This is a genomic window from Prosthecobacter sp., assembly GCF_044226605.1.
Lineage (GTDB): Bacteria > Verrucomicrobiota > Verrucomicrobiia > Verrucomicrobiales > Verrucomicrobiaceae > Prosthecobacter.
In genome coordinates, this window is sequence record NZ_JBGAGS010000008.1 from 172,443 (window position 1) to 287,785 (window position 115,343).

The following is a 115,343-nucleotide window of genomic DNA, read 5'->3' on the forward strand; positions in this document are numbered from 1 at the left end:
TGAATGAATTCAGCCGCTTGGTGCCCGCGAGCACCTGCTGCTTTTCATCCCGATGAATGAAATACTCCTGCACCGGCTGCCACACGAGACGTGTGGCCGGCTGCGCCACCGCATGCGTGCACAACATCGCAGCGGCGGCTCCAATGGTTGGAAAGAGTCGCATAAAAGCTTCTACGATAGTGGCGAACACAAGGTTTTGCCACCTTTCCAACCTTAAACTTTACCTTAGCGGACGATCAGCGCTCCTCGATCGGCACCACCTTCTGGCCGTACGGCTTGCCGACGTAGGCGCTGAGAGGGCGGAACAGGCGGTTTTCGCTCCACTGCTCCAGCACGTGGGCAGTCCAGCCGCTCATGCGGGCGATCGCGAAGATCGGGGTGAAGAGGTCGGTCGGGATGCCGAGGCTGTAGTAAACCGTGGCGCTGTAGAAGTCCACGTTGGCATTGAGGCCCTTCTGCTCGCGCATGATTTCGGCGATGCGTTCGGACATCTGGATCCACTTCGACTCGCCGAGCTGGCTGGTAAGCTGAATGGCCATCTCGCGCAGGTGGGGAGCACGGGGGTCGAGCACCTTGTAAACACGATGGCCGATGCCCATGATCTTCTTCTTCTGCGCCAGAGCGTCCGCCACCCAGGCGTCCACCTTGTCAGGGGAGCCGATTTCTTCCAGCATGTGGATCACGCCTTCATTGGCACCGCCATGCAGCGGGCCTTTGAGCGCGCCGATGGCGGCGCTGATGGCGGAGAACATGTCGCTCAAGGTGGAGGCCACCACGCGGGCGGTGAAAGTGGAGGCATTGAAGCCGTGCTCGGCGTGGAGGATGTAGGCGATGTCGAGGGTCTTCTCAGCTTCCTTGCTCGGCACCTCGCCATTCATCAGGTAAAGGAAATGCGCGGCTTCGCTGAGGTCCTTGCGCACCGGCGGGAGTTCCAGCCCCTGGCGTGCACGATGGAAGTAAGCGGCGATGACGCCGATCTGCGAGGTGAGGCGGATGGCGTTGGCGAGATTCTCACTGACTTCAATGTCGAAGCGCTTCTGGTCATAGCAGCCCAGCATGGAGACGGCGGTGCGCATGATGTCGATGGGCTTGGCGGTTTTTGGCGCCGCCTTCAGGAAATCGATCACCCCCTGGGGAAGTTCACGCTCGGCACGCAGCGCCGTGGTCAGCTTCTCAAGTTCGCCCTTGTTCGGAAGCTTGTTGTAGTAGAGCAGGTACACCACTTCCTCGTAGCTGACTTTGACGAGTTCATTGATGTCGTAACCACAGTAGAACAGCACGCCCTCCGCTCCTTTCACCTCCCCAAGACGGGTTTCAGCAGCAACGATTCCTTCGAGACCTTTGGATACAACAGACATGGGGGTGGGCGTGGGGGTTTTGAGTTGGATAGCAAATAGCGTGCTCAAACTACGGCTCAACCAAAGACTCGTTCACACGAAAAGAAATCTTCCATCGGGGATGGTCGGCATCCCCTGCGGACAGGAGGCGGTTTTTGTTTGTGCCTGGCCCGGCACTGGCCTAGCTGAACGGATGTCCGCCCCCTTCCGCCTTCTTTTCGTCTGCTTGGGCAATATCTGCCGCTCCCCTGCGGCGGAGGGCGTCATGCGGGCGCTGATCGAGAGCGAGGGGCTGGCGGACCGGGTGGCCATCCGCTCGGCAGGAACCGGCGGCTGGCACGCAGGCAAGCTCCCCGACCAAAGGATGCGCAATGCAGCGCAAAACAGGGGCTATGATCTCAGCAGCCGCGCCCGGCAGGTGACCCAAAACGATTTGCGGGACTACGACCTCGTGCTCGTCATGGACAATCAAAACCTGCGCGATGTGCGAACCTACGATGTCGCCTCCCAGTTCAGCTCCAAAATCCGGCTGTTCTGCGAATTCTGCACTGCCCACAGTGACCGGGAGGTGCCTGATCCCTACTACGGCGGCGAACAGGGCTTTGAGCTGGTGCTGGACCTGCTGGAGGACGGCTGCCGCGGTGTGCTGGCGCACATTCGCTCAGCCCTCCCGTAAAATAGCCTCCGCCACGCGCATGCCATCCGCTGCGGCGGAAATGATCCCGCCGGCGTAGCCAGCGCCTTCTCCCGCCGGATAAAATTGCTTCACGCGGATGCACTCCAGCGTCTGCACATCGCGCGGGATGCGCACGGGCGAGGAACTGCGCGTCTCCACCCCGGTGAGCACCGCATCCTCCAGCGCAAAGCCCGGCAGGTTTTTGTCGATGCGCGGGATCGCCTCCTGAATCGTCTCAATCGTGTATTCGGGCAGGCATTCGGTCAGGTTGGACCACACCACGCCCGGCTCGTAGGAGGGCTTGACCTTGCCGGGGCCCGTGGAGGCGCGTCCAGCCAGGAAATCACCCAGGAGCTGCGCCGGCGCGTGGTAGTTGCTGCCCCCCAGCGCAAAGGCCCTGCGCTCCAGGTCGCGCTGAAATTCGATGCCGCTGAGCACATCTCCCGCAGGCATGTCCTCCGGCCGCACATCCACCATGAAGCCGCTGTTGGCGTTGGATTCCGCACGCGCATAGCTGCTCATGCCATTCGTCACCACCATGCCAGGCTCAGACGTGGCCGCGACGACGAGTCCGCCGGGGCACATGCAGAAGCTGTAGGCCGCACGACCCGTGCCGCAATGCGCCACAAACTTGTACGGTGCCGACCCCAGCCGCGCATGCCCCGCCCATTTGCCATACAAACTGCGGTCGATCAGCGACTGCGGATGCTCGATGCGCACGCCGATGGAAAACGGCTTGGCCTCAAAGGGCACCCCATGCCGGTGCAGCATGGAAAAGGTGTCCCGAGAGCTGTGACCGATGCCGAAAACAAAGCGCGAGCCTTCGATCGTTTCACCATCCGCCAGCGTGACCGCGCGCATCACCCCATCCTCGATCACCACATCCGCCACGCGGGCGTTGAACCGCACCTCGCCACCCAGCGCGATAATTTCCTCACGCACATGCCGCACGACTTTGATGAGGCGGTCCGTGCCGATGTGCGGCCTGCTTTTGACCAAAATATCCTCCGGAGCGCCTGCGGCCACCATCTCGCGCAGCAGCCAGGGGATGCGGTGCTCTCGGTCACGAATCTGCGTGTAGAGCTTGCCGTCGGAGAAGGTGCCCGCGCCGCCTTCACCGTACTGCACGTTGGACTCCGCATTGAAATCCCATCCGCGCCGCCAGAAGCCGGTGACGTCACGCGCACGATCTCCGGCAGCCTTGCCACGCTCCAGCAGCAGAGGCTTGAGTCCGGCACGCGCCAGCAACAGTCCGCAAAACAAACCGCACGGCCCCGTGCCGACGATCACCGGACGCGCCGATGCCGCACGCGCCACGTTTTGTGCTACTTCGCGATAGTCTTCTTCCGGCGCCGGGCCGATGCGAGGATTTTTGCCGATGCGCTTGAGCACCCGCGCCTCGTCCTTCACCTCCACCAGCAGGGTAAAACTGAACTCCACATGCCCACGCCGTGCATCGATGGCCCGCTGCTTCACCTTGAGGCTGATCACATCCTCATCGCGCGCCCCCAGCAGTTTCACCACCGCACGGCGCAGGTCTTCATCCTGATGATCGACGGGGAGGAGAACCTGGGAGAGCTGTAGCATGGCGGGCGGTGATGGGCGGCAGTGCCAATAGCCCGCGCCAACGCCATATCAACCCTACTTCGTGTTTGCCGGCTTCTCCACCGGAGGCGTGTGCCAGCCGAAGACCTTGTCTCCATTGAAAAGCTTGTGGTGCTCCGGCGTCATGCCGCCGTAGTCGGCAATGACTCCCCCCGGCTCCACGGTGCCGACGCGCAGGTTCGCATACACATCCCCTTCGTCATACAGGACGTGCAGCGGATCACGCGGGCTGAGCTGGACGCCTTTGACCGGCTTGACGACGGTGAACCTCCAGGTGGTGTCGATGTGCTGGATGGAACCCAGCTCCCGGTAGATCAGCGCCTTCGGCACATTTTTAAGATCATACTGCGCCGCATTGTTGGTGCGCCACGGGTCATAGGCCAGGCTGCCCGGGTTCGAGTAATCGCCCGCCCACATGGCCTGGTAGGGAATGGGATCTGGCTGGTTCGCCCGGATCTCGGCAGGCGACTGCGTCAATGGGAAAGGGTGTTGCACCGGCAGCGGATCAACACGATCCACGATTTTGTTCACCAGAGAAAACACGTCGCTGGCCCGGCCATAGGTGAAAAACTGGTGGGAGTCGATCAGCTCCGAAGTGTCCACACGCGTCTTTTTCATCGTCAGCCGATGCTCGTTCGCGGTGGAGAAAAGATTAAAGCTCAGCAGGTAGTCGATGTCCTTCTCGAGCATGGAGGTCCTGCCTTGCACATCCTTGGGCAGGGCCAGTGTCTGCGTGCCGTTTTTGGTCTCCTCCGTGCTCAGGTTAAACACACGCATCTGGCCGCGGCGCAGCAGATGGGTGCTGATGCTGTCCGCCAGCGCCCGGCCCAGATCAGGGCGGCGCGTGCCGTCCACGGTCACATCCTCGGCATAGATCGCGACCTTCGGCTTCTCCGCGCTTTTCACACTCCAGTCGTCTGCGGCATGCAGTTTCGCGCTAAATACCGTGCTCACAAGAGCAGCCGTGAATAGGGTGATTCGGTGCTGATACATGGCCTTTTGGAGTTTGGCCGATGTTAAGGGTTCAAAAATCGCTTGGGAAGCGATATTTTGCCATCCCATTCTTCTAAAACATCCTAAGGATTCCAAAGATTCTGTTTCTGGAACCACTCCCGCACCAGGCGAAACACCTCCTCCCGCATCGTCTGGTCGATGGGGTGCCCCTGGCCATCGGCCACGAGGCGGTCGTTTGGTACCTTGTTTTTGTCCAGCACCTGCTTGAGCGCAGCGGACTGTTCCGGACGCACGGTGCTGTCATTGCCGCCATGCAGCATGAGGAAGGGCACGCGGACCTTTTCAGCCGCCGCATTGGAAGGCGCGGCATAGCCCTCCTGCGGCGAGATGCCGCTGCCGGTGATCGCCGCAGCTCTCAGCCCCTCGGGTGCCGTCGCCGCGAGACCGATGGTGACGAACCCTCCCATGCTGTGGCCGTAAGCCGCCAGCCTCCTGGCATCCACCTCCGGCATGCTGCGCAGAATGGCCAGGCAGGTCTGCGCACGGCGGATGTTTTCAGCGCTCGCGCCAAACTTCGCACGGTCTCCACCCCCGGTCCCTGCATGCGTGTAGTTCGGCGCTATGCACACCATGCCCCACTGCACCATCTCGCGGGCTTTCATTCCACCAAAGGCCTGCGCATTGCCGCCCATGCCGTGGCTGATCAGCACTGCCGGAAAGGGCCCCTTCCCCGCGGGCTTCATGAAAATGCCGTCCATTGTGAAATCTCCGTCCCGATAGGTCCAGCGTTCGCCATCAAGCTGAAAGCCCTTCATCGCAGCGCCCGCGCCGCTCTGAGGTGCGGGAACAGTGGCGGACGGACTTTGCGCAGGAGCCGCTGGCTGCGGCGGAGCGCTTTCATTTTCCTCACGCGTGATGCTGCCATCGTTGTTTTTGTCCAGCAGCTTGAAGAGCGGCGGCGGACCGCTGAACTCCTCACGCGTGACCTTGCCATCCTTGTTCTTGTCGTCACGCCCGGAGATCACTTCCCAGGGGATGCCACGTCGTGCGCCTCCCTGCGGCATTCCTTTGCGCGGATCGCGCTCCATGGCCGCCGCATCCGCCGTGCTTTCCGTGGCCAGCGCGTCGACTTTGACACTGCCGTGTTTGAGCCTCTCCTCAAAGAAGGTGCTGACCATGTCATCGATGTTCTTGCCCGCGAATCCGGGCCCGCCATGGCCTGCGCCATGAATCGTGTGAAAGTGCGCGCTAACCTCGCTCTTTTTGAGCGCCCCAAACAGAAGCTGGCTTTGGTTGATCGGAACGGTGGGATCTTTGTCGCCATGCACGATGAGAAATGGCGGATCATCCTTGGTCACATAAGTGATCGGGTCCACCCGCGCGGCCTTGTCCTTGTTTTGCATCACCGCGCCTCCGATCAGCTTTGCCTCCGGTGAGGCATCCGTCGCATGGCTCTCATAACCCGGTGTGGTGACGAACACGGTGAAGTCCGTCGGGCCAAAGTAATCGCACACTGCCTGCACGCGGCTCGACTGGTCCAGATTCGTCCCGACATCGAACTCCTTCACATCTCCGCTGGTGCCGAGCAATGCGACCAGGTGCCCGCCCGCGGAAGCTCCCCATACACCGAAGCGCTTGGGATCGAGCGAATACTTGCCCGCATTCGCCCGCAGCCAGCGGACGGCTGCTTTGCAATCCTCAATCTGCGCCGGAAACACCGCGTGCCCGCTCAGGCGGTAGTTGATGCTGGCCACGGCATAGCCCTTCTCTACGTACCCACCGCGCAAAGGCGGGCAGCCATCCTTGCTGCCATTCTGCCAGCCACCGCCATGCACCCAGATGATGAGCGGCAGCGGACCCGCGGCCTTCTCCGGCAGATAAAGGTCCAGCTTGTGCCGCTCATGCCCTCCTTCGACGTAGGCGAGATCGCGCAGTTCTTTGACACCAGCCGGAGCGCGAAGCTGCTGCGCCAGGACACTGGTGAACGATGCGGCGAACAGGAGGATGCAGAGGATGGGTTTCATGATTTGGGTTCAGCGTGTGGGTTGGGTGGCAGGGAGGGAATTCTGGCGCTGCTCTTCCTGGGTTATTCCAGCGATGATGCGCTGCAGCAGGGTGGCAGCTTGGGCCGCCTCTTCGGCCGTGAGGCCCTGCTCCACCGCCGCCACCACACGGCGGTGCAGTTCACGCACGCGCGGCTCCATCTCACGCCCTTTGGCGGTGAGACGCACACGCACCGCGCGGCCGTCCTGCGCGCAGGTGCGCAGGTTTACCACGCCTGATTTTTCAAGCCGGCCCAGCAGGGAGTTCAGCGCCGCCGCCGAACGCTGCGTGCGTCCCGCGAGATCCTTGATGATGCAGCCGTCCTTCTCATACAGCGCAAAGAGCACCGGGGCCATGCCGGGCCGCAGCAGGCGGTCCAGCTTCAGCTCCGCCAGTGTGCGCTCCACCAGTGCCTGAAAGTGGATGTTCGTCCGTGCTATCAGCGCCGGCAGGTCATCCAGCGGTGAAGCTGCAGCGGCGGCTTTTGTGGTGCACGAGCCGTTGGTGCGTTTTTGTCGGGTGCTTGCAGGCATAATACTTCAGGGGTGAAGCATCGAACCCTGTCCCCGTGAAGGAGTTGCAAAAATAACTCAGGGGTTTTTCACCAGCGCTCTCACCTCCGCCGCACCGATGGCATGGTGAAACACGATCTGCGTGCCAAGCTGCTGGCTGGAGGAGATGTCCTCTTTGCCTTTCTTTTTCCGCACCGGCAGCGGGTCTTCGAGCACCGTCTGGATCTCGGACACATGGCCCACGCCGTTGCCAAACTGGTCGATCAGCGCCGAACCGCTCGATCCCGGCGCCCAGTCAGTGGTGGTTTCCAGCCATACCGGTTTCGCCACGGCGGTGCCTTCAGGCAGCTTGTCCGCCTCCTTCTTGCGCATGAAAGCCCGTCTCACAAACCGGCTGACAATGCCTTCGCTGTAGTACCCTCGCTTGCCTGCGGGATCGCTGAAACACCACACCGGGTCCCCCGGGCTCACGTCCATGCTGAGCGGCAGCGCTGTGAGCGGCTGCGCGGACTTCACGCGTAGAATGGCGCAGTCCGTGCCGATGTTGCAGGCCAGCACCTCCGTCACCGGCAGCAGCACGTCATCCTCCGTGGCCACCACGAGCCAGCCTTCCTTCATGTTCGGCGGCGGCGCGATCACATGTGCGCAGGTCGCCACCGCGCCATCGGCGGTGATGGCATAGCCACCGGCCAGGTCCAGATGCCAGCGGTCGCACTTGGAGCACAGATACAGCTGCCCCACACGAAGGTGCGCCGTGCGCGCACGCTGCCAGCGCTCGCGCGCCGTGAGAGGCTTTGAATCCGCCGCAGGCAGGACGATCTCGCACTGCGTCCGCTGCGCCTGCTCCATGGCTTTCGTCATCGAGAGCAGTTCGGAGGCTCCCTGCAGTTTCTTTGCCTGCTCTGTCAGTGCCGCATTCGGCTTGGCCCCACGCCCTTCCGCGTACACCGGCACTCCTGGAGCCTGCGCATGGGCGGCGGCAGCCCCTGCGAGCAAAAGGAAAAAGATGCAGATGGGTTTCATGAGCGTCAGCCGATTTTCTCAGCCGCGAAGTGGCCCCTCAGCGCTTCTGGAATCCGAATGCTTCCATCTGCCTGCTGGTACGTTTCGACGAGGGCCACAAACAAACGCGCCAGCGCCGTGCCGGAGCCGTTCAGCGTGTGCGGGATGCGGTTTTTGCCGTTTTCATCCTTGTAGCGCAGGTTCATGCGGCGCGCCTGGTAGTCGCCAAAATTGGAGCAGCTGGACACTTCAAGGTAGGTCCCCTGCCCCGGCGCCCAGACTTCGATGTCATAGGTCTTGGCCGAGCCGAAGCCGATGTCTCCCGTGCACAACTCGATCACGCGGTAGTGCAGGCCCAGAAGCTGCAGCACCTTCTCCGCGTTCGCGGTCAGGCTTTCCAGCTCGGCCATGCTCGTCTCCGGCGTGGTGATTTTGACCAGCTCCACCTTGTCAAACTGGTGCATGCGGATCAGGCCGCGTGTGCCGAGGCCCGCGCTGCCGGCCTCACGGCGGAAGCAGGGCGTGTAGGCAGCGTAGTTCACCGGCAGCTTTTCCAGCGGCAGGATTTCATCGCGATGCAAATTCGTCACCGGCACCTCCGCAGTTGGAATGAGGTACAAATCATCCGTGGCGCTGTGGTAGACCTGATCGCCAAATTTCGGCAGCTGGCCCGTGCCTACCAGACACTCGGACTTCACCAGCAGCGGCGGGCTGATTTCCTCATAGCCATGCTGCGTCGTGTGCAGGTCCAGCAGGAAGCTGATCAAGGCGCGCTCAAGCCGTGCGCCTGCGCCGCGATACACCACAAAGGCGCTGCCGGAGATCTTGGCACCCGCTTCAAAATCGATCATGCCGAGCGCCGCGCCGAGCACGGTATGGTCCTTTGGCTGGAAAGCGTATTCGGGCTTGGTGCCCCACACACGCACTTCAGGGTTTTCCTCCGCCGTGCTGCCCACGGGGCAGGCCTCATGCGGCAGATTGGGCAGGCTCAGGAGAAGGTCCCGCTGGCGGACATCTGCCGCATCGGCTTCACGGCCGATCTCTTCAATGCGGCTGCCGATGCCCCGCACCTCCGCCTCAATGGCGCTGGTGTCCTGGCCGTTCTTTTTGGCAATGCCGATCTCCTTGCTGATGCGGTTGCGGTCACCCTGCAGCTTCTGGCGTTCCGTCTCGGCGGCACGGCGCTGGGTGTCAATAGACAGCACCTCATCCACCACGGACGCGAAGTCGCCATGGCGGTTGGCGAGGCGTTGTTTGACCTGATCTGGATTGTCACGAATGAGGCGGATGTCGAGCATAGGGGAGGGGAGGTTAGCGGGACTGCGCGGCTTGTCGAGTGCCGGAAGGGACATTGAGAGCGCCAAAAACGGCCTGCCGAAAGCAGCCGCCCTGACGCCCTCGAGAGCCCGAAGGATCATTGACAGGTGAAAACGTAGTCCGACCTTCCGGGCGTGATCTACCTCGACGCCAACGCCACCTCGCCGGTCGATCCAGCCGTGCTGGAGGCCATGCTGCCGTTCCTGCGCGAGCAGTATGCAAACCCCGCCGCCAGCTATGCCGCCGGGCGCAGGGTGCGCCGTGCCATCGAGCAGGCCCGCGCCCAGGTCGCCGCCCTCCTGGGCGCACGTGCCGGCGAGATCACTTTTACCAGCGGCGGCACCGAAGCCATCAATGCCGTGCACGCCTCCGTCCGCGCCCTCTGGCCGGAGAAACCCGTGCTCATCATCACCGGTACGGAGCACGCCGCCGTACTCGAATCCGCACGTCGCTGGCAGGCCCAAGGCGGCGAGGTCGTGACCGCTCCGGTGCACCCAAACGGGCGTGTCGATCTAACGGCGCTGCGCTCGCTCCTGCGCCCCGGCGTTACCGCACTGATCTCCATCATGTGGGCCAACAACGAAACCGGTGTGCTTGCCCCCATGCATGAGATTGTCGCGCTGGCCCACGCAGCCGGTGCGCTGGTGCATACAGATGCCGTTCAGGCGGCAGGAAAAATCCACCTCGATGTCAAAGCCACGCCCGTCGATTTCCTCAGCATGAGCGGGCACAAAATGCACGCGCCCAAAGGCATCGGTGCGCTCTACATCAGCCAGCGCGCGCGCTTCGCGCCGCTTCTCGTCGGCGGAGGTCAGGAAAGCGAACGCCGCAGCGGCACAGAAAACGTTCCAGGCATCGTCGCTCTCGGCAAAGCCGCTGAACTCGCCCGCCAGCATCTTGAAGATGGCACCAAATCCAAGATCAAAGCCCTGCGCGATCGCTTTGAGCATTTGGTCCATGCGGCGCTGCCGGGCATGCACATCCACGGCAGTCCCGCGCACCGCCTGAGTACGACGAGTTCCTTCTGCCTGCCTGACATCGACGCCGCTGGCATGCTCATCCTGCTGGATCAGGCTGGCATCGCCTGCTCTGCCGGTTCCGCCTGCCACACCGGGGCGCTGCACGCCTCCCCTGCCCTGGAAGCCATGGGCGTCAGTGCGCGTGATGCCGCCTGCACCTTGCGCTTTTCCTTCAGCCGCTTCAACACCAAGGCCGATGCCGAGGCCGCCGCGCACGCCGTCATCGAGGCCGCCCATAAAATGCGCGAGGCTCAGGGCTGCGATCTTGCCGTCCTCGCTCATTGACCTCCCACCCGGCCATCGCCATGAAACCCTCCACACTCCTGTGCTTGCTGCTCCCGCTTCTGCTTCTCTCCGGCTGCGCGGCAGGCGGATTGAGCCGGGCTTTTCCCGGCCAGTCGCTCACACTAAGCTACGATGATTTCGGCCCCGAGCGCAGCGCCTCCCGCTTCCTAGGACCGCGCGGTGCCCACACCTTCGTCATCGCCCATTACGGCTTCAGCGACATCACCCCCTCAGGCCCCGAGGACGTTCGTTATGTCAATGTCCTGCAAAGCCTGAATTTCCTCCGCGCCGAAGTCCGCGCCCTTCCCCCCACCGCTGCCAATGAACCCCTTCGCCAGCGTCTGCGCGCCACCTACGCCCGCCTCTACCCGCTGCAGCTCCGCCGTTACAATCTCGCCCTCATCTCCGCCTCCACCCAGCCCTTCGGCGGCATGAACCGCCGCCTCATGCTCCCCGCCCTTCCACCTCCAGAGATCTAATCCTCCCCGATACTCGTTTGAGTATCCAGCATCTAGCATCCAACTATCCAGCATGGCCCATCGCTTCACCTGCATCGAACGCGTCCAGTTCTCCGACACCGACATGGCCGGCATCGTCCATTTCTCCAATTTCTTCCGCTACATGGAGCGCGTGGAGCATGCCTTCTTCCGCAGCCTCGGCTTCTCCATTGTCGACAAGCCCGTGGAAGGCGAAGAACGCGTCGGCTGGCCCCGCGTCCACGCTTCCTGCGACTACATGGCTCCGCTGCGTGTGGAGGAGGAGTTTGAATGCGAACTCCTGGTGGAAGAAGTTCGCAGCAAGGTCATCCGCCATTTCATCCGCTTTTGGAAGCTGGACGGCACTCTGTGCGCCGAAGGCCGCATCACCGCCGCGTGCGTGCGCAAAGACAAGACCACCGGCCAGATGAAGGCCGTGGTCATTCCTCAGCGCTTCCGTGACAAAATTGAAGCCGCGCCGCCGGAGCTGCTGAAGCGCCCGGATCGAAAGTAAAAGCGCCCGGCGCCACGAGGGCCGAGACAGGGCCTGAGCCTATACAAAAAGTGAACAAAGCCGTTGTGACAGGCGTTTTTCACAGGCAATTCATTGTTCCTCACTCCACCCTTATCGTGAACGCCCAACCCAAATCTAAAATCATGCAGACCTGGCTCATGTACGCCCTCCTCACCGTGCTCTCCTGGGGCGTTTATGGCGTCATTCTTCATGCTGCACGCTCCAAGATGCCCATGGGCGCGGAGACTCCGAATGCCAGCCTCAAGGCCTTCCTGTTTGTCTGCATTGCCTACGCCCTCATCGGCATCGTCACGGCGCTGGTGCTGAAGGCTCGCGGCACCAACTGGAGCTTCACCGGCGACACGGGCAGCGGCATTCCGCTCAGCCTCATCGCAGGCATGGCCGGGGCGCTCGGTGCTCTCACCCTCGTGCTCGCCCTCGGTGCGGCGGCCACTCCCATCATCAAAGGCGGCGGCGGCTTTGGCGTCGCGGCTGCCGCAGCAGTCATGCCCATCGTTTTCGGCGGTGCCCCCTTGGTCAACACCGTCACGGCCATGCTCCTGCATCGTCCGGAAAAATCGCTCCCGCCGCAGTTCATCATCGGCTGCGTGTTGGCCATCGTAGGCACGGTCCTGGTGGCCAAATACGCCCCCTCCAACAATCCCGGCACCGCCGCCCACGCCCCCGCATCTCCTGCAGAAGCCCCCAAGCCACACTGAGATGGCACGCCTGCTTCTTTTCGACATCGACGGCACGCTCATTGACAGCAATGGCGCTGGCGGTGCAGCCATTCTTGACGCCGCCGAAGAGCACTTCGGCATCAAGCGCGAGCAGCTGCCCACGCTCCATCTCGCAGGTGCCACCGATCCCGCCATCGCCATGGATGTGTTTGGCCACATGAACGTGGTTCACACTCCGGCGGACGTCACCGCCTTCCTTGAGCGCTATCTTTCCCACCTCCAGCGCCGCCTCCAGGCGGATGACTTCAGCGGCTACACCCTCCCCGGCGTGAAAGAACTGCTGCAAGCCCTGCGCGGTGAAAGCGAGGCTCACATCGGCCTGCTCACCGGCAACGTCCGCCGCGGCGCGGTGATCAAGCTTTCCCGCCACGGCATTTACGAGCACTTCCTCGAAGGCGGCTTCGGCAGCGATCACCATGACCGCAACGAACTCGGCCCCGTGGCTTTGCGCCGCATGCAGGAGGCCACCGGCACCACCTACCACATTGACGACGTCATCGTCATTGGAGACACGCCCAAGGACATCCGCTGCGCCGCTGCCTTCGGCGCCAAATGCCTCGCCGTCGCCACGGGTCAGTACAGCCATGCCGAGCTGAGCGCGCTCAATCCCTGGCGCTGCGTCGAATCGTTTGCCGATGTGCCTGCGATCATCGAGATGCTGCTGCGTCACTGATTTTCATGAGCGCCACCTCCGATGCCACGCGTGCCATGCGGCTCTCGCTCGCCATTGGGTTTCTCATGCTCGTGCTCAAAGTGGGCGCGTATGTGCTCACAGGCTCAGCGGCCATCCTCGGCGATGCCGCCGAGTCCGTCGTTCACGTCGCCGCCGTGATGTTCGCCAGCTTCAGCCTCGGCCTTCTGCACAAGCCCGCCGATGACGACCACCCCTACGGCCACAGCAAGATCGCCTTCTTCTCCGCCGGCCTCGAGGGCGGGCTGATCATCCTCGCGGCGCTGTTTATCATCTACGAGTCGGTGCGCCGCCTCCTGCTGCACCTGCCGCCTGCCAATCTGGACGCAGGCCTCGCCCTCACCGCGCTCACCATCGCCATCAATGCCGCCCTCGGCGTGTATCTCGTCCGCACCGGGAAAAGACAAGGCTCCCTGATCCTCGAGTCCAATGGCAAGCATGTGCTCACGGACGTGTGGACCAGTCTCGGCGCCATCATCGGCCTTGGCCTCGTCGCTTTGACGGGCTGGCACAGCTGGGACTCCATCTGCGGCCTCATCATGGCGGCCAATATCATCTGGACCGGCTACGGCCTCATGCGCCAGAGCGTCGGCGGCCTCATGGACACGGCCGATGCCAGGCTCAATGCCATCCTCGATGCCGCGCTGACCCGCGAGACCGAGAAGCACGGCCTCAAATTTCATGCCCTGCGCCACCGCGATGCTGGAGAGATGCACTACGTGGAAGTCCATCTCCTCTTCCCTGACGACATCATGCTGCGGGACGCCCACCGCATCGCCACGGAAATCGAAACCGCCGTGCAGGCCAGCGTGGAAAATCCGGTGCTCATCACTACTCACCTCGAATGCCAGGGAGATCATGACGAGCTCCATCAGCACGGCGAAGCCAGCGATCCCCACCGCATCCGCGCATGATCCCGCTCGATGCCAGCGCCTTGCAGGATGATGCCCTGCCATGGCACATCACCGTATTGGATGAAGTCGGCTCCACCAGCGACTGGCTCAAACAAAACGCAGCATCCCTCCCCGTCGGCACCGTGGTCTTCACCGAATCCCAAACCGCAGGCCGAGGCCGCCGCGAGAACCGCTGGCTCGCCCCCCGCGGCAAAGACTTGATGTTCTCGCTGCTGCTGCAGCCCGCGGCCTCGATGGAGAAATGGCCGCGCATCACCACCCTCGCAGCCCTCGCCATCTGCAAAGCCATTGAAGCCGAGCTGCCCTTGCAGCCCCGCATCAAATGGCCCAACGACATCTACCTCAGCGATCTCAAAGTCAGCGGCCTGCTGGCAGAGACGGTCTCCGCCCCCGGAGGCATGCGGCTTGTCCTGGGCATCGGCTTGAACGTCAACACCCTCGACTTCCCGCCTGATCTGTCCGCTGCCTCCCTGCTGAAACAGCTGCCCCCGGCTTCGCTCCACGAGATCGACCGCAACCCGCTCGCCAGCCGCCTGCTGGCTGCTCTTCACACCGAATTCCAACGCCTCGACGACGATTTCAGCGCCGCCATCGCCGAAGTCCGCGAGCGTAGCTGGCTTATCGGCCGACAGATCCGCGCCCGCGCTCCGCAGGGCGAAGTCTTTGGCCGCGTACTCGACCTAAATGAGGAAGGCCACCTCATTCTCCAGTTTCCCGATGGCAGCAGCCACACGCTGACCAGCGCCGACGAGGTCCGCCGGGTGTAATTCCGCATTCGACTTTCGCCATTCGGCATTCAAAATGCGCGCCCCCATGTTTCGCGCCATTCTCACGTCCCGTCTTCAAGCCGCCTTCACTGCCGCAGGCATCGCCCTGCCCGAAGGTTTCACCCCCGGTGTGGTCATCGCCTCAGACACCCGCTATGGCGACTACCAGAGCAATGCCGCGATGATCCTGGCCAAGCAGCTCAAGACCAATCCCCGCGCCCTCGCCGAGCAGATCAAGACCGCTCTTCAAGTCGAAGACCTGTGCGAGAAGACCACCGTGGACGGCCCCGGCTTCCTCAATTTCACCCTCAGCGCCCCCGCGCTCGCGCAGCGCCTCTCCGTCATCGTCAAAGACGACCACGTCGGCGTCCCGCAGGTGGAGAAAGCCAAAACCATCGTCGTCGATTTCTCCGCGCCCAACATCGCCAAGCCCATGCACGTGGGCCATATTAGGAGCACCTTCATCGGCGACTCTCTTGCCCGCATGGCCCGCTTCATCGGCCACAAGGTCATCACCGACAACCACGTCGGCGACTGGGGCACCCAGTTCGGCATGATCATTTATGGCTGGAAGAACAAGCTCGATCATGAAAAGCTAAAAGCCGACCCCATCCATGAGTTGGTCAGCGTTTACAAAGCCGTGAACGCCGAAGCCAAAGCAAACGAATCTATCCTTGAGACCTGCAAAGGCGAACTCGTGAAACTGCAGCAAGGCGATACTCAAAACCTCGACATCTGGAAGGAATGTGTGCGCCTCACCCTCGAACAGCTCGAAAAAGTCTACGGCGCTCTCGACATCAAGTTCGACCACTACCTCGGCGAAAGCTTCTACAATGACGCTCTCGCTCCACTCGTGGCAGACATGCTCAATCAGGGCATCGCCACCATCAGCGAAGGCGCCACCGTCGTCTTCAGCGATGGCAGCGTGAAGCCCGAAAACGACCCCTTCCTCATTCGCGAAAAAGACGAATGGAAGGCCGCCCCCTGCATCATCCGCAAAGGCGACGGCGGCTTCCTCTACGCCACCACCGATCTCGCCACCATCGACTACCGCGTCAAGGAGTGGAAGGCCGATGAAATCTGGTACGTCGTTGGCGCACCGCAGCAGCTTCACTTCCGCCAGGTCTTCGCCGCCGCCCAGCGTCGCGGCATCACTACCAAGATGATCCACATCGCCTTCGGCAGCATCCTCGGCCCGGACGGCAAAATGTTCAAAACCCGCAGCGGCGAAACCGTCGGCCTCCTCGAAGTCATCGACGAAGCTATCGAGCGCTCACGCGCCGCAGCCGATGAAAAAGAGCAAGGCCTCACCGACGCCGAAAAAGACGAGATCGCCCGCATCATCGGCGGCGGCTCCGTCAAATACGCCGAACTCAGCCAGAACCGCCTCACCGACTACAAGTTCAGCTGGGACAAAATGCTGAGCCTCCAGGGCAACACGGCCCCCTACCTCATCAACGCCTACGTCCGCACCCGCGCCATCTTCCGCAAGCTCGACGGCGCAGTCACACTCACCGACGACCTCGCCATCACCGAACCCGCCGAACGCGCCCTCGCAATGAAGCTCGCCCAGTTCGCCGAAAACTCCCACGACATCCTCGACGACCATCGTCCGAACCTGCTGGCGAACTACCTCTACGAACTCGCAAACACCTACCACAGCTTCTACGAAGCCTGCAACGTGCTGCGTTCCGAAGGCACCGTCCGCAACACCCGCCTCACCCTCTGCGAAGCCACCAGCCGCGTCCTCAAAACCGGCCTCGGCCTCCTGGGCATTCAGACGACGGAGCGGATGTGAGACCTTGACGATTCCACGGAATCCATCATCCTTACAGTCTTATGACGGCTGTGGCTGCCAAACTCATCCCGCTTCTCGAACCGCTGGAAGCTTCTGACCGCGCCGAACTGGCCACCTGGCTGTTTGACTCGATTGATGACACGCTGGCGGAGCCTGATGCCGCTTATGAACAAGCGTGGGTGCAAGAGATCGAGAGAAGATCGCAGGAGATTCATTCTGGAGCCGTGATTGGAATCCCCTCAGCAGAAGTTTTTGCCGAGATCCGTCGGAAATATTTGTGATGAATGAAGCCTGTCGTATTTCACCCCGAAGCAATTCAGGAGCTGGACGACGCAGTGGCATACTATGCCGAACGCTCCTTCAAGGCTGCCTCGGCCTTTGAAGCAGCCATCGAAATCGGAGTAAATTCCATCGCACAAAACGCAAGCCGCCATGCCTTTTTCTGCGGCACCAGCAAGCGAGCATTCCGCCTGGCTCGGTTTCCTTATCTGATCATCTATGAAGAGCTGCCAGGCCATGTCTGGGTTAATGCCGTTGCTCACGAGCGCCGCCATCCCGATTACTGGAAAAACAGGAAGGCCTAGGATCAATAGCCCTTCATCCAAAAATATGCAGCGCCTCCTCTTCACTCTCCTCATCGGCCTAACTCTCTCCGCAGCCACTGCCGCAGAACTCGCCTTCCCTGAAGCCGCCGGCTTCGGCGCCTTCTCCAAAGGAGGCAAAGGCGGCAAGGTCATCGAAGTCACCCGTCTCGACGACGACCTCAAAAATCCACCCGAAGGTTCCTTCCGCTGGGCTGTGCTGCAGAAAGGGCCGCGCATCGTGAAGTTCAAAGTGGCAGGAACCATCCTGCTTCAAGACGAAGTCGAAATCAGCGAGCCGTTCATCACCATCGATGGTAGCGATGCCCCCGGCATGGGCGTCTGCCTGCGTGGCGGTTCCCTGGAGTTCAACCGCACTCACGACATCATCGTGCGTTACATCCGCGTGCGTCTGGGAGATGAAACGACGAAGCGCAAGAACCGCGATCACAACCTCAAGCGCCCCGAGCACTCAAACGCACTCGACTGCATCGGCCTCTCACGTTGCCATGACGCCATCATCGATCACGTCTCCACCTCCTGGAGCTGCGATGAACTTTTCAGCGTCGTGCATTGCCAGAATGTCACCGTGCAGTGGTGCATCCTGGCCGAACCGCTGAGCAATCCCGAGCTGCACCCCTACGGCGACAACCACGCCTTCTGCTTCAATTCCAGCGCGGACACCATGAGCGTGCATCACTGCCTCTTCGCCCGCTATGTCATGCGCGGCCCCCAGTTTGAAGCCAATGACATGCGCAAGGGCGATGACTACGCCGTGCAGATGGAAGCCATCAATAACGTGATGTTCAACTACGAGCGCTCCGGCTCACGCTACACCACAGGCATCGAGAACCACAAGGACGAAGCCACACCCAAAGGCTACGCCTTCCAGTTCATCGGCAACGTCTATCTCGGCGACCCGAAAAAGCCCGCCATCGAAGCCGTGATGAAACACGAGGTGCATGAAAATGTGCGCGCCTTTGCCAGCGACCGCGCTCAAATTCAGCTCAGCGACACCAAAGGCCGCGAAAAGCTCAAAGACGCCGCCTTGCAGCAGATCCAGGAGCACCCCGTCTTCACCTCCCCCACCCCCATCCCACCGCAAAGCGCCGACGAAGTCCTGCGCGGCGTCCTGGAAAGCGCCGGCTGCTCCCACAAGCGGGACGCAGTGGATCAGCGCGTCATCACCAGCGTGCGGGAAAAAACATTCCTCCCCGTCGTCCGCTCCCAAAACGACGTCGGCGGCTGGCCAAAGCTCGGCGAATAAGGAATCGCTGGCACGGCGGCCATTCGTCATTCATCATTCCGCCTTCGTTATTTCCAGCCGCCATGCCCGTCCCACTCCTCGACGTCAACGCCCAGAACCACCCCCTCGAATCCGAACTCCAGGCCGCCTTCACCCAGGTGCTGCATCACGGAAGGTTCATCATGGGGCCGGAGATGGAGACGTTCGAAGCCGAGATCGCCGCGATGGTCGGTGTAAAGCACGCGCTGTCAGTCTCCTCCGGCACGGATGCCCTGCTGCTGGCGCTCATGGCGCTCGACATCAAAGCTGGTGATGAGGTCCTCTGCCCCGCCTTCACCTTCTTCGCCACCGCAGGCGCCGTCTCACGCCTCGGCGCCATCCCGGTCTTCACCGACGTCTGCCCCGTCTGCTTCAACATGGACGTGAACGACGCACGGAAAAAGATCACCGCGAAAACGCGCGCCATCATTCCCGTGCATCTCTTCGGCCAGTGCGCGGACATGATCCCCATCCTGGCCCTGGCCAAGGAACACGGCCTCAAAGTCATCGAAGACGCCGCGCAATCCATCGGCGCCAAATACCGCGGCACCAGCAGCGGTACCTTGGGCGACTTCGGCACTTACAGCTTCTTCCCCAGCAAAAACCTCGGCGGTTTTGGCGACGGCGGCATGCTCGTCACCAATGATGACGCACTGGCCGAATACGCCCGCGTGCTGCGCGTGCACGGTGGCAAGCCCAAATACTACCACCACTACGTCGGTGGCAATTTCCGCATGGACACGCTGCAGTGTGCCCTGCTGAGCGTGAAAGTGAAACGCTACGCCCAATACACCGCAGACCGCCAGCGCAATGCCGCCCATTACATCGAGGCCCTGTCCAAGATCCCCGGCGTGGTTCAGGCCAATCCGGAACACTGCAAATGCGTCAGCACCCAGGACACCTGGCTGACCACCCAGCACGCCAAAATCATCCTGCCCGTCAGTTACGAGCACAACGAGCATATCTGGAACCAGTTCACCATCCGTGTGCTCTCCAGTCAGCGCGACTCCCTGCGCGATCATCTCGTCGCCAAAAAAATTGGCTGTGACATCTATTACCCCGTCACACTCGATCAGCAGACCTGTTTTGCGGATCTGCCCACCACCTCTCTCTCCGGCTGCGAGGTCTCACACCGCGTCGCCAGCGAGGTGCTCAGCATTCCGATCTATGGAGAACTCACCGAAGCGCAGCGCGAAGAGGTCATCGACGCGATCCGCGAGTGGGTTCTTGCGACATCATAAGATCGCGGCAGCGAGCATCATACCCGAAGGGATCATCGCGATCCCCGCTTCAGAAAGGCTGTGGCGAGATGAAAATGAAAGGGACCACAAGAATGGTCCCTCACAGTCCCCGTTCACAAACGGGACGATCAGGGCTTCACCGGTGCTGGCGTAGGCGCTGCAGGAGCCGGGGTTTCAGCACTTGGCGCTGACGGCGAAGTCGGCACGGCAGGCACAGGAGTCGGAGCGGGAGCAGGTGCTGCCGCTGGGGGATTCGAAGCCGGGGCCGGAGCAGGGGCTGGGGTCAGCGGCAGCGGGGCCGGCACAAGCGGCGGTGTGGGAGGGGCGGGAGCCGGCGCCGGGGTGCTCGCTCCGGGTGCTGGCACAGGCGGAGGCGTCGGCGCAGGAGCAGGCACTGCAGGTGTGGTCACCGCAGGAGCGGGAGCACCAGGAGGAGTGATCATGGCTGGGATGGGAGGCGCACCAGGAGGATTGATCGTGGCACCAATGCCGCCACCGGGAGAATTCAGCTTCAGATTCGGCACGCCCGGGACGGCTGGCGCTGCAGGCTTGGGCTCCACTTTGGGAGCCGGTGGAGGATCAACTTCTTTGGTCGGCAGGGCCGCCGCGATCCACCCGAGGCGGCTCTGACTGATGGTCTGGAACTCCGGAAGGTCCGGGAACTTCACAGCAACGTCCTCATACGCCTTCTTGGCCTCTTCGGACTTGCCCTGAGCCCAGAGCAAGTCTCCCAGACGCACCTGCGCCAGGGGAGCGGCTTCACTGGAGGCAAATTCATTGACCACACGTTCAAAAACGGTCTTCGCCTCCTTGCTTTCCCCCATGGCATCCAGCTTGGTACCCAGGCCCAGCAGAGCATAGACAGCCAGCGGGTTGCCGGAATCCTTGGTGGTAAATTCTCTGAGGGCTTCCACGGCGGAGGACTTCTTGTTTTGGTCCCACAGCAGGTCAGCCTTGAGCAGCAGTGCATTGGCCGCGGCATTGGTGCCAGGATAACGCGAGATCACCAGATCGCAGTCATCCACAGTCTTGGCGCTTGTGAAGGCTTCGGAAGCCTCATTGGCCTTGGCCTTGTTTTGAAGATGGATAAAGGCACCCGCTATCAGTGCGACCACCACGAGAATGAAGACCCAGACGAGCTTGCGGAAGTTGTCCTCAATGAACTTTTCCATGCCTGTGGATGGAAGCTCTTGGGATGCGGAATCAAATTGAGACATAAAAGAGGGAGGATTGAAATCGAAAGGGTCGGCAGGTCTGGAAAATAACGGAAAAGGAAGCCGGCTACACGCTCTGGTTTGGGTGTTTGCTGGCTTCCTTCGTCAGTTCTTAGCCCGTCATGGCGAAGCTTGGCTTACGCTCCCACCTGGGCGCGGGCTTCATCGGCCAGCGCAGTGGAGAGATAGCGCTCGCCCGTGGAGCAGGCGACGGTGACGATCAGCTTGCCGGCGTTTTCAGGACGCTTGGCCACTTCAATGGCGGCAAGGACGTTGGCTCCGGTGCTGATCCCGACGAGAATGCCTTCTTCCTTGGCCAGGCGGCGTGCCATGGCAAAGGCGGCGTCGTTGCTGATCTTGATGCACTCGGTGATCTGCGGATTGCCAGCGCTGTCCTTGAGATGCAGGTTGGTGGGGACGAATCCAGCACCAGTGCCTTGAATCTTGTGCGGTCCGGGTTGCACGGGCTGTCCGGCCAGGGTCTGGCTGATGACTGGGGACGCCTCGGGTTCCACAGCGATGGCGGTGAAGCTTGGCTTGCGTGGCTTGAGCACTTCCGTCACGCCAGTGATGGTGCCACCCGTGCCCACAGCGGCCACGAGAATGTCGATCTTGCCGTCCGTGTCTGCCCAAAGTTCTTCAGCAGTGGTCTTCGAGTGGATGGCAGGATTCGCAGGATTTTCAAACTGCTGCGGCATCCAGGCATTCGGCGTGGTGGAGACGATCTCCGTGGCCTTGGCGATCGCACCCTTCATGCCCTGAGCACCTGGGGTGAGCACGAGTTCAGCGCCGAGCAGCGCGAGCAGCGTGCGGCGTTCCAGAGACATCGTCTCAGGCATCGTCAGGATGAGCTTGTAGCCCTTCGCTGCAGCCACAAACGCGAGCGCGATGCCGGTGTTGCCGCTGGTAGGCTCCACAATGACGGTGTCCTTGGTCAAAATGCCGCGCTTCTCCGCGTCTTCGATCATGGCAGCACCGATACGATCCTTCACGCTGCCCAGCGGATTGAAGAACTCGCACTTCAAAGCGACGGTGGCATTGAGGCCGGCAGTGACTTTGTTGAGCTTCACCAGCGGTGTTTTGCCCACGGTTTCGACGATGTTGTTGTAGATGCCCATGATCGTGTTCGGTTTGCGGTTAATTTGCGGAGGGTTGCCGTAGTTGGCCTAAATTAGTGCTGATTGCAGAACTCTTCGAAGCGGTCCATGCCGGCATTGATCACGTCCAGACCGGTGGCGTAGCTGAAGCGCACGGTGTGCTCCGCACCGAAGGCCACGCCGGGGACGATCGCTACCTTCTGCTTGCTCAGCAGCTTCTCGCAGAAGTTCACGCTCTTGATCTGGGTAGGCTCGATGTCCACCAGGAAGTAGAAGGCACCCATCGGCTCCACCACACGGATGTTCTTGATGTTGTTCAGGCGGCCCAGCATGTACTGGCGGCGCACGTCGAACTCATCGCGCATGTCGCTCACGATCTGCTGGTCCATCTGCAGGGCGGCCAGGGCGCCGTATTGGGCGAAGCTGGTCGGATTGCTGGTGGTGTGGCTCTGGATCGTGTCGATCGCGTCGGCGATCTTCTTCGGAGCTGCGGTGTAGCCCAGGCGCCAGCCGGTCATGGCGTATGCCTTGGAGAAGCCGTTGATGGTGATGGTGTGGTCGTAGATCTCCTTGCTCAGGGAGGCGATGCTCACGTGCTCGTGGCCGCCATAGACCAGCTTTTCATAGATTTCGTCGGAAAGGATCACGATGCCCTCGCCCACGGCGATCTCGGCCAGAGCCTTCAGCTCATCCTTGGAGTAGATGGAGCCGGTCGGATTGCCGGGAGTGTTCAGGATGATCATCTTCGTCATCGGGGACATGGCGTCCTCAAATTCATCTGGAGTGAGCTTCCAGCCGTTTTCGCGCTTCGTTTCCACGATCACCGGGATGCCGCCGACGATGCGCACCATCTCAGGATAGCTGGTCCAGTAAGGAGCAGGGATGATGACTTCGTCGCCAGGATTCACGCAGGCGAGGATGGCGTTGTAGCAGGAGTGCTTGGCACCGCAGTTCACGCTAATCTGGGAGGGCTCATACTGGACGTTGTTGTCCACCATCAGCTTGGCGGCGATGGCCTCGCGGAGTTCCAGGATGCCGGCGCTTTCGGTGTAGCGGGTTTTGCCGCTGGTCAGTGCCTTGGTGGCGGCCTCAATGATGGGAGCCGGAGTGTCAAAGTCGGGTTCGCCGGCTCCGAAGCTCAGCACGTCCACGCCCTGCTTCTTGAGCGCCTTCGCCTGGGCGGTGATGGACAGGGTCATTGAAGGAGCTACTTCGGCGATGTTCTTGGCGATAAAATCCATGGTCTGGGGTGGTTGGGCGGGTGAAAATGGCGGGGGGCCAACTATAAAGGCGGGGGCGGGAAGTTTGTCAATCATTCCTCCCACCGCAGAGAAAGGGCGGCTTGTGTCCCGCGCCGTGCCGCCTTAGTCGTGCACACTCATGAGCCACCCACGCCAGTCCTCCCCTTCCCGCCCTCCCGCCGTCCCCATCAGAGGCATGGCGCTGGATGTTTTGGGCGAGTGGGCCAAAGGCGAACGCTTTGCCGCGGACCTCATGGACTACATCCAGCGTGAGAACCAGCTCAGCACGCCGGACACCGCCTTTTTGCGCGACATCGTCCTCACCACCCTGCGCAATCTCTCCCTGCTGGACCACTGGATCGACCTCATCACCGACGGCAAGCACCTCGACCACCGCAGTCGCTGGGGCCTGCGCATCGGCCTCTGCCAGGTGTTGATTCTCAAGGTTTCAGAATACGCCGCCGTGAATGAAACCGTGGCCGCCACAGGCCGTGCGCGCAGCCTCATCAATGCCGTGCTCCGTCGCGCCTGCCGGGAATCCGAAGAGTTGCTGGCCATGGTGCCCACGCTTCCGCTGGAGACCCGCACCTCGCACCCGAAATGGCTCATCGAGCACTGGCTCAGCCTCTACGGCGAAGCCAAAACCACCGCCCTTTGCGAGTGGAATCAAATCCCAGCTCCCATTTGCGCCCGCGTCAATCACCTCTACCCGCAGCTCACCGAAACGACGGACGACTTCATCGTCTGCGAGAGCCTGCCGCGGGAAGATTTGAGCGTCGGAAAAGTTTACATGCAGGACCCCAGCACCGCCGTGGCCCCTCGTCTGCTGGCCCCGCAGCCCGGCCAGCGTGTGCTCGATGCCTGCGCCGCCCCCGGTGGCAAGACCGCTCTGCTGGCGCAGCTCATGGAAAACACCGGTGAGATCATCGCCTGCGATGTCGCCCCCGGCCGCCTGCGCCGCCTGGAAGGAAATCTCCACCGCCTTCACGTGGCAAACACCCACATCGAGCAGCACGACTGGGCCGATCCAGAAATCCCCGCCTTCGCCAAAGCCGGCTTCGACCGCATCCTCCTCGATGTCCCCTGCTCCAACACCGGCGTCATGCGCCGCCGCGTGGACGTCCGCTGGCGCCTGGAACCCGCCGACATCACCGCCCAGGTGGAAACCCAGACGCTCCTGCTCAAAAACTGCCTCCGCGTCCTCAAGCCCGGCGGCATCCTCGTTTACAGCACCTGCAGCATCGAACCCGCCGAAAACGAACAGCTTGTCGCCGCAGTCCTCGAATCAACCCCAGGCTACGAACTCCTCACCACCCGCCACAGCTTCCCTCCCGAAGATCAAATGGACGGCGCCTTCGCCGCTGCGATCCGCCGGGTGTGAACTTCTTGCGTGACATCCACCCTGCCTTTCTTCAACAATCCGCCCCTTCACTCATGAAATTCACCTCCCTCCTTCTCGCCCTCACGCTCGCGACTCCTATCTTCGCCGCTGATGCCCCTAACGCCGCCGGTTTGCAGCTCTACAGTCTGCGCAGCCAGTTCAAGCTGCGTGGGGTGGCCTGGACGCTGGATCAGGTGAAGCAGTTCGGCATCAAGGAAGTGGAGCTTGCCGGCACCTACGATCTGACCGCCGAACAGTTTAAAGCCGAGCTGGAGAAGCGCGAGCTGAAGGCGGTGAGCAGCCACTTCCCTTACGCACGTTACAAGAACGATCTCGACAACGTGGTGAAGGAAGCGAAGACGCTGGGCCTCAAATATGCGGGTTGCGCTTGGATCGACCACAAGGACAGCTTTGACGAAGCGGAGTGCCGGGATGCCATCGCCGTCTTCAACAAAGCGGGTGAAGCCCTCGCCAAGGAAGGCATCACGATGTTTTACCATGCGCACGGGTTCGAATTTGAGCCTTATGGCGACGGCACACTGCTGGACCTCTTCCTGAAGGAGACCAAGCCTGAATTCGTCTCCATGCAGATGGACATTCTGTGGATCGTCTTCCCCGGCCAGGATCCGGTGAAGCTTTTGGAAAAATACAGCGGCCGCTGGAAGCTCATGCACCTCAAGGACCTCAAAAAAGGCGTGGCCACCGGCTTCCTGACGGGCAAGACCGACGTGGAAAACGATGTCGTTCTCGGCAGCGGCCAGATGGACTGGGCTGCGATCTTCGCTGCTGCGCGCAAGAATGGCATCAAGCACTACTTCATCGAAGACGAATCCTCTACCTCAATGGAGCAGATTCCACAGAGCCTGAAGTTCCTGCGCGCCAACGGCTTCGAGTGATCTCACTCTCATGTCCCGCCGCCTTCACGCCATGGTTCTGCATGGCGTTTTCATCCTTTCTGGCATTTCGGCGCTGATTTACCAGCTCGTGTGGCAGCGTGCGCTGCTGACGATCTATGGAAGCAACGTCGAATCCGTGGCGATGGTGGTGGCGGCGTTTTTAGCGGGGCTTGGCATCGGCAGCATCGCAGGCGGGTGGATTTCAAAATTTGCCCGTGCACCGCTGGTGCTGCTGTTTGGCCTCGCGGAGCTTGGCGTGGGGGCCTACGGCCTTATATCCCTGAAGCTGTTTGATGCCGTGGGCGCGCTGACTTCCGCGCAATCGCACGGTTTGACCACCGGTGCGCTCGTTTTCCTCCTGGTGTTTCTGCCCACACTGCTCATGGGGGCAACCCTGCCACTACTCGTAGCCCATCAAGTGCGCGATACGGCGCATGTGGGAGAAAGTGTGAGCAGGCTGTATTTTGTGAACACGCTCGGCGCAGCGCTCGGCGCCTACATCGCGGCACACTGGCTGCTCGGCAGCTTTGGCATGAGCGGCACCACCCGCATCGCGGCCTGTTTGAATGCCACGGCGGCGCTGGTTGTGCTGCTGATCTTGAGAAAGCCTGCTGCCGAGGCTCCGGCTGCGGTGGTAGCAGAGGTTACGACGGCATGCGAGATTCCTTTTCGCACGGCTTTGCAATGGTCGGCACTTTCTGGATTTTTGGCGCTGTCGTGGGAGATCATCTGGTCGCGTGTGTTCAATTTCGCCAGTGCTTCCAAGGCCCCCGTGTTTGGCTACATGTTAGGTAGTTACCTGCTGGGACTGGCGCTTGGCTCGCTGCTCAGTCCGCGCGTGCTGAGGCAAGCGGGTGAACTGCGTGGAAAACTGGCGCGCTGGGTGGCAGTTTCGAGCGTGGGAGGTTTCCTGGTGGCTCCGCTGACGGCGGAGGCGGCATGTTACCTTTCGTGGGAGCTGGGGTATCTCTTCGTCGTCATTGCCGGGGCATTGATCGGCCTCACCTTTCCCCTGCTCTGTCATGCGGCTATTCCTCCGGGCAACGACACCGGCAGGCAGCTTTCCTGGTTGTACCTGGCCAATATCATCGGCTCGGGCGCGGGCAGTCTGCTCACGGGGTTTCTATTCATGGAGTGGATGAGCCTCCATTTGCTCAGCTATGCGCTTCTTTTCGTTTCCTTGCTATGGATCAGAAACATCGCGCCGCGTGGAGAATTTCGCGTACTGGCCGCCAAAGTCTTCGCTGCCACCGGGCTTTTCGTGGGTTCGTTCGTATGGCTTTACGAGCATCTGCAGTACAAGCATGAATTCAAAGGAGGCATGCGCTTTGCGCAGACGATTGAGTCACGCCATGGGGTCATCACGGTGGACACGAGCAATGCGGTCTATGGGAATGGGGCGTATGACGGAATGATCGGCACGCGGCTGGAGCCGAAGGCGTGGCTGGTGCGTCCGTATTTTCTTTCGGCGGTGCGGGAGCGCATTGAGAATGTGCTGGTTATCGGAGTGGCCAGTGGATCGTGGACGCAGATTTTAGTCAGTCATCCGCAGGTGAAGAAGGTCACGGCCATTGAGCTGAGCCATGGGTATCTGGATCTTATTCGCGCACGGCCGGAGGTGGCCAGTCTGCTGAGCAATCCGAAGCTGGAACTGGTAATCGATGACGGTCGGCGATGGTTGCGGCAACACCCTGAGGCGCGTTTTGACGCTATTGTGATGAATACCACGCATCATTGGCGCGAGTTTGCTTCGGCGCTGCTTTCGCGGGAGTTTTTGACGGAGGTCAAAGCGCACCTCACGCCGGATGGCATCGCCTTCTGGAACTGCACGGAGTCGCCACGCGCTGCAAGGACAGGCATGGAAGTGTTTCCAGAGACAATGATGGTCATGAACCACTGCCTGGCCAGCAATGCGCCTCTGGAACCAGACCGTGACCGATGGCAGAAAATCCTGGCAGAATATCGCATCGACGGGAAACCCGTTGTTGCGGCGGATCAGATTGAGGGCGTGCTGGAATTCCTCAACGGCGAGGCTCTGCCTGTGCCCGGCGACATGTGGCACTGGTGCCGCCGACCGGCCATGGAGGCCGCCTGGGGAGAGGCGAAGATCATCACGGATGATAATCTGGGGCATGAGTATCCTTAAGCGGGAATTTGCATTCTCGTTCGCTTAAGGTCATAGAGCTGCATGTCTCCACCTGACACCACCCCGGGCGCCATGATTGAACTTGTACGTGAAACGGTCCTGCCGGATCTGCCGGAGGATTTTGGTGCTGAGTCTGACTTCTTTGAGGCTGGGCTGGACTCGATGGGGGTGATGCAGCTGGTGATGTATCTGGAGGAACGCTATGGAAAGAAAGTGGAACCGACGGAACTGAGTCGCGCGAATTTCCGCAGCGGGCAGGCGATGACGGCGCTGGTGATGGGACAAGCGGTGGCGGCATGAGCACCCCGGTGATCCCCCAGTTTCCCATTTCGGGCACCGACGGCTTCGTCGTAGCCTTGGACTACCTGGCACGGTCCGCGGACGGACGTGGGCTGGATGCTTTGAGCGAGATTCAGGTGAGCGGACGGCCGGATGAAGAACGCCTGCGCTGGCTGGCGGCGGAACTGCCGAAGCGGATGCCGCTGCTTCATGCCACTCTGTGCAAGGACGGGTTGTTTGGGGTGCCGTATTGGGAGTGCTCAGGAGAGGCGGTGGGCATTCCGATTGAGTTTCATCGGGTGCGGGGTGTGGAAGGGAAAGAGTCGGTGATTGAGTCGATCTCTGAACTGCGTGGCAAGAGAATGCAGGGACATGCACGAAGCTCCCTGGGACCACCTCATGTGCGGCTGGATGTGGTGCGGACGAGTGATGAGACGTGGTCGATCCTGATGAACTGGTCCCACCTGCTGCTGGATGGCACGGGAGTGGAACTGCTGTTCAAACACATGGATGAGCTGTGGCAGAATCCGCAGGCGGCCTCGCCAAAGCAGCCGGTGGTGAAGAATGACAAGCCGTGGTGGAAGCTGTTTCAGGAAAGTGAGAGCTGCGGAAGGCACCTCATGGCACTGGGAGTGGAACCGTTTGTTTCGGCAAGCCGTGGCAAGGTGGTGAGCGGAAGGCGCTGCTGCCTGTGGGAGACGTTTTCCAAGGAGGAGACGGCCCGGGTAAGAGCCTCGCTGGGGAAGATCGGCGGGGACATGATGAGGACGTTTTTTTATGCGGGACTTGCCGCGAGATGCCATCAGGCGGTGTTTCATGCGCGCGGATGCAGCAATCTGTCCTATGCGGTGACGATGCCGGTGCAGCAGCGGCCGAAGGATGGGGCGGGAAAGACGGCGATTTTTCAGAATCACATGTCGATGTTCTTTTTCATTCTGAAGGATGACGACCTGAAGGATCTTGGAATGGCAAGCAGGGTCTTGATGAAGCAGCACATGGAACATCTGAAGCTGAAGAGGCACTTGTCCTTCAACTCGCTGCAACTGCTGACGCGGCGCATGCCGGGGAAAACCATGCTGGATATGGTCAGACTGGCGCAACGGGGGGAAATAGCGTCCTGCTACCATGCCTATACGGGGAATTTTGGGGAGGGCATGACGACTTTCTGCGGAGGGGAGATTGTGAATGCGATCCACATGCCGACGGTGAATGCGCCGCCGGGGAGCGGGGTGTTTGTGAGTGAGTGCCGGGAGCAGCTTACGGTGACCTTGAGCTACCTGGATACGTGCCTGAGCGAAGCTGAGACGGAACTCGTGAGGGAGCGCTGGCGTTCTGATCTTCTAGGTGAATGATGCGACGATGAATCCGGACGTGCTCATCATCGGTGGAGGCAGCGCAGGCGTGGCGGCGGCGCTGGCGGCTGCACGTGGTGGCAAGGAGACGCTGCTGGTGGAACGGCATGGAATGCTGGGCGGTGCGGGAACGGCTTCGCTGGTGCATTCGTTCTGCGGACTGTATGACCTGCCGGTGACGGCGGATGCGGCGCCGAGGGTGGCGAACCCGGGGCTGCCGGTGGAGTTTGAACGGGAGCTGCTGGCGCGGGGGATTGGGCATGGTCCGATGAGGATGGGGCGGGTGGATGTGCTGATGCATCAGCCGCAAAAGCTCGCGCTGTTTCTCGATGTTGTGTGTCGGATTCAGCAAAAACTTAAGGTTTGTTTACATACTGAGGTGACCGGATGTGAGGTGGCGGGGGACCGGATTTTGGAAGTGACGCTGCAATGCCGGGGGGCGGTGTGGAAAGTGAGACCGCGGATGATGGTGGATGCGAGCGGGGATGCGGTGGTGGCGGCACTGACGGGGCACCCATGGGAGCAGACGCCGACGCATGAGCTGCAACGTCCGGCTTACATTGTGGGGATCGGGGATGTGGATGGCGAGGCGCTGACGGGGGATGGGCCGCTGAAGATTGCGGGATGTCTGGCGAGGGCGATCAAGGAGAGGAAGTTGCCGGGGGAAGCGGCGGGGGCGCACTTTCGTGGAGGGGTGGGTTTGAACGAAGTTTTCCTGACGCTGGATCTGCCGAGGGATGCGATGGATGTGGAGGGGCTGACGCTGACTGAGATGCAGGGACGTGAGGTGACGTATGCGATTGTGGATTATTTGAGGGAGAGCCTGGAGGGTTTTGGAAAGGCGAGGATCACGACGCTGCCGGTGAGAGCTGGGGTGCGTGAGAGCCGGAGGTGGGTGGGAGAGATGACGGTGACGGAGGAGGACATTCTGGAGAGCCGGAGGGATGTGCATGCGGTGGCGAATGCGACATGGCCGATGGAGCTGCGGGAGACGGCGCGTGGGCCGAGGCTGCTGTATCCGAAGGAGGCGAAGGCGTGCGGGATTTCGCTGGGGGCGCTGCGGGCGCGTGATTTGAAGAATGTGTTTGTGGCGGGGCGGTGCATCTCGGCGACGCATCGGGCGCAGGCGAGTACGCGGGTGATGGGGACGGCGCTGGCGACTGGACAGGCGGTGGGGATTGCGGCCACGTTTGATGAGCAGGATACCGCGACTCTCGCGCCGCGAGTGTGTGAGGTTTTGAACCAACTTGAACAAGCGAAGTGAACATTGTTGATCTGATCTTTGAACGAAGCACGGCCACGCATTCCGCGGTGGTGAGTCCGGAACTGCAGCTGACGTTTGGTGAGCTGGAGGCGCGCATGAGGGAGTGCGGGCGGAGGCTGAAGGAGGATGCGAACTGGCCGAAGAAGGAGAGGCCGCGCATCGGGCTGGATGCGCCGAGCGGAGCGGACTACATTGTGGTGGCGCTGGCGATTTTGCAGCAGGACGCGTGCTTTGTGCCGATCCCGAATGAGCTGACGGCGAGCGAGCGGGTGCAGTTGGCGAAGGCGACGGCGCTGGATGCGATCGTGCATGGGCCGGAGCTGCGAGTGGAGGCGGTAGTAAAGGATGGAGCGGCGGCGTTTGATGAGGCGGCGCTGAATGCGCTGAATCCGGCGTTCATTCGGTTCAGCAGCGGGACGACGGGGGCTTCGAAGGGGATTGTGATTTCGCATGAGACGCTGCTGGGACGGATCACGGCGGCGAATGAGGGACTCAAAATTGGGCCGGAGGATCGGGTGCTGTGGGTGCTGCCGATGGCGCATCACTTTGCGGTTTCGATTGTGCTGTATCTCTATCATGGAGCGACGACGATCCTGGCGCCGGCGAGTGATCCGAAGGTGATGCTGGAGATGATGCAGGCGCATGGGGCGACGGTGATGTATGGCTCGCCGTATCATTACACGATGCTCTCGGGGCAGCCGAATGCGGCGGAGCTGGGAGGGCTGAGGCTGGCGGTTTCGACGGCGTTTGCGCTGACGAACGAGGTGGCGGAGCTGTTTGCGAGCAAGACGGGGCTTCACTTGACGCAGGGCATGGGCATTATCGAGGCGGGGCTGCCGATTCTGAATTTAAAGCATGCGAAGGAGAAGCCGACTTCCATTGGTCAGCCGCTGCCGGCGTTTGAGGTGAAGCTTGAGGATGGGGAGCTAATGCTGCGGGGGCCGGGGGTGTTTGATGCGTACCTGACGCCGTGGCAGCCGCGAGAGTCGGTGCTGCGGGACGGGTGGTTTGCCACGGGAGACATCGCCGAACAGGATGATGACGGGTGCTTTTACCTGCGAGGGCGGGTGCGCAGCGTGATCAATGTGGGCGGCTTGAAATGCTTTCCGGAAGAGGTGGAGGCGGTGCTGTGCAGCCATGCGGGCGTGAAGGCGGCTCGTGTCTCCGGGCGGGCCCACCCGGCGCTGGGGGCGATGCCGGCGGCGGAGATCATTCCGCAAGATGCCGATGCCCCGCCGAAGGTGATTGAGCTGAGAAAGCTTTGCCAGGAGCGGCTCTCCGCCTACAAGGTGCCCCTGTTCTACACTTTTGTTTCCGAACTGCCGCTGACTGCGAGCGGCAAACTCCGACGCTATTGATTCATGAGCTCACTTCCACGCATCGCCATTCTCGGAGCCGGCCCTGCCGGCAGCGCCCTTGCCGCCATGTTAGCCAAACAAGGCATTCATACGATGGTGTATGATGATGAGAAGCGACCGGCACTGCTGGTGGGAGAGTCGCTGATCCCGGCGATCGTGGCGATCCTGCAACGCATGGGAATTGAGGACCGGGTGGCGAAGATCTCGCAGTTCAAGCCGGGAGCGAGTTTTATTCATCACTTGGGCACGCGGATGAACTTCAATTTCAGGTCCGTGGAAGGTCGGCTGCCGCCGTATGCGTACAATGTGCCGCGGCCGGGCTTTGACGATGTGCTGAAGGATTACGCGAAGGAGCTGGGGGTGACGTTTGTGAAGCACCGTGCCGGGCTGGTGGCGAAGCCGGGTGGCAAGCCTGAGCTGGAACTGGATGCTGCGGCGCTGGAGGCAGGGGGGTATCGCGATGGCGCGAAGCCGGACCTGATCATCGACTGTAGCGGGCGCTCGCGCACGTCTGCGAAGCTGCTGGGGATCAAAGCGGCGACGGGGCCGCGACGGGATACGGCGCACTTTGCGCACTTCCACGGCATTGAGCATCCGTATGAGCCGGGGCAGATCGCGATCATGTATCATCCGTGGGGCTGGAGCTGGCGGATTCCGCTGCCGGACAAGATGAGCTTTGGGATGGTGATGAATCCGAAGGCGCTGCCGGAGTTTGGCGCGAGCGGCGAGGAGCGGCTGGACAAGGTGCTGGCGACGGATCCGGTGCTGGCCCCGCTGGCGGTGAATCGGAAGCGGGTGACGGATGTGTTTACGTACACGAATTATCAGCTCATTTCAGACCGGGCGCAGGGTCCGGGATGGGTGAGTGCGGGGGATGCGTTTGGGTTTGTGGATCCGATGCTTTCACCCGGGGTGTTTCTGGCGCTGGATTCGGCGGAGGCGCTCAGCGCGATGTTTGCGAAGCATGGGGAGAAGCTGCTGGATGCGCCGGAGAAACTGGCGAAGGAACTGGCGCAGTATGAGAAGCGGCAGCGCGCGTGGCATGAGGCGTGGCACGAGCTGATCGAGTATTTTTATGACGGGCGGATTGTGGCGTTTTATGAACGCGGGACGCAGCTGAGCAAGGATTATCCGGGGAAGTTCAGCAACATGATGGAGTGGATCTCTAACCGGGTGATCGCGCTGATGGCGACGGGTGCGGGGACGCTGTCGTTCTGGAACCGGATGTATCTGAAAGGGTGCTCGAGGTGGCTGCTGAATGGGGAGCGGGCGAAGGATCTGGCGCTGCCGTGAGGGGGGCGGTGGGGAGGAAAGGTGCTTATTTTTTAACCACAGAGGCACGATGAACACAGAGTTTCCAAACAGGATTCGATTCGGGCCTCCGGGGACATTGTATGCCGGTGATGAATTTCATTGTTTGAATACAGATCTGTTTTCCACGGATCATGGTATTGCACGTCGCAGGGAGAAAGACGTGGGCGGATGGTGGCCCCTCACCCCGGCCCTCTCCCCGGAGGCATTGTTGTTTTTAGCGTTATCGGGGGCGGGGAGAGGGAGAGCGGCGTTTGCTGTTCGGGGGGCGATTCGCGTGAGTGGTGAGGCGAAGTGGCGCGGTGGAGGCGGAGCGCGGTGTGGGAGCGGTGCGCAAGAGGTGTGGCGGCGCGTCAGGCAGACGCTGCTGGTGCCCGATGGGTGCGGCGGAGTGCTGGGTTTGCTTTTCCGTTGCTTGTTGGTTTTGACCCAGGAGAGCCTCGCCAAGGCTCGGCACCCCTGGGCTGAATTACGCAGCCCCTTCAGGGCTGGTGGGGTCTCGGACGAGGCTGTGAATTTGAGTGGAAATGGATTAACCTCGATGAACTGATGTTTGCACGACTGAGAGCTTCCTCCACCGCGGCGTATTTGCTGCCGCTGCTGCTGTTCCAAGTGCTGGGGGCGGTGGCAGGATTGTTTCGGGTGAAGAATCCGGAGCTGCCGTGGTATGTGAGGGCGCCGGAACATTGGGTGTATCCGATGCAAACGGTGGTGTGTGCAATGGTGCTGCTGTGGTTCCGAAAGCACTACACGCTGAGGCCTTGGCGTGGACTGGGGCTGGCCTTTGTACTGGGGGTGGCGGGGATCGCGGTGTGGGTGGCGCCGGCGCTGCTGAGGGAGTTTCTCGTGCAGCAGGGCCATGAACCGGCGGCGTGGTGGAAGTGGCTGGGGCTGGCGGAACGCACGGATGGGTTTGACCCGATGATCGCGAAGGATTCAGCGCTGTGGTTCAGCCTGGATGTGGGGATGCGATTTGCGCGGATGGTGCTGGTGGTGCCGTTTGTGGAGGAACTGTTCTGGCGCGGGTTTTTGATGCGCTTTCTGCTGACGGAGGACGGGCAGTTTGAGCGGGTGCCGTTTGGGACGCACACGTGGAAGGTGTTTTGGATCGTGACGGCGGCGGTGATGTTCATTCACAACCCGGAGGACTACGCGGGGGCGTTTGTGTGGGGGGCGCTGGTGTATTTTGTGGCGGTGAGGACGAAGAGCCTGGGGGCGTGTGTGTTCATGCACGCGGTGGGGAATCTGGCGCTGGGCTTGTATGTGATGAAGACGCAGCAGTGGGGGTTTTGGTGAGGGGGTGGGAAGGGATGGATTGCTGGAGAGCGGGTTGTGCACGAGTTGTGTGATGTGGTCGGTTTGCGGGTTCGGTTTTTCCAAGACACAAGGACGGCGAACGTTTTTGGGCGTCTGAGATGAGATAGACCCAAAATTTGGGACCCGGCGCAGCGGTTCTCTACCAGCTATGGGGGATGCGGCGTGGTGGGCGGGTGGGGATGTAGAGCGGAATTATATTCCGAGTGGCACGCGTCGCGGTATCGGAATACCGCGCTACATCCGCGAACGCGCGTGAGGGAGTCTTCGAATGCCCTTTCACGAATAGAGCTTTCGGATTCCGGAGGCTGCGAACCCAAAACCGTCTCTCAGAGGCGTTGCGGCGATAGGAACTTATTTGCCATGCTGGAGAGGCAAAGAAGTCTACCAGGATGTGGTAGGCTATGCGGGCGAAAGGCGGAGTGAGTGCGGGGGGCGAAGGGGGCCTTCTTTGAAGACTGCTCTCTCTATTTGTCGCCGGTGGGGAGGCGGGACTCGAGTTCTTTGATGCGGGCGAGGAGCTGGGGGAGGCGATTGATGCTGGCGAGACGGCGTTTTTCTTCGCCGGCGGGGATGGCGGGGAAGCCGAGGTATTTGCCGCCGGCGGGGAGATCGCGGGTGACGCCGCAGCGGGCGGCGAGGGTGCTCTGGGAACCGACATGGACGTGGCCGGCAATGCCGACCTGGGCAGCGATGACGACGTAGTCACCTATGACGACGCTGCCGGCAATGGCGGCACAGGCAACGATGATGCAGTGCCTGCCGACGACGACATTGTGGCCAATTTGGACGAGGTTGTCGATCTTGGTGCCTTCACCGATCCAGGTGCGGCCGAAGCGGGCGCGATCGATGGTGCTGCCAGCGCCGATTTCGACGTCGTTGTCGATCTGAACGATGCCGGCCTGGCGGACTTTTCGATGGCGGCCCTGGCTGAATTCATAGCCGAAGCCGTCGGCGCCAATGACGACGCTGGAATGCAAAGTGACGCGCTCTCCGAGAATGCACTCGGCGTGCACGGTGGCATTGGCGCGGAGGCTGGAACCTGCGCCGATGACGGCATTGCGCCCGACGAAACAGCCGGGGCCGATCTCGACTTCAGGGGCAAGCTCAACACCGGCCTCGATCACGGCATTGGGGCCGATGGAAACACGCTGGGGATCATAGCTGACGCCGTCTGCAATGACGGCGGAGGGATGCACGCCTGGGGTGAAAGGGGCGGGCTGAAAACCGTAGGTCTCCACGATCTGCTCAAAGGAGCGCGAGGGGTCCGAAACCGAGATGCAGGATGCGTTTGGAGGAAGGTCCGTCCAGCCGAGAGGGACGAGCACCGCGCTGGCGCGGGTGCGGGCCAGGCGCTCGCCGTAGCGAGAGTCGTGGAAGAAGCTGAGGTCTCCGGGGAGGGCCTCCTTCAAGGATGCAAAGCCGGTGATCTGTGCGAGGGGGTCGCCACAAAGTACCGTGCCACCGACGAGGAGTGCGAGATCGGAGAGGGAGATTTTCATTAGGGGGCGGAATCTTTACAAAGATCGTGTTCCGCGCCCGATTCAGCGTCTCGTTTTGGTAATATTTGCTAACCCTGCAAGGTCTCGACGCGCATCCAGCTAGGCTGGCCGCGGACGCACTGGAGCTGGGAGATGGCGGCGAGGGCGGCCTTCATGTCGCCAAGGCGGGCGTCGTGGATCATGAGGACGAGGGAGGTCTCTCCGCTGGTGTCTTCGAGATCTTCGGGCTGGATCATGGATGAGATGCCGATGCCACGCTCTCCGAGGGCGGTGGCGACCTGTGCGAGCACGCCGGGGATGTCATCGACGGTGAGGCGGAGGTAGTAGTGGGAGACGGTGTCGTCGATGGGCTTGGATTTGCCGTAGAGACCGTGGGGAACGAAGCCGCTGTGGCGGGCGCCATGCATGAGGACGGCGGCGGCTTCGCAGAGATCGCTGATGACGCTGCTGCTGGTGGGGTCCTGGCCTGCGCCGCGACCGTAGAAGAGGGTTTCGCCGACGACGTCCCCATTCACCAGGACGGCATTGAAGGCGCCACTGACGCTGGCGAGGACGTGCGAGAGGGGCACGAGGGTGGGCTGGGTGCGGACTTCGACGAGGCCGTTTTCATCGGCTCGGATGACGGAGAGGAGCTTGATGGTGTAGCCGAGACGCTCGGCGAAACGGAAGTCGGTGATGCTGACGCGGTCCACGCCTTCGACGTACACTTTGTCCTGGGGGATCCAGAAACCGTAGCTGAGGGAGGCGAGGATGATGGCCTTGTGAGCGGCATCCCAGCCGCTGACGTCGAGGGTGGGATCGGCCTCGGCGTAGCCTTTGTCCTGGGCTTCCTGCAGGGCGTCCTGATAGCTGAGGCCGGCCTGCGACATGCGGGTGAGGATGTAGTTGCAGGTACCATTGATGATGCCGTGGATGGAGCGGATGTGATTGCCCACAAGGCCTTCCTGGAGGACCTGAATGATGGGGATGCCGCCGGCGACCGCGGCCTCAAAGTAGATGGGGACGCCGCACTCCTCCGCCAGGGCGAAGAGTTCTTTGCCGCGCTCGGCGAGGAGGGCCTTGTTTCCGGTGACGACAATTTTTTTGGCGCGGAGAGCGGCCGAAACCATGTCGTAAGCGGTGGTGGTGCCGCCGATGAGCTCAACGATGACGGGGATGGAGGGGTCGTTTACAAGGTCCTTCCAGTCGGTGGTGAGGAGGGAGGCGGGAACGGCGACATCCCGCGGGCGGGAGAGATCGCGAACGGCGATTTTAGTGACCTGAAGATCGGCACCGATGCGGCGGCTGATGAGGGAGCGATTCTTTTCGAGATTCTTGAACACTCCGGCACCGACATTGCCTAAACCTGCCAAGCCTATGTTGATAACACGCGGAGAACTGACGATGGACATGATGGGAAAGTGGCCTGGATTGAGGGGCCGTAGTCATGGCGGAGGGGAAAGGATCCCGCAAGTGAGAAGGCTACAAGGGCTGAGATTGCAAAGTTCAGGCAAATTCTTATGCCGATTTACATCAAGAACTGAAAATGAACCCTTTGAAGTTTTTTTGATACAAAAAAATTCTTGTCCTAACCGCGCCGACCCTGATAAAGATTTGGCGAATTAAATGTTTCTGAGATCTTTTAGCTATTGGTTGGTGTGCAGTGTCGCCGCGGTGATCGCGGTGGGTGCTGCGGAGCCAAGCATGCATACGGCGACCGCCCTCACGATGGGTGAAGCGGGACTGGGGAGCGTGGTGGCCGTGCCGGAGTCCGGGCGTGAGTTTCTACTGTTCGTGGGCATCATGGCGATGGCATTTACCTACCGGTGCGCGTGGCTGAGCTGGAAGAGAAATGCACAGGAGTGAGGTGGGGGAGCGACGGCAGAAGGTGGTGCGAATTGAAAGAGCGTGGCTTACGGGGCTTGAGAGAGGTTGGGCATCGGAGGAAGCTTTTGTCACAGGAACGCGGTGCCAAGAGACTTGAGAGTCGTGGGTTGATGAGGGACCGTGGGTTTCACCCACTGCTACGATAATGACAGCCCCACGGGCTTGTGATGGGAGGAAGGCACCTGTGTGTATGAGTGGATGTTGTGTGCTGGATGTGCTGAGTCGCGCATGCTGGTAAAAGCGGTTTGGAACCGAGGCTCGGCGCGCGGAGACCGCCTATTTTGGTGAGTGGTTTTGATTCGACGGGGGTGTGGGGACTCGGCTAGCATCGGGGTATGAAAGTCTTGGCTGCTCTTGTCTTGCTGGTTCCTCATTTTCTCTCCGCAGCGGATGCTGCGTACCCGAAGCACGCGGTGGCGAGCGTGCACCCGCTGGCGACGCAGGCGGCGATGGATGCCTTTGAGAAGGGGGGCAATGCAATCGATGCGGCAGTGGCGGCAGGGCTGACGCTGGGGGTGGTGGACGGGCACAACTCCGGGATCGGCGGGGGATGCTTTTTTGTGATCCATGCGGCGGACGGGACGGTGACCTGCATCGACGGACGTGAGATGGCGCCCGGGAAGGCGAGCCGAGACATGTATGTAATCAACGGCAAGCTGGATGATGAGGCGAGCAAGACGGGGGCTCTGGCGTCCGGAGTGCCGGGATACCTGAAGGCGTGCGATGCGGCGCAGAAGAAGCACGGGAAGCTGAAGCTGGCGGATGTGCTGCTGCCGGCGGCGGAGATCGCGGAAAAGGGATTTCCAATTGATACGGTGTATGCGCGGAAGCTCGCGGCGACGGGAGCGAAGCTGGCGAAGTTTCCATCATCCGCGGCGATTTTCCTGAAGGATGGCAAGCCGCTGGGGAGGGGCGCGATGCTGGTGCAGGCCGACCTGGCGGGGACCTACCGGGCTGTGGCACAACATGGTATCGGCTGGTTTTATGAGGGAGAATTTGCAAAAAAGGCGGCGGCGTGGATGAAGGAGAACGGGGGACTGATGACGGCGGAGGATTTCGCGGCGTACAAGGCGCCGGAGCGTGAGGCGATCCGCTCGAAGTATCGTGGGTATGACCTGATCACGATGCCGCCGCCGAGCTCGGGCGGGGTGCATGTGGCGCAGATTTTGAACATTCTGGAGCATTTTCCGATCCGGCATTTCCGTGCGAGCAGCCGGGTGCATGTCATTACGGAGGCGATGAAGCTGGCGTTTGCGGACCGGGCGTACTGGCTGGGGGATCCGGATTTTGCGAAGGTGCCGCGGGGGCTGGTGGATCCGGCGTATGCGGCGGAGCTGGCGAAGAAGATCGACCTGGACCACGCGACGGCGGTGACGGGGCACAACCTGCCGCCGCACTGGGAGGGGGACGTCTTTGGCAAGCACACGACCTTTCTGTGCACGGCGGATGCGGAGGGGAACTGGGTGGCGCTGAACCAGACGATCAACACGGCGTTTGGCAGCAAGGTGGTCATACCAGGAACTGGTGTGCTCATGAATGATGAGATGGACGACTTCGCGGTGCAGCCGGGAATTCCAAACGCCTTCAAGCTGGTGGGGGCGGAGGCGAATGCGGTGGCGCCGGGCAAACGCCCGCTCTCAAGCATGAGCCCGACGATCGTGCTGAAGGACGGCAAGCCGGTGATCGTGACAGGAGCGGCGGGCGGGCCGACGATCATCACGCAGGCGCTGCTGCTGCTGACGCATGTGATTGATGACGGGATGCTGCCGGGGGAGGCACTGGCGGAGCCGAGATTTCACCACCAGTGGAATCCTGATGAGCTGAAAATCGAAAAGAAATTTGGCGAGGGAACGCTGGGCGAAGTGAAGGCGCTGGGGCACAAGCTGGCAGAGTCCGAGGGATTTGGGGCGTGCCAGGCCATCTATTTTGATGGGGAGAAGAAGCTGTTTTATCCGGCGAATGATCCGCGGGTGCCGGGGAAGGCAGATGGGAAGTGATGGGGCGTGGTGTTCTGGTGGGGGAGCTTTCCATAGCGGCATCGGAGTGCCGCGGTCCCAACGGGGTTACTCTTCGCGGAGTTTGCGGCGGAGGGTGGCGCGGTTCATTTTCATGGCGGAGGCGAGGCGCGTGGGCTTGCCTTCGAAGCGCTGGAGGAGGGATTCGAGCATGATGGATTCGACGGTCTCGAGGAGGTCGTCGTAGGCGGGCATTTTTTCGTCGGAGCCGGTGGTCTTTTGATCGAGCCAGGCGGCGATGCTGCGCTTGAGGGTGGTTTCGAGATGATTGGATTCGTCGGGCTGGACGATGCTCTGGGGGAGATGGTGCGGGAGAATGGTGCTGCCGCTGCAGACGGCGGAAGCGTGGGCCATGGCGGTTTTTAATTCGCGAACGTTGCCGGACCAGGCGTGGGATTTGAGAGCGGCGAGGGCCTCGGCGGAGAGGACGCGCTCGCCCAAAAAAGAGGCGGCGAGGGCGGGGATGTCCACGGTGCGATCCCGCAGCGGTGGCTGAGTGACCTGCAAAACGGCGAGGGCATAGAAGAGGTCTTCGCGCAGATGAGGTGCGGCCTCGTGGCTGGATGCGGTGAAGAGTCGGGCCTGCATGGTGCCGGTATTCAGACGATGCATAAGGGCGGCCTGCAGGGGCTTGGACCAAGTGCTGATTTCATCGAGAAACAGGACCCCCTGCCCTGCTCTGGCGATGGCTTCGTCGAGCGCGGCTTCGGCGCGGTCTTCCGGCCATTCATCGGCACGAAACACGATGAGGGGCTGAGTGGAGCGGGAGGAGTGGCGGTGAATGACCTGGGCGGCGAGGCTTTTGCCGCTGCCGGGAGGGCCCTGGAGAAAGACGGGTGCGTCATTGCCACTGGCCTGGGCGATGACGGCGAAGGCGCGCTGCATGGGCTCGCTGCTGCCGATCATGGTGGTCTCGGTGCGCTGCTCGACTTTCACGGGGGTGAGGATTTCGCGCACGGCGCGCTGCATGTCGGCGAGATTGAGGGGCTTGAGGAAGTACTCGCGTGCGCCGAGGCGGCGTGCCTCGAGGGCGGTGTCCAGGGTGCCGTGCGCGGTGATAATCATCACGGGCGGAGGATTGGGCAGAGACTGGATTTTTTCGAGGACTTTGAGGCCACTGATGTCCGGGAGGCCGACATCGAGGATGATGAGGGCGTAGGTCTGGGAGGAGAGTTTGTCGATGCCCCCCTGCCCCGAGGCAGCGACGACGGGGGTGGCATCGAGACGACGAACGAGCGTGGAAAGGGCGGCGGCGAGAGCGTATTCGTCTTCGATGATGAGGATGGCGGAATTCATGCGGTGAGAAGAGGAAGAGAGACGATGACGACGGCTCCGCCCTTGGGGTCATTTTGCAGATTGATGCTGCCACCGTGAGCGGTGACGATGCTGGAGACGATGTTTAAGCCGACGCCCATGCCGCCTTCTTTTTCGGTGAAGAAAAGCTCGGTGCCGTGAGCGAGTGATGACTCGGAGAAGCCGGTGCCGGAGTCGGTGAAGCGGAGTTCGCAGAAATTCTCGAGGGACTGGCTGCTGACCGATAATGTGCCGCCGCGAGGCATGGCCTGGATGGCATTGACGAGAATATTGCGCAGGGCCTGGGCGATGCGCTGGGCATCGCCCATGATCCAGATGGGAGAGCGCAGCGTGATGATGAGCTCGACGCTGGCGTGGCGGGCCTGGGGTTCGAGGTTTTTTGCGACATCGCGAACGCAAGCGGCGAGATCGAGCTTTACGAGTTTGGGAGGGAGTGGGTTGGCGAGGTGGAGCCACTGATTGACGAGACCGGCAATGACGGCGGATTCGTTTTCGATGAGCTGGACGGCCTGGCGGTCTTCCTCGTTTTGAGGTGTCATCAACTGGGCGTGAAGCTGGATGGAGGCGAGGGGATTTTTGATGTCATGCGCGAGGCTGGTGGCGACGCGGCCGAGCATGGCGAGACGCTCGGACTGGGCGCGCTTGAGGCGCTCGCGGACGAGGAGCCAGCCGACGAAGGCTGAGATGAGCCAGAAGGTGATGAAGGCGTTCCGAGTAGCGGGGTCGCGGAGCGAGAGGGACGATGCGGGCGTGTCCCTGAAAAAGCGCATGTAGTGGTGCCGATCGAGTTCGACAATCACGGACTGCTGATGATCACTGAGGTTCACCACGCTGCCGCGTTTGATGTCGGACTGAATCATTGATTCCACCTCTGGCATCATGGTTTCACGATCAAGGAACGTGATGCTGACGCCGAGGAGTTCCTTCAGGCTTCGGGCCAGCTTCTCGCTGCGGGGCAGGTTCATGTGCCGGACGGATTCGGCGTTTGCTTTTGCCAGTGCCATGAAGAGGCGGTTTGACTCCTCAAGCTCGCGCTGGCGCAGCCATGCGAGCAGGAGGAGAGAGCCCGCGATGATGAAAGCGAGGAAGCCGAGGCCGAGGGTGAGTCGGAGCTTTTGGGGGGAGGCGGACACTGCCTACGGTTCCGGCAGCGGAGCGGTTTTATCAATGGGCTTGTCTTCCCAGACGGCTTCGCCGGTGGTGGGGTCGTAGGTGAGGATGCGGCTCTTGCTGCCGGGGACGGGTGCTTTGTCGATCTTGGGGAGCCATTTGGCGAGCTCGGCTTTTTTGGCGGTATGCTCAGATTTTTTGGCGAGGTTGGTCCACTCGTTGGGATCGTTTTTGAGATCGTAGAGTTCTTCGCTGCCGTCGGCGTAGCGGATGTAGCGCCAGTCTTTGGTGCGGATGGTGTGATTGCCCTGATTGTGGGTGGTGATGGCGGGCCACTCGCGGGGTGCGGCGGCATTCTGGAACTGGGGCATGAGGCTATGGCCTTCGAGGTCGGAGCGCGCGGGCAGTTTGGCGAGAGCGAGGAGCGAGGGGAAGATGTCGAGGAGTTCGACAGGGCTGGTGCAGACCTGGCCGGGCTTGATGCCGGGGCCGGCGAAGATGAGGGGGACGCGTGTGCTGCGCTCCCACAATGTGTTTTTGCCCGTCATGAGTTTTTCGCCGAGATGCCAGCCGTGATCGCCCCAGAGGACGACGATGGTATTGTCCAAGCGACCGGTGGCTTCGAGCTGCTGCATCAAACGGCCGACCTGGCTGTCCATGAAGCTGACGCAGGCGAGGTAGGCGCGGACGAGGGGGCGCCACTCGTTGGCTTTGCGCAGGGTGGAAAGGCGAGGCTCGGGGAGCTTCCAGTGAAGGAAGTCGGCGAACTTGGGGAGATCGGCGCGATCGTCTTCTTTGACCGGCGGCATCTGCAATGTGGAATCGGGGTAGAGATCGAACCACTTCTGCGAAGCGAAGCATGGGACGTGGGGGAGGCGGAAACCGGCGGCGATGAAGAAGGGCTTGTCAGCAGGAGCGCGCTTCATGGCATCGATGGCGGAATCGGCGATTTTCCAGTCGGCGTTGTCTTCGTCTTTCTCGGGGAAGACACCCCAGTCCATGGCGGGGTGTCGATTGGGATCGTCAAAATGGGCGATGGGGGTTTTGGGTTTCGGCATGGGGCCGCGATTGCCCCATTCATTGAACTCGGCTTTTTGATCGCCACCGCGCATGGAGCCGTCGTGGTAGATCTTGCCGCTGTTGAAGGTGAAGTAGCCGGCCTGGGTGAAGGTCTGCGGGAGGGTAACGTGGTTTTTGGTCTGCGTGACTTCGCGAATGCCCGGGGCGAGGCCGTAGATGCCGGTGCTGGAGGGGCGGAGGCCGGTGAGGAGGGAGCTTCGCGAGGGATTGCAGAGAGGGGCCTGGCAGTGGGCGCTGGCGAAGAGGGTGCCGCGTTTGGCGAGGGCGTCGATCGCAGGTGTCTGCACCTGCGGGTGGCCGCCCATGCAACCGATCCAGTCGTTCTGGTCATCGATGGCGATGAAAAGAACGTTGGGACGGGAGTCGGCGGCGTGAACGTGAATGATGGCGGCAGAAAGCAGGAAAGCGGAACAGAGACGGAGCAACTTCATGGTCGGGTTTTAACGAAAGCGGGGCGCTCAATATAGCGCCGGCTTTTGTGCATGGGGTGCACGTTTTTGCCCGGGGCGTGTCGGATCGTTTGAATCGAGAAAGAAGATGATCATGCCTCAGCCGAGAGGGATGCGACGCAGCTGACGCAAGGTGTAGAAAGGTGTGTCGGATTCGAGGATGCGTCTTGCTCCGCGTTTTCGTTTTGGGCTGAAGCGCTCGCGCTGTGCCTCGAAGATGCCTTCGACAAACTCCTTGCTGCCGAGGACCACGCCGTCGCTGAAGTAACGCACGCGCAGCCGCAGCAGTTCCGCGATGCTGAGCTTTCCTTTTTGGGCGAGCACTGCGCGTGCTGACTCTGGAGTGACACCGCGGCGCACGACTTTTTCGTTTTGCGCGTCTTTGATCTCGCGACCTTCATCGTGAAGGAGGCAGCGGTAGGCTTCTGCAGCACCGGCGCTTTTCCAGCCGTCCACCGGTTTGCTGAGGGCTTTGCAGAGGCCGCGCTGAACGCGACGGCTGCCGCTGAGGGCTTCGGCATAGCCGCACCAGCGGTAGTCTTTTGAATCCTTGACGAGTCCTGCGCGGACCGGATTGAGATCGATGTATGCGGCCATGGTGCGGAGGGGTTCGCCTTTCCCCTCGACGAGCACGCTCTTGAAACGATCCATCCACAAGGTGCCGCGGCGGCTGCGGCGTTTGTTGAACCAACGGCTGAAGCGTTCTTTGATTTCTTTGACGAAGAGGGAGAGATCGCAGAAGCGCTTTTTGAGCGCTGCGATGCGCTGCTCGACGAGGGCGGTGAGACCACGCGAGCGGAGATCGGCCAGTTCATCGCGCAGGAGGCCGAGGTAGGCGCGGCTGTAGAGGGTACTGAGGTGGTCGAAGAGTCTTTCTTCGCCACCGGGACCTTCGAAGCGTTGCAGCCATGTTGCGCGATGCGGCACTTCCGCGAGCAGGTGGAAGTGATTGCTCATGAGGCAATAGGTGACCACTTTGATGCCGGAGAATTCGGCCATGCGCCAGATGATGCGGCGCAGTGCCTCTTTCTCGACATCGTCAAAGAACACTTCTCCGCCGTTCGTGCTCGACATGACGTGATAGCAATAGGACTCCAGAGGGCCCCTTCCCAGGATGCGGCGCCGGCCTCCTGACCAGGACCGCGCGCCTGGGTAGAGGCCGGTTTTTGCGTTGACGCCGATGAGCTGTTCTTCGAGCGGGAGAGCTTGGGAATCAGGGGGTTGGGCGGTTTTCACGGGTGGGAAAATGGGAGTAGAAAGAACAAATGCAACAATAAAATGCCTGGCATTTATTAGCTCACGCGATATTGCGCTCTTCTATTAGTGATTGCGAATTGGGGACGCGGGGTATCTCCAGTCATACGATGGGCATCATCGACCTATCGAGCGCCGCCTTGCAGCAAGGCTTCGGCAGGAATCTGGATCTGAATTTGAGTCTGTACTACTTCAGCGGTCTCATCCATTTACGAAGCACCTCAGCATGCTTGCCGGCATACTTGGCAAGGAGGTACCGCGTATCCAAATACGTCTTGCCTTTCTGACCCTCCGCCCATTTTTCATACACCGCATCGACCTGCTCATGAAAAGGCGGGTTCATGGCCTCAATGGCTTTCTGACGCTGTGCATAGTCTGCAGGCGGCCCATCCGGTCCGAAGAGTTGGGCGACCGCGCGCAGAAACTTTGGATACTCCACATCCCCGGCTTCATCCATGGCCTGCAATGCATCGTCCCATTCGTTGCAGGCCGTTGTGGTGAATGCCTGCTCAATGCCCTCATCCGCAAGCATCAGAATCGAAGTCGCCGAGATGTAACGCCTGGCTTCCGGCGGAATTGCCGCAAAGGAGGGTGGATCATCCAATGCCGAGCTCAGCCACCAAACCAAGTTCTCCAATCCGTAGGCCTTCTCGATCACAGGGGCAAGACAATAGGCATCATGCGGCCTCTCGCGCTGCAATTCATCTGTCAGTCTCACCGCACGTTCCGGGTCGGTCACTGCTAGCGCCGACAATGCCTCGACATACAAGTAGAAGGGTCTGCGGTCCGTTTCTTCTTTTCTCTCCGCCCTCGCTTCCCAGGCATTCAGCAGCTCGTCGATCTTTTGCTGGGGCAGGCGGATGCCCGCCGCGTTGAAAGCCTTGAGCGCCTCTTCAATCCTCGCGGCAGCAGGTGAGAAATACTCCTCCTTGTAAAAATGCTTCATCGCCAGCTCGGGCGACAGTTTTGCCAGCACCTGCAGTGCTTCGGGTGTCGCAGGGTATCCCTTCTCAGGTGCCACCCAAGGCAGTACCGCTGGAGCAAGCTGCTCGCAAAAGGCTGGCTCAAGATTTCGTCCTGGCAGGAAAGCATATCCAATCCGTCTAATCACCTCGTCACCCACTTGCGGGTCTGCCAGGGACCGGCAAAGAAAGGGCGCGGCTGCTTCCGCTCCCGTGCAGGCAAGCTCCTCTGCCAGGCTTCTTTGTTTGGACCGTGACAAGTCGGAATAGTGTTCCGTCAGAAATTTCGATTCTGATTTTCCTGCATCAGATCGGAGCCACGCCAAGTATCCATCCACAGTGGGTTCGCCAGGTTGGTGGAAATTTTCGGTCTTACTCAAGATGGTCTTGAGTTTCACTTCGTCTGCTTTTTCCGCCGCCTTCAACGACGGGGCCATGCACAGAAGAGAACCAGCCATCCAAATCCAGCCACATGCCACTGCCAAATGTTTCATGTCATGAGTGTCGGTTCACGGCCCACTCGGAGCCGGCTAGACTGTGATGATTAACGTAATGTTCATGCCGTGACCTTCGGCACGAGGTGTTCGGCGGCTTTGGCGGCTTCGGCGCGGAGGTCGGCGTTGAGATTTTTTTGTTCGAACTCGCGGCACCAGCCTTTGATTTCGAGTTCGTTGAAAATCTTGCCGATGACGCGGCGGAGGAGGCCTTTCAAATTGGGGAGTTCGACTTCCTGAAGGGAGCGGATGGCGGCCTCCTTGTAGCTTTCGAGGAGGGTCATGGCCTTCTCGTGAGCGCCGCTGTCGAGGGCCCAATCGCGGATGGTGGCGTTGTCGGGCTTGGTCTGGGCGGCGCCGTTCCAGAGGGCTTCCATCTGGTCTTTGACTTCGCCTTTGCCTTTCTCACGCAGGAGGGAGAGGACAATGCTGGGACGCATGTTCCATTCGTTGCCGGCGGCGGAGTCTTCGCCGAGATCGTCGAGGTCATCGCGGATCTGGTACGCGATGCCGAGATTTTCGCTGTAGGTGTGCAACGCGTCGGCGCATTCATCGAGCTGCCCGGCAAGGGCGGCACCGACCTTGAGGGCGACTTCGAAGGCGGGGGCGGTTTTGCTGCGGAAGATTTCGAGCACCTGCGTGCTGCTGAGAGCGACAGGGTGACGCGTCCAGAGGAGTTCAGCGCCCTGACCGATGCAGAGTTCACGCTGGCCTTCGGCGGCGACAAGGATGGCGGCGCTGCGAACGTGCGCAGCGGCATCGTTGTCGGCGAGGAGGCGATAGCCTTCACCGATCAGAAGGTCGCCGATGTTCAGGGCGACGGGGACACCGTGTTCGGTGTGCAGGGTGGTTTCACCATAGCGTTCAGCATCGCCGTCTTCGATGTCATCGTGGACGAGGGAAGCCTTGTGGAAGATTTCGACAGCGATGGCGGCTTTCTTTACGGTGTCAGAGATAGGGCCTTCGGGATCTTCGCGCAGGGCCTGATAGGCGGCGACGGTGAGGAAGGGACGCCAGCGCTTGCCGGCACGAGCGAGCCACTCGCGGGCGATGTCGTCGCTGTGGCCGCGGGAGGGGCCCATGAGGGCATTGAGCGACTCGACGGTGAACCAGGTTTTCACCTCATCGTGAAGGGCGTTCAGATTGAGGCGGCGGGTTTTGTCGTCGCTGGTGAGGTGAATGTAGTCCCAGACCCAGTCGATATCGACGAGGGTGTCGATGCAGTCGTCCTGCAGGAGAGGCACGGCGACGGCTGGGATGGCGGCTGCTTCCACGTAGGGGAAGGTGCGCTCAAGGACGGGCAGGCAGGAGATGCCGACGATGGCCTCAATCTTGCCGGTCTGGATGAGGGACATGACGATGGCGCTGCCTTCGGCGACGAGGACGGCGTAGCCGAGCTTTTCGGCTTCGTTTTGGAAATCCTGGATGGAGCAGAGGCCGCACTGCTTGCAGAGGAGGCCGAACTCATCAAAGGGGGCGGGGCATTTGCTCTCCACGCGAAGGCACTTCGGCATGAGCAGCAGGCGCTTTTCAAAGGGGACGGTGGCAAGGGACTCGCGCCAGGTCTCATTGGCGAGGAGCACGCCGACGTAGTCGCGGTGGATCTTGTCGATGGCGTGGATGGCGAGGATCTTGTCCGTGTGCTCCTGGAGTTCCGCAATGGGGACGGGGGGGACGAGGCGGTTTTCCTCAGCGTAGGCACGCACCCAGGCGAGGATTTGATCCCGGTCCTGCTTGGTCTGAGGGATGTTCTTTTTCGGCTGGCGGATACGGCGGTTCAGCCCGGGAATGGGCGGAGGCAGAGCGGCAGAACGAACGACGACGGAGGACATGGAAGAAAAAGGACGGGCGGCGGAATGCCGAAGGAGAAAGGTGAGCGGTTTAACCGTGTGAGAGGGGCTTTGTCTTGCAGATATTGCGACAAACTGTGCGAATCTTGCGCCGCAACTGGACAGGAGCAGCGGAAGGTAAGGTGAAGGAACCGGAGAAAAGCGACTCAGACCACTGTGCCGCGACCGCTTTTAGGAGTGGTTTTCTTGGGTTTGGACTCGGGCAGGCCCTCGTCCTGGAGGATGGTGTCCTGGGGGAGAGGCTCAGCGCCTTCTTCGCCTTTCGGCTCAGGCTCGGCAAAGGGGGTGGACTTTTGGTAGAGCTTGAGGCGGGCATCGAACTCCTCCTGCAGTTTTTTGCGTTCCTCCGGGGGCAGATCTTTTTCCTTGTCGTCCTTGAAGAGGGCGATGCAGCGCTTCTGCCAGAGCTCGGCCTCCTTGAATTCGCCGTTGCGGGCGAGGGCGGCGGCCATGGTATCGATCATGGCATAGGGCTGTTCATCGCTCTGGACGACTTCTGCGAGGAGCTTCAAGGCCCGGCGGGCAAGGAGGACGGCGCTCTCGCCATTGTGCAGGCTGTCCTCCGGGCAGGTGGCGAGGAACCAGGCGAGATTATTGGAAGCCCAGGGGTCTTCGGATTGTGCGGCGCGGCGATACCAGGCCCCGGCGCGGCGGTAGTCCACCGGGACGCCCTGGCCGGTGTAATAAAGATTGGCCAGACGGGTCATGGCGGGGACGAAGTCCTGCTGAGCGGCCTTGAGGTACCAGAGGGCGGCCTTGGAGGAGCTTTTGGCCACGCCCTCGCCGCGTTCGAGCTTGGCAGCGTAGGCCGTCTGCGACTGCATGTAGCCCTGGTCGGCCGCTTTTTTGAACCATTCGGCGGCTTTGGCGGTGTCTTTCTTGACCCCCTTCCCTTCCTCATAGAGGGAGGCGAGGCTGTGCTGTGAGAGTGCGAAACCCAGCTCGGCGGAGGTGCGGTACCATTCCGCGGCCTTGGCGAGGTCCTGCTTCACGCCGACACCGTCTTCATAGATGGTGCCCATGACGTGCTGGGCGCGGAGGTGCTTCTGCTTGGCGGCTTTTTCGACGAACTTGATGCCTTCCTCGACGTTTTTCTTCACTCCTTCGCCGGTCAGCTTGCGCAGACCGATCTCGAACTGGGCGTCGGCATCGCCGCGGTCTGCCCAGGTCATGAGCTCCTTTTCATCGATGCGTTGAGATTGCTGCGCCGGAAGAAGGGAGGAAGAAATCAGAATCGCCGCAATGATTTTGGCGGCGAGTGGCAATAGAGGCGCGTGCTTCATATGAGGTAAAACTACGTCTGGCAGGGAACGTCTCAACCATCAAAATTCGTACGGGCCGCAAATAGGCGGGAGGCTTGAAGGGGTGGAATGGGCCGGGGAAGCGGATGCCTGAGATGGTATCCGGTCCCCTCCCCCGCAGCCATGAGCGGGGTTGTCCCAAAAAACATCCCTCTTCTGAAGCACGTACACCAAGCGGCCAAACTCCGCTCCGAGGGCATGGCATTGTCCAAAATTCAAGAGCCGACCTTCAAATCGGGGCGGGCCTTGGACAGGGCATCGCGGCCGGCCTGGGAGATCTTGGAATCTTTCAGGGTGAGGGTTTTCAAGCTCTTCATGGCGTGAAGAGGCTTGAGGCCTGCATCGGTGATCTGGGAGGCGAGGATGCTGAGCGTCTTCAGGGACTTCATGGTGGCGAGAATGGCGAGGCCCTCATCTGTGAGAGTGCCGGCGGTGAATTCGAGGGATTCAAGAGAAGCAATGGAAGCAAGATGGCGCAGGCCCTCGGGACCGGGAGGTGCACTGGTGCGAAGCTTGGTCAGCTTCATGGCGGTAAGACTGGCAAAGCCAGCATCCGTGAGGGCGGACCTGGGAAAGGCGAGATCGTTCAGCTTTGGCAGAGCGGCCGAGGCAAGAGACTGCAAGCCGGCGTCATCGAGGCTGGCCAAGTTTGGATTGGTGCGATCATACAGGTCCAGGCGGACGAGATTTTTGCAAGGGCTCAGCAGATTCAAAGTGGAGCCGGTGATGCCCTTTGCACCGATCTCGAGCAGCTGCAGTTCTTTAAGCAGGGCGAGATGCCTGATGCCATCGTCCGTGATGGCGGTCTGATGCAGGTTGATCTCACGCAGCTTGGGGAGGGCGGAAAGATGCATGAGGGCGGCGTCATTGACGCCGGAAAAATCGAGGCGGATGCGCGCGAGGTCTTTGGATCCGGCGAGGTGTGCCAAGCCGGAGCCGGTGACGTCTTTGCAAGCGCTGAAGTCCACATAGACGAGAGACTTCATGCCTTTCAAGGCCACCAGCCCCTCATCTGAAACCATGACACCGGGCATGCTGAGGTCTGTGAGCCTGACCAGACCGGAGAGCTCCAGCAGCACTTTGTCCGTCACATTCATCTGACCAAGAAGGCGGAGCTGAGTGAGATCATTGAACGCTTTGATTTGAACGAGGGATTCGGCGGGCAATGTGGTGACGCGGTTCAGCTCCAAGGTGCGCAGTTTTTTGAACTGGGTGATGAAACCCATGTTCTGAGGCTGCAGTGGCGCATCGTAGACGGAGAACATCCGCATGGAGTCCGCACTGGCGGTGAATGCAGCGAAGCCGCTGCCGGTGAGCGAGGTGAGATGGGAGAAGCGCACGGACTCGATGGTGCGCAGACCATTCAGGCGGGTGAGATCGTCATCTGTGACGAGAGCGCCTTTGGCAGGGGCCATGTCCAGGGTGATGCCAAGGATGTCGAAGCGCCCGCCGGGAAGGCCGCCGATGTCTTTGACGGCGGATTCCCTGCCCTCGCTGCTGCGAATGTGGACTTCACCACCGAGGGAAATCACCCACTCAGCGGCTTTCCGCCATGAACTGCTGGCTTCTCCAGCACCCACGACGGAAGACGGGGTCGATTTGGCGGATTTTGCGGGGGCCGACGGGTCCTCCGAGGGAAGAGCGATGGTGCCACGCCGCGCGGCGAGATCCTCACGCGCGGTTTTCACACGCAGGGCGTCTTCGATTTTGTTCTGTTTGGTGAGCTCGGTCTGAAAGGACTCGAGTGCTTTGTCATAGGTGTCAAACAGGGGCAGACCTTTGGTGTCTCTGACACGTGCAAAACCGGACTCGGAGCTGCGCCAGGTGGCGCGGAGTTTCTTCAAGGCATCCGGGAGCGTGTCCAGATCTTCCGGAGGCAGGGCTTTGCCTTCGGCGATGCGCTGCTTCTCCTCACGCAGCGCGAGAACTTCCTTTAGCACTCCTGCTTTCGCGGAGGAGGCGAGAGCGCGGTCCAGCGCGGCTGTGTAGCCGGAGTTCAAGGTGGCGAGCTGAGCTTTGTATGTGGCGCCGGCCTCGCGGTCGAAGGCAGTTTGAAATTTAGCTTCGAGATCGGCGAGCTTGAGAGAGACGGCATCTGCGGGCTGGGCTGTGGGAGGAGCAGCGGGTGGTGCTGGTGTTGCCGAAGCCGGGGTGGCGGGCGCGGGCATGGATGGTGCGGGCTGGGCGGGGGCCACCACGGCAACGGGCGGTGTGACAGCCGCAGGCTGGGCTGGAGAAGTGGTGCCCCCACGCAAGAGTCTGGCGCTGCCTTCAAACACGCGAAGGGTCCAGGTTTTCAGCTCATACTTGTCCTTCATGACAAAGACGGAAGCGACGGGCTGCTTTGGAAACGCAGGATGGTCTTCGCCAGCTTTGGCGAGCTTGTCGAGGTCGCCGGTCCAGTCGGCGAGCTTTTTCGCATTGGGAGCTTTGCGCTCCACGATGATGCGGTCTGAGGCACCGGCACCGTCGATCACGCGAATGATGACGTGAAGTGATGCATCGGAGGACGTGCCCCACTCGAGGCCTTCTTTTTCGTGAACGACTTTGCGCCCCGGGGAATTGAGGACGAGCGGGAGGATGCGGCCGTTTTTCAGCGGGATATCGACGTGGATGCGGTCATTGCCGCTGTGTTTGTTCGCCACGAACTCGATCTCGTAATCACTGCAATAGAGTGCAACGGGAGCGGCGAGTTTTCCTGATTTGCCATCCGGCACGAAAACGAGCGCGGCGCCTTCACGCTTCCACTGATTCTTGTCGACCAAGCCTGGTGCCGGCACGCGGTCTTTCACGGGGTCCGTGAGAGCGAGGAGGTCGATGGTCTGGATCGCGGCTCTGACCGGCGGCGGGATGGTGGAGGCGTCGATGCTTTTCCAAAAGTCTGCCACGGCTGTGCCATTGATGCGCTTGAGCTGCGGGAGAGAGCGCAGCGTTTCGCGGTTCGAAGGATCAGCAGCGACTTCGGCTTCGCAGGTGAGAGACTCGATGCGCATGCCCTTGACCGGGGAGAGATTGCGGACCTTTGTCTTCTCGATGTTCAAGATGCGGAGGGGCATTTTCCGCACGAAGGACAAATCGCTGAGCTGCGACATATTGACGGTCAGATCATCGATGGGCGAGTCAGCGAGCGCGTGGAGGTCGGTGGCAAAGGTGTTGACCAGACGCACCTGACGCAAGGGCATGCCGCGGAGCATGGAGAGATCGGTGACTTTTGACTGCATGATGATGAGGCGCTCCAGCGGCATTCCGGTCAAAAAGCGAAAGTCCGTGACGCCCATGTAGTAGGACGTGAAGCCCTTCAGATCTTTCAGCGCAGCGATGGGTGCGAGATCCGTGACATCTCCGATGCGGTTCAACTCAAGGGATTCGACGATGCCGTTTTTGAAGACTGGCTTCAACTTGATGTCCGCGCCTTTGTTTAGCTGCATGATGCGCTGGCGCACGTGCTCGACCTGCTGCTCTGGAGAGAGCGCGGCGACTTCGGCGGCGAAGGCTTCGGCGGAGACCGGGTTGCTGGTTTGTGTGGCTGGCGGCGTGAGCCACACATAGGCACCGACGGCCAGCGCGGCGGCGGCAGCGAGGCCAATCATGAGACCGAGGCGGCTTTTCTTCGGTGCGGGCGATGATTTGGACTGTGACTGTGGCTGCGGATTTTCGGAGGGCTTTTTTCCCTGAGGCTCGCGCGGCCCATGGGAGACGGGTTTTTGCGCCGACTGCGAAGCTTGAGGTGCCGCGGCGGGCTGGGGCTGGGTGAGCAGCCGAGGGGTGGTCAGAATGGTATCGAGGTCTTTGCGGATCTCCGCGGCGCTTTGATAACGAGCCTCACGATCTGTCTGCATGGCCCTGGCGATGATGGCATCGAAACGCGGATCTGTGCCGAGCTTGAGGCCTGGCATGGTCCACATGCCGCGCGGGATTTCGCCGGTGAGCATCTGATAGAGCATGACGCCGATGGCATACAGGTCCGCGCGGCCATCGAGGGGCACGCCGGGAATGAGCGCCTCCGGAGCGACGAAGTCCGGCGTGCCCATGGCCATGTTTGTCTTGGTGAGGCCGCTGGCGCCGGGGTCGTTCTGCTTGGCGAGGCCGAAGTCCGCCACCTTCACCGCGCCTTCCATGTTGATGAGGATGTTTGCGGGCTTGATGTCGCGATGGATGACGCCATTGCGATGGGCGTAGTTCAACGCATCGCACACATGAGCGGTGATGGAGAGCGCGTAGTCCTCGGGAAGCTTCCCCTGGGAGATGATCATCTTTGACACATCGGTGCCATCAATGAACTCCATGACGATGAACAGGAGGCCGGAGTGGGTCTCGCCAAAGTCGTACACATTGACGATGCTGGGGTGATTCATTTTCGCCATGGTGCGTGCTTCGTTTTTGAAGCGTTCGGCAAACTGGGCGTCGGTGTCGTCGATCAAATCCCCGGGAAGGACCTTGATGGCTACGGGTCGGTCCAGGGAGATCTGGACGGCTTTGTAAACGGCGCCCATGCCACCGCGACCAAGAAGCGACTCAAACTGATACTGCGGCAGAAACGCCTGCATGTCCTCCAAGGACGGGGGCTTCCAACTACCGGGAGAACTCGGCGCGGCACCTATGCGCGATGAATCAGAGCTCATAAATAGGGGCGGATAAATCCGCTTAATCCTAGCGCAACGGTCAGACCAAAGACGACGGATTTTTTTGCGAAACCAAAAAAACCATGAGTCGTGTCAAGTGACTGATCTAAGTTTAAGTGGGGGCGCATTTTTGACAAAGAGGCCGGTTTGTGCGTATTTGGAGGTGCAGCCGAAGCTGCCGTTCCTTCCAGAGCGGTGGCGCGGGGGACCCAAAAACCCTGAGTCGAAAGACGCAGGGCGGGGCGAAGGAAGGTGGGTAACCACCGACCAGTCCACTTCCAAGGACCAGTCCGACAGCTAACCTCGCAGGCGACATTGGAAGGGCGATCCTATGCCCGACGCGAGTGCGCCGGGATCACGGTCTCCCCAGAACCACCGCACCCGAGTGCGGACGGGAAACCGTCCGCAGAGCCGGGGGCAATCGAGACCCATAACCCAATGAAACACCAAGACGGCCAAAGCCTCACAATTGAAGGCCTGGTCAGGCCCACTGTCCGGCAAACATCCAAGCCGGACCTACCCTCGCTGCAATGGATCCAGGTGATCTATGACCACAGCGACGACGAAACCGACCGCGAAGACGATCTGGACGCCGCACCACCGCATGCGCGGTCGGCGACCGCGAACAACGCACGAACGGCGGGATGACACCCATGCCAACCCACACACCATGAACTCGGAACTTAATAATACCAATATCTACCATTTTATATGACACATTTTCATTTCAAAGCCCCCTGGGGCCGTACCCTGACGATCATCTCCCTCTTTACGACTCTGCTCATGCTGGGCCTGGCCTTTGAGCTGAGCGCGGGCCTGCGGATGCCGGAGTTTGTGAGCCTGCCTGAATCCCGCACGCTGGGAATCCTCCTGGTGCTCATGATTCCGCTGGGTGCCCTGCCCTTCATCATCCGCGGGTATGTCATCACGAAGGACGGCATTCTCATCAAGCGGCTGTGGTGGAACACGGTGCTGCCGTTTGGTGAAATCCAGTCTGCAGAGGTGGAGCCGCTGGCGCTGAGCAGCAGCTTCCGCACCTGTGGCAACGGGGGGCTGTACTCCTTCACGGGATACTACTGGAACAGGCAGCTCGGGCATTTCCGCGCGTATGTGACGGACCTGAACCGCACGGTCATCGTGCACATGAAGAACAGGACGGCGGTGCTTTCTCCTGATGATCCGGAGGCCTTCGCCCGCGCTGTGACGCACTCCCTCCATTCCTAACCTCCTTACTCCAACCCCTCTGTTCTGAAGTTTTTGTTTCTTGTCCATGAACTCCATCTTTCAATTTGCCTGCGAGCACTGGCTCATCACGCTTTCTATTATCAGCATTCTGGTGCTGTATTTTGTCTCCTGTGTTTACATTCCGGAGAGCAAGGTCGGCATCGTCATCAAACGCTTTGCGTTTAAAAACCTGCCGCCTGGCGAAATCATCGCCCTGAATGGTGAGGCGGGATACCAGGCGGATACACTGGCACCCGGGCTGCACTTTGGCTTCTGGGTCATCCAGTATCACATCGAAAAAGTGCCCATGATCCGCGTGCCGCAAGGAGAGCTGGCGCTGGTGGTGGCGAAGACGGGGGCGGCGATTCCGCCGGGGCGCATTCTGGCCCGAACGGTGGACTGCGACCACTTCCAGGACGCGCGTGCTTTCCTGAAGCATGGCGGCGAAAAGGGGCGGCAGCTGGGCACTCTGACAGCGGGCTCATATCGCATCAATCCGGCGCTGTTTACGATCATCACGTCCGAGAATGCGGCGCCGAACGGGCTGGACCCGCGGCTGCTGAGAATCCGCCACGTGGATCCAGATCTGGTGGGCATTGTGACCACGCTTGATGGCATGCCAATTGAGCAAACGGAGATCGCGGGTGCGATCGTGGGAGGACATGACAACTTCCAGAATGCGCAGGCGTTTCTGGATGCGGGCGGACACCGCGGTCTGCAGGAGCAGGTGCTGCTGAGCGGGCAGTGGAACATCAACCCGTGGTTTGCGCAGATAGAGCAGGTGCCGATGTTTGAGATTCCCATTGGCCATGTGGGCGTGGTGATTTCCTATGTGGGAAAAGCGCACCTGGACATCAGCGGGCCTGACTTCAAGCATGGAGACCTGGTGGACGTGGGCCACAAGGGTGTGTGGGGCAAGCCGTTGCTGCCCGGGAAGCACCCGATCAACACGCGCATCATGCGGGTAGAACTGGTGCCGACGACGAACATCGTGCTGAACTGGGCGACACGCACGGAGTCGCATCATTTTGATGCGAAGCTGAGCAGCATCACAGTGCGCTCGCGTGACGGATTTGCCTTCAACCTGGATGTCTCACAGATCATCCATATTGGTGCGAACGAAGCGCCGAAGGTGATCAGCCGCGCGGGATCGCTGCAAAATCTGATCGACCACGTGCTGCAGCCGATTGTGGGCAACTACTTCCGCAACTCGGCGCAGGACTATACGGTGCTGGATTTCCTGAGTGCGCGAAGCCAGCGTCAGGGTGAGGCGGCGAGCCATATTGAGGCGGCCTTGCGCGAGTATGACGTGGAGGGCATCGATACGCTGATTGGAGACATCACGCCTCCTGAATCGCTGATGAAAACGCAGACGGACCGCAAGCTGGCGGAGGAAAGCCGCAAGACGTATGAAATGCAGGAAGCTGCGGAAAAACAGAGGCAGCAGCTGGTGCGGCAAACTTCGCTGGCGGACATTCAGAACCAGGTGGTGAGCGCCGAGCAGGGCGTGAACATCGCGGAACTGCATGCCACGGCATCGGTGAAGAAAAGCGAAGGTGAAGCCGCCTCCACACGGCTGCGCGCCAGCGGTGAGGCCGAGGCCATCCGCGCCACCGGCCAGGCCAAGGCGGATGCGTATCTGGCGGGTGTGAATGCGCTGGGCGCTGACATGTATGGGATGCTGCAGGCCTTCCAGATCATTGCGGACAAAAACCTGCGCGTGGTGCCGGACGTGCTGGTGAACAGCGGTCCGAACAGCGGCGGGATCATGGACGCGCTGATGGCGATGCTGACGAAGCAGCGGGCTGGTGCGGCTTCTTCCAGTGCTGCTGTGCCGAGCTTGAACTGATGTGTGTGAAAAGCTGGCGGGCTGCGGATTCACGATCCGCAGCCCGTTTTTGCGCTGAGGCATTCGCTTTCGCGGAGAGATGTGGTATCGGGGACGGCATGAAAGCTCCCCTGTGCCTCGCTTTTCTCTCCTGCTGCCTCCTTTTCCTTTCCAGCTGCGGAGACATGACGAATGCGATTCCCGGGCCGCCGTTTGTGTATGATGACTTTGGGGTGGAGCCCGCCGTCTCGCGGCTGCTGGGGCCCAAGGGCAAGGACACGCAGGTGGTGGCAAGATTTGGCACGACAAAGAAAACACCGCCGGCGGAAGGCCCCGACATCCGCTTTGTGAACATGGAGCAGGCGATGTTTTTCCTGCGGCACACGGTGCGCAACCTGCCCAAAACACCGGAGAATGCCGCACTGCGCCAGCGCCTTTCGAAGACCTACAGCCGCCTGTACTGGAACTACTCCTCAAGGCGCAACGCCTTCATGGCCTCCCCCTCGGCCAGCTATGGCCGCGGGGGGATGAACCGTGCATTTATGATGCCGCCGATGCCGCCCTCAATCTGAGCGCGGCGCATTTGACAATGCGGAGCCGCCTGCCAAACTCCGGCAGCTGAAAAGCAACGCGGGTGTAGTTCAATGGTAGAACACGAGCTTCCCAAGCTTGATACGTGGGTTCGATTCCCATCACCCGCTCTCCCTCCCTCCGCAGCAGAGTCTGCATGAGCAGGAGCAGCCGCGAGACTAATTGTTCCGGGGAGGTGAAGGAGTGGCGGGCGAGAATCCTGGGGGATCCAAATTCAGCGCTTCAATGTTCCGCGCCTCCGCGTTTCCGTGAAGGTAAATGGCCGGGCCTCCGGCGGACAATCGATCATCCTCGAAGCGTATGACTTCCCGTCCGTCGAGCCTGCCGATCAGCGTGGTGCCCACGGCCCGCAGCTCCAAAGTAAAGACGTCGCCGATTTTTGGCTCGCTGACAGGATACTCTTTCAAGATCTTGTCATTTCCATTTCCGTTGCTGTAAGCCAGGCGGATCCCCGACTTGCTGCGCATGAGCTGATACCGCGAGGCCTCCCACTGGCGCAAACTGATGTGACTGCCGCCAGTTCCTTCAGCCCACTTCCACTCACACCGGATGGCGCAGTCCCTCCAAATTTTGGGATAAAACATGGTCATGCCCCGGGAAGTTCCTGGCTTCGAGAGGAGCCATCCGTCATTCACGAAAAATTTCCTCTGCTCCTTGATGTCTGAAGACTCGTCCCAGATACGCGCCCACTTTTCATTTTCGGCGCTGACAGCTGACGGAGAAGCCAGACCCGCATTCTGCACGGCGGGCTTCTTCAGCGCTAGAAAGGCACCGGTGGCCACGAGAGCAGCCGCACCAAAGAGCAACGGTGTGCGACCGAGTCCGGAGCGTGTTGTAGCGGCGGCTTGATCAGGCGGCAGCTTCTTCGCCGCCTGTCCGCCTGATCTGGGAGCTTGGGCAGGGGGGAACTTTTCGGGTCGAACATGCGGACTTCCGGGGCTGGCGCCGCCTGCATGCGCGCTGTCACGAATGACTGCTGAGAGGTCGGTCTTCATTTCGACTGCAGAGTCGTACCGTTTTTCCCGATCCGTCTGCATCGCCTTGTCCACAATGGCGTCAAAGCGATGGTCCACGTGCGGCACAATGCCGCTGGGCAGCAAAAAACGGCCACGCGGGATGCGGCCCGTGAGCATCTGATAAAGCATGACACCCACCGCATAGAGATCGGCACGATGGTCCACCCCCATGCCAGGAATCATGGTCTCGGGCGCGATGTAATCCGGGGTCCCCATGGCCACGTTTGTACCGGTGAGAAGAGTGCCTTCCACGTTCAGCGATTTGGCGAGGCCGAAGTCCGCGATTTTCACGCGCCCACGGTTGTCGATCATGATGTTGGAGGGTTTGATATCCCGATGAACGATGCCTTCCTGATGCGCAAAGTGCAAAGCCTCGCACACTGCACCGATGATTTCGATCGTGCGCTGGATCTCCAGCGGGCCTTCGCCAGCAATGAGCTGCGCCAAATCGGTGCCCTCAACATATTCCATCACAAAGTAGAGCAGGCCGTCCGCTGTTTCGCCTGCATCAAAGACGGCGACGATGCCTGGGTGGGAGAGCCGCGCCATGGCCCGTGCCTCATGCTTGAAGCGTTCTGAGAAGCGCTGATCTTTGCCGCCTTGGAGAACTTCGGGCGGAAGGATTTTGATGGCCACCGGGCGCTGGAGGGCCTCCTGCAATCCTTTATAAACCGCGCCCATGCCGCCGCGGGCAATGAAGCTCTCCACATGATACTGTGGCAGCATCTGCTGGAGCTGCGTGACGTCCGGCGGATCCCAGCCACGTCTGGGTGAAGCGGTTTCCCGAGGGTGAAAAGGGATATTCACGCGAATGGTGGGATCCTGCGTCTGAGCCGAGCTGCCTTCATCATCTTCGAGCCCAATGCGCAGCAGCGGAACAATTTTTCCTGTTTCAGAATTGGGCGCGTGATTCATGAGACGTTTGCAGCTAAAAATAGGCATACACCCTATCCAAGCACGAATGCAAATATTTCGTGCCGAATGAGCAATGACAGACACCGGCCCACGATCCATGAATGACCCGCGCCCCGAACGCCAGTTCCCAACCACTCGCTGGTCACTCATCGCGCGGCTGAAAAGCGGTGACGCACAGGAAGCAGAAAATGCGGTGAGTGAGATCTACAAGTCCTACCGCTATCCGCTTTACGGCTACTTGCGGACGGCCGGAATGCAGCATGAAGATGCCGAAGACGTGCTGCAGAGTTTTTTTGCGAAGATGCTTCGCCAGGACGCTTTTATCCGGGCGGACCGCGATCGTGGCAGGCTAAGAACTTTTCTGCTGACGGCGCTCTCGCGCTTCAGGTCCAATTTTCATCGAGGAGAGAGACGGCGGAGCGAGCGTGTTCAGGCAGAGGCAGACCTGTGGGATGCGGATGAAGCCCGCTATCGGATGGAGCAGCGTCCCAGCTCCGAAACTCCGGAGGTTTACTATGACCGCCGCTGGGCCCTGGAACTGATGCAGCGCGTGCGGCAGCAACTCCGGCTGGATTATCAGGAGCGTGGAAAAGAAGACCTGCACGAAGCGCTTGCCCCCCTGCTTAGCAGCAGTCAGACCGAACCCGAATCATTTCAGGCGACAGCCATGCGGCTCGGTGTCACTGAAAATGCACTGCGTGTCTCCCTAAGCCGTCTGCGCGGTGACTTTCGACGAATACTGATGCGGGAAGTGCAGCGCACTGTTTCTGCGGATGAAGACCCAAAAGAAGAAATCCGCCACCTGCTCCGCTTGTTTGAAGCATCTTAGCAGGAAGCGACTGCCAATTCCCGCACCACCCGGGAAGAAAACTGTCTCGTCCGGCGTGCCGCAAGGACCAAAAAAAGCGGCTTTCCTGCTAAGGCGGGGCAGAACGCAGACACGGGCTGAGATTTTATGTAATCCGATTCAGCGACCGGGGTAGAACGCCGCTGAAACCATGCGTGGCATTGCAGACACCCGCCCCTCCCGGGGAGTGGGAGAGACGATGCATGCTCCGAAATACCCCATACTCACACCCGCACAAAAAAAACGCCTCCTATGAAACTTGCTTCCGCACTCCGAAGTCTGCGATGGATGCCCGCCTTCTTTATTTGGACCACGCTTTGCGGCGCCAAGGCCACTGCGAGCGACGGGTTCTGGCATGTCCAGGGGCATGCGGCCAGCGGAACTTATAACGCGGTCAACCAGGTGAGCCAGCTTCAGGGATTCGCGGTGATGTCGGACACAGGAATGCAGTTCGCATCGACACAAACTTCATTCAGCATTCCGGAACCGCTCGAATTCAACGGCTCCGAATACAACTACTTTAAAAAGGATGTCGAGGTCGATGAAAGCACTGGTGCAACGATCATCAAAAAGTCCACGAGGCTTAAAATAACGGTTATCGACGCAAACACCATGCTGCTGGTTTATGGAGTGGCGAACTACCTGGGAGGGGACCCCAGGCAGCATTTTACAAGCTTTGAATGGACAACTGCGGTGCTGACTGCCGATCCCGTGCCGGTGCAGGTTCAGCCCCTGACGAGCCACCCGGCCTGGAATGGGAAGTATTACCCTTCCGCGCAGCCCGGATTGCAGGAAAACAATTTCGCCAATGGGATCATGCCCGAGGCAGGCAACGAGGGCAACGTGCAGTTCGTCAAAGCAGGATCGACAGGATATGAACTTTTCGACCTCTGGGGCTCATTTTTCATCCCGCTGGAATCTTACGGGGTCTTGAAAGACCTCGCCGTCGACACGGACGCGAACATGCTTTGGGACAATCCATTGAAAGACAACACGGGTGCCATCAAAGGATACGAGAGAGCATTCAACCGGTCCAGGAGTGAAGAAAGCTCGTACGTTTATCTGGGAGACGGGAGAATCTTGCAGACACGAGTCAACTCCACCCTGGCCGACTCCACCGTCGTTCTGCTGGTGGGTCAATCCCCGCCTCCTGTTCCGATCCTCGCAGATTCGGATGTGTATTGCGTGCTGTGGAACCCGGAGACGCCGGTCGTCAGCCTCATGCCTATAAGCAATCTCACCGTCTCCGGGGTGACGCTCAACGGACGGGTAAACACCAACGGCTTCACCGCCACCGTTCAATTTGAGCATGGGCTGACGACCGATTATGGGAACACTGCAACGGCGACACTTGCGTCTGAGGAAAGCACCCTTGAGCAGGCAGTGAGCAGCACCCTCTCCGAGCTGGATCCTGGCACCTTATACCACTACCGGCTGAAACTGACGTATGCGGGCGGAGAGGTAACCACGGGCGATGCGACCTTCACCACGCTGGTGCCCAAACCCGAGGCCGCCATCAAAGCCGCCAGCGGCATGACAGCCACGACCGCCACGCTGAACGGCACCGTCAATCCAAAAGGCTTTGTCACCACGGCGCTATTCGAATATGGGCTGACGTCAGGCTATGGCAGCACGGTCCCGGCCGTGCTCTCCCCCGATAACAGCAAGACCGTCCAAACCGTGAGCGCGCTGATCACGAATCTCCTGCCGGGGACACAGTATTATTTCCGGCTGAGAGCCACCAATGCAGGAGGAACAAGCACCACCATTGACGGCAATTTCACCACTCTCATGCAGGTGCCAATTGTCATTTTTGATCAAGCCGAAGAGGTGACAAGCACAGGCGGATCGCTCAAAGGCAAGGTAAATCCAAACGGTCTCGAAACAACGGTGCAGGTTTTGTATGGGGTTACGACACAATATGGCAGCACCCTAAATGTCCCCCTCGCCGTCAACAACAGCACGACAGCCCAAGATGTAGATATTCTCTTCGAAAACCTGTTCCCGGGCACGACGTATTACTACCTTCTGACCACAACGAACTCCGGTGGAGCAACGTCCCATCCCGGCACTTTCACCACCCTGACGCTGCTTCAGCAGTGGAGGTGGAACCACTTCCGCACCACCGGAAATGCAGGCCAAGCTGCGGACGCTCTGGATTTTGACCAGGATGGGATTCCCAACCTGATGGAATTTGCCCTCCTCCTGGATCCCACCAAAACCAGCGTATTGCCGGCCACTCACATGCGAAATGGAAATGTTTATGAGTATGTCTACACACGCAGCACATCAGCCCGGAATTCGGGTGTGTCGTTCGAGGTGGAATGGAGCGAGACGCCAGACGTGTCTTCATCGTGGAGTTCGCTCGGGGTTGTGGAGCAGATACTATCCTCCAACGCCACCATGCAGCAGGTGAAGGCCACCATTCCCATCGGAGGCTCCGGCCGGCTTTTTGCACGCTTAAAAGTGACGGCTCCCTTGTTGATCAAATGAACCGGTTGCCTGGAGATTGCGTCCTCGGGTGACTGTCCAAGACATGGATACCAAGGCGGCCTAGCCGAGACTCGGCACCCCTTCGCCAGGATCAGAATGCGGGCCGGCTTGCCAAGACAGCGGAAGACAACCGAGCGGTGCCAGTGGCTGCGTTGGTCGCTTGCCTGTTATCTTCAAACAGCAGGCGGCGCTCCCGCCTTGTCACGGGGGCGGCTTCGCTCGGCGGATCAAAATGACGATCGTGTCGAGAACTGTTCTAAGGTGTAAAGCTCACGCGATAGAAGGCGCGCTGGCCATTGATGCGGGCTGGGAGAGTGTCTGTGTAGGTGGCGTTGGTGTAGGTATTGGTGTAGGTCAGTGGCGAGGTGATGTTCTGCCAGGTGATGAGATCTGTGCTGTACTGAATCTGGCAGGGCTTGTTGGGTGTGGCGTTCCAGCGGAGGATGACCTGCCCCTGCCCTGCCGCGACCATCTCGATGGGAGGGAAAACGGTGGGGCGGAGGGTGAAGCTGTTGCTCACATCCAGATTGTGACGCGTGGTGTTTTCATCCTGCGGGCGGTAGGCGCGCACGTAGTCGGCCACGACCTGGGAAGGGGTGACGCGCACGCGGATGTGGCCTGAGTCCGTGAGCAGGAGGCTGTTGAGGCCCTGGGTGTATTTGCCGTCCCCGGCGCTGCCAAGGGAGGTGTAGTTGGCGGTGCCGGGCTGCGGGCATTCGAGATAGACCACGCCATCCAGCGTCTGGTAGCCGTAGAGGTGGTCGTGCCCGTGGAAGACGACGCTGACCTTGTTTTGCTTGAGCAGATTGTGAATGGGCATGTCCCAGCCGGGGCGTCGCGTGGCAAAGCCATTGGTGGTGCCGTCGGCATTGAGGCCGCCCCATTCATAGAAGCCCGCCACCTCCACGCCTCCGCGTGCGGCCACGTTGGGCGTGACGCCATCGGCCAGCGTGGTGGAGCCGCCCACGATGTGGTGCATGAAGACAAACTTGTAGCGCGCGCTGCTGTTTTTCAGCGTGTCGCGCAGCCAGTTGTACTGCGTCTGGCCGAGCGTCCAGTTCCAGGCGTCGTTCCCCTGGTTGGGGTTGCTGTTGGTATTCCAGAATGGATCGAGAACGATGAAGAGCGCGTCTCCCCACTCCCAGGCGTAGTAGTCCTCCAGCAGGCCGAGGCTGCCGCCGGTGTAGGTCAGAGGTGTGGGATTGCCAGTGTAGAAGGTGCTGGGCACCGGGGTGGGGTAGTAGGCTTTGCGCGCCAGCAGATCCCACGCGGGAATGTTGTTGAGCTTGTCGGGGGCGGAATTGAAAAGGTAGCCATACTCCGCCTCGTGATTGCCGAGGGTGAAGAAAAACGGAACGCTGTGGCAGACGAGCTCAAACTGGTTGCGGAGGAGGATGGCGCGGTTGTTGAGCAGGGACTGATTGAGCTGGCCGGTGGAGAGTTCGCCGCCCCAGACGGCGGGAATGCCGTTGGCGAGAGGCTCCTCCATTTTGTCGGTCATGAAGATGTCGCCGAGGTCGATGTGGAAGTCGGGGGCGTCGGTGGCTATGTTAGACATGGCGCGGTTGAGCAGGCTCAGGTCTGTGTTCACGTCCAGATGCGGATCCGCCGTGAGGGTGAAGGTGAAGGAGGTGCCGCGACCGCGTGCGGTGTGGAAGCTGCGCTCGCCACGCGCATTGTAGAAGCTGGCTCCGGTGCCGCGATACCTGAAGCGGTAGTAGTACTCGGTGTCAGCCTGCAGGCCGCTGAGGGTGATCTCCACGGGGTTGTAAAATTCAGGGTGCGCGGGGTCCACCTGGAACAGCGCGGGCGTGGTGGCCTGCGTGTAGCTGCCTGGGCTGGTGCCGTATTCCACAAAGGCGTAGAGATCCGTGGTGCCGACGATATTGAGCGTCATGCTGGTATCTGATGGCATGCCGAGGAATTCAGCGCCCTTGATCGTGGCGTCCGTGAGCGATGAAGCGACTGTGTAAGTGTAGGAACCGGACGCAGGGCCGACGGTGACACCGCTGGAGGTGTCTGTGGCACTGATGGTGAAATTTACCGTGGTTCCGCCGTTTTGCACCGGGATCTGCACGCCGTAGATTCCGTCTCCGGCAGCGCCGTCCGCATGCAGGCCGTCGTCGTACATGGTGAGCAGCACATTGGCCGGAGGCGCGGTGGTGGCGACCACGATGTCATCAATGTCCACGCGCGGCTTTGCAGTGGGGGTGGTGGGTGCATAGCCGGCAAACTGCCAGCGGAACTTTGTCTGCGTGCCGATTTCTGCACCAGCGAGGTCGTAATGGTAGAGCTGAAAGCCGTGATTGAGGCTGGTGGCACTGATGCTGATGGGACTGGCGCTGGTATTTACATACGCGGCGCTGTTGATGACGAAGGAGGTGCTGCTGGTGATGGAGCTGACGGTGGTATTGGGCGCGAAGGTGGTGGCGGCGATGGCATTGCTGGCGCTGGTGGCCGTGGCGCTGGCGCTCATGGTGAACTGCGTGCCTGAGTCAATGCTGAGAATGCGCGTGCCATTGGTGATGCCGCTGGCACCGCTGACAAACATGCCCACTGAGAGTGTGGAGGTGGAGCTGGTGGTAACCAACGCACTGCCGCTGGTGGTGCTGCCGGTGACGTACACAGTAGGACCGGAGAGCGCGCGCCCGGCCACGAGGCCGCTGGTGCTTGCACAGGTGACGGTGGTGCTGCCGCTGACGCTGCCGGTGGAGTTGGTCACCCCATTGGTGAGAACGAGCGTCTTGCTGTTCCAGTCTTCACTGAGGCGAGTGTTCCAAGTGGTGCCGCCATCGGAAGAGACCTGGAAGGCCCATTGGTTGTTATTGGTGGCCGTGATGCTGACGGTGGCGGCGCTGGTGGCGGCGGCGCTCATGGTGAACTGGCTGGCGGAGTCGATGCTGATGATGCTCGCACCCGCAGGAATGCCTGTGCCCTGCACGAGCATGCCCACGCCGAGAGAGGCGGTGGTGGAGCCGGTGACCACCGCGCTGCCGGAGGTCAGGATGCCGGAGACATTCACCGTGGTGGTGGGGCCGGCGAGGCTGAGCGTCTGGAGGTAAAACTCCACGTAGCCTGCGGTACCGGTGGTATTGATGCTATTGGTGGTGGTGAACATCGAGCCTGTGAGGCTGGTGGTGCCGCCATTGAATTCCGCAGCCGCACCGGAGGCGGTGAGGGTGAGCGCGCTACCGGTGGCGGTGGCTGCGATGCTCAGCACGAAGGTGGTGCTGCTGGTCACGGAGGAAACGGGGGCGTTGTTGGGTACTCCAGCGCCGGAGACACCCATGCCATTGATGAGGCCGGCGGTGCTGTCGCACGTGACAGAGGTGCTGCCGCTCGTGGTGGTGGCATTGGTCAGCAAAACACCCGCAGCTGTGAGCGTAAGCCCGCTGCCGGTGCCTGATGCGGCCTGGGAGAGGGTGAAGGCTGTGGCGCTGGAGACGGAGGCGACGGTGGTGTTTCCCGTGGAGGCACCGCTGGTACTGCCGGGAATGTTGGTGCCGGTGACGAGCATGCCCGGCCACAGACCCGCCGTGCTGGCGCAGGTGACGGCGGTGCTGCCGCTGGCGGTGGCTACGCCGGTGATGCTGAGCGGCGTGGTGCGGTTGGCATTATTCACGGCCTGTCGCACATTGCCTGCGCCGACAGTGGTCCATGAGTTGATCGCGCCAGTGCCGTTCCAGTTGTTGGATGAGGTATTGGCAAAGACCTCGCGCCAGATGGTGGTGCTGACGGGAGTGGCGGTGTTGTAGGAGAGCTTGACGCTGGACACGGGTGCCTGCCCGGCCTGCACACGTGCGACCACGTAAACATTGTCCATGTAGGTGGGAGATGTGGGCGCGGTGGAGACGGCGGAGATGACCGGCGTTATGGGAGACAGGCTGACGGCGATGGAGCTGGCTGCCGTGTTTCCTGCGGTGTCCGTGGCGGTGGCGGTGATGGTGTTTGCTCCCACGCTCAGAGGCACGGAAGCGGTCCAGTGCGCGTAGTTGTCCGAGGTGGTGGCGGAGACTCCATTGATAATGACCGAGGCGATGCCGGAGAATGCGTCTGAGGCCGTGCCCTGCACGCTGAGGGTGGTCTGGCTGGAGATGAAGCCGTCTGCTGGTGAGGTGATGGCCACGGCGGGAGCGACCGCATCCTGTGTGGAGGTCACGGTGCTGCTGTAGCTGGAGGTGGTGACGCCGTCGGTGGCGGTGGCGCGGTACCAGTACTGGGTGCCGCTGGTCAGACCGCTGAAGGTCACGCTGGTGGTGCTGACGGTTTGTGAGGAGACGATGCTGGCAAAGTTCACGTCTGTAGCCGCCTGCACGGTGTAGCTGGTGGCATTCGTCACGGCGGGCCAGGAGATCGTCCGCGAGGTGCCTGCGCTGTACGCAGGCAGGGTGCTCAGCGCCGGACTGCCCACCACGACCGTGAGAGTGCCCGCCGGGCTGGTGACGGTGTTGGTCGCATTCGGAGTGACGTAGGTGTTCACGTTGTTGATGACCACGTCGTAGGAGCCTGCGTCAGCAGTCGTCACGCCGGTGATGGTCAGCATGGCGTAGCTGGAGCCTGACACGTACACTTTGCCATCCGGAGCAACTGCGGTGGTGTAGGTGGTGGAGCCACTGATGCGTCCGCCATCGCTGAGATTCACGCCATTTTTGCGCCACTGCACGGTGGGCACATTTTTGGCATAGGAGGTGAAGGGCACGTAGAGCTGCACGGTGCTGCCCTGCGCTGCGGTGTTGGTGATCAGCGCAGGTCCGATGTAAGGCGTATAGACTTCAGGATTGATGCTGATGGCGGACTGCAGCGAGGCAACAATCGCGGAATAGGACGAGGCGTTGGCACCGAGCATGATGTCGGTCGTTTCATAGGGGTCGTCCTGAATGTTGAAGAGCTGGTAGGTGGTGAAGCCCACATTCAGCGTGATGCCCGAGTAGGCCACGTTGGGGGGATCGCTCATGACAAAGTGGGTGGCATCGGTGATGGAGGCCACGGAGGCGCCGCCTTTGATGCCGACGCCATAGATCGAGGCACCGACCTGAAGCCCCACCGTGCTGGTGCATGTGACCGCTGTGGAGCCTGCGGTGGTGGTGCTGTTGGTCAGCAGCAAAGCACCGCTGAAGAGGACATTCGGTGCCGAAGTGTAGCCGCTGCCGCCGTTGGTCAGATTGATGGCGGTGACTGCGCCCTGGGACACGGTGGCCGTGGCAGTGGCTCCGGTGCCACCACCGCCACTGAAGCTGACGGTGGGTGTGTTGGTGTAGCCGGTGCCGCCGCTGTTCAGCGTGAAGTTTGTGATGACTCCTCCGGAGACGGTGGCCGTGGCGGTGGCACCGCGACCGCCGCCGGTGGCGCTGTAGATGAGCTTGAAGGTCTTGGTCTGGCCGCTGAGGGGATCGGTGAAATTGTTGAAGCCGACATTCGGGCTGGCCACGGTGACAAGCGGCGAGATGTTGGTGGTCGTGGTGTTCTTGGATCCGTCCGGATTGGTCTGGAAGCGTGTCTGCGTGCCATCTGGAGTGCTGCCGGAGATGGTCTTCAAAGCAGGCCACATGTTGAGGCCGTCAAAGGGCTTGGTGTTCTTCGGTGTGACTCCGGTGGCAGCACAGAGCGTTGGGAAGAGGTCGCCCACCCAAAGGTACATGTTGCTGATGACGCCTGCGGTGATGGTGATGGACGAGGGACTGCTAGCCGTGGCGGGTGCTGCGCTCAGTACGAAGTGGGTGGCGTCTGTGACAGAGGCTACCGTGGTGCCATAGGCCAGTCCGGTGCCTGCCAGGGCCATGCCGCTGGAGAGTCCGGTGGTGCTGTCGCAGGTAACGGTGGTGCCGCTGGTGGTCACGCAGTTGGTCAGCGTGAGACCGCCTGCGAGCTGGCCCGGCCAGCGAATGCCCGCAGGGGTGCGGATGCCACCTTCATACGGATCCGTCTTGGCACCGCGCAGCGGGAGGTCCGAGCCGCCGGTGGCGTTCTCGCCGCCGTTGTCACTGAAGAAAACGACGAGTGTGTTGTTGCTGATGCCCGCAGTGTCGAGCGCGGCCAGCACACGCGCCATGTTTCGGTCCATGTTGTCCACGGAGGCGGCGAGGGTTCGCGTAGGCATATCGGCGATGTAGTGCGTGGGATCGGAGGGTGAGGCATATTTGGCCACGACCTCCGCAGGGGCTGAGATAGGGCCATGGATGGTGTTGAATGCCAGGTAGCCGAGGAAGGGCTTGGAGGTGTCGCGGTTTTGGATCTGCGAGATGATCTTGTCTGCCAGGAGATCGCCGGAGTAGCCGCCGTGGCCTTGGGAGTCGGTGTGCTCGCTGGCACCGTCCACGATCACATTGTTGAGCCACCAGTCGGGCTGATAGACATTGTCGATCAGCGTTTCCGCCGAGCGGTGGGTCAGGCAGTCGATGGCCCCGGAATAAGAGCCGTAGTGCAGGCCCCAGCCTCGGTTGGTGGGAGCGTAGGCGATGCCTTCTTGGATGATGAGTGTGTTCTGGCCATTCACCGTGGTGTAGGCGATGTTTTTGTCCGCGCCGCCGCAGTGCCACTTGCCGGCCATGAAGGTCTGATAGCCGGAGGCGGCAAAGGTCTGGGGCATGATGTGCTCGCTGAGATCCAGACCGCGCGAGTTGTTCACGCCGGTACGGATGGCGGAGCGTCCGGTGAGCAAGGTGGAGCGCGTGACGCTGCAGACGGCGGTGGGGTAAAAGCGCTCCAGCCGGATGCCTTTGGTGGCAAAGCTGTCCATCGCCGGAGTGTCCACATGCACACGGCCTGCATAGGTGTGGTAGCCGATGTCTCCCCAGCCCTGGTCATCGGTTACGATAATGAGGACGTTGGGCGGCGTGCTGCTGCTGACGGTGAAGAGCTGCGAGGCGGTGTGCGCCGCGCTGTCGGTCACGGTAACGCTAAAGGCATAGGCGCCTGCCGTCGTGGGCGTGCCGCTGAAGGTGCCATTGGTGCCCAGCGTGACACCGGGTGGCAGGGAGCCGCCGGTCACATTCCAGGTGTAGCCGCTGCCCGAGCCACCGGTGGCGGCCAGAGTCTGCGTGTAGGCGGCGCTGGTGAGCGCATTCGGCAGCGCAGGTGCGGTGGTGATGGCCAGCGGCAGGGTGATGGTGTAGCTGCCTGCATTGGCGAGCGTGGTGGTGGTGCCGGTGCTGTCCCTGGCCTGGATGGAGTAGCTGATCTGTGTGCCGGAGGCAAAGGCGGGAAGCTGCACGCCATACACGCCATCTCCCGCCGTGCCGTCTCCATGCGCGCCATCATCAAACATCGTGAGCGTGACTCCAGGCACCGTGGAGATGGTGATGTCATCCACATTGAAGACCGGAGACCGGGTGGGAGTAGGCGGATTGTAGCCGCTGTACTGGAAGCGCATCTTAAGGGTGTTCACCAGCTCGCTCTGCTGCAGCGTGTAGCTGTAGGACTGGTAGCCGTGATTCAGCGTGGTGCCTGCCAGTGCGATGGAGGAAAGGGTGAGCGCCGGGGCGGTGTTGACCACAAAGTGCGTGGCATCGGTTACCGAGGAGACTGTGGCACCCGCGGCAAGATACGTGGCCACCAAGCCCTGCCCCGTGGCTGTGGAGGTGGCCGCAGTGCTGAGCACAAAGGTGGTGCTGTTGGTGATGGAGCTCACATACGCATTGGCCGGAATGCTGTTGGCACCGGTCAGAGACATGCCCACGACGAGGCTGCTGGTGCTGGCGCAGGTGACAGTGGTGCTGCCGCTGGTGGTGGCCACGCTGGTGAGCATGACACCTGAGATGGCATTGAAGGTCTGCGCGGAGCCGTTGGCCGTGGCATTCACGCTGAGGACAAAATGGGTCGTATCGGTAATGGAGCTGACGGTGGCGTTGTTGGGCACGCCCGCGCCCACCACCACCATGCCTGCGGTAAGCCCCGTGGTGCTGGCGCAGGTGACGGTGGCGCTTCCCGTGCTGGTGGAGCAGCCTGTGAGCACGAGGCTGGGGCTGCCCACGCTCATGCCTGCGGTCAGACCGGAGGTGCTGGCGCAGGTGATGGTGGTGCTGCCGCTGGTGAGGCTGCACCCGCTGAGATTTACCGTATTGGCGGCGTAGGATTCGCTCAGGCGTGTGTTCCAGGTGGTGCCGCCATCGGGAGAGAGCTGCATGGTCCAGCCATTGCCCGCGACCATGTTCTGCGTCTGCACATAAAACTGCAGTGTGCCGGAGAGGCCCGATGCCGGAATGGCATTGGTGATGGTGACGTTGTTGTCCGTGTAGAGCGCGCTGCCTCGGGTAAACTGCAGGCCGGTTCCAGCGGAGGTGAGCGTGGCGCTGGCATTGGTGGCAGCAGCATTGCCGCTGAGGGTGAACTGCGTGGCGCTGTTTACGGCGGAGATGGTGGTGTTATTCGGGATGCCAGGGCCTGTGATCGGCATGCCGGAGAGCGTGGCTGTGATGGCCAGACCGGTGTTCGTGGCTGTGGCGTTGGAGCCCATGACGAGCTGCGTGCTGTTGGTCACCGATTTGACGATGGTGTTGGCTGGAATGCCTGTGCCGCTCAGCGTCATGCCCACCTGCAGGCCGGTGGTGCTGGCGCAGGTGACGGTGGCGCTGCCGCTGGTGGTGGCTCCGCTTGTCAGACTCACCGTCGTGGCACCCACCAGGCCTGTCGTACTGGGGCAGGTGACGGTGGTGCTGCCGCTGGTGAGGGAGCAACCGGTGAGCGTGATGCCTGCGGCGTAAAGAGTGAGCGCACTGCCGCTGCCCGTGGCGCTGGTGCTGAGCACCAGTGTTGTTGAATTGGTCACGCTGCTGACCGTGGTGCCGGTGGGGATGTTGGTGCCAGCCACGAGCATGCCCGGCCACAGGCCTGCGGTGCTGGCACAGGTGACGGTGGTGCTGCCGCTGGTGGTGGTGCAGGCGGTGAGGCTAAGCGGTGTGCTGTGATTGCTGCCGCTGCCGTTTTGACTGATCTGCCCGCTGCCGCCCGAAGCCGTGGTCCAGGGATTCAGCGCGCCATTGCCCTGCCAGGGCTGGGGATACAACACCGGCGTCATCGTTTCGCTGAAGACCTGGCTGGAGGTCAGCGCGCCCTGGCTGTACGAAAGCTGCACCTGGGAGATGGTGGTGCCGGAGGGTGGCGAGATCTGAGTGGTCACATACGGAGTATCCGTGCTCTCCACGCTGGTGGGATTGGTGGCAGGTGTGCCGATCACAGGCACGGAGCCTGTCAGCGTGGCATCAAACGACGAGCCCACGGCGGTGTCGCTGCAGGCGATGTGCAAAGCTGCCGCATAGGAGACGCCGGGGCTGGCATTGCTAAACATGACGCCGAAGGTGGTGCTGCCTCCGGCGGCCAGCGTGGTGGGATTGGCCGGCGCACCGACAAGGAAGAAGTTGGAGGCATTTACACCATCGATCGTGACGCCGTTCAGCGTCAGCGAGGTGGTGCCGTTGTTGGTGATGGTGAAGGTCTTGGTGCCCAGGCCGCTGAAGCCCACGCTGCTCACGCCATCTGTGAGCGTGCTGGAGCCCTGGGCCACGGAGATTTGCGTGGTGACGCTGGTGGTGCGCACCGCAAAGACCGGATATGTGGAGGCAAACACCTCGTAGCTGATGATGCCCTGTGCTCCGCGTGTGGGACCGCTCTGCGCGGGCACTGAGTTGTTGATGCCCATCTCCACCAGCCATGCCTGCGTGACTGCGCCCGCCTTCACTGCGCTGGAGGTCCAGTAGGCTGTGGGCGGCACCAGCGCCCGGAAGGTCTGACCGGTGCTGGCAAGGATGCCCGTGCCGCTGGTGACGGTGAAGGTGGTGGCGCTCGTGACGCTGGCCACCACGGGAGGCGTGTTGGTCGGCAGGTAGGTGCCGCCGGGATTGTAGGGATCCACCAGCACCATGCCGGGAATCATGCCTGTGGTGTCTGCGCAGGTGATGGTGGTGCCACCTGCGGTGGTGATGCAGCCGGTCAATGTTTTGGAAAACAGCGTACGGTTCATCGCGGGCTTGATGCCCGTGGCGCTGGAGGCCGTGGCCAGCGTGTAATCCGTGAGCGTCTGCAGCTCTTTCACCGTAGGCAGGCGCCAGTCGCCGTAGCCGCCGAGAGAGAGGTTCTCTGCATAGCTGATGGCAGACTGCCAGTTCATCCCTGCGGCTGGCAGCTGCGTCCACATCAGGCTGGTGTCCGTGTCGGTGATGGTGCCGTCGTTGTTGTTCACGTAGCTGTGGCCGTTGCCGGGCTTGCTGCCGCGCACGTAGCGTGCGTTGTAGCGCAGGCTTCCCCCTGCGCTGATGGTTTCCGTGATCGGCTTCGGCCCCAGACCGCCGCCGGCATTGGTACACCACACGTGAGTGGCATCGGTACCGTAGATGTCGCTCGTCCACCAGTAGTCGGCGCTGTTGGTGTTGGGGAATTTTGTCTGGTCAAAGGCGGGATTGTTATTGTGATTGAGAATGCTGAAGAGCTCCGCAGGCGTGGGCAGTCGCCAGTCGGTGTAGCCGCCGGTGCTCTGTGTGGAGGCATTCGTCACAGCGCTGGCCCAGGTGGATTCTCCGGCATCGGTCTTCTGCCACATGAGGCCGGTGACGCTGTCCGTGATGGTGCCGTCTCCATCGTCCGTGAGAGCAGGCGGATTGATCGTGTAGTCTGAATCTTCGCCGAAAGGAGCCCCGGAAACCGTGATCGTCTGCCCGGTGTCGGGCAGCTTGATCTCGCTCCATCCGGACATGGGGTAGGTGGTGAGGCGTGCGCCGCCATTGCTCGTCGCACTCGGGGTATAGACGGTCGTGGTCGTCGCGCCGGGCAGCCGCCAGGTGATGGTGAGCGTCTTGGGATTGGCGTTGCGGTTGATCTTCCAGCACTCGTCGTAGTCGGTGCCGTTGATAGTCACACGCAGGCGGTAGTTGTCCGCAGAAGCCACCGCACCTGGGGAGGTGTCCTCGATGAGATTGCCAGAGCCGTCGGTGGTCAGAGCCACCGGGTTTTTATAGGCGTTGGCATTGAATCCCGCGCCACTGACCGGCTGCGCGGTGTAGCCGCCGGTGCCCGACTGACGGATGGCGGAGATCTCGGGCTGGCCGTCTACCTGGCCGCCGAAGTTGACCACCGTGCCACGGAAGGAAGTCATCATGTAAGGCGACTGCGGCGTGCCGTAGGGGTGGGTGGAGTCCACGGTGTTGGTGCCCACGGCATGGTAATGGTAGCCCCAGCCGCTGCCGTGGTCGTGGCCGCCCAGGGAGTCCAGCGTCTGGCGTGTGCTGCCATCGGGCTCCACGTAGCCATAGATGGGGTAGCCATCCAGCGCCCAGGCGATGGGCTTGTCATCGCTGAGCGGACCGCCGAAGCGCGCCGAGAGGTGCATGGGCACGATGTGGTAGTGGTAGTCGTCCGCCATGCCGCAGTGGCCGCCGTAGTAGTCCAGCTCTCCGATCTCATAAGACACGCGGCCGGTGTTGTTGGCAGGATTGAAGATCGCGATACCATTGGAGGCCAGCGCCACCGCGCCACGCTGGAAGTTGTTGTTGGTGGAGCCGGGTGTGAAAATCAGCGTGGGAGAGGCCGCCGCTGTGGGCACCAGCGGCAGGCGCCAGTAGTTGGGCTGGCCATAGCCGAGAGAGCCTGCGGTGCCCTCAGGGTTGGTCACACCGGCAAAGTAGGCCACCGGCAGCGGGATCTGCTGCTGCCAGGAGCTGATGCCCACCATGCGGTTGGGCATGCTGTCCGGCATGTTGTCAGACTCTTCGTAAAAGGTGGTGCCATCCCAATAGAAGCGCACCTTGGGTTTGAAAGGTGCGAACGATGCCGCCATCAGCGCGCCATTGCCCGCAGGTGCCGCGGCCAGCGGCGCGATGGAGGCCATCAGCATCGTATAAAACGAAGAAGGAGCCGCCGTGGAAGCTACCGAGACTGGACGGCGTAGCCTGTCCGGCAACGGGGCAGATGCGCTGGCCTGTGGCTTCAGATTTGCCGCGGACTGCAGATAATCGTCCAAGATATGCTGGCGCAGTTCTTCTGTGTAGATCGTTTTCCCCTGCTGCCCTGGTGCTGTACCCGGGGTATGGGCCAGACCGCTGAGTGGCAGCGCTAGAACAATCGGTAGAAGCTGGGAGACAGGCAATTTCATACGCCTGCATGCTGAATGTGGCATGTCAGCACTGCATGAGCGCTCAGGCGCTGAATTGTCAGCAAACGGTAAAGGAGTCAGGGCAGCACCGCTGGAATGGTCCGTCCCCCCCCACCCTGCCCCGGTCTAAGGAAGCGACACCTTAGGGCAGATTTTTGAACAGCTCTGCCAGCACCTCGCCCCGAGTCCTTCCCGAAGAGGGCGAGTCCGATTTTTCGGCTGCAGCGACGGCGGCGGCTCTTTGCATGGGTGCATCGAACTTCTGCAGCCACGCCGCGTGGGTGGAAACTTTGAGAGGTTCATCGAGTCGGGCGTTGTAGTCTGCAAAAAAGCCTTTGGTGGCGAAGTATTGGGCGGCGGGGATGCGGGGATCGCCTGAAGAGACATCGAGGTCATTGAAGAAGCTGACCATGATGTGCTGTGAGACGAGCTTGCGCAGAAGCAGGTCAGGAGAGAGCTGGGCGGGAGGGATGTTTTGCTGGATGGAGAGCGCGGCGGCGTGGGCGGCGGATTCGGCGATGTTCATCCAGGTTGGCTCGAGGCGGATGGTGCCCCAGGCGACGTGGGTGGAGGAGAGGCAGACGGGGACGAGGAGATTGTCGATGCCCTGGGGAAGGATGGCGCGGTAAGGGACCTGGCCGGGGAAGGTTTCGACATCGAGCATCATCTTGCCTTCTTCCAAAGCGCCGGGGATGTGGCGTGGGGTGCAGGCGTGGGTGTCGAGATACCATTCTGTGGTAGCGATGCTGTCCGAGTGCAGCGGAGCGTGATCGAGGCCGGGAGCAAGCATGGCATCGTGCTGGGTGAAGATGTAGCGGCCGGTGATGCGGCGGGCTTCGCGGATGTAGAACTCGTAGGGGCGATGGGCGTTGTCGGTGAATTCGTCCTTGGCGAGGCCGTAGTCGCGCCAGGACTTCTGGCGTGCGGGATCGACGGAGGGATCGTTTTGCAGGAAGTAGAGGAGGGCCATGGTGGCGCTCCAATGGGCGTCCATGACTTTGAGGCGACCGGGCCAGTCGGCCTCGACGTAGGAGGTGTGGATGCCAACGAGCTGGGGGCGGTTCCAGCCGCGTTTGAGATTGGGGATGGGGGCGACGATGGAGCCGTGCTCGAGGAGTTTGAGCTTTTCAGGATCGTAGTCGGCGGGCTTTTCGACGGGAAGGCGGTTGGCGGGATCTGAGCTGAGGGGCGTGCGGTAGTTGAAGGCCTGGACGTTGCCGTCGGCCTCGCCAGTGCTCTCGGGTTCCTTGATGGCCTGAAGGCCGCTGAATTTGCGGAGGTTCAGAGATGCGTGGAGTTTGACGGCGCGTTCGATTTCGGGAGTGGGGGCGGTTTTGACGCCTGCCATGTAAATGATACCGGCGTGAGGCTCGTGGAATTCGGCGCGGGCTTCGCGGCCAAGGCGATATGGGACTTTGGCGACGGCAGCGAGATCGCCCTCATAGCTGCAGTCAGCGAATATTTTTGCGGTGATGTGTTTTTCGCCGGGGCCTTCGAGTTCGCGGATGGTGATGGATTTTAGAACGGAGCCTTCGCGTTGGACGGAGGTGGGGTAGTAGCCGCGGATGACGGTGATGTTTTTCTCCTGGGTGACGAGGCGGGTGAGAACGGCCTCTGCGACATGAGGCTCGAACTTGCCATTCGAGTGACCGCTTTTGCCGGGGAGGGCGTCGCGGTACTGGGGAGATTTTTCGCCGTAGGTGGTGCGGTAGTGATCGAAGATGGCCTGGCGTGCCTCATCGTAGATGGGCGAGCGTTTGCCTTCCCAGAGTGTGTCCCACACGCCGAGGCCGCTGGAGAGGATGCCGCCGAGGTGGGCATTGTGGTTTACGAGGACGACGCTGAGGCCTTCGCGGGCGGCGCGAACGGCCATGGCGATGCCACCGGGAGTGGCTTCGTAGATGCAGAGGTCGGCTTGCTCAGCGTGGAGTGATGACGCGGCCAGCAGGAGGATGGCGAGAAGGGCTTTCATCATTTTGACGCGGTTGCGGGAGCGCTGGGTGGGGATTCATTGCCGGCGACGTCGAGGAAGGTGAGGGTGTAAGTGTGTGGTTCTTTGGAGTCATCGCTGATGGCGATGGCGCGAAGGCCTTCGGGTGGGGCGTCGCGTGAAGTGGCGATGCGTGCGCCGGGTTTGACGCCGAGTTCTTTCCAGGGCATGCCATCGCGATGGATGCGGAGGGTGCGCAGGCCGCCATCGAGGGCAGGTGTGAGGGTGCAGGTGAGCTGAATGATCCCGGCGGCATCGCGCGTGGCGGTGAGTGTGGGAGCGGGGAGTTGGGGATGGGATGGATGGAGGGTGCCGTGCTCGGAAAATTCGCGCCAGAGTTTGGCGAGGTCTGCATTGGGGAGCCAGGCGAGGGTGGGATCGTGGAGGTTTGAGTCGTTGAGTTCGCGGTCCTGGAGGGAGGTGGTGTCCACAAGAGTGCCGGGGATTTTTGACTGAAGCACGGCAGCGAAGAAGGGGATGATGACGAGGCGGGAGTCATCGCAGCCGTGTTCTGAAAGTGGGTCGATGAGACGACCGACGGTGGCGCCCTGGGAGCGCAGTTCGCGGAACATGGTGTTCATGGGTTCCCAGGAAACGAAGTGGCTGGAAGTGGGGACGGTCTCGCGTTTTCCCCAGACGAAGAGGAGGGGCAGCTTGTGTGCGGCGGGGGCGAATTTGGCGCGGAAGGCGGGATCTCCGAACTGCTTGTGACAGCCGCCGCGGAAGGAGGCTGCGAGGACGCGACCGGGATGGCGGACAATCATCTGCGCGGACCAACTGGAACCGCCGGAGTGGCCCCAGAGGAGCCAAGGTGCGTCTTTGAGTTCGGGGCGGGCGGAGGTTTGAGCGAACTCAGCCAAGGCGGAGAGCAGGGCGCGTTCGGAGCCGCTATCGGGGTCGTTCCATTCATCGCAGCCCCCGGCGACGTGATATATGGGTGCGAGGAGGGCGCAGTTGTGCTGGCGGGCGAGGGCGCGCCAGTGGAAGTCCTGAGTGACGGGGGGGTGTTTGTCGGGAGAGGCATTGGTGCAGCCGTGCTGGTGGATGATGACGGCTTTGACTGGCTGTGCGGGATCTGGGAGCCAGCAGGAGAATTCGGCGTGCTGGAAGCGATCAGTGCCGGAAGGTGGGACTATCAGGTTCAGCAAGCGGCCGTCATCCGCGTGGACGAGCGAGACCAATAACGAAAGGATGAGAAGGAGGGGCTTCATGGTTTGAGCTGCTGCCAGAGTTTGAGCAAGAAGGTGCCGCGAGTTTGATCGGTGGCGGGAGAGTTTTGTGTCTCGGCGGCGTGGACTGCAATGGCGGTCTGTGCGGGATCGCTGGGGTGCTCCCAGGCAGTGCGCACGGCGGTGGTAAGAGGAGCATCGAGGCGCGCATTGTAGCTGTCGAAGAAGCCTTTGGTGCCGAAGTATTGAGCGGCGACGATGCGGGGATCGTCGGAGGTGACATCGACGTCGCTGAAGAAGGTGATCATGACGTGGCTGGAGGCGAGCTTGCGGATGAGCTGGTCGGGATCGAGGGCAGCGGGTGTGGTTTTGTTTTTGATGGCAAGGGCAGCGGCGAAGGCGGCGGATTCGCCGGTTTGCATCCAGACGGGTTCGAGACGGATGGAACCCCAGCCGACGTGGGATGCGGAGAGGGGCACGGGGACGAGGACGTTGTCGAGTTCCTGCGGGAGCAGGCTGCGATAGGGCACCTGGGCGGGACGTGATTCTTCGCCGAGGAACAAGATGCCGTCCATGTTGCCGCCGGGTGTTTTGCGCGGGAGGCAGGCAACGGAATCGACCGGCCAGTCGGTGATGGCGATGCTGTCACTGTGAATGGGGGTGCGGGAGATGCCGGAGGCGATGACGTTGTCCTGCTCTTTGAAAACATAGCGGCCCACGAGGCGGCGGGCTTCGCGGACGTAGATCTCGTAGGGGACGTGGTCGTTGTCGGGGAACTCATCGGCGGCGAGGCCGTAGCCGGTGAACTGTTTGCGGTCTGCGTCTGATGCGGCGGGATCGTTTTGTGCCCACCAAAGGCGCATGAGCATGCCTTCGAGGTAGCGTTTTGAAATGGCCTCGCGAGTGGGCCAGTCGGCGGCGGGATATTCGTTTTGCGGGCCGATGAGGCGACCGCCGTTCCAGGCGACTTTTTGATTGGGGAGATTGGGGACAAAGCCACCGCCGCCTGCGGCTTTGGCGATGGCGGGATCGTAGTTCGCGGGCTTGGGAAGCAGGATGCGGTTGGCCGGATCGCGAGTGAGGATGAGGCGGTAGTTGTAGGCCATGACGGAGGCGTCGGCCTCGCCGCTGTTTGGGCCTTCGACGATGCCGGCGGTGGCGTGGCTGTTGTAGCGGATGTTGAGAGTGCCTTCGTCTGCCGCTTTGGGGAAGCCGCGCTGGCCGGGGTCTTTGTGGCGCTCTTCGGAATAGATGACGCCTGCGTGGGGTTCGTTGTATTGGGTGCGTGACTCGCGGCCGATCTGAGTTTTCACGCCTACGGCGGCGAGGAGATCGCCTTCATACATGCCGTCGGCGAAGATGCTGGCGCTGACGGTGATTTCGCTGCCGCCGTGGATGGGCTGAAGGGTAGCGGATTTTAGGAGGCGGCCTTCGCGAGTGGTCTTTGTGACGACGTGGCCTAGGAGGACGGTGAGTGATTTTTCACGCTCGACCATCTGATTGAAGAGAAGCTCGGCGATGCGGGGTTCGATCTTGGGGCGGTCGATGTGAGCGCGGCTGGTGGCGCTGGGCATGGAGAGGATGTGCTGGGGAGAATTCTCGCCGTAGGTTTTGCGGTAGTAGTCGCTGGCACCGCGCAGGATTTCGTCATAGAGCGGCGACCGCAGGCCATCATACGGGGCCTCCCACCCGCCTGCGCCGCTGGTGCTGAAGCCGCCGAGGTGCTGGGTGTGATTGACGAGGAGCACGCTGAGGCCTTCGCGCGCGGCACGCACGGCGCAGGTGATGCCGCCGGGGGTGCCGCCGATAACAACGAGATCGTAGGATTTGCCGTTTATGTCCTGAGGTTGTGCGGCGCTCTTGAGGAGCATTGGCGGGGGGATTTTCACCGGAGCTGAGGATGTTTTTTCCTGGGCTGGGAATCCGGTGAATGTGCGGGTGTTGCGCTCGGCGGTGGCTTCGGCTTCGGGGAGGAGTTGCAGGCCATCGACGGCGACGAAGCCATCGGCGTCCGTGTTTGAGATGGTGATGGTGGTGGATCCTTTTTCGAGGTCGAAGATGCCGAGTGCGCGTGGAATGCCGTCTTCCATGCAGGGTTCGCGCTGATTTAAGGTGAGCGATTTGGAGCCGATGGTGATGTGAGCATTGCGTGCGCGATTGCTGGCGGCGGTGTAGAGCAGGCGGACTTCGTAGCGGCCTGTTTCTGGGATGAGGGGCGTGAAGGTGGCTGTGGCGGGAGCTTTGCGCTCAGCGGTGCGATAGGTTGAGCCGATGAGTGAGGGGAGCTTGTCGCTAGTGGCCCACTTGCCGGTGAAGGTGGCTTCTGTGTCATCGAGCACGAGGCCGGCGGCTTTGCTGGCAGCAGCGGGTGCAGCGGTGGATTTTTCGAGTTTGTCGGTCTCGGCGAGAGTGAAGCGGGTGCTGATGACGGAGTTCTGTTCCGGGCCGGGGCGATATTTGATGTAGGTGGTGGCGACGATGGTTCCATCGGGCAAGAGTTCAAGGCCAGGGTAGCCGCAGTCGCTGCCTTTGTGGCTGTGCAGGAGTTTGATTTTGTATTCGCCATCGCGACCGCTGGTGATGTCTTCGTAATGCCCGACCCAGGCGACGAAATGATTTTTGGTGGGGCTCTTGGAGCCGGTGTCGCGGAAGCAGATGACGAGGCGGCCATCGGGGGCATAGACGGCTTTGTGGCGATCGCCATGCAGGCCGGGTGGCAGAGATTTTACTGCGGACCAAGTTTTGCCTTCGTCGTCGCTGGTGATGAAGTGGGCGGGCTCAGTGCGGATGTTTTCGCGGATGAGGCAGAGGAGTTGTTTGCCATCGGGTGAGCGGACGACTTCGGGCTCGCAGGGCTTGAGGTCGCCGAGATCGACGAGGATTCGCCAGGGACTCCAGGTGAGGCCGCCGTCGGTGGATTCGCTTTGGGTGACGACGTTGGATTTTTTGTCTTTGGCTTCGCCGGGGCGGCGGATGTTGGAGAGGCCGATGAGTTTTTTGCCGCCGTCCACTGGCATGATGGTGCAGAAGGGCATGACGGTGACGAGGCCATTGCTTTGCATGGGGGACCATGTGCGGCCGTCATCGGTGGAGACGGATTGCTGCATAGTGCCATCGGTGCCCTGGCCGGCGAAGACGAAGAGGCGCGCGGTGCCCTGGGGATCGGTAAGGCGGTAGAGGGCGGGGCAGTTTTTGACCTGCTGCCAGTTTTCTGGGATGGGCTGAAGAGCGCTCCAAGTTTTGCCGCCGTCTTCGCTGCGCTTCATGGGGCCGCAACCACCGCCGTGGCCGTGGGTCCAGACACAGAGCATGGTCTTGCCGTCTGGCAGGAGGAGAGTGGTGGGGTGGCCTTGGTACTCTTCTGCGGTGCCTTGGGCGATGATGACTTGGCGTGCGGTGTCTTGGGAGAGGTCGAGTATGGGTGGTTGGGCAGCGGCGTGGAGAGATGAAAAGGCGAGCAGTGCGAGTGCGGCGGTGGTCGGGAGGCGCATGCGTTGAAGACGATGGACGGATTTGGTTGTTGCTGGTCAATTTAGTGGACCATGGGGGGACGCGCTGGGGGCGGCGCATGCTGGCGAGGGCGAATGGCTTACCACTCACCCTACACCTTTGACTTCGTCTATCTCCGATGCGCTAAGGTTCCCCGGAGATAATTTTGCCCCTTGTTGGTGAGCTAGGGGCGGGGAGAGGGAGAATCGCGTTTGCCGCCATCGATTTATTGCCTCCTTATTAAAGGCATTATGCGGTCATGCGGCCCATGACGGCATCGTCGACGGGTTTGCAGGAGCGGTAGCCTTCGCCGTGTTCGGGGAGATCGGTGAGGAAGGTGGCGCGGGATTCGGCGGTGTGGAAATCGAGGCCGATGAGGGCACGGCCGATGCGTTCGCCGGACTGGCGGTAGTTGAAGTAGCAGAGGCTGGCGCGATCGCGGATGAGGCGGGAGAGGAAGTCGTGCAGAGCGCCGGAGCGCTCGTAGAAATCGAGGCGCAGGAAGAGGGGATGGGTGAGGAGATCGCCGCGGAGCGGGATGGCGCGGAAGGCGACATCGACTGCGCCGGTGAGGTCTTCCCAGCGATAGCCGCCGGCTTCGAGTCGTGCGGGGAGAGCGGCGAGCTTTTCGGCGTTTTCGGCAGTGACGGTGAAGACGGGCCAGGCTTCGTCGGCGCGATGCAGGCCGTACTGGAAGTCGGCGATGTTGAGACCTTCGAAGCAGGAATCCAGCAGGGCGAGCATGGCACCGGGGCGCTCGGGGATGCAGACGCGGAGGGCGCGTGAGGCGGTATTGCCGGAGCCTTCGGACTGGGCGATGAGGCCGAGCTGGAGGAAGTCGATGTTGGCGCCGGTGATGACGATGAGTACTTTTTTGCCGGCGAGTGCGGCGCGGTTTTTCAACACGGCGGCAAGGCCCATGGCACCTGATGGCTCGGAGACGCAGCGCAGGGTCTCCCACAGAACGCGAATGGCGGCGCTGACTTCGGCATTGGTGATGGTCTCCACGCGATCGATGCTCTGCTGGCAGATGCCGAAGGGAAGCGTGCCGGCTTTGCGAACGGCGGTGCCGTCGCAGAAGATGTCGAGGTCGTGGAGTTCGACTGGCTTTTCGGCAGCGAGTGCGGCTTTCATGGAGGCTTGGCCGGTGCCTTCGACGCCGACGGCTTCCATGTTTGGCCAGTAGGTTTTAAGCCAGCAGGAGACGGCGGAGGCCATGCCGCCGCCGCCGATTTGGAGATAGGCGGCATCGAAGGGGCCGTGGCCGGAGAGCACGACTTCGTCGGCAAGGGTCCCCTGCCCTGCCATGACTTTGAGATCATCGTAAGCGTGCACGTAAGTCGCGCCGCTGCTGCGTTCGTCTTCGCGAGCGGCGGTGACGGCTTCATCGTAGCTGTCGCCTGCGAGCATGATGCGGACGAATTCGCCGCCGTGGTGGAGCACGGCATTTTGCTTCACTTTGGGCGTGGAGCGCGGCATGTAGATGCGGGCCTGGATGCCGAGGGTTTTTGCGGCGAGGGCGACGCCCTGAGCGTGATTGCCAGCGGAGGCAGTGACGACGCCCTGCGCGCGCTGCTGCGGGGTGAGCTCGGTCATGGCATTGCAGGCGCCGCGCCATTTGTAGCATTTCACCGGGGAGAGGTCTTCGCGTTTGACCCAGATTTCAGGAGCGGGCTCGGAGCCGGGGAGGATGAGGCGCTCGATGGGCGTGGGCTGGCCGAAGCGGTACACGCGCTCGCGGGCAAAGAGGATTTCCTGGCGCAGGCGGCGGTCGAGAGGGAGGTTTTCGCGTTCCATTCGTGGCGTGATACATCCGCGCCGGGGGTGGGACGGCAAGAGGTTTTGGTGATTGGACGGCTTGGTTTACAGAGCCGGATTCCGGCTAAAGCCGGTACTACAATACGGCACTGGATTGGTCGATGTCTTTGGAGCTTGAGAAGATTATTCAGCCAAAGCTTGGCTGATGCGCGGGCCTGTGGGGAGTTGGGGAGTGCTGAACGACAGACAAGGAGTGTCTGTCGTACTTCAGGACATCAGTGAGCGGCTTTCTTCTTGGGGGCGGAATGTTTCCACTCGAGGATCTGGCCGTCTAGTTCGAGGCGAGTTTTGAGCTTGGTGTAATCGACCTGCTGAACGGGGAGTTTGTCGTCGATGGCGAGGGAGGCGGCGGTGGCGGCGCTTTGGCTGGTGCACATGAGGACGGGCTCCATGCGGATGCTGCTGAAGGCGGTGTGGCTGGCGCTGAGGGCGAAGGTGACGAGGAGATTGTCGCACTCGGTTTGCTTTGGGACGATGGATGCGTAGCCGATGCCGTAGGGTGGTGCGCCATCGCGGCCCCCTGCGGTTTTGCCTTCGCGGGTGACGACGCCGTCTTTGACAATGCGGCGGATTTCATGCGTGTCTGTGCCATAACTGCCAAGGCTCATGGGGTGCGGTGCGATGGTGCGTCCGAAGGTGTGGTGCTCGGTCAGAACGAGGTCGCTGACCATGCGGCGGGCCTCGCGGACGTAGATCTGGTGGGGCCAGCCGCCGTTGTCGGTGAATTCATCCTTGGGCAGGCCGAAGCGCTGCATGTCTTTGCGCACACGCTCCGGCACGCGTGGATCGGTGGCGAGGAAGTGGAGGAGGCCGCGATGGTAGTTTTCATGCTCTTTTCCGATCTTCTCGCGCTGGGCATAGGAGGCCTCGGGCCATGCGTGGGAGGCACCGGGGAGATTGCCGCCGAAGGTGGCGGTGTTGAAGTCCCACTTGTCATTGGGCAGGGCATCGTGCTTGGAGAACCAGCGGAGGTCCATGGCATCGCCATTGGCAATGCATGCCTCGATGAAGCGAACGACAATCTCGTAGCGCTTCGGATCGTAGTCAGACGGCGGCGTGATGGGAATCATGTTGGCCGGATTGGTGGTGAGGCAGAGGCGGTAGCAGTAGGCCTGCACGCCGGGGGCGGGCTCGCCAGGGGTGCCTGGATCGCCGGCCTGGATGAGGGGAAGAAGTCCGCTCTTTGGGTCGCCCTTCACCACGTAGGGATCGAGCGGGAAATCGCGATCCCACACGCCCTGGCCGCCTTTGAGACGCCCTGTTTCTCCAGGCTGCTCGTAATGAGTGTGCGGCATGAATCTTTCCACGTAATGGATGCCATTGTAGGTCTCGCCATACCTGGCATTCCCCTCGCGCATGAGGGTGTAGGACACGCCGGCCTTGGCCATGAGATCGCCTTCGTAGGTGGTGTCGATGAAGACTTTGGCGCGGAAGGAGGTGCCGTCCTCGGTGGTGAACTCGGTGATGTGAGCGCCGTCTTTTTTGACGGAGGCGAGACGAGCTTTGAGATGCACCTTCACATCAGCAGCGCGGGCCATGTCATTAAAGACCTGCTCGGCCTTGTGCGGCTCGATGGCATAAGCACCACCCGTGGCGGGACCGCCGCCTTTGCTTTCAAAAGCTTTGTCCCAGGCGAGGGTGACGCCCACGGTGGCGGCGAGCTTCGTGAAGTATTCACGTGCGATGCCGCCGACGGAGCGGGGATCGCCAATGTCCACGGCGCTGAGACCGCCGCTGGTCATGCCGCCGAGGTGTTTGCCAGGCTCGGCAATGACCACTGTTTTGCCCATGCGAGCGGCCTGCACGGCGGCAGCCACGCCGCCGCTGGTGCCGCCATACACGCAGACGTCTGACTCCACCACGGCGGCGGTGGCCAGAGATGAGCAAAGAGCAAGAGCTAAGAGGAAAGGCTTCATGGGTTGTCTGAAACCAGACGCAGGAGCGGCGCGCTCCTTGCTGGTCAAGAAGCCTGACCAGTGGCGAGATCGACGAAGATGACTGCGAGCGGCTCACCGGACTTCAGCGTGACTTCGAGGCTGTTTTTACCTTCATGCAAAAGCTTCGCAGGAATGAGCCAGGCGCGGAGTTCGTCCGGCTTGGCGAGCATGGAAGGATAGGGCACAGCGAAGGGCTCGGAGACATCGCTGGTCGGAGATATTGCCTCTCCATTGAAAGTGGCTGTCCATTCTCCTGCGCCGAGTGATTTGTCTGCCTGGATCCGAACGCGCGCGCCTTGTTTCCAACCGCCCGAAGGCGCGGCGAGATCGAAATTGAACTTGGCGGCTTTGCCAGCTTCGATTTTACGCGGTACCGGCAGGGGCTTCATGCCGGGAGCGCGCCAACCCTGGGCGATGAACCAGTGCTGCGGTTCTTGCGCGAGCGTCTTTGGATCGCGCAGAGCTTTGAGCGCCTCGAATGGAGGCTCGCCGAAAACGCCTCGGCCCTCGCCCTGGCCGTGCTGGCGGTAGTAGGCGAAATTGAAGAGGCTGATGCCATCCGCACCGCGTGCATAGGCGAGGTGCGCGGAGGTGTGCAGGTGCTCGCGTGTGGCGCGGCGGAAGGGGAAGACATCGTAACCTTTCAGGAGCTTGTCGCCTTTCCAGATAGTGTGGCAGAGCTCAAAATAGAGCGTGGCGCCCTGTGTCTGCGCGCGGATGGCGGCTAGGTCGTGCTGCTGGGTGGTGAAGTAGTGCTCGGAGGCATTGACCATGTCGAGGCCGGCTGCGACGAGGGCTTTCAGGTCGAGGCCGAGGACATCGAGCGCGGGAAGATGGCAGGGCACGCGGGCGCAGAGCAAGCGGTGTTTGCCATTGCGGGCGGTTTGATCAAGCAGAGCACGGACCTCGGAAACGAAGCCGGTCATGATGGCGCGGCGCTGATCGAGCGGTGTTTCTTCAACGCGGAAGTAGCTGTAGAAGCGGAGGAAATCGAGCTCAAGGCCGTCGAGATCGTAGTTTTCGCAGAGTTCGCGGATGAGGGCGAATTTTTGCGCGCGCACCTCGGGGATGGCCCAGTTTTGCACCAGGTCGGCTCCGCGCAGAGATCCTGGTATGATGCGGTATTCAGGGTGCTCGACGTAATGTCTTGTCACGCTCATGCCGATGCTGCCGCCGGGTTTGTCGCCGGGCTTGGGATCGGCGAACTCCTTGTGGTGCGCATCGTTCATGCGGAAGGAGATGAAGGCGGCCTGCTGGCGCTGATGGCAGCGATCAATGAAGGTCTGAACGATGTCGCCGCCATTGAGAACGAACTGCCCGAAGGGATCGGGCTTCTGGCCGTAGCGCTGCTTGATCCAGGCGTAGTGCTCTGCAAGTGGAAGGACTTTGCTGGGCCACATGGGCACCATGCCAAGCCCGGGCTGCAGAAGGTGCGCGTCCACGAGGCCTGCGACTTCGTCCACAGTGGCTTCGAGCATTTCTTTGCGGAAGGGCTCTCGCTCCTTGTGGAAGGGGCTGATGCAGGAGCTGATGTTGGTGGTGTCGTTGCTGTAAAGCACGCGCGGCGGAGTGCGCGATGAGTCGGCCGCGCGCGCGAGCCATGGCAGAGTGGCGGCGGTTTTGATGAAGTGACGGCGCGTGGTTCCTGACTGATTCATTGGGCGGTAAATGTGAAGCGGCTCACGGGTTGTTTGAGGGTGCAGCCGGCCAGATGGATTTCAATTCGTGGACGATGAGCTTGCTCACCTGTGCGGGACCACCTTTGACGGTGAGGGAGAGGGTGTGATTGGAGGGATTGGGGAAGAAGTCGCGGGCGTGATTGACTTCGCCGTGATTGCCAAAGAGTTCGATGCTGGTGATATCCAGCAATATGCGCAGGATGAGTTTGCCGTTCTGGGGCTTGAGCGAAAGCATGGCGAACTCGCGATCGCGCCCGGTGATTCTGAGACGCTGCTCTTTCACGTCGTAGAAGATGGGATCGCCACGGAGATTGAAGGTGATCTGCTGGGCGCTTTGCAGTTCGACTTCGAGTTCGATGTCCAGCAGGTCGCCGGAAATGCCTTCGAGCGCGTTTTCGCCGGGACTTAGAGGACGCGGCTTCACCTCGCGTGTCTTTTTGTAAAGCTGGGAAATCTCATCCACAGGCTCACTGAAAAGGCGAGGGCCTTCGGGTGTGGTGCGGAGCGTGAGTTCGCGAGGGAAGCTCATCTGCTGATTGAAGGGCATGCCGGGCCAGCTTTTGGGACCGTCCTTGCCGGTGCTCATCCAGCCAAGATGGACGCGGCGGCCATTGGGTGCATCATTGAAACTTTGCGCGCCGTAGAAGTTGCCCCCCCAGTTGGTGCGGATGGGATCAGTTTCGGCGGTGAACTTGTGGCCGTCAAAGGTGCCCACGATGTAGTCGCCACTGCCTTTTTGGAAGATCCACTTCGTGCGGGCCGGGTCGCCATCCACATTGAGAGGATACATGTCCGGGCACTCCCAGAACCAGGAGCCGGGGCCGAGTTCCTGGATGAGTTTCCATGATTTTAAATCAGGTGAACGGAAGATGCCATAGGTAGCGTGCTCGCGGTCCTTGTTATCGCGAGAGAGAGACAGTGCCATGATCCAGGCCTGGCTCGGCCCGTGGTAAAACACTTTGGGATCGCGGTCTTTGGTGGCTGGTGTGACGAGGAGAGGATTGCCCTCGTAGAATTCGAAAGTTTTGCCGGCGTCATTGCTAAAGGCCAGGCACTGATTGATGCGGTCTTCAGCGGGGGCATGAGAATGCTCGGAATAAAAGAACAGAAGAGGCGGGTGCTCGCCACGCTGCAGGCCGGAATGATCCTTCCAGTCCACCATGCCGGAGCCTGAGGCGGCGACACCATTTCCATCATCGATCTGAATGGCCTCCGGGAGGCGCTGCCAGTGGAGGAGATCATTGCTCTTCGCGTGGCCCCAGGTGATGCCGCTGCGGTCCGGAGGACGGTGCTGATGAAACAGATGCCACACGCCCTGGTCATAGACGAGGCCATTGGCATCATTGAGCCAGCCAGTGAGCGTGGTGTAATGATACTGGGGACGCAAGGATTCGTAACCGAGAATGCTCGCATCCACGGGCAAGCCTTTGGCGGTGTCGCTTTGAGCGAAGCTGTCCACGGCGATGCTGCCCTGGATGGATTGATCATTCACGCGGATCTGTGCGGTCTTGCCCTTGAGATCGCTCACGTCCCAGGTGCGCCAGAGCATGGACTTTGTGGGATCTTTGATCTCAGTGGCGCCCGCGGCACGCACGACTTTGCCATCGATGATCAATTCGACGCCAAGCCGTGATGGCAGATCGCGTGCGCCAGCGACCAGGTAATTGATGTATGAGCGCTCCAGTTTGAATGCGGGAGACTGCAGGGTGCCGGTGCTTTTAGGTGCATCGTCTCCGCGGGCCTGGATGCCACTGCCATCCAAGCTTCCGATCTTCAGATCGCCGTTGGGCTCAAGTGCTGCCGACGTTGACTTCGGGGCTTCGGCTTTCTTCACCGCCGATGCCTTGCGCTTCGCTCCCTCGTGCAATTGCTTCGCCATAGCCTCGAGCGTTTTGGCGTTTGCGGGGTCTTTGACGAGATTGTGATTCTCCTGCGGATCGGTGCGTTCGTCGTAGAGTTCGGTGCCGACGATTTCATCTTTTTCGTTGGTCCATTCGGTGTAGCGCCAGCGGTCGGTGCGGACAGAGCGGCCCATGAATTTTTCTTTACCGGGACGGAGGTACTGGCTGAAAGCGGCGCGTTTGCCCTTCTGCGCTGGATCGGCGAGCAGAGGGACGAAGCTGGTGCCTTCGAGGTGCGAGGGCTGCCCGAGGCCGCAAAGTTCGGAAAGGGTGGGATAGATGTCCACAAACTCCACCAGTGCCTTCGTGCGCTGGCCAGGCTTGTGCCCAGGCGCGCTGACAATGAGAGGCGCGCGCGTGCACAGCTCAAAGTTGGTCATCTTGGTGAAGACGTTGTTTTCGCCGAGGTGGTAGCCGTGGTCACCGAGAAGCACGACTACGGTGTTTTCGCGCAGGCCGAGGCGGTCGAGTTCGCCAAGCACGCGGCCGATTTGTGCATCGACGAAAGTCGTGCAGGCACGGTAGCCGCGGATGAGATTGAGCGCCATTTCGTCGGGGATGCCGCCTGCGGGCGGCACAGTGCCGTAGGAGCGGAGTTCATACCAGTTGTGCAATGCCTGAGCGGGCACATCTGCATTCACCTTGTAGTTGTCCGGCAGTTTGATGGTGTCGGCGGGATACATGTCCCAATACTTCTGCGGGCAGTTGAAGGGCAGATGGGGCTTGTGAAAGCCGACGCCGAGGAAGAAGGGTTTTTTCTCTTCTTTCAGCCGTTGCAACGTTTCGATGGCCTTGGCCGCCGTCATGGCGTCGCCGTAAACTTCATCCGGTTCATCGGCGGCTTCGAAGGGAGGGCCGCGCACGAGCTTGGGCCGCTTGTCCGGAGGAAGTTTTTTGATGGCCTTCAGCTTGTCCTGCGTCTCTTTCACAAACCATCCCGGGTCTGGCACGCCATGGTACCAGGACGGCTCGCTCCAGGACAGCGGATCATCGCCAGGCTCGCGCTCGCTGTGATGGAATATTTTGCCGAGCGAGACGGACTGCCATCCGTTGTTTTTGAAGTGCTGAGGCAGTGTGACGATGTCCGGCAGCTGCGGGCGGAGGAAGTGCTGGTTGTCGAGAACGCCGGTGGTGTCCGGGCGCACACCGCCAAGCAGGCTGGAGCGTGAAGGATTGCAGACGGAGACCTGGCAGTAGGCACGCTCAAAGAGGGTGCCGCTTGCCGCGAGTTTGTCGATGTTTGGCGAATGGATATGCTTTGCGCCGTAGCAGCCAATTTCCGCACGCAGATCATCCGCCATGATGAAGAGCACATTGAGCTGCTGAGCGCTCTTTGCGGGTGATCCTGTTTTCTTGCCAAGCGCATTCACGAAACTATCGCGGACCTGGTCCTCTTTGTTCAAGATGGGCTGGGGATTTTCAACGCGGCCGAGAGGGCGTACGCCGGGGCCTGCCTCGTTGAGGCCGAGATCATCTTTTGCGGCGTCCACGAGGGCGAGAAGGCGCTTCATCTCTTCGGGATGCGCAGCCGCCACGTTCTTCGATTCGCTGATGTCGGATGCCAGATGGTAGAGCTGGTTTTCACCCGCCTTTGTTTTGGGTGCACCATCAGCAGCGGAGGCCAGCCTGAGTTTCCAGGGGCCGGAGCGAACGCCTTCGAGCTTCATGCCGCGATAGTAATAGAAGGCTTCATGCGGGGATTCGGCGCCCGAAGTACCTGCGAAGAGAGGCCAGATATCAGCACCGTCGATCTTTCGATCTGCAGGCAATTTGCCGCCTGCCAGTTTCGCCAGAGTGGGCAGAACATCGAACATGCCGGTGATCTCATCGCAGCTCGTGCCTGCGGGAATTTTTCCCGGCCACCAGGCGATGGTTGGCACACGCATGCCGCCCTCCCAGGTGGTGGTCTTGAAGCCACGCAGAGGAGTATTGTCTGAGTGCTGTGTGCCGCCATTGTCGGAGGTGAAGAGCACGAATGTTTTTTGCTCGAGCTTCAGCTCACGCAGGGCATCGAGCACCTGACCGACGGCCCAATCCACCTCTTCCACCCAGTCGTGATAATGTCCGTGAGGTGATCTGCCCGCGAAGGCCTTGCCGGGATAGAGCGGGCCATGCACGGCGGTGTGGGGCAGGTAGAGGAAGAAGGGCTTTGCCTTGTTCTCCTGGATGAATTTCACGGCGGCTTCGGTGTAGCGCTGCACGATGCCCTGCTGCTCGTCCTCTCTCATTCGCGCGATGACCTTGTCATTCTCCAGCAGCGGAAGGGGCGGCTGGCGTGCGCCATCGTGAATGCCGACCTCATCATCCTTTGGGGCGTTTCCGGTCTTCGGCTCACGCCGTTTGTCACCGAGACTGCTTTTTGATCCGTCTTCGGGAGGCCCCATGTCGTTGGAATAGGGAATACCGAGGTAGTAGTCGAAGCCCTGCCGCGTTGGCAGAAACTCGGGCTGATCTCCAAGGTGCCATTTGCCGATGCATGCGGTGGCATAGCCAGCGTCCTTGAGGATTTCCGCCACGGTGACCTCCTGCGGGTTCAGGCCGGTGGCAGAAACCGGAAACAGCACGCCGCCGATCGGAAGCGCTCGCTTCGGGTAGCAGCCGGTCATAAGCGCCGCGCGTGATGGTGAACACACCGGCGCCGCGTAAAAGCACGTGAGCTTCCGCCCCTCGGCGGCCATGCGGTCGAGATTGGGAGTGCGGTTGAGCTTTGAGCCGAAGGGGCCGATGTCTGCGTAGCCGAGGTCGTCGATATTGATGACGATGAAGTTCGGCTGCTCGCCTGCCTGGAGCAGGGTCAGCGAAAGCAGAAGAAGGACGAGACTTTGAAGAAGCGGTTTCATGGGAGTTTTTCGGCTGCTTTCTTTTTGCCCCTGGCGGGTTTCCCTTCGGCTTCGCGCATCCTTTGCACTTTGGACTTGTAGCCTTCGGAGAGATTGGTCTGCGTGGAGCGGAGGTGCAGCAGCATGCCTTCGCGCATCTGGTTCAGCCGGGTGAGATGGGCGGGATCGGAAGCGAGGTTGGTCATCTCATGGGCATCTGTGTCGAGGTCGAAAAGGAACTCTCCTTTTTCCTCCACCCACCATTTCCAGCGGCCATCCGTGGCCATAATGTTCAGCGGAGCGCGGGTGCCGATCTCGCTGATGGCCAGCTTGCGCACGGTTTCTTTTTTACCTGAGGCCACGGGCAGCAGGGAGACGGCCTGCCGGCGTGGCGAAACGGTGCCGCCGATGGCTTCGACGATGGTGGGGTAAACATCAAACATCTGCACGGGTGCCTTGGAATGCCCGGCCTTCACCTGCCCCGGCCAGCGAACCACCAGCGGCACACGGGCGGACTCCTCATACATGCGGCCTTTCGTGATCATGCCATGGGCTCCCATCATTTCGCCGTGATCCGCGGTGAAGCAGACCAGCGTGTGGTCCCAGGTGCCGCGCTTTTGAAAAGACTCGACCACGCGGCCGATGCAGTCGTCCGCGAGCGAAATTTTGCCGAGGTAGTTGGCCAGCATCTCGCGTGTTTCGGGATGGCCGATGGTGCGCATCTCGCGGCGAAAGCTCTCCGGCACGTTCGGGGGCAGCGTGAGTTTTCCAACTTCATACATGGTGGCATATTCGCCGGGCGCATCGAGCGGCGGATGGGGCGAATGCAGGCTGAGCACCACGCAGAGCGGCTTGTCCGCAGGCTGCTTGCTAACGAAGCCGGCGGCTTCGCGGCTCACAAACACATCGTGGTAATGCTCCGGAGGCACGAGGCTGGCCTTCGGCTGAAACTCCCATTTCACATAGCGGTCGTGCATTTCTTCAGCCACTTGCTCGATCAGGCCGAGCTTGCGCAGATACTCGGCGTAGGGGTTGCGCTCGGTGACGGAATCCACCGGGCCGGAGACATCAAAGACATAGTCAAGGCCGAGGGCGCGATGGTAGTCCTCGATCTTCGTAAACCCTTCCCGCACACTGGGCCCGGAGGTCCAGTGGGTCTTCCCGATTTGCGCGGTGGTGTAGCCGACTGACTGAATGTCGCGAAACATCGTGGCCTCTTCCGGTGGCGTGAAATAATTCAGCGCATTGCCCCAGATGCCGTGGCCGCCATTGTGCGGATACAAGCCGGTAAGCAAAGAGACGCGCGCAGGCATGCACACAGGTGATGTGGTGTAGCAGCGGTCGAAGACCATGCCTTCAGCGGCGATTTTGTCCAAATGCGGCGTGCGCACCTGCGGATTTTCCCAGCTCAGGTAGCGCGGACTCCACTGGTCCACCAGGATGACGAGGACGTCGGGCTTTCGTGCGAGGGGGGCGCTCCTTGCCGGAATCAGCATGAGCAGGAGCAGAATCAAACAAAGGCATTTCATAAGGGGGTAAAAAGGGCCGGCCCTTTAACGAAGTTCCTCCATCTCTCTCGCCACAAAATACCGCTCAGGCAGATGCACTTTACTGCCATTCGTCCGTACGAAACGGCGAGGCGGGCAGATTGGCGGCATTGACGAGATTGCCCTTTGGCATTCCGGCAAAGCTGTAATGCACCGCCTTGGGTTCGGCGACTTTGTCATTCCAGACGATGACCTTGCCGTCTGCAATTTTGGCACTCGCCCAGACGAATTTACCATCGGCACCGGCAATGGCGAAGCCTTCGAGATCGCCTGCTTTTGCTTTCAAGCCATCCGCATAATCGAAGGAGAGAGTCATCCTGCCGCCATCGACGGCTGCCGTTTTGAACAACGGGCCGGTGGGCAGCGCGATCGCTTTTTGATACACGTCATGCAGCACGATGGTGGAAAGGCGCCCGGCGTAGTCTGACTTGTTGGTGGGGTGGCCGTTCACCTCACCACCGAGATCCATGGTGATGGCCATGCTGGTGTGCGGCACGCTGAGCACGCGGCGCTGGCCATCGCGCACGGCCACGCCCCAGCCCTTCGGCTCGGTGGGAAGTTTCTGCACGCCTTTGACACAAGGAAGCTGCACATAGGCAAAATGAAATTCATCGTGCCAGTGCGCACGCCAGTCAGCGATGAGCGTGCGGAGCTGAGTGCCATACAAAGGACTGAAGGGACCGGCGGCATTGCGCTCGCCCTGATACCAGATGACACCGCGAATGGTGTAAGGGACCAGCGGTGCGATCATGCTGCTGAACAAACCGCCGGGCTTCATCACGGCGATGTTCTTGAAGGGCAGCGGCGCCTTCGGTGCTGCCTGCCTGGCTTTCAAAGCGGCGGCACGAACCTTCAGCCAGGCGGCTTTGTCTTCGAGAAACTTCTTCTCAGCGCCCGCGGGATCAAAACCTTCCAAGCGCTTCTTCCAGTCTTCGAGAAGCGGCTGAAATTCCGGCACGGCCTGCTGCGCGGAGACGCTGGTCCACGCCTCGATGGGTGTGCCACCGACGGCTGAGGTGAGAATGCCGACGGGCTGCTTGAGCTCCGCGAGGAGATCGCGTGCGAAGAAATAACCCATGGCCGAAAAGTCGCCGACGGTCTCGGGTGAACACACGCGCCAGGAGCCGGGGCGGTCGCTGGCGGGTTTGTCATCGGGCACTGGCAGCTGGTAGATTTCAAACGGTGCATCATGCACAAACACACGGATCTCAGGATGCTTTGCCGCCGCCATTTCTGCATCCGCATTATCCACAAGGCCATGCATCTTGTCCTTGATGCGCATCTCCATGTTTGACTGGCCGGACCCCAGCCACACTTCGCCAACGAGCACGTCTTTGACGATCTTGTCGTTGATGTGCAGATCGGCCGGGCTTGCGCTCGGCGCGAGAGAATCTAGGCGCAGATGCCAGGCGCCTCTTTCGTCTGCCTTCGTGGTTTTTTTCTGGCCTGCGAATCCGATGGAGATTTCTTCACCTGCATCCGCCCAGCCCCAGAGGGAGGCTGGTTTGCCGGCCTGAAAAACCATGTGGTCCGAAATGACGGCGGGCAGGCGCACGCCACCCAGGAGAGAAGAGGCAGACAGGAGCAACGATGCGATGACGGTGGGAGTCTTCATGGTGTTGCGGGATGATGACGTGAATGGCCGCGGCATGTTTCTGGTAAAAGCGGCTGACCAGCCAGAAGCTGCACCTGCCCTGCCAGCATGCGTGGTCCGGCGGCGTATGTGGTATCTTCATGAAATCCGCCCTCCGCCTTTTCACCTGCCTTCTGCTGCTTGCCAGCGTCTCCCTCCATGCCGAAACCAAGGCACCGGCCGTGGTCATTCCGACGCACACACGGCAGAATGATGTGGTCTATGGCCGCAAGTTTGGTTTTGCGCTGACACTGGATGTGATCACACCCGAGAAGCCAAACGGGTATGGCATTGTGTACATGGTGAGCGGTGGATGGGTTTCAGGCTATTCGGCAAACACACCGCCGTTCTATGCTCCCTTTCTGGAGCGTGGCTACACCGTCTTTTCGGTCCGCCATGCCTGCCAGCCCAAGTTCATCATTCCCGAGATCACGCAAGACATCCACCGCGCTGTGAGGTTCATCCGGCACAATGCGGCCAAGTTTAACGTGAACCCGGACAAACTCGGCATCAGCGGTGGCAGCGCCGGCGGTCACCTCTCGCTGACGATGGCGGTGCATGGCGGGCCGGGAGATCCGCAGGCGAAGGATGCGATCGACCGCGAGAGCAGTGCCATCCAGGCAGTGGCCTGCCTGTATCCGCCAACGGATTTTCTCAACTACGGCAAGCCGGGCGAGGATGCGGTGGGAGTGGGCACCCTGAAAAATTACAAAGGTGCCTTCGGTGCGGAAGCCGACACTCCGGAGGGCCGCCAGCGTCTGGGCAGGGAGGTCTCGCCGATTTACTACGTGACCGCCAAACTGCCGCCGACTTTCATCATTCACGGCGACCAGGATTTTCTGGTGCCGATCCAGCAGTCCGAGACCTTTGTGGCCAAGGCGAAGGAGGCAGGTGCGACCGCGCAACTGGTGGTGAAACCAGGCGCAGCCCACGGCTGGACGGATCGCCAGCCGGACTACGCCCAGTTTGCGGAGTGGTTTGATGTCTATCTGCGCGGACTCAAGAAATAGCCCTCACTTCGTCGGGAACGGATTGCGCTCTTCGAAGCCGGCCTGGTGCCAGTAGGGGTAGATCTTCGGCTTGTCGCTGGCAGCATCCAGTTTGGCCACCTGCTCCTTGGTGAGGTTCCAGCCGACGGCGCCAAGGTTTTGACGAAGCTGCTCTTCATTGCGCGCGCCAATGATGAGGGTGGAGACGGTGGGGCGCTGGAGAAGCCAGTTCAATGCGACCTGCGGGACGGTCTTGCCAGTTTCAGCAGCGACTTCATCGAGAGCGTCCACGACTTTGAAGAGGTATTCGTCCTCCACCTGCGGCCCTGCGGAGGAGCTGAGCTTTTGCGAGAGGCGGCCGCTTTCCGGCTTCGGCTGGCTGCGGCGGATCTTTCCGGTGAGGCGGCCCCAGCCGAGCGGACTCCAGACGACGGCGCCGACTTTTTGATCGACACCGAGGGGCATGAGCTCCCACTCGTATTCGCGGCCAACGAGTGAGTAGTAGGTCTGATTGGCCACGTATTTGGTGAGGCCAAACTTGTCGGCATGGGCGAGTGATTTCATGAGGTGCCAGCCGGAGAAATTGGACACGCCGAGGTAGCGGATTTTTCCGGCGCGCACAAGGTCGTCCAGAGTGCCGACGACTTCCTCCACGGGCGTCATGGCATCGAAGCCGTGAAGCTGGTAGAGATCGATGTAGTCGGTGCCGAGGCGCTTGAGGCTGGCGTCCACGGAGCGAATGAGATGCCAGCGGGAGGATCCGACGTTGTTGGGGCCATCGCCAAAGCGGAAAGTACCCTTGGTGGAGATGAGGACCTGATCGCGCCGGCCTTTGATGGCCTGGCCGAGGATTTCTTCCGCGAGGCCGTTCGAGTAGATGTCAGCCGAATCAAACATGTTGAGGCCGTTTTCAAGGCAGATGTCGATGAGGCGGGAGGCTTCCGCGACATCGGACGCGCCCCATTCTTTGAAGAATTCCGTGCCGCCGCCGAAGGTGCCGGTGCCGAGTGTGAGCGCGGGAACTTTGAAGCCGGAGCCGCCGAGTTGTCTGTATTCCATAAGAGTTTGTGAGGTGGGTTGTTGAGAGAGTGAATGAAGCTAGGAATTGAAATGCCGCAGGCTTTTAAAAACCTCCGCAGCGATTTCAAAGGAGTGCAGCCTTGCATGCTGATCGTGGATGTGCGCGGTGGCGATGATTTCATCAGCGCCGGTGTCATTGAGCAGCACCTCGATTTGCCGCCTGAAACTGTCTGGCCCGCCAACGGCGGAGCAGCGTGTCATGCGCGCCACGTGCGCGGCCTCCACGGGACTCCAGATTTCGTCAATGTCGCCCACAGGTGGCGGGAGCTGGCGGGGCGAGCCGCGAATGAGATTGAGAAAGACCTGCTGCAGGGAAGTGAAGAGACGCGTTGCCTCGGCATCGGTATCAGCGGCAATCACATTCACACCGATCATCACATGCGGCTCCTGCAAAACTGCGGAAGGACGAAACTGAGTGCGGTAAATGTCCAGCGCCTGGTGCAGCAGCTCGGGTGCAAAGTGAGACGCAAAGGCAAAGGGCAGGCCCATCTCTGCCGCCAGAGTGGCGCTGAAGGTACTGCTGCCAAGGAGGTAGAGGGGGACGTGAAGCCCCTGCCCCGGCACGGCATGCACTCGCTGGCCGTGCGAGGGTGCGCCGAGGTAGCTCTGCAACTCCTGAACATCTGCCGGAAAGGTATCGCCACTGCTGCCGAGACCACGACGCAATGCGCGCGCGGTGAGCTGATCTCCGCCCGGAGCGCGACCAAGGCCGAGATCAATGCGACCGGGATACAGCGACTCCAGCGTGCCGAATTGTTCTGCAATGACGAGCGGTGCGTGATTGGGCAGCATGATGCCGCCAGAGCCAACGCGGATGGTGGAGGTGCCGCCGGCGATGTGGCCGATGACCACCGACGTGGCCGCGCTGGCCACGCCGGGGATGTTGTGGTGCTCGGCCACCCAATAGCGATGGTAGCCCCACTTCTCCGCATGCCGCGCGAGATTCAGCGAATGCTGAAAGGACTGCGCGGCAGTCTCGCCCTGCAAGATCGGCGACAGGTCGAGTACAGAGTAGAGGAGCGGCTTCATAACGCAGGGTAATCGGTGTAGCCCTTGGCGCCGTCCGCATAAAACGTGGCCGGGTCAGGCGCATTGAGCGCGGCGTTTTGAGCAAAACGTTTGGGCAGGTCGGGATTGGCCAGGAACGGCACCCCGAAGGCGACGGCATCGGCATCACCGGCGGCGAGAATGGCATTGCCGGATTCCAGGGTGAATTTTTCATTGGCCACATACACGCCACCGAAAGCCTTCTTCAGCGCAGGGCCGATGCTGTTCGGAGCCTGATGTTCGCGCGCAGCGATGAAGGCAATATTGCGACGGCCCAGTTCACGCGCGACGTAGCCAAAGGTCTCCAGAGGATTGGCATCGCCCATGTCATGCGCATCGCCGCGCGGAGCGAGGTGCATGCCCACGCGATCAGCACCCCACACGGAGATCACGGCATCGGTCACCTCAAGCATGAGGCGGGCGCGATTTTCCACGGAGCCGCCGTATTCATCAGTCCGCTGATTGGTCTTGGTTTGCAGGAACTGGTCGAGCAAATAACCGTTGGCACCGTGAATTTCCACGCCGTCAAATCCGGCGAGCTTGGCGTTTTCCGCACCTTTGCGGAATGCTTCCACGATGCCGGGGATCTCGGAGAGCTCCAGAGCACGGGGAGTGACGAAGGATTTCTCCGGGCCCACCAGGCTCACGTGGCCTGCGGCGGCGATGGCACTCGGAGCCACCGGCAAAGCACCGTCCAGGAACAGCGGGTCTGAAATGCGCCCCACATGCCAGAGCTGAAGAAAGATGCGGCCGCCGGCCTCGTGCACGGCCTGTGTGACGAGCCGCCAGCCAGCCACCTGCTCCTCCGACCAGATGCCGGGGGTGTTGGCATAACCAACTCCCATGGGCGTCACCGAGGTGGCTTCGGTGAGGATGAGACCGGCGCTTGAACGCTGGCGGTAGTACTCGGCCATGAGGGCATTGGGCACACGCTGCTGGCCGGCACGGGCACGGGTGAGCGGGGCGAGAAAGATGCGATTGGGCAGGGTCAGAGGGCCGAGCTGCAGGGAGTCAAAGAGAGTTGGCATGGGAGTTTAGTTCTATTGTTCACAAATACGGAACAATAGAATGATTGAACTGCAAGTGAAATTAATGTATCATTCCCGCATCAGACCTCTTTACCATCCTCCAGCCGACAGCATCACCGTCGCAGGCATCCTCCATGCCCTGTCAGATCCCGTGCGCCTCGGCATCGTCGCCGAACTGCGCAAAGCGGAGGAGGGTCTGAACTGTGTGGAGACCACGGGCCGCCTGAAGTGCAGCATGCCAAAGTCCACCTGCTCCCAGCACTACCGCATTTTGCGCGAGTCCGGCATCATCTACAGCGAGCGGCGCGGCGTGGAAATGACAAGCAAGGTGCGGCGCAAGGAGCTGGAGAGCCGCTTTCCCGGACTGCTGGACTCCATTTTGAAAGCGTGGAAGCGCGAACATGGGGAATAGCCTCCGTCTCTAAAGAAAAGGCTCCCCCCCATGGCAGCGTGAATATTGCGAAACTGGTCGTGCAGTGCGCCTCTGCCGTCGTATAAACCGCCTTTTTCCCAGAAGCACTGGCTGGCATGCAGAGTGCTTTTGTTCTGCAAACCCTCAGCTTCCAATCTCAAACCGCATCAGCGCACCATGTACGTCGGCAAAGAATTTCGTTTGATCATTCTCTGGCATTTCGCACGTCGAAATTTCATCGAGTCCCTTCTCATCAGCACGCTCGCAGTTGTCCTCTACCGTTTCGCGGGAATGCGCTGGATCGCCATTCCCTTCCTGCCCGTCGGCACCATCGGCACAGCAGTGGCGTTCTTCGTCGGCTTCAAGAACAACCAGGCCTTTGACCGCCTGTGGGAGGCCCGGCGCCTTTGGGGTGGCATCACCAATGCCTCCCGCAGTTTCGTCGCCCACCTGAAGGCCAGTCTTCCCGACTCCGACGAAGTACGCGAGGCCGCCTACCGCCACCTAGCTTTCATCAACATCCTCCGCCTGCAGCTCCGCCGCACCATTCCCTGGGCCACCAGCAAGCAAAACCTCCACAAGACCTTCGCCGGAGAGCGCCATGAGCTGGAGGAGTTTGGCAAAGGCTTGGAGCGCATCCTCGCAGAGCACGGCAAGCTGCTTTACATCAACCGCCTCAAAAGCCTCAACAATCCCGCCTGCATGCTGCTCAAGGTCCATGCCGAGCACCTGGCCCAGCTCAAGCGCGAAGGCGCGCTCGATCCCTTCGAGCACATCGAGCTCATGCGCCTCGTCACAGAGTTCCACAATCTCCAGGGCGGCTGCGAGCGCATCAAGTCCACCCCGCTCTTCCGCCAGTACAGCATCGCCAGCCACATCTTCGTGCACATCTTCATCCTGCTGCTCCCGTTTGGCCTGCTGAAAGATCTCAGCGCCGTCGTCGGCGGGCCCGGTGTCTGGCTCACCATTCCTTTTTCGGTCCTCATCTCCTGGGTTTTCTACACCATGGAGCAGACCGGCGAGTTTAGCGAAAACCCGTTCGACAACGCCGTCAACGACACCCCCATCTCCACCATCTGCCGCAACATCGAGATCGATGTCCGCGAGATCCTCGGCGAAGACAAGCTGCCGCCAAAGCTGCAACCCGAAAACGACGTCCTTCTCTGAGAGCCCTGGCCGTCTTTCACAGCGCCCGGCGCTGGTTCTTCGAAAAAAATCGCAGGCAGCATGTCGGCGCGGGACACTCATGCCGGGCCGCGGATTCTCCTGTCTTCGCCAGTTTGCACGAGACGTTGCTTGACCGCCCGCCGCTTTGGCGGGACTAAATTCTCACCGCCGTGGACCTCAAACTCATCAACCGCGAAATCCTTCTCTCCTTCTGGAAGGTGCATGTGCTGCACCATGCAGCGGAAGGGGAGGTCATCGGCCAGTGGATGCTGAAGGAGCTCCGCCATCACGGCTACGATGTCAGCCCGGGCACGCTCTATCCGCTGCTCAAGCGCATGGAGAAAAACGGCTGGCTCATTTCCAAGGCGGACGCCTCCCGCGGCCCCAAGGCGCCCCGTGCCTACACCATCACCAGGGAAGGCCGCGCTGTCCTCAAGATCGTGCGCAAGCAGCTCCGCGAGCTGGGCGTCGAAGTTGGAAAATCCTGACCTGCGCCGCCGAAATTTGCCCTCACAGGCAATTCTATTTTTCGCAGAAAAAAGCTTGTCTGCCATTCGTTTACGGTGCCCGTAATCGGCTCCCGCCTTGATTTTCCGACCCATCATGTCCCTTCCCCGCCTCGCTCTCCGCCACCCTTGGACCATCATCGTCATCGTCGTGGCGATCCTTCTCGGCGCATGGCAGGCCAAGGAAAAAATGGCGCGCGATGTCTTTCCCACCCTCGGCATTCCCACCATCTACGTCGCACAGCCCTACGGCGGCATGGACCCGCTGCAGATGGAGGGCTACCTGACCTACTACTACGAGTACCACTTCCTCTACATCGCCGGCATCGAGCATGTGGAGTCGAAGAACATCCAGGGCGCTTCCATCATGAAGCTGCAGTTTCATCCCGGCACGGACATGTCCGCCGCGCTCTCGGAAACCATCGCTTATGTGAACCGCGCCCGCTCCTTCATGCCACCAGGCACGCCCGGCGCCTTCGTCACCCGCTTTGATGCCGGCAGTGTCCCCGTGGGAAATCTCGTCTTCTCCACCGAGAACCCCGCGCGCACCGTGGGCCAGATGCAGGATGCCGCGCTCAACATGGTGCGCCCGCTTTTTGCCACGCTGCCCGGTGTGTCCGCACCGCCTCCCTTCGGTGGCAGCGCACGCACCATTTTGATCAATGTGAAGCCCGACCGCCTCCGCGCCTACGGCCTCTCGCCCGATGACATCGTCGCCGCGATGACCGCCGCCAACACCATCAGCCCCAGCGGCAATCTCTCCCTCCCCCACAGCTTCCCCATCGTTCCCACCAATGCCGTGGTGAAGAACATCCAGGATCTCGCCGCCGTCCCGGTCAAAGTCACCGATCAAGGCGCCGTCTATGTGCGCGATCTCGGCGAAGTCAGCGATGGCAGCGACATGATGTACTCCATCGCCATCGTGAATGGCAAGCGCACCGTGTACATGCCTGTGACCAAGCGCAGCGATGCCTCCACCCTCAGCGTCGTCGAACTGGTGAAACAGAACCTTCCCAAGTTCAAAGCCGCGTGCCCTGAGGATATCAATGTCACTTTTGAGTTTGATCAAAGCCCCTGGATCATCCGCGCCATCCGCGATCTCATCAAAGAAGGCATCCTCGGCGCCGCGCTCACCGGCCTCATGGTCCTCATCTTCCTGCGCGATCTCCGCAGCGCCTTCATCGTCGTTCTAAACATCCCCATCGCCATCGCCGCCGCCGTGCTCGCGCTGTGGATCGGTGGCTACACCATCAATCTCATGACCCTCGGCGGCCTCGCGCTCGCCGTCGGCATCCTTGTGGATGAAGCCACTGTGGAAATCGAAAACATCCACCGCCACATGAAACAGGGCGGCGGCCGCTCCCTCGCCCGCCTGGTCTTGGACGCCTCCGAAGAAACCATCGGCCCGCGCTCCCTCTCCATGCTCTGCGTCCTCGCCGTCTTCGTCCCCAGCTTCTTCATGACTGGCGCTGCCAAAGCCCTCTTCCTCCCTCTCTCCCTAGCGGTCGGCTTCAGCATGATCGCCTCCTACCTGCTCTCCAGCACGTTGGTCCCCATCCTCAACATCTGGTGGCACTCGGCTCCGCGCACGATGGCAGAAGAAAAGCCTGCGCGCGCCTCGGCGTTGCGCTGGCTCTTCCTCCCATCCCTCGCCACCCGTTTCATCCTCGTTCCCGCCTACCTCGGCGGCGTCATCTTCGCCATCAGCATTCTCCTCCCTTTCCTCGGCACGGAAATCTTCCCGCAGATCGATGCCGGCCAGCTCCAGCTCCGCCTGCGTGCGCCCACCGCCACCCGCCTTGAAACCACCGAGCAGATCGCCCTGCGCACTCTCGCGCTCATCGATGAAGAAAGCGGCTCCGGCAAAGTCGCCATCAGCATGGGACTCGTCGGCGTGCATGCGCCGAACTATCCCGTCAATCTCATCCACCAGTGGAACAGCGGCCCCGAGGAAGCCATCCTGCAGATCCAGCTCAAAGACGGCAGCGGCGTCGCTATCGCACCTCTCCGCGAAAAACTCCGCGCGCGCCTCTCCGCTGAGTTTCCGCAGGTGCAGTTTTCCTTTGAGCCTGCGGACATCGTTTCCCGCGTCATGGCCCTCGGTTCACCCACACCCGTCGAAGTCGCCGTCTCCGGCAAAGACTTCGCCGCCAGCCGCGCGCACGCTGAAGTGCTCAAATCCAAACTCGCCGAACTCAAAGACCTGCGCGATGTGCAGTTCAGCCAGACCCTCGACTACCCCAGCGTGGATGTTCAGATCGACCGCGAGCGCGCGGGTCTGCTCGGCGTGAAAATGAGCGATGCCACCCGCAGCCTCGTCGCCGCCACCACCAGCAGCCGCTTCACAGTACCCATCTTCTGGGCCGATACCAAAACTGGCGTCAGCTACTCCCTGCAGGTTCAGGTGCCGCAGCCGATGATGAAAAGCCTCGAAGACCTGCGCAATGTGCCCGTCACCGCGCAGGGCAAACCGCCCGTCCCGCTGCGCAACATCGCCAAAATCGCCGAAGGCAATGTCATTGGCCAGTATGATCGCTACAACATGGCCCGCAGCATCTCCATCACGGCGAATCTGCATGACCGGCCGCTGGGCAGCATCGCCAAGGAGGTGGAGAAAGTGATCGCTGACAATCCCGCGCCTGCTGGCGTCAGCGTCACCCTGCGTGGCCAGGTGCCGCCGCTCAAAGAACTCCAGAGCGGCCTGCAGACCGGTCTCCTCATCGCCATCGTCACCATCTTCCTCCTGCTTGTGGCCAATTTCCAAAGTGTCCGCCTCTCCCTCATCGTCCTTACCACCACTCCCGCTGCACTGCTCGGTGTGGTGCTCGCCCTCATGTTCACCGGCACCACGCTCAATCTGCAGAGCTTCATGGGCGCCATCATGTCCGTCGGTGTGGCCGTGGCCAATGCCATCCTTCTCGTCACCTTCGCCCACCGCGCCCAGCTCGGCGGCATGACCAAACGCGATGCCGCCCTCGAAAGCGCCACCACACGCCTGCGCCCCATTCTCATGACCACTCTCGCCATGATCGCCGGCATGATCCCCATGGCGCTCGCGCGTTCACAGACGAGTCCGCTTGCGATCGCGACGATTGGCGGCCTCACGCTCGCTACCGTGGCCACGCTGCTCGTGCTGCCTGCAGTTTACGCGCTGCTGGCGTCGAAGACGGCCAAGGAGGCATCGTTGGACCCGCTGTAGGCATGACACACTTATATGTCGAACCACGAACAGCAGCAGTCAAATCAACCAAGCATCGACAGGAAAACTATCGGCTGGGTTCTGATCGTTGTTTCGCTCGCGATTGCGAAATCAGTGATGACGATGTTTGAGCCCCATCTTCGCGGCGGCATCCTTCTCTATGTCGTAGGACCTCCCATCTTTGCTCTTCTCTGGGCCTCTCTCAGTTCGATATTTGCAGGGTGTCTCCTGAGTCGAGCCCATGGACGACCAAGGGCGATGGCCGGGATAGCTTATGGTTTCATTCTTGCGATCGCAGCTTTCGGCATCTGGTTTGTGGCCGTGTTTTGCAATCCCTTTGCCCCTACACCCTCCTATCACGGCCCCTAGGCGTGAAAAAATCGCTCATCATCGCCCATCGCAGTATCTGAATCTTTTTCGCTTTTATCAATCACTCCTCTGCCTCTCCCATGCGCAGCATCTTCTTTCTCCTCCTCGCCTCCACCGCATCCGCGCTCGATCTCCCCGCGGCCAAGCCCACCACCGGCACCATCCACCGCTGGGTTTCTCTCCCCGCCACCCTCGCTCCCTGGCAGCAGGTCCTGCTTCACGCCAAGGTCACGGGCTACGTGTCCACCATCAGCGTCGATAAAGGAGACTCCGTCAAAGCGGGCCAGGTCATCGCCAAGCTCGAAGTCCCCGAGCTTCTCGCCGACCTCGCCAAATCCAAAGCCGAGATCGCCGCCGCCAGCCTTGAATCCAAGCGCCTCCACGAAGCCCGCGCCAAATCCCCCGACATTGTTCTGCCGCAGTCCGTCGAAGATGCCGAAGCCAAGCTGGCCATTGCCAGGGCCGGCATGGACCGCATCACCACCCTGCTCGCCTTTGCCGAAATCAAAGCTCCCTTTGATGGCATCGTCACCGCACGCCACGTGGATGCAGGCGCGCTCGTGAATGCGAACACCAGCAAGATTGTGGACATCGTCGATGCCAGCACCCTGCGCCTGCAAATCCCCGTCACGGAGATGGAAAGCTCACTTGTCGCCGTCGGCAAGCCGGTGAAAGCGCAGATCGACGCCAGCGGCCCCATACCGGCGGAGGCCAGCATTTCCCGCATTGCTTACGCGCTGGATCCCGCCACCCGCACCATGCTCGCCGAAGCCGACCTGAAAAACGCCGAGCTCAAGCTCCGCCCCGGCATGTATGCCATGGCCAAGATCGCCGTGGAGAAACACGAGAGCGCCACGCTCATCCCTGTGGCCGGACTCGTGATGGAAAAGACCAATGCGTTTGTGTTCAAGCACGTGGACGGAAAAGCCATGAAGACTGCCGTGAAGACCGGCTTCAACGACGGCACGAATGTGGAGATTCCAGATCTCAAAGCAGATGAAGTGATCCTCCTGCCCGGCACTACGCTGCTGACGGACAAGCAGGCGGTCACAGTGAAGTGATCACTTTTCAGCTAGCTCACTTACATTCTCATGAACAGACCTGATCACAGAAGAAGCCGGTGGTGGGCCGATGTGATCATGATGCTCTTGATCGCGACCTGCACTTTTTGCATCTTCGTTGCTGGAGGACATGGCGCTGGCTTTTTATGGCAAATTCTCACAGAAAGATTCGCCGACACTTTATGTTCACCGTGGGGGCTGTCTTTATGGGCAGCCCTGCTTCTGCCCGCATCTTCCTTTTTACCTTTCAGAGCCGCCGCTGTTCTTCGCTGGTTGGCCCTGCTGCTGTTAACCGGATTTTTCATCTATCTCTCGATGATGACCGAGAGGTCTGAATGGACACTTAAAACCTCAGTCCCTTTGTTGCTCGTCTCACTCATCCAGCTTGCGCGAACCTTCCGACTCCAACAGCAGTCACCAACTCCAGCCTCTTCCTCACATGAATAATCCTTGTTTCCGATTGCTCGCTCCGTCATGCATTCGTCGTTCCTCATTCTGGTTTCGTTATTCGGCACTGCTGCTTCTCCTCTCCACATCGCTCCTCCACGCCGCCGAACCCGCCTTCGTCGATCTCCGCACCGTCATGCGCCTCGCCGGCGCCAACAATGACGAGATCCAGAACGCGCGCGCCAAGCATGACGAAGCCCTGGCGGAGTCCAAGCAGGCCTGGCAGCGCTTCTGGCCCTCCTTGAGCCTCGGAGCAGGTTATCGCGGACATGAAGGCCGCCTGCAGGACATCGCGGGCAATGTTTTCAATGTGAACAAGCAGCAGTACACCGTCGGCTCCACCGTCATGGTCGACTGGTCCCCCGGAGACATTTATTACGCCGCGCTCGCCGCCAGGCAGCGCGCGCTTGCCGCCGAGCATCTGGCGGCCAAAGCGCGCATCGACATCATCACTCAGTCGGTGGAGCGGTATTACGACCTCCTCGCCGCCGAGGCCATGCTCATCATCATCGAGGATGATCTGCAGCTCACGGAGGATTATGGCAAACAGCTCGAAGGGGCCGTCACCGCAGGCACCGCCTTTCGTGCCGATCTTCTGCGCGTGAAATCTCAGATCAGCCGGGCAAAGCTCGCCATTCGTCAGGGCGAAGAGCAGCGCGATCTCGCCTCCGCACGTCTTGCCGAAATCCTGCGCCTCACTCCCGATGCTGCGCTTCGTCCCGCGAAGTCAGACCTCGTGCCCGTCAAAATGATGGCAGGCAAAGGAGTCGCCACCATGATCTCTCTCGCCCAGATGAACCGGCCCGAAGTCCAGGCCGCGCAGGCCATTCACAAGTCCATGGATGCAGAAAAAGACCGCGCACGTGTGGCGCCGATGATCCCATCCGTGCAGGCAGGTTACACCGCCGGCGGACTGGGCGGTGGCCCCAATGTCGGCAACCGCTGGGGGAACTTCGGCAGCCAGCAGGACTACTACCTCGGCCTTGGCTGGAAAATCGGCCCCGGCGGCTTGTTTGACCGCCAGCGGCAGAAGGTGGCGGACGCCCGCGAAGAAAGCGCCGCGCTGCAGACCGATCAGGTCAAAGCCGCCATCGGCCGCGAAGTCGTCGAAGCCGCCACACGCTCACAGTCCGCCAACGACCGCATCAAGATCAACGACGAAGCCGTCGCAGCCGCCGAAGAAATGACCAAGCTCGCCAAAGAACGCCAGGCCAGCCAGGTCGGTGTCGTATTGGAATACCTCCTCGCCCGCGAAGAACTCACCCGCGCCCGCCAGAGCCGCGTCATCGCCGTCACCGAGTTCAACAAGGCGCAGCATGCGCTGAAGCGCGCAGTGGGCAAATAGGGCCTGCCTGGAAGTACGACAGACACTCTTGTCTGTCGGCCAGCCCTCCCCAATTCTTCTCCTCCATCCGCAGTGAAATGGGGCTACGAGAGGCGGCGCGGACCAGATGGCGATGTCATTGAAACGGCTTTAAGCCAAGGCATCGTGTATTCAGCTTCAGGCATCCGTGTCAGTCCGTGCTATCCGCGATGAATCTCCGAAGCACGCCCATCCTGGAGCCCGATCCGCACCGCTCAAATGACCTCCTCATTAAGAAACAAGGACGCTGGATTGTCTCCTCGTTCAAAATCGGCACATGTGCCTGATTCCAGCACGCCATCACCATGACTCCTCCTGACGCCCCTCATACCGCCCTTTTTATTTACAGCGAAGCCTTCGCCCAGAGCGAGAAAGGCCGGCGCTTCCACGTCTTTGCCCGGCTCGAAGACAGCGGTCAGCGCGTGATTTTTTACACCCATGACATGCCCGAGCTGCCGATCACCGTCTGGCGTCAGCACGACCTTCCAGAAGCTCTCGCGACACAGATTGAAGACACCTTCGCCTCCCTGAAAATCCCCCTCAATCCCGAAGTGCGCGCATGGGACAGCATGCACTACGTCCGCAGCCTCGAGCTCCAGGTGCAGGGTGCCACATTCTACATCGGCTGGGACACTTCTGAAAGCGCGCTTGCAGACGCATTGTCACCCCTGACCAGTCTCATCGCACCGCTCGTGGCGGAAATGAAAGCGTCCCTCGCAGCCTGCGCACCGCCATTCACGGATGACGACCTCTGATCCACACTCCACGTAGGAGCCCCATTGCGGCGGGATTGATGCCGCGTTCCAGTTGCACCATCGCACGCTTTCTCCAAACTCGCCCCATGACTGCTCCCTCCCCTGATCACATCCTGCAAACCGGTCTCGCCTTCTGGGCTTCCAAAACGCTCCTCAGCGCCGTGGAGATGGAGATCTTCACCGAACTGGCCAAACATCCGGGCGATCTCGGCACGCTGCGCGGCCGCATGGGACTGCATCTGCGTGGGGCGCGTGATTTCCTCGACGCCCTGGTGGCGCTGAAGTTCCTGCAGCGCGACGAAGCGGGCATCTACAGCAACACTCCGGAGACCGATCTGTTTCTGGACAAGGCCAAACCCTCCTACATCGGCGGCATCCTGGAGATGGCCAACCACCGCCTCTACCCTTTCTGGGGCAGCCTGACAGAGGCGGTTCGCACCGGCGAGCCGCAGAACGAATCCAAAGGCGGGCACGATCCCTTCACCGCACTCTATGCAGACCCCGCCAAGCTGCGTGAATTCCTGCGCGCCATGTCAGGCGTCAGCCGCGGGGCCAACATGGCAATCGCACAAAAGTTCCCCTGGGCCAATTATCAGAGCTGCGCGGACATCGGCACCGCCCAGGGAGATCTGGTCACGCAAATCACCCTGTCAAATCCCCACCTGCAGGGCATCGGCTTTGATCTGCCGGAGGTCGCGCCGATCTTTGAAGAGTACATCAGTGCCAACGGTTTGAGCAGCCGCGTCAAGTTCGCTGGCGGCAGTTTCTTTACCGAAGAACTGCCGCAGGCAGATGTGCTGCTGTTTGGCCACATCCTGCACGACTGGAATCAGGACACCAAGCTCATGCTGCTGAACAAAGCCTACGCAGCGCTCCCCGTAGGCGGTGCCGTCGTCGTGTATGATTCCATCATCGACGACGCGCGGAAAGAAAACGCCTTCGGCCTGCTCATGAGCCTCAACATGCTCATCGAGACCCCCGGCGGCTTCGACTACACCGGCGCCGACTGCATCAGCTGGATGCAGGAGGCCGGCTTCACAAACTGCCGCGTGGAGCACCTGGTGGGCCCCGACTCGATGGTCATCGGCATCAAGTGACACCTTGAATGAATGACCATGTGTCCCGGGCGAACACGGGCATTCACCTCAGGCCGCCAGCAGTTGAAAAAGGATGCGCTTCCTCGGCGCCACCGCAGCTTCCACCCACAAGGAACGCTGGGTAATCACACAGCGTCGAGGGATCAAGATTGATCCCTCTCCTTCCACTGCTGCCCATGGCGAAAGCTCCGGCCAGGAGTAGGACCATCCTGGTCCCTCCCCCCCTTTCGCAAGGTCTGCCTTTTTCATTCACCCCACAACGCAGCATCCGGCTAAACATCCAGAACCGTCTGTCAACGGCTCATGCTATCACCGTAGCCCGAACGCCCATCCCCGCGGGCCAAAGGCCCGCAGGAGTCAGCCCAGGGCGCAAGCCCTGGGTGCTGCATCGGCCTACATTCCCACTAAAGGCCGCGCTCTAAAGGAGAGCAGGAGACGCCTCGAAAGCACCAGCATCCGCTCGATCCTCCGGCAGCCATCGCGCACCCATCCACCCCGACCCGTTCTCCACGTCCCCCGCTATCACCACACGCATCAGCGCTCCAGCAGGCCTTTCTTGCGCGGCAGGTACACCCACGGCTGCAGAAAACCGTCCGGATTGTCCGGCCAGTGGGCGCCGTCCTCGATCCATTCGTAAAGAACGTCCGTTTCCGCAGCTGTCAGCAAAGGTCCAAGGGACTGCCCGGGGTGATAGCCCCCTACGGACACCGAGGTCAGCAGCCTGCTGGCATGCGGATCTCCCGGCACCACGAAGGCCCTGCCATACCTGCGCGGGGCATACAGGCTGCTGCGCTGCACGAGCGAAAGCCCGGCCGGTGGCTCACTTCCCCGGTGACAAGCCAGGCAGCGGGCCTGCAGAACCGGCTTCACATACTGCACAAAATAATCATGGTTCGCGATCGCAATGAACGGATGCGTGGGATCCGTCTTCTGGGAGCAGGCGGCGAGCAAGGCCAAACCCAGGCACAGACAAAAAACGAAGACACGGCATTTCATCCGCACTGCTAGCCGTTCCCAGCGCATCTGTGACGCCAAATCAGCATGCGGCGCACCTTTTCAAAACGAGGCTTCCATTGGGGGAGCTAAATGACCGGTCCTTTGACCGCCCAGCGCTTGAGCACAAAGCCCGGCCCCTTGGCGCGCCATTTGGCCACGTGCGGCGTGGTGTAGTGAAGATCAAACGCGGCCTGATCCACATAACTCTCGCTCAGCGCGAAGAGATTGGACTGCTCGTTGTCGCGGCTGACTTCAAAACGGATGCAGCCAGGCTCCAGCCGTGAAGCGGCGGCATTTTCGAGAATGACCGAAAGGAATTCATCGATCTTCTGCGGATCGATCTCGAGGATGACAATAACGTTGACCATAAGCGCAAGAGAGAGGCGATTTTTGATTAACATGCAACCTGCGTTCTACGTATCATGCCCTTAACATCACCCCCAGCCATGAAACTTCGACTCGCCCTCCCCACGCTGCTGGCCCTCAGTCTTCACGCCCAAGACGCCAAACCAGCCGGGACACCGGCCACGCCGCCTGCAGCCGCAGCACCGGCACCCAAGGCAGAAACCAAAACCGCACCCGCTGCCCCACCAGCGGCGAAGCCCGAAGCCAAACCCGCAACGCCTGCCCCTGCTCCCGCTCCTGCGGCCACCACGCCTGCTCCTGCCAAGCCCGCAGCCGCACCCGCGCCTGCGGCTGCGGCTGCCAAACCGGGAGAACCACCCGCGAAACCGGCGACACCACCAGCCAAGCCTGGAGAGCCCCCGGCAAAACCAGCCACACCTCCCGCCAAACCTGCGGCCCCCACGCCAGCGCCCACCACGCCTCCTCCTGCCGCCGCCAAGCCGCCTGCTCCCAAACCGGTCGCCATTTTCCCGGACAAAGCTCTCGAGGCCGCTGTGCGGAAACAGGTTTTCGCCAAGCGCGACAACCAGGAAGTGATCACCGCAGAAGATGTCACCTCCGTTGCGATCATTGAGGCCAAGAAAGCTGGCATCAAAGACCTCACCGGCCTGGAAAAATGCACCGCCCTGGCCTCTCTAACACTGCCCGAAAACCAGATCACCAACCTAGCTCCCATCAAGGGCCTCGAACGTCTGCAATTCCTCGACGTCTCCAACAACCAGATCAGCGACATCGCTCCGCTGGCCGAATGCAAAGCACTGCAATACGTGGAGCTCACGGGCAACAAGGTAAGCAACGTGGCGCCCCTGAGCGGCATTCAGTCTCTTACGTCTCTCTACCTGGCCAACAACCAGATCAAAGACGCCACCTCCCTCTACAAGCTGCCGAAAGTATGGACGCTCTACCTTGAAGGCAATCAGGTGACGAACCTCGCGGGCATCGGCAGCATGAAGTGGCTCTCCATGCTTTCGCTCAAAGGCAATGGCGTGGTGGACATCTCCCCCCTGGAGCCTTTGACGGAGCTGCAGTTTCTCTTCCTGGAAAACAACCAGATCGCGGACCTCGCTCCCCTGTATCGCATGTGGAAGAAGGATAACGACGGACCTCGCGAGTGGGCGCCCTACTGCCAGATCTTCATCGAAGGCAATCCCATCGACCAAGCCTCCAAGACCTACGTGGACGAAATGAAAAAGGCCGGCGCGCGCATCATGCCCTGATGCGGCGCCCGGGCTGGCAATGCCCCTGCGCAAAGTGCTTGCCGTCCAGGACGCCCGCAGCTTAGCATGCGGCATGAAAGCGTCCCTCCGTCTCCTTGCCTTCGCTCTGCTTCTCAGCAGTTCCCAAGCGGCCGATCCTGCCCGCCAGTGGACTTCCAGCGACGGCAAATCCAAGTTCATGGGAAACTTGATCGAGTTTTCCGACAAGGAGGTGAAAATCCGCCGCACCACGGACTTCAACCAGTTCCGCCTGCCGCTGGACAAGCTCTCAAAAGAAGACCAGGACTACATCCAGGGCCTGCTGCGTGAGAAACGCCGTGACGGAGGTCTCAAGGAAGGCGCACACGCTGCCAAGATCACCGGGCAGTTTGTCAAAGGGGTGTCCAAGCAGGGTCTAAACTACCAGCTCTGGGGCAATCCCAAACTGGACGGCACCAAGCGTTATCCTCTCGTCATCTGGCTGCACGGCTCCGGCCAGAGCGGCAGCGACAACGAATCCCAGCTCGGCGGTGCGCCCAAGATCTGGACCACTGAGGACAACCAGGCCAAAGACCCGTGCTTTCTGCTGGCCCCACAATGCCCCTCCGCCGACATCGGCTGGAAAAACGAGGTGGCTGCCAACCTCCTCGCTCTCATCGCAGACCTTTCCGAGCACCTTCCCATCGATGAAACGCGCCTCTATCTCACCGGTTCCTCCATGGGAGGCTTCGGCACCTTCAGCATCGCCGCCAAGTATCCCGGTGTCTTTGCCGCCTGCGTCCCCCTCTGCGGCGGTGGCGACGTCAAAAACGCCGAAATACTGAAAGCCACTCCCTTCTGGGTCTTCCATGGGGACAAAGATGACATGGTCCCCGTGGATCGCTCCCGCGCCATTGTGGCCGCAGTCAAGCAGGCCGGCGGAGAACTGATGAAGTACACCGAACTCGAAGGCGCAGGCCACGGCATCACGGGCCTCGTATATCCACGTGCCGATTTGCACGAATGGCTGTTCCAGCAGAAAAAACCCGCCAAGTCGGCCAACTGAAGCTTCGGCAAACTTAAATAATTGCGAAATCCGACACATGCTTCACCACCATCATTCCGCCTCCTGCCAGCATCACGATGAGGAAACGGCCCGCGAACTGGCCGCCTCCATGCTGAGCCGTGCGCGGGAAGCCGGATTGAGGCGCACCAAGGCCCTGGAGAACGTCCTTTCCATCCTTGTCCATTCCCATCAGCCCCTTTCACTCGCAGACATCGCCGAATCGCCAGACCTGACCAGTGGTGCAGACAAAGCGACCGTCTACCGGGTGCTCGTCAAGCTGGAGGAACTGGGCCTCATCCGCCGCCTGGGACTGCACGACCGCAGCGCTTACTACACCCTGCTCCAGGCAGGTCATCATGACGATTACCTCATCTGCACTCAGTGTGGCCGTATCCAGCGCCTGGATATTGCCTGCCCGGTGGAAGCCCTTGAGAAGCAGATCGAAAAAGAATCCGGTTTTCGCAAGCTCTACCATGAGCTGGAATTCTATGGTCTCTGCCCGCAATGCGGGTAGCCGGACTGAACCGCAACGCAGGGCAGTCACACTGAAGCCACCTTGGACCCAAAAAAAATCCCGCACAGGTTTGCACCCGTGCGGGATTGAAGTGGATCACAGACGGTTAGGGTGAGGTCGCAGCCGTGGAGATGGTGTTCGTTGTGTTGGAGTTCACCGAACCGTTACCCGAAGGCGAAGGCGAGTTGCCAAGATTCGGATTGTTGCCCGCGCCGGGCTGGGTCACGTTGGCGTCCACCACAGGAGTCGTGGTGCCGTCCGGAGTGGTGGAGGTCTGGTTGACAGACGTTGTGGTGGTGCCGTCAGCCGTTTTAGTTTCGGTGACCGTCGTGTTGATTGTGTTGCCAGAACTGTCGGTGGTTCTGGAGGTGCTTGTGGTGACCACCGTGCCATCGGACTGAGTCGTCACGGTCACTGTGGAACTTCCCGTCGTTGTCGTAGACGAAACCGGTGTTGCGCCCGGTGCGGAAGGATCAACGCCCGGAGCGTAGTTGGCAGTGACGACCACGGTTGTGTCGCTGCTGACAGCCTGTCCCTGAGCCACCATCTGGCCGGCATTTTCCGGGGTGATGTTGCTGGTGGCAGCACCGGCACCATGAGCGTCGCCAACGGTCACAGTCACCACCGTCTTGCTACCATCCGCATTGGTGATGGTGATCGTGTTGGTGGTCACGATGTTGATGACATTGCCTTCAGCAGAACCGGTGCACTGGAAGTCTGGCGGGTTGAATTCAGGCTCCCAGCGCAGAGCGAGGTAGCGGGTCTTGACCGGCTTGGCTGGCTTGGCCTTGAGAGAGCCGAGACCACGGGTGTCTTCAGCCACTGCCACCGGGGACTTGGCGCCGAATTCATTGGGGTCAAAGGCCATGCGTCCACGCCAGTCTTCTTTTTCTGGCAGATTGTCGAAGGCGAACACTTCGAAACGGACCGGACGTGGCGAGTGAACGGAAGCGAACTCGTTCAGAATACGAAGCTGGCCGAAGTCATAAATGATGGTGCGATACTTTTCATCCGACTCAGGGAAGGCGAACTTGTTGTAGGTGATGGCACTGTCGATACCGTTGGCGGGCCTAGGAGCGGCATAGACAACGCGCGCACCGCCCAGGCCATTGATAAGGTCAGCAGGCTTGCCGCCTTTGCCATCCGCAGACTGCTTCACCGCATAGCCCTTGTCGGTTGCAGCGCCAAAGAACTGGAGGTGACGAATGATGCCGCCTTTGGAGAGGGCGAGTTCAAGCTTCACATACTTGGCCTGCATGCCGG

Annotated in this window: 81 protein-coding genes, 1 tRNA gene and 1 riboswitch (2 of these 83 cut by a window edge); of the genes, 44 read left to right on the forward strand and 38 right to left on the reverse strand. The window is 61.0% G+C overall.

What is annotated here, in order from left to right:
* Together ACILSO_RS12755 and ACILSO_RS12760 are read right to left on the reverse strand one after the other, a co-directional pair.
* Positions 1-163 carry the beginning of a hypothetical protein gene (locus ACILSO_RS12755; RefSeq protein ID WP_395737798.1) on the reverse strand. It extends 1,637 nt beyond the left edge of the window, so only the first 163 of its 1,800 coding nucleotides appear in the window; it begins with the start codon at positions 161-163; the stop codon falls past the left edge of the window.
* Between the two features lie 73 nt (positions 164-236).
* Positions 237-1,358 carry a citrate synthase gene (locus tag ACILSO_RS12760; protein WP_395737799.1) on the reverse strand — a complete coding sequence of 374 codons (1,122 nt, stop codon included), beginning with the start codon at positions 1,356-1,358 and terminating at the stop codon, positions 237-239.
* A gap of 172 nt (positions 1,359-1,530) precedes the next feature.
* Between ACILSO_RS12760 and ACILSO_RS12765 the strand changes: the two genes are divergently transcribed.
* A complete protein-coding gene (locus ACILSO_RS12765; RefSeq protein ID WP_395737800.1) occupies positions 1,531-2,013 on the forward strand; it encodes a low molecular weight protein-tyrosine-phosphatase in 483 nt (160 codons plus the stop codon).
* Here the strand turns inward: ACILSO_RS12765 and ACILSO_RS12770 are convergent.
* The 6 genes from ACILSO_RS12770 to serS form a co-directional block, all read right to left on the reverse strand.
* Positions 1,999-3,600, reverse strand: coding sequence for an NAD(P)/FAD-dependent oxidoreductase (locus ACILSO_RS12770; protein WP_395737801.1), 1,602 nt, complete (start codon positions 3,598-3,600; stop codon positions 1,999-2,001). The two genes, ACILSO_RS12765 and ACILSO_RS12770, sit on opposite strands and share 15 nt — an antisense overlap.
* Positions 3,601-3,654: 54 nt before the next feature.
* A complete protein-coding gene (locus ACILSO_RS12775; RefSeq protein WP_395737802.1) occupies positions 3,655-4,611 on the reverse strand; it encodes a hypothetical protein in 957 nt (318 codons plus the stop codon).
* An 83-nt stretch (positions 4,612-4,694) separates the two neighbouring features.
* Positions 4,695-6,596, reverse strand: coding sequence for a prolyl oligopeptidase family serine peptidase (locus tag ACILSO_RS12780; RefSeq protein WP_395737803.1), 1,902 nt, complete (start codon positions 6,594-6,596; stop codon positions 4,695-4,697).
* Positions 6,597-6,605: 9 nt separating this feature from the next.
* The gene (locus tag ACILSO_RS12785; protein WP_395737804.1) at positions 6,606-7,148 is read right to left on the reverse strand and encodes a MarR family winged helix-turn-helix transcriptional regulator; all 543 of its coding nucleotides are present in this window, start codon (positions 7,146-7,148) and stop codon (positions 6,606-6,608) included.
* Between the two features lie 57 nt (positions 7,149-7,205).
* Positions 7,206-8,150, reverse strand: a complete 945-nt coding sequence (locus tag ACILSO_RS12790; protein WP_395737805.1) for a serine protease — start codon at positions 8,148-8,150, stop codon at positions 7,206-7,208.
* 5 nt (positions 8,151-8,155) lie between these two features.
* Positions 8,156-9,427, reverse strand: coding sequence for a serine--tRNA ligase (gene serS / locus ACILSO_RS12795; RefSeq protein ID WP_395737806.1), 1,272 nt, complete (start codon positions 9,425-9,427; stop codon positions 8,156-8,158).
* 153 nt (positions 9,428-9,580) lie between these two features.
* Here serS and ACILSO_RS12800 point away from each other — a divergent pair, with 153 nt between their 5' ends.
* The 12 genes from ACILSO_RS12800 (at position 9,581) to ACILSO_RS12855 (ending at position 19,757) form a co-directional block, all read left to right on the forward strand.
* Entirely contained in the window at positions 9,581-10,750 is a 1,170-nt protein-coding gene (locus tag ACILSO_RS12800; RefSeq protein ID WP_395737807.1) for a cysteine desulfurase family protein, read from the forward strand.
* Between the two features lie 20 nt (positions 10,751-10,770).
* Entirely contained in the window at positions 10,771-11,229 is a 459-nt protein-coding gene (locus ACILSO_RS12805; RefSeq protein ID WP_395737808.1) for a hypothetical protein, read from the forward strand.
* Between the two features lie 52 nt (positions 11,230-11,281).
* Positions 11,282-11,740, forward strand: coding sequence for an acyl-CoA thioesterase (locus ACILSO_RS12810; RefSeq protein WP_395737809.1), 459 nt, complete (start codon positions 11,282-11,284; stop codon positions 11,738-11,740).
* Between the two features lie 143 nt (positions 11,741-11,883).
* The gene (locus tag ACILSO_RS12815) at positions 11,884-12,459 is read left to right on the forward strand and encodes a hypothetical protein (protein ID WP_395737810.1); all 576 of its coding nucleotides are present in this window, start codon (positions 11,884-11,886) and stop codon (positions 12,457-12,459) included.
* Between the two features lies 1 nt (position 12,460).
* Complete coding sequence (locus ACILSO_RS12820) at positions 12,461-13,153, forward strand: HAD family hydrolase (protein ID WP_395737811.1); 693 nt, start codon at positions 12,461-12,463, stop codon at positions 13,151-13,153.
* Positions 13,154-13,158: 5 nt separating this feature from the next.
* Positions 13,159-14,085, forward strand: a complete 927-nt coding sequence (locus ACILSO_RS12825; protein WP_395737812.1) for a cation diffusion facilitator family transporter — start codon at positions 13,159-13,161, stop codon at positions 14,083-14,085.
* Positions 14,082-14,852 carry a biotin--[acetyl-CoA-carboxylase] ligase gene (locus tag ACILSO_RS12830; protein WP_395737813.1) on the forward strand — a complete coding sequence of 257 codons (771 nt, stop codon included), beginning with the start codon at positions 14,082-14,084 and terminating at the stop codon, positions 14,850-14,852. Before ACILSO_RS12825 ends, ACILSO_RS12830 begins: the two co-directional genes overlap by 4 nt.
* Before the next feature lie 46 nt (positions 14,853-14,898).
* A complete protein-coding gene (gene argS, locus ACILSO_RS12835; RefSeq protein WP_395737814.1) occupies positions 14,899-16,650 on the forward strand; it encodes an arginine--tRNA ligase in 1,752 nt (583 codons plus the stop codon).
* Between the two features lie 50 nt (positions 16,651-16,700).
* On the forward strand, positions 16,701-16,931 hold the full coding sequence (locus ACILSO_RS12840) for an addiction module protein (protein ID WP_395737815.1): 231 nt from the start codon (positions 16,701-16,703) through the stop codon (positions 16,929-16,931).
* Positions 16,932-16,934: 3 nt separating this feature from the next.
* The gene (locus ACILSO_RS12845) at positions 16,935-17,234 is read left to right on the forward strand and encodes a type II toxin-antitoxin system RelE/ParE family toxin (protein ID WP_395737816.1); all 300 of its coding nucleotides are present in this window, start codon (positions 16,935-16,937) and stop codon (positions 17,232-17,234) included.
* A 25-nt stretch (positions 17,235-17,259) separates the two neighbouring features.
* Positions 17,260-18,498, forward strand: coding sequence for a hypothetical protein (locus tag ACILSO_RS12850; protein WP_395737817.1), 1,239 nt, complete (start codon positions 17,260-17,262; stop codon positions 18,496-18,498).
* Between the two features lie 62 nt (positions 18,499-18,560).
* Positions 18,561-19,757: a DegT/DnrJ/EryC1/StrS family aminotransferase gene (locus tag ACILSO_RS12855; RefSeq protein ID WP_395737818.1), complete on the forward strand. Its 1,197-nt coding sequence runs from the start codon at positions 18,561-18,563 to the stop codon at positions 19,755-19,757.
* A 128-nt stretch (positions 19,758-19,885) separates the two neighbouring features.
* Here the strand turns inward: ACILSO_RS12855 and ACILSO_RS12860 are convergent, their stop codons facing one another.
* The 3 genes from ACILSO_RS12860 to ACILSO_RS12870 all read right to left on the reverse strand — a co-directional run bounded on the left by ACILSO_RS12860 (position 19,886) and on the right by ACILSO_RS12870 (position 23,309).
* Positions 19,886-20,929, reverse strand: coding sequence for a tol-pal system YbgF family protein (locus tag ACILSO_RS12860; protein WP_395737819.1), 1,044 nt, complete (start codon positions 20,927-20,929; stop codon positions 19,886-19,888).
* A 179-nt stretch (positions 20,930-21,108) separates the two neighbouring features.
* Complete coding sequence (gene cysK, locus ACILSO_RS12865) at positions 21,109-22,089, reverse strand: cysteine synthase A (protein WP_395737820.1); 981 nt, start codon at positions 22,087-22,089, stop codon at positions 21,109-21,111.
* 53 nt (positions 22,090-22,142) lie between these two features.
* Positions 22,143-23,309 (reverse strand): pyridoxal phosphate-dependent aminotransferase, encoded by a 1,167-nt coding sequence (locus tag ACILSO_RS12870; RefSeq protein WP_395737821.1) that lies wholly within the window; start codon positions 23,307-23,309, stop codon positions 22,143-22,145.
* A 139-nt stretch (positions 23,310-23,448) separates the two neighbouring features.
* Here ACILSO_RS12870 and ACILSO_RS12875 point away from each other — a divergent pair, with 139 nt between their 5' ends.
* From ACILSO_RS12875 to ACILSO_RS12915, 9 genes are all read left to right on the forward strand, one after another.
* On the forward strand, positions 23,449-24,690 hold the full coding sequence (locus tag ACILSO_RS12875; protein WP_395737822.1) for an RsmB/NOP family class I SAM-dependent RNA methyltransferase: 1,242 nt from the start codon (positions 23,449-23,451) through the stop codon (positions 24,688-24,690).
* 53 nt (positions 24,691-24,743) lie between these two features.
* A complete protein-coding gene (locus ACILSO_RS12880; protein ID WP_395737823.1) occupies positions 24,744-25,586 on the forward strand; it encodes a sugar phosphate isomerase/epimerase family protein in 843 nt (280 codons plus the stop codon).
* A 10-nt stretch (positions 25,587-25,596) separates the two neighbouring features.
* Complete coding sequence (locus ACILSO_RS12885) at positions 25,597-27,732, forward strand: fused MFS/spermidine synthase (protein WP_395737824.1); 2,136 nt, start codon at positions 25,597-25,599, stop codon at positions 27,730-27,732.
* Between the two features lie 42 nt (positions 27,733-27,774).
* Positions 27,775-28,032: an acyl carrier protein gene (locus ACILSO_RS12890; protein ID WP_395737825.1), complete on the forward strand. Its 258-nt coding sequence runs from the start codon at positions 27,775-27,777 to the stop codon at positions 28,030-28,032.
* Entirely contained in the window at positions 28,029-29,363 is a 1,335-nt protein-coding gene (locus ACILSO_RS12895; protein ID WP_395737826.1) for a hypothetical protein, read from the forward strand. The genes ACILSO_RS12890 and ACILSO_RS12895 overlap by 4 nt, the downstream gene beginning before the upstream one ends.
* A 7-nt stretch (positions 29,364-29,370) precedes the next feature.
* Positions 29,371-30,627 carry an FAD-dependent oxidoreductase gene (locus tag ACILSO_RS12900; protein ID WP_395737827.1) on the forward strand — a complete coding sequence of 419 codons (1,257 nt, stop codon included), beginning with the start codon at positions 29,371-29,373 and terminating at the stop codon, positions 30,625-30,627.
* Entirely contained in the window at positions 30,624-31,985 is a 1,362-nt protein-coding gene (locus ACILSO_RS12905; protein ID WP_395737828.1) for a class I adenylate-forming enzyme family protein, read from the forward strand. Before ACILSO_RS12900 ends, ACILSO_RS12905 begins: the two co-directional genes overlap by 4 nt.
* A gap of 3 nt (positions 31,986-31,988) precedes the next feature.
* On the forward strand, positions 31,989-33,278 hold the full coding sequence (locus tag ACILSO_RS12910; RefSeq protein WP_395737829.1) for an NAD(P)/FAD-dependent oxidoreductase: 1,290 nt from the start codon (positions 31,989-31,991) through the stop codon (positions 33,276-33,278).
* A 567-nt stretch (positions 33,279-33,845) separates the two neighbouring features.
* A complete protein-coding gene (locus ACILSO_RS12915; protein WP_395737830.1) occupies positions 33,846-34,592 on the forward strand; it encodes a CAAX prenyl protease-related protein in 747 nt (248 codons plus the stop codon).
* Between the two features lie 485 nt (positions 34,593-35,077).
* On the opposite strand, the gene lpxD is transcribed toward ACILSO_RS12915, so the two are convergent.
* Both lpxD and ACILSO_RS12925 read right to left on the reverse strand, forming a co-directional pair.
* Positions 35,078-36,112 (reverse strand): UDP-3-O-(3-hydroxymyristoyl)glucosamine N-acyltransferase, encoded by a 1,035-nt coding sequence (gene lpxD / locus ACILSO_RS12920; RefSeq protein ID WP_395737831.1) that lies wholly within the window; start codon positions 36,110-36,112, stop codon positions 35,078-35,080.
* Positions 36,113-36,180: 68 nt separating this feature from the next.
* Positions 36,181-37,503, reverse strand: a complete 1,323-nt coding sequence (locus ACILSO_RS12925) for a homoserine dehydrogenase (RefSeq protein ID WP_395737832.1) — start codon at positions 37,501-37,503, stop codon at positions 36,181-36,183.
* A gap of 214 nt (positions 37,504-37,717) precedes the next feature.
* Here ACILSO_RS12925 and ACILSO_RS12930 point away from each other — a divergent pair, with 214 nt between their 5' ends.
* Both ACILSO_RS12930 and ggt read left to right on the forward strand, forming a co-directional pair.
* A complete protein-coding gene (locus ACILSO_RS12930) occupies positions 37,718-37,957 on the forward strand; it encodes a hypothetical protein (protein WP_395737833.1) in 240 nt (79 codons plus the stop codon).
* Between the two features lie 356 nt (positions 37,958-38,313).
* Positions 38,314-39,975, forward strand: coding sequence for a gamma-glutamyltransferase (gene ggt / locus ACILSO_RS12935; protein ID WP_395737834.1), 1,662 nt, complete (start codon positions 38,314-38,316; stop codon positions 39,973-39,975).
* Between the two features lie 66 nt (positions 39,976-40,041).
* On the opposite strand, the gene ACILSO_RS12940 is transcribed toward ggt, so the two are convergent.
* From ACILSO_RS12940 to ACILSO_RS12975, 8 genes are all read right to left on the reverse strand, one after another.
* On the reverse strand, positions 40,042-41,289 hold the full coding sequence (locus ACILSO_RS12940; protein ID WP_395737835.1) for a sigma-54-dependent transcriptional regulator: 1,248 nt from the start codon (positions 41,287-41,289) through the stop codon (positions 40,042-40,044).
* Positions 41,286-42,440, reverse strand: coding sequence for a sensor histidine kinase (locus ACILSO_RS12945; RefSeq protein ID WP_395737836.1), 1,155 nt, complete (start codon positions 42,438-42,440; stop codon positions 41,286-41,288). The genes ACILSO_RS12940 and ACILSO_RS12945 overlap by 4 nt, the downstream gene beginning before the upstream one ends.
* A 3-nt stretch (positions 42,441-42,443) precedes the next feature.
* Entirely contained in the window at positions 42,444-43,928 is a 1,485-nt protein-coding gene (locus ACILSO_RS12950; protein WP_395737837.1) for a sulfatase, read from the reverse strand.
* A gap of 117 nt (positions 43,929-44,045) precedes the next feature.
* A complete protein-coding gene (locus ACILSO_RS12955; RefSeq protein ID WP_395737838.1) occupies positions 44,046-45,182 on the reverse strand; it encodes a transposase in 1,137 nt (378 codons plus the stop codon).
* 205 nt (positions 45,183-45,387) lie between these two features.
* Positions 45,388-46,656, reverse strand: coding sequence for a hypothetical protein (locus ACILSO_RS12960; RefSeq protein ID WP_395737839.1), 1,269 nt, complete (start codon positions 46,654-46,656; stop codon positions 45,388-45,390).
* 62 nt (positions 46,657-46,718) lie between these two features.
* Positions 46,719-48,488 (reverse strand): polyprenyl synthetase family protein, encoded by a 1,770-nt coding sequence (locus ACILSO_RS12965; RefSeq protein ID WP_395737840.1) that lies wholly within the window; start codon positions 48,486-48,488, stop codon positions 46,719-46,721.
* Between the two features lie 164 nt (positions 48,489-48,652).
* Positions 48,653-49,789: a tetratricopeptide repeat protein gene (locus ACILSO_RS12970; RefSeq protein WP_395737841.1), complete on the reverse strand. Its 1,137-nt coding sequence runs from the start codon at positions 49,787-49,789 to the stop codon at positions 48,653-48,655.
* Positions 49,790-50,022: 233 nt separating this feature from the next.
* On the reverse strand, positions 50,023-54,429 hold the full coding sequence (locus ACILSO_RS12975) for a protein kinase domain-containing protein (protein WP_395737842.1): 4,407 nt from the start codon (positions 54,427-54,429) through the stop codon (positions 50,023-50,025).
* A 157-nt stretch (positions 54,430-54,586) separates the two neighbouring features.
* A riboswitch (cyclic di-AMP (ydaO/yuaA leader) is annotated at positions 54,587-54,756 on the forward strand.
* A 111-nt stretch (positions 54,757-54,867) separates the two neighbouring features.
* Here ACILSO_RS12975 and ACILSO_RS12980 point away from each other — a divergent pair.
* The 5 genes from ACILSO_RS12980 (at position 54,868) to ACILSO_RS13000 (ending at position 58,182) form a co-directional block, all read left to right on the forward strand.
* The gene (locus ACILSO_RS12980) at positions 54,868-55,077 is read left to right on the forward strand and encodes a hypothetical protein (protein WP_395737843.1); all 210 of its coding nucleotides are present in this window, start codon (positions 54,868-54,870) and stop codon (positions 55,075-55,077) included.
* Positions 55,078-55,140: 63 nt separating this feature from the next.
* Positions 55,141-55,653: a PH domain-containing protein gene (locus ACILSO_RS12985; RefSeq protein ID WP_395737844.1), complete on the forward strand. Its 513-nt coding sequence runs from the start codon at positions 55,141-55,143 to the stop codon at positions 55,651-55,653.
* Positions 55,654-55,699: 46 nt separating this feature from the next.
* Positions 55,700-57,502 (forward strand): SPFH domain-containing protein, encoded by a 1,803-nt coding sequence (locus ACILSO_RS12990; protein WP_395737845.1) that lies wholly within the window; start codon positions 55,700-55,702, stop codon positions 57,500-57,502.
* Between the two features lie 98 nt (positions 57,503-57,600).
* A complete protein-coding gene (locus ACILSO_RS12995; protein ID WP_395737846.1) occupies positions 57,601-58,053 on the forward strand; it encodes a hypothetical protein in 453 nt (150 codons plus the stop codon).
* A 58-nt stretch (positions 58,054-58,111) separates the two neighbouring features.
* Positions 58,112-58,182, forward strand: a tRNA-Gly gene (locus tag ACILSO_RS13000).
* A gap of 48 nt (positions 58,183-58,230) precedes the next feature.
* Here the strand turns inward: ACILSO_RS13000 and ACILSO_RS13005 are convergent.
* The gene (locus ACILSO_RS13005) at positions 58,231-60,003 is read right to left on the reverse strand and encodes a protein kinase domain-containing protein (RefSeq protein ID WP_395737847.1); all 1,773 of its coding nucleotides are present in this window, start codon (positions 60,001-60,003) and stop codon (positions 58,231-58,233) included.
* Between the two features lie 97 nt (positions 60,004-60,100).
* Here ACILSO_RS13005 and ACILSO_RS13010 point away from each other — a divergent pair, with 97 nt between their 5' ends.
* A complete protein-coding gene (locus ACILSO_RS13010) occupies positions 60,101-60,832 on the forward strand; it encodes an RNA polymerase sigma factor (protein ID WP_395737848.1) in 732 nt (243 codons plus the stop codon).
* A gap of 270 nt (positions 60,833-61,102) precedes the next feature.
* On the forward strand, positions 61,103-63,343 hold the full coding sequence (locus tag ACILSO_RS13015; protein ID WP_395737849.1) for a hypothetical protein: 2,241 nt from the start codon (positions 61,103-61,105) through the stop codon (positions 63,341-63,343).
* Positions 63,344-63,599: 256 nt separating this feature from the next.
* Here the strand turns inward: ACILSO_RS13015 and ACILSO_RS13020 are convergent, their stop codons facing one another.
* The 10 genes from ACILSO_RS13020 to ACILSO_RS13065 form a co-directional block, all read right to left on the reverse strand.
* On the reverse strand, positions 63,600-75,422 hold the full coding sequence (locus ACILSO_RS13020; RefSeq protein ID WP_395737850.1) for a sulfatase-like hydrolase/transferase: 11,823 nt from the start codon (positions 75,420-75,422) through the stop codon (positions 63,600-63,602).
* 142 nt (positions 75,423-75,564) lie between these two features.
* Complete coding sequence (locus tag ACILSO_RS13025; RefSeq protein ID WP_395737851.1) at positions 75,565-77,397, reverse strand: FAD-dependent oxidoreductase; 1,833 nt, start codon at positions 77,395-77,397, stop codon at positions 75,565-75,567.
* Complete coding sequence (locus ACILSO_RS13030; protein ID WP_395737852.1) at positions 77,394-78,623, reverse strand: hypothetical protein; 1,230 nt, start codon at positions 78,621-78,623, stop codon at positions 77,394-77,396. Before ACILSO_RS13030 ends, ACILSO_RS13025 begins: the two co-directional genes overlap by 4 nt.
* A complete protein-coding gene (locus ACILSO_RS13035; protein WP_395737853.1) occupies positions 78,620-82,072 on the reverse strand; it encodes an FAD-dependent oxidoreductase in 3,453 nt (1,150 codons plus the stop codon). The genes ACILSO_RS13030 and ACILSO_RS13035 overlap by 4 nt, the downstream gene beginning before the upstream one ends.
* Before the next feature lie 247 nt (positions 82,073-82,319).
* Entirely contained in the window at positions 82,320-83,867 is a 1,548-nt protein-coding gene (locus ACILSO_RS13040) for a pyridoxal-phosphate dependent enzyme (protein WP_395737854.1), read from the reverse strand.
* Between the two features lie 236 nt (positions 83,868-84,103).
* Positions 84,104-85,804 (reverse strand): FAD-dependent oxidoreductase, encoded by a 1,701-nt coding sequence (locus ACILSO_RS13045; protein ID WP_395737855.1) that lies wholly within the window; start codon positions 85,802-85,804, stop codon positions 84,104-84,106.
* 44 nt (positions 85,805-85,848) lie between these two features.
* Positions 85,849-87,483, reverse strand: coding sequence for a hypothetical protein (locus tag ACILSO_RS13050; protein ID WP_395737856.1), 1,635 nt, complete (start codon positions 87,481-87,483; stop codon positions 85,849-85,851).
* A gap of 22 nt (positions 87,484-87,505) precedes the next feature.
* Positions 87,506-92,245, reverse strand: coding sequence for a sulfatase-like hydrolase/transferase (locus tag ACILSO_RS13055; protein WP_395737857.1), 4,740 nt, complete (start codon positions 92,243-92,245; stop codon positions 87,506-87,508).
* Complete coding sequence (locus ACILSO_RS13060) at positions 92,242-93,753, reverse strand: sulfatase (RefSeq protein ID WP_395737858.1); 1,512 nt, start codon at positions 93,751-93,753, stop codon at positions 92,242-92,244. Before ACILSO_RS13060 ends, ACILSO_RS13055 begins: the two co-directional genes overlap by 4 nt.
* Positions 93,754-93,832: 79 nt before the next feature.
* Entirely contained in the window at positions 93,833-95,386 is a 1,554-nt protein-coding gene (locus ACILSO_RS13065) for a sialate O-acetylesterase (RefSeq protein WP_395737859.1), read from the reverse strand.
* Between the two features lie 119 nt (positions 95,387-95,505).
* On the opposite strand from ACILSO_RS13065, the gene ACILSO_RS13070 reads away from it, so the two are divergent.
* Positions 95,506-96,414, forward strand: coding sequence for an alpha/beta hydrolase fold domain-containing protein (locus ACILSO_RS13070; RefSeq protein WP_395737860.1), 909 nt, complete (start codon positions 95,506-95,508; stop codon positions 96,412-96,414).
* A 3-nt stretch (positions 96,415-96,417) separates the two neighbouring features.
* Here ACILSO_RS13070 and ACILSO_RS13075 read toward each other — a convergent pair whose 3' ends face one another.
* From ACILSO_RS13075 to ACILSO_RS13085, 3 genes are read right to left on the reverse strand one after another with little or no spacing between them, the layout of a single operon-like run.
* Entirely contained in the window at positions 96,418-97,452 is a 1,035-nt protein-coding gene (locus ACILSO_RS13075; protein ID WP_395737861.1) for an aldo/keto reductase, read from the reverse strand.
* A gap of 39 nt (positions 97,453-97,491) precedes the next feature.
* Positions 97,492-98,502, reverse strand: coding sequence for an LLM class flavin-dependent oxidoreductase (locus ACILSO_RS13080; protein ID WP_395737862.1), 1,011 nt, complete (start codon positions 98,500-98,502; stop codon positions 97,492-97,494).
* Positions 98,499-99,548 (reverse strand): alkene reductase, encoded by a 1,050-nt coding sequence (locus tag ACILSO_RS13085; protein WP_395737863.1) that lies wholly within the window; start codon positions 99,546-99,548, stop codon positions 98,499-98,501. The genes ACILSO_RS13080 and ACILSO_RS13085 overlap by 4 nt, the downstream gene beginning before the upstream one ends.
* A gap of 64 nt (positions 99,549-99,612) precedes the next feature.
* Here ACILSO_RS13085 and ACILSO_RS13090 point away from each other — a divergent pair, with 64 nt between their 5' ends.
* The 9 genes from ACILSO_RS13090 (at position 99,613) to ACILSO_RS13130 (ending at position 109,924) form a co-directional block, all read left to right on the forward strand.
* Entirely contained in the window at positions 99,613-99,960 is a 348-nt protein-coding gene (locus tag ACILSO_RS13090; protein WP_395737864.1) for an ArsR/SmtB family transcription factor, read from the forward strand.
* Positions 99,961-100,137: 177 nt separating this feature from the next.
* Positions 100,138-101,127, forward strand: coding sequence for a bestrophin family protein (locus ACILSO_RS13095; protein WP_395737865.1), 990 nt, complete (start codon positions 100,138-100,140; stop codon positions 101,125-101,127).
* Between the two features lie 170 nt (positions 101,128-101,297).
* Positions 101,298-101,615 carry a PadR family transcriptional regulator gene (locus tag ACILSO_RS13100; protein ID WP_395737866.1) on the forward strand — a complete coding sequence of 106 codons (318 nt, stop codon included), beginning with the start codon at positions 101,298-101,300 and terminating at the stop codon, positions 101,613-101,615.
* A gap of 115 nt (positions 101,616-101,730) precedes the next feature.
* On the forward strand, positions 101,731-104,832 hold the full coding sequence (locus ACILSO_RS13105) for an efflux RND transporter permease subunit (RefSeq protein ID WP_395737867.1): 3,102 nt from the start codon (positions 101,731-101,733) through the stop codon (positions 104,830-104,832).
* 449 nt (positions 104,833-105,281) lie between these two features.
* Complete coding sequence (locus ACILSO_RS13110) at positions 105,282-106,262, forward strand: efflux RND transporter periplasmic adaptor subunit (protein WP_395737868.1); 981 nt, start codon at positions 105,282-105,284, stop codon at positions 106,260-106,262.
* 30 nt (positions 106,263-106,292) lie between these two features.
* On the forward strand, positions 106,293-106,709 hold the full coding sequence (locus ACILSO_RS13115; protein ID WP_395737869.1) for a hypothetical protein: 417 nt from the start codon (positions 106,293-106,295) through the stop codon (positions 106,707-106,709).
* Positions 106,702-108,054, forward strand: coding sequence for a TolC family protein (locus ACILSO_RS13120; protein WP_395737870.1), 1,353 nt, complete (start codon positions 106,702-106,704; stop codon positions 108,052-108,054). The genes ACILSO_RS13115 and ACILSO_RS13120 overlap by 8 nt, the downstream gene beginning before the upstream one ends.
* 323 nt (positions 108,055-108,377) lie before the next feature.
* Positions 108,378-108,827, forward strand: a complete 450-nt coding sequence (locus tag ACILSO_RS13125; RefSeq protein WP_395737871.1) for a hypothetical protein — start codon at positions 108,378-108,380, stop codon at positions 108,825-108,827.
* A gap of 86 nt (positions 108,828-108,913) precedes the next feature.
* Positions 108,914-109,924: a methyltransferase gene (locus ACILSO_RS13130; RefSeq protein ID WP_395737872.1), complete on the forward strand. Its 1,011-nt coding sequence runs from the start codon at positions 108,914-108,916 to the stop codon at positions 109,922-109,924.
* Between the two features lie 534 nt (positions 109,925-110,458).
* Here the strand turns inward: ACILSO_RS13130 and ACILSO_RS13135 are convergent.
* The gene (locus ACILSO_RS13135; RefSeq protein ID WP_395737873.1) at positions 110,459-110,920 is read right to left on the reverse strand and encodes a c-type cytochrome domain-containing protein; all 462 of its coding nucleotides are present in this window, start codon (positions 110,918-110,920) and stop codon (positions 110,459-110,461) included.
* An 86-nt stretch (positions 110,921-111,006) separates the two neighbouring features.
* Complete coding sequence (locus tag ACILSO_RS13140; protein ID WP_395737874.1) at positions 111,007-111,288, reverse strand: putative quinol monooxygenase; 282 nt, start codon at positions 111,286-111,288, stop codon at positions 111,007-111,009.
* Positions 111,289-111,366: 78 nt separating this feature from the next.
* On the opposite strand from ACILSO_RS13140, the gene ACILSO_RS13145 reads away from it, so the two are divergent.
* The 3 genes from ACILSO_RS13145 (at position 111,367) to ACILSO_RS13155 (ending at position 114,080) form a co-directional block, all read left to right on the forward strand.
* Positions 111,367-112,542: a leucine-rich repeat domain-containing protein gene (locus ACILSO_RS13145; protein ID WP_395737875.1), complete on the forward strand. Its 1,176-nt coding sequence runs from the start codon at positions 111,367-111,369 to the stop codon at positions 112,540-112,542.
* A gap of 73 nt (positions 112,543-112,615) precedes the next feature.
* Positions 112,616-113,566 (forward strand): hypothetical protein, encoded by a 951-nt coding sequence (locus ACILSO_RS13150; RefSeq protein WP_395737876.1) that lies wholly within the window; start codon positions 112,616-112,618, stop codon positions 113,564-113,566.
* A 37-nt stretch (positions 113,567-113,603) separates the two neighbouring features.
* Positions 113,604-114,080, forward strand: coding sequence for a Fur family transcriptional regulator (locus ACILSO_RS13155; RefSeq protein ID WP_395737877.1), 477 nt, complete (start codon positions 113,604-113,606; stop codon positions 114,078-114,080).
* A gap of 106 nt (positions 114,081-114,186) precedes the next feature.
* Here the strand turns inward: ACILSO_RS13155 and ACILSO_RS13160 are convergent, their stop codons facing one another.
* Positions 114,187-115,343, reverse strand: the 3' portion of a protein-coding gene (locus ACILSO_RS13160; protein ID WP_395737878.1) for a hypothetical protein. 391 nt of this gene lie beyond the right edge of the window; the window shows 1,157 of its 1,548 coding nt (coding positions 392-1,548); its start codon lies off the right edge, out of view; its stop codon occupies positions 114,187-114,189.

Bases quoted from the DNA above. Each gene is read 5' to 3' on its own strand.
- ACILSO_RS12975 (WP_395737842.1), bottom strand. From the start codon at position 54,429: ATGAGCTCTGATTCATCGCGCATAGGTGCCGCGCCGAGTTCTCCCGGT.
- ACILSO_RS12925 (WP_395737832.1), bottom strand. From the start codon at position 37,503: ATGTCCATCGTCAGTTCTCCGCGTGTTATCAACATAGGCTTGGCAGGT.
- ACILSO_RS13140 (WP_395737874.1), bottom strand. From the start codon at position 111,288: ATGGTCAACGTTATTGTCATCCTCGAGATCGATCCGCAGAAGATCGAT.
- ACILSO_RS12825 (WP_395737812.1), top strand. From the start codon at position 13,159: ATGAGCGCCACCTCCGATGCCACGCGTGCCATGCGGCTCTCGCTCGCC.
- ACILSO_RS12775 (WP_395737802.1), bottom strand. From the start codon at position 4,611: ATGTATCAGCACCGAATCACCCTATTCACGGCTGCTCTTGTGAGCACG.
- ACILSO_RS13135 (WP_395737873.1), bottom strand. From the start codon at position 110,920: ATGAAATGCCGTGTCTTCGTTTTTTGTCTGTGCCTGGGTTTGGCCTTG.
- ACILSO_RS12855 (WP_395737818.1), top strand. From the start codon at position 18,561: ATGCCCGTCCCACTCCTCGACGTCAACGCCCAGAACCACCCCCTCGAA.
- ACILSO_RS12980 (WP_395737843.1), top strand. From the start codon at position 54,868: ATGAAACACCAAGACGGCCAAAGCCTCACAATTGAAGGCCTGGTCAGG.
- ACILSO_RS13155 (WP_395737877.1), top strand. From the start codon at position 113,604: ATGCTTCACCACCATCATTCCGCCTCCTGCCAGCATCACGATGAGGAA.
- ACILSO_RS12770 (WP_395737801.1), bottom strand. From the start codon at position 3,600: ATGCTACAGCTCTCCCAGGTTCTCCTCCCCGTCGATCATCAGGATGAA.
- ACILSO_RS13150 (WP_395737876.1), top strand. From the start codon at position 112,616: ATGAAAGCGTCCCTCCGTCTCCTTGCCTTCGCTCTGCTTCTCAGCAGT.
- cysK (WP_395737820.1), bottom strand. From the start codon at position 22,089: ATGGGCATCTACAACAACATCGTCGAAACCGTGGGCAAAACACCGCTG.
- ACILSO_RS13010 (WP_395737848.1), top strand. From the start codon at position 60,101: ATGAATGACCCGCGCCCCGAACGCCAGTTCCCAACCACTCGCTGGTCA.
- ACILSO_RS12915 (WP_395737830.1), top strand. From the start codon at position 33,846: ATGTTTGCACGACTGAGAGCTTCCTCCACCGCGGCGTATTTGCTGCCG.
- ACILSO_RS12930 (WP_395737833.1), top strand. From the start codon at position 37,718: ATGTTTCTGAGATCTTTTAGCTATTGGTTGGTGTGCAGTGTCGCCGCG.
- ACILSO_RS12880 (WP_395737823.1), top strand. From the start codon at position 24,744: ATGAAATTCACCTCCCTCCTTCTCGCCCTCACGCTCGCGACTCCTATC.
- ACILSO_RS12870 (WP_395737821.1), bottom strand. From the start codon at position 23,309: ATGGATTTTATCGCCAAGAACATCGCCGAAGTAGCTCCTTCAATGACC.
- ACILSO_RS13035 (WP_395737853.1), bottom strand. From the start codon at position 82,072: ATGCGCCTCCCGACCACCGCCGCACTCGCACTGCTCGCCTTTTCATCT.
- ACILSO_RS13015 (WP_395737849.1), top strand. From the start codon at position 61,103: ATGAAACTTGCTTCCGCACTCCGAAGTCTGCGATGGATGCCCGCCTTC.
- ACILSO_RS12985 (WP_395737844.1), top strand. From the start codon at position 55,141: ATGACACATTTTCATTTCAAAGCCCCCTGGGGCCGTACCCTGACGATC.
- ACILSO_RS12895 (WP_395737826.1), top strand. From the start codon at position 28,029: ATGAGCACCCCGGTGATCCCCCAGTTTCCCATTTCGGGCACCGACGGC.
- argS (WP_395737814.1), top strand. From the start codon at position 14,899: ATGTTTCGCGCCATTCTCACGTCCCGTCTTCAAGCCGCCTTCACTGCC.
- ACILSO_RS13070 (WP_395737860.1), top strand. From the start codon at position 95,506: ATGAAATCCGCCCTCCGCCTTTTCACCTGCCTTCTGCTGCTTGCCAGC.
- ACILSO_RS12860 (WP_395737819.1), bottom strand. From the start codon at position 20,929: ATGGAAAAGTTCATTGAGGACAACTTCCGCAAGCTCGTCTGGGTCTTC.
- ACILSO_RS12820 (WP_395737811.1), top strand. From the start codon at position 12,461: ATGGCACGCCTGCTTCTTTTCGACATCGACGGCACGCTCATTGACAGC.
- ggt (WP_395737834.1), top strand. From the start codon at position 38,314: ATGAAAGTCTTGGCTGCTCTTGTCTTGCTGGTTCCTCATTTTCTCTCC.
- ACILSO_RS13025 (WP_395737851.1), bottom strand. From the start codon at position 77,397: ATGATGAAAGCCCTTCTCGCCATCCTCCTGCTGGCCGCGTCATCACTC.
- ACILSO_RS12965 (WP_395737840.1), bottom strand. From the start codon at position 48,488: ATGTCCTCCGTCGTCGTTCGTTCTGCCGCTCTGCCTCCGCCCATTCCC.
- ACILSO_RS12995 (WP_395737846.1), top strand. From the start codon at position 57,601: ATGAAAGCTCCCCTGTGCCTCGCTTTTCTCTCCTGCTGCCTCCTTTTC.
- ACILSO_RS13075 (WP_395737861.1), bottom strand. From the start codon at position 97,452: ATGGAATACAGACAACTCGGCGGCTCCGGCTTCAAAGTTCCCGCGCTC.
- ACILSO_RS12790 (WP_395737805.1), bottom strand. From the start codon at position 8,150: ATGAAACCCATCTGCATCTTTTTCCTTTTGCTCGCAGGGGCTGCCGCC.
- ACILSO_RS12970 (WP_395737841.1), bottom strand. From the start codon at position 49,789: ATGAAGCACGCGCCTCTATTGCCACTCGCCGCCAAAATCATTGCGGCG.
- ACILSO_RS13080 (WP_395737862.1), bottom strand. From the start codon at position 98,502: ATGAAGCCGCTCCTCTACTCTGTACTCGACCTGTCGCCGATCTTGCAG.
- ACILSO_RS12940 (WP_395737835.1), bottom strand. From the start codon at position 41,289: ATGAATTCCGCCATCCTCATCATCGAAGACGAATACGCTCTCGCCGCC.
- ACILSO_RS13045 (WP_395737855.1), bottom strand. From the start codon at position 85,804: ATGAAGCCTTTCCTCTTAGCTCTTGCTCTTTGCTCATCTCTGGCCACC.
- ACILSO_RS12760 (WP_395737799.1), bottom strand. From the start codon at position 1,358: ATGTCTGTTGTATCCAAAGGTCTCGAAGGAATCGTTGCTGCTGAAACC.
- ACILSO_RS13030 (WP_395737852.1), bottom strand. From the start codon at position 78,623: ATGAAGCCCCTCCTTCTCATCCTTTCGTTATTGGTCTCGCTCGTCCAC.
- ACILSO_RS13020 (WP_395737850.1), bottom strand. From the start codon at position 75,422: ATGAAATTGCCTGTCTCCCAGCTTCTACCGATTGTTCTAGCGCTGCCA.
- ACILSO_RS13105 (WP_395737867.1), top strand. From the start codon at position 101,731: ATGTCCCTTCCCCGCCTCGCTCTCCGCCACCCTTGGACCATCATCGTC.
- ACILSO_RS13050 (WP_395737856.1), bottom strand. From the start codon at position 87,483: ATGAATCAGTCAGGAACCACGCGCCGTCACTTCATCAAAACCGCCGCC.
- ACILSO_RS13005 (WP_395737847.1), bottom strand. From the start codon at position 60,003: ATGAATCACGCGCCCAATTCTGAAACAGGAAAAATTGTTCCGCTGCTG.
- ACILSO_RS12960 (WP_395737839.1), bottom strand. From the start codon at position 46,656: ATGAAACATTTGGCAGTGGCATGTGGCTGGATTTGGATGGCTGGTTCT.
- ACILSO_RS12900 (WP_395737827.1), top strand. From the start codon at position 29,371: ATGAATCCGGACGTGCTCATCATCGGTGGAGGCAGCGCAGGCGTGGCG.
- ACILSO_RS13055 (WP_395737857.1), bottom strand. From the start codon at position 92,245: ATGAAACCGCTTCTTCAAAGTCTCGTCCTTCTTCTGCTTTCGCTGACC.
- ACILSO_RS13120 (WP_395737870.1), top strand. From the start codon at position 106,702: ATGAATAATCCTTGTTTCCGATTGCTCGCTCCGTCATGCATTCGTCGT.
- ACILSO_RS12890 (WP_395737825.1), top strand. From the start codon at position 27,775: ATGTCTCCACCTGACACCACCCCGGGCGCCATGATTGAACTTGTACGT.
- ACILSO_RS13130 (WP_395737872.1), top strand. From the start codon at position 108,914: ATGACTGCTCCCTCCCCTGATCACATCCTGCAAACCGGTCTCGCCTTC.
- ACILSO_RS13060 (WP_395737858.1), bottom strand. From the start codon at position 93,753: ATGAAATGCCTTTGTTTGATTCTGCTCCTGCTCATGCTGATTCCGGCA.
- serS (WP_395737806.1), bottom strand. From the start codon at position 9,427: ATGCTCGACATCCGCCTCATTCGTGACAATCCAGATCAGGTCAAACAA.
- ACILSO_RS13085 (WP_395737863.1), bottom strand. From the start codon at position 99,548: ATGCCAACTCTCTTTGACTCCCTGCAGCTCGGCCCTCTGACCCTGCCC.
- ACILSO_RS12830 (WP_395737813.1), top strand. From the start codon at position 14,082: ATGATCCCGCTCGATGCCAGCGCCTTGCAGGATGATGCCCTGCCATGG.
- ACILSO_RS13090 (WP_395737864.1), top strand. From the start codon at position 99,613: ATGTATCATTCCCGCATCAGACCTCTTTACCATCCTCCAGCCGACAGC.
- ACILSO_RS13065 (WP_395737859.1), bottom strand. From the start codon at position 95,386: ATGAAGACTCCCACCGTCATCGCATCGTTGCTCCTGTCTGCCTCTTCT.
- ACILSO_RS12875 (WP_395737822.1), top strand. From the start codon at position 23,449: ATGAGCCACCCACGCCAGTCCTCCCCTTCCCGCCCTCCCGCCGTCCCC.
- ACILSO_RS12780 (WP_395737803.1), bottom strand. From the start codon at position 6,596: ATGAAACCCATCCTCTGCATCCTCCTGTTCGCCGCATCGTTCACCAGT.
- ACILSO_RS13125 (WP_395737871.1), top strand. From the start codon at position 108,378: ATGACTCCTCCTGACGCCCCTCATACCGCCCTTTTTATTTACAGCGAA.
- ACILSO_RS13145 (WP_395737875.1), top strand. From the start codon at position 111,367: ATGAAACTTCGACTCGCCCTCCCCACGCTGCTGGCCCTCAGTCTTCAC.
- ACILSO_RS12910 (WP_395737829.1), top strand. From the start codon at position 31,989: ATGAGCTCACTTCCACGCATCGCCATTCTCGGAGCCGGCCCTGCCGGC.
- ACILSO_RS12990 (WP_395737845.1), top strand. From the start codon at position 55,700: ATGAACTCCATCTTTCAATTTGCCTGCGAGCACTGGCTCATCACGCTT.
- ACILSO_RS12950 (WP_395737837.1), bottom strand. From the start codon at position 43,928: ATGAAGTTGCTCCGTCTCTGTTCCGCTTTCCTGCTTTCTGCCGCCATC.
- ACILSO_RS12885 (WP_395737824.1), top strand. From the start codon at position 25,597: ATGTCCCGCCGCCTTCACGCCATGGTTCTGCATGGCGTTTTCATCCTT.
- ACILSO_RS12805 (WP_395737808.1), top strand. From the start codon at position 10,771: ATGAAACCCTCCACACTCCTGTGCTTGCTGCTCCCGCTTCTGCTTCTC.
- ACILSO_RS12845 (WP_395737816.1), top strand. From the start codon at position 16,935: ATGAAGCCTGTCGTATTTCACCCCGAAGCAATTCAGGAGCTGGACGAC.
- lpxD (WP_395737831.1), bottom strand. From the start codon at position 36,112: ATGAAAATCTCCCTCTCCGATCTCGCACTCCTCGTCGGTGGCACGGTA.
- ACILSO_RS12785 (WP_395737804.1), bottom strand. From the start codon at position 7,148: ATGCCTGCAAGCACCCGACAAAAACGCACCAACGGCTCGTGCACCACA.
- ACILSO_RS13040 (WP_395737854.1), bottom strand. From the start codon at position 83,867: ATGGAACGCGAAAACCTCCCTCTCGACCGCCGCCTGCGCCAGGAAATC.
- ACILSO_RS12815 (WP_395737810.1), top strand. From the start codon at position 11,884: ATGCAGACCTGGCTCATGTACGCCCTCCTCACCGTGCTCTCCTGGGGC.
- ACILSO_RS13110 (WP_395737868.1), top strand. From the start codon at position 105,282: ATGCGCAGCATCTTCTTTCTCCTCCTCGCCTCCACCGCATCCGCGCTC.
- ACILSO_RS13115 (WP_395737869.1), top strand. From the start codon at position 106,293: ATGAACAGACCTGATCACAGAAGAAGCCGGTGGTGGGCCGATGTGATC.
- ACILSO_RS13095 (WP_395737865.1), top strand. From the start codon at position 100,138: ATGTACGTCGGCAAAGAATTTCGTTTGATCATTCTCTGGCATTTCGCA.
- ACILSO_RS12850 (WP_395737817.1), top strand. From the start codon at position 17,260: ATGCAGCGCCTCCTCTTCACTCTCCTCATCGGCCTAACTCTCTCCGCA.
- ACILSO_RS12810 (WP_395737809.1), top strand. From the start codon at position 11,282: ATGGCCCATCGCTTCACCTGCATCGAACGCGTCCAGTTCTCCGACACC.
- ACILSO_RS12765 (WP_395737800.1), top strand. From the start codon at position 1,531: ATGTCCGCCCCCTTCCGCCTTCTTTTCGTCTGCTTGGGCAATATCTGC.